Origin of the sequence: Deinococcus deserti VCD115 (assembly GCF_000020685.1) — a bacterium.
GTDB lineage: Bacteria > Deinococcota > Deinococci > Deinococcales > Deinococcaceae > Deinococcus > Deinococcus deserti.
In genome coordinates, this window is record NC_012527.1 from 135,344 (window position 1) to 250,686 (window position 115,343).

At 60.5% G+C, this 115,343-nt stretch carries 99 protein-coding genes, 3 pseudogenes and 2 riboswitches; of the genes and pseudogenes, 49 read left to right on the plus strand and 53 right to left on the minus strand.

Annotated features, from left to right (window positions below):
* Positions 1-2 precede the first annotated feature (2 nt).
* The 3 genes from DEIDE_RS13940 to DEIDE_RS18140 all read left to right on the plus strand — a co-directional run bounded on the left by DEIDE_RS13940 (position 3) and on the right by DEIDE_RS18140 (position 2,667).
* The gene (locus DEIDE_RS13940) at positions 3-1,049 is read left to right on the plus strand and encodes a CobW family GTP-binding protein (protein WP_012694609.1); all 1,047 of its coding nucleotides are present in this window, start codon (positions 3-5) and stop codon (positions 1,047-1,049) included.
* A 275-nt stretch (positions 1,050-1,324) separates the two neighbouring features.
* Positions 1,325-1,495: a zinc ABC transporter solute-binding protein gene (locus DEIDE_RS19400; RefSeq protein ID WP_012694610.1), complete on the plus strand. Its 171-nt coding sequence runs from the start codon at positions 1,325-1,327 to the stop codon at positions 1,493-1,495.
* A 284-nt stretch (positions 1,496-1,779) separates the two neighbouring features.
* Positions 1,780-2,667, plus strand: coding sequence for a hypothetical protein (locus DEIDE_RS18140; RefSeq protein ID WP_242403002.1), 888 nt, complete (start codon positions 1,780-1,782; stop codon positions 2,665-2,667).
* A 151-nt stretch (positions 2,668-2,818) separates the two neighbouring features.
* On the opposite strand, the gene DEIDE_RS13955 is transcribed toward DEIDE_RS18140, so the two are convergent.
* Positions 2,819-3,325: a hypothetical protein gene (locus tag DEIDE_RS13955; protein ID WP_041227698.1), complete on the minus strand. Its 507-nt coding sequence runs from the start codon at positions 3,323-3,325 to the stop codon at positions 2,819-2,821.
* A 662-nt stretch (positions 3,326-3,987) separates the two neighbouring features.
* On the opposite strand from DEIDE_RS13955, the gene DEIDE_RS19160 reads away from it, so the two are divergent.
* Positions 3,988-4,170 carry a hypothetical protein gene (locus DEIDE_RS19160; protein WP_162485647.1) on the plus strand — a complete coding sequence of 61 codons (183 nt, stop codon included), beginning with the start codon at positions 3,988-3,990 and terminating at the stop codon, positions 4,168-4,170.
* A gap of 331 nt (positions 4,171-4,501) precedes the next feature.
* Here DEIDE_RS19160 and DEIDE_RS13965 read toward each other — a convergent pair whose 3' ends face one another.
* Complete coding sequence (locus DEIDE_RS13965) at positions 4,502-5,353, minus strand: intradiol ring-cleavage dioxygenase (RefSeq protein WP_012694612.1); 852 nt, start codon at positions 5,351-5,353, stop codon at positions 4,502-4,504.
* Positions 5,354-5,765: 412 nt separating this feature from the next.
* Here DEIDE_RS13965 and DEIDE_RS13970 point away from each other — a divergent pair, with 412 nt between their 5' ends.
* The gene (locus tag DEIDE_RS13970) at positions 5,766-6,134 is read left to right on the plus strand and encodes a DUF3060 domain-containing protein (protein ID WP_162485648.1); all 369 of its coding nucleotides are present in this window, start codon (positions 5,766-5,768) and stop codon (positions 6,132-6,134) included.
* 259 nt (positions 6,135-6,393) lie between these two features.
* Here DEIDE_RS13970 and DEIDE_RS13975 read toward each other — a convergent pair whose 3' ends face one another.
* The 7 genes from DEIDE_RS13975 to DEIDE_RS14005 all read right to left on the minus strand — a co-directional run bounded on the left by DEIDE_RS13975 (position 6,394) and on the right by DEIDE_RS14005 (position 12,081).
* Positions 6,394-6,807 (minus strand): M24 family metallopeptidase, encoded by a 414-nt coding sequence (locus tag DEIDE_RS13975; RefSeq protein ID WP_242403003.1) that lies wholly within the window; start codon positions 6,805-6,807, stop codon positions 6,394-6,396.
* Positions 6,808-7,055: 248 nt separating this feature from the next.
* Positions 7,056-8,054, minus strand: coding sequence for a threonine ammonia-lyase (locus DEIDE_RS13980; protein WP_012694615.1), 999 nt, complete (start codon positions 8,052-8,054; stop codon positions 7,056-7,058).
* A complete protein-coding gene (locus DEIDE_RS13985) occupies positions 8,051-8,467 on the minus strand; it encodes a RidA family protein (RefSeq protein ID WP_041227702.1) in 417 nt (138 codons plus the stop codon). Before DEIDE_RS13985 ends, DEIDE_RS13980 begins: the two co-directional genes overlap by 4 nt.
* A 200-nt stretch (positions 8,468-8,667) precedes the next feature.
* On the minus strand, positions 8,668-10,038 hold the full coding sequence (locus tag DEIDE_RS13990) for a sensor histidine kinase (RefSeq protein WP_012694617.1): 1,371 nt from the start codon (positions 10,036-10,038) through the stop codon (positions 8,668-8,670).
* Positions 10,035-10,718, minus strand: a complete 684-nt coding sequence (locus tag DEIDE_RS13995) for a response regulator transcription factor (RefSeq protein WP_012694618.1) — start codon at positions 10,716-10,718, stop codon at positions 10,035-10,037. The genes DEIDE_RS13990 and DEIDE_RS13995 overlap by 4 nt, the downstream gene beginning before the upstream one ends.
* A gap of 178 nt (positions 10,719-10,896) precedes the next feature.
* A complete protein-coding gene (locus DEIDE_RS14000) occupies positions 10,897-11,502 on the minus strand; it encodes a hypothetical protein (protein WP_012694619.1) in 606 nt (201 codons plus the stop codon).
* Between the two features lie 162 nt (positions 11,503-11,664).
* Complete coding sequence (locus DEIDE_RS14005) at positions 11,665-12,081, minus strand: DUF4397 domain-containing protein (RefSeq protein ID WP_012694620.1); 417 nt, start codon at positions 12,079-12,081, stop codon at positions 11,665-11,667.
* A gap of 980 nt (positions 12,082-13,061) precedes the next feature.
* Here DEIDE_RS14005 and DEIDE_RS19165 point away from each other — a divergent pair.
* Entirely contained in the window at positions 13,062-13,568 is a 507-nt protein-coding gene (locus DEIDE_RS19165) for a hypothetical protein (protein WP_012694623.1), read from the plus strand.
* 1,867 nt (positions 13,569-15,435) lie between these two features.
* Positions 15,436-15,858: a response regulator gene (locus DEIDE_RS14010; RefSeq protein WP_012694625.1), complete on the plus strand. Its 423-nt coding sequence runs from the start codon at positions 15,436-15,438 to the stop codon at positions 15,856-15,858.
* 757 nt (positions 15,859-16,615) lie between these two features.
* Here the strand turns inward: DEIDE_RS14010 and DEIDE_RS18145 are convergent.
* Positions 16,616-18,718, minus strand: a complete 2,103-nt coding sequence (locus DEIDE_RS18145) for a winged helix-turn-helix domain-containing protein (protein ID WP_012694628.1) — start codon at positions 18,716-18,718, stop codon at positions 16,616-16,618.
* Positions 18,719-19,457: 739 nt separating this feature from the next.
* Here DEIDE_RS18145 and DEIDE_RS18150 point away from each other — a divergent pair.
* The 3 genes from DEIDE_RS18150 to DEIDE_RS18605 all read left to right on the plus strand — a co-directional run bounded on the left by DEIDE_RS18150 (position 19,458) and on the right by DEIDE_RS18605 (position 25,900).
* Positions 19,458-20,810 carry a S8 family serine peptidase gene (locus DEIDE_RS18150; RefSeq protein WP_012694629.1) on the plus strand — a complete coding sequence of 451 codons (1,353 nt, stop codon included), beginning with the start codon at positions 19,458-19,460 and terminating at the stop codon, positions 20,808-20,810.
* A gap of 12 nt (positions 20,811-20,822) precedes the next feature.
* Positions 20,823-22,019 (plus strand): S8 family serine peptidase, encoded by a 1,197-nt coding sequence (locus tag DEIDE_RS14025; RefSeq protein ID WP_012694630.1) that lies wholly within the window; start codon positions 20,823-20,825, stop codon positions 22,017-22,019.
* Positions 22,020-22,144: 125 nt separating this feature from the next.
* Positions 22,145-25,900, plus strand: coding sequence for a tetratricopeptide repeat protein (locus tag DEIDE_RS18605; RefSeq protein ID WP_012694631.1), 3,756 nt, complete (start codon positions 22,145-22,147; stop codon positions 25,898-25,900).
* Between the two features lie 345 nt (positions 25,901-26,245).
* Here DEIDE_RS18605 and DEIDE_RS14035 read toward each other — a convergent pair whose 3' ends face one another.
* The gene (locus DEIDE_RS14035; RefSeq protein WP_041227705.1) at positions 26,246-26,470 is read right to left on the minus strand and encodes a MarR family transcriptional regulator; all 225 of its coding nucleotides are present in this window, start codon (positions 26,468-26,470) and stop codon (positions 26,246-26,248) included.
* 597 nt (positions 26,471-27,067) lie between these two features.
* Here DEIDE_RS14035 and DEIDE_RS14040 point away from each other — a divergent pair.
* From DEIDE_RS14040 to DEIDE_RS14050, 3 genes are all read left to right on the plus strand, one after another.
* Positions 27,068-28,582: a protein adenylyltransferase SelO gene (locus DEIDE_RS14040; RefSeq protein ID WP_012694632.1), complete on the plus strand. Its 1,515-nt coding sequence runs from the start codon at positions 27,068-27,070 to the stop codon at positions 28,580-28,582.
* A 1,224-nt stretch (positions 28,583-29,806) separates the two neighbouring features.
* The gene (locus tag DEIDE_RS14045) at positions 29,807-30,907 is read left to right on the plus strand and encodes an IS4-like element ISDds3 family transposase (RefSeq protein WP_418935779.1); all 1,101 of its coding nucleotides are present in this window, start codon (positions 29,807-29,809) and stop codon (positions 30,905-30,907) included.
* A gap of 7 nt (positions 30,908-30,914) precedes the next feature.
* Positions 30,915-31,853 (plus strand): NPCBM/NEW2 domain-containing protein, encoded by a 939-nt coding sequence (locus DEIDE_RS14050; protein ID WP_242402988.1) that lies wholly within the window; start codon positions 30,915-30,917, stop codon positions 31,851-31,853.
* A 336-nt stretch (positions 31,854-32,189) separates the two neighbouring features.
* Here DEIDE_RS14050 and DEIDE_RS14055 read toward each other — a convergent pair whose 3' ends face one another.
* The gene (locus DEIDE_RS14055) at positions 32,190-32,558 is read right to left on the minus strand and encodes a hypothetical protein (protein WP_041227707.1); all 369 of its coding nucleotides are present in this window, start codon (positions 32,556-32,558) and stop codon (positions 32,190-32,192) included.
* Between the two features lie 700 nt (positions 32,559-33,258).
* Between DEIDE_RS14055 and DEIDE_RS14060 the strand changes: the two genes are divergently transcribed.
* From DEIDE_RS14060 to DEIDE_RS14070, 3 genes are all read left to right on the plus strand, one after another.
* Positions 33,259-33,591 carry a rhodanese-like domain-containing protein gene (locus DEIDE_RS14060; protein WP_041227709.1) on the plus strand — a complete coding sequence of 111 codons (333 nt, stop codon included), beginning with the start codon at positions 33,259-33,261 and terminating at the stop codon, positions 33,589-33,591.
* A gap of 1,414 nt (positions 33,592-35,005) precedes the next feature.
* Entirely contained in the window at positions 35,006-35,434 is a 429-nt protein-coding gene (locus DEIDE_RS14065) for a DM13 domain-containing protein (RefSeq protein ID WP_162485650.1), read from the plus strand.
* A gap of 952 nt (positions 35,435-36,386) precedes the next feature.
* Positions 36,387-36,800 carry a M23 family metallopeptidase gene (locus tag DEIDE_RS14070; protein ID WP_242402989.1) on the plus strand — a complete coding sequence of 138 codons (414 nt, stop codon included), beginning with the start codon at positions 36,387-36,389 and terminating at the stop codon, positions 36,798-36,800.
* A 333-nt stretch (positions 36,801-37,133) separates the two neighbouring features.
* Here DEIDE_RS14070 and DEIDE_RS19170 read toward each other — a convergent pair whose 3' ends face one another.
* On the minus strand, positions 37,134-37,571 hold the full coding sequence (locus DEIDE_RS19170) for a hypothetical protein (protein ID WP_162485651.1): 438 nt from the start codon (positions 37,569-37,571) through the stop codon (positions 37,134-37,136).
* 138 nt (positions 37,572-37,709) lie between these two features.
* On the opposite strand from DEIDE_RS19170, the gene DEIDE_RS19175 reads away from it, so the two are divergent.
* Positions 37,710-38,195, plus strand: a complete 486-nt coding sequence (locus DEIDE_RS19175) for a DUF3159 domain-containing protein (protein WP_041227712.1) — start codon at positions 37,710-37,712, stop codon at positions 38,193-38,195.
* A gap of 281 nt (positions 38,196-38,476) precedes the next feature.
* Positions 38,477-39,247: a GNAT family N-acetyltransferase gene (locus tag DEIDE_RS14085; protein ID WP_012694643.1), complete on the plus strand. Its 771-nt coding sequence runs from the start codon at positions 38,477-38,479 to the stop codon at positions 39,245-39,247.
* A 155-nt stretch (positions 39,248-39,402) separates the two neighbouring features.
* Here DEIDE_RS14085 and DEIDE_RS19180 read toward each other — a convergent pair whose 3' ends face one another.
* From DEIDE_RS19180 to DEIDE_RS14100, 3 genes and pseudogenes are all read right to left on the minus strand, one after another.
* Complete coding sequence (locus tag DEIDE_RS19180; RefSeq protein ID WP_162485652.1) at positions 39,403-39,555, minus strand: hypothetical protein; 153 nt, start codon at positions 39,553-39,555, stop codon at positions 39,403-39,405.
* A 942-nt stretch (positions 39,556-40,497) separates the two neighbouring features.
* On the minus strand, positions 40,498-41,151 hold the full coding sequence (locus DEIDE_RS14095; RefSeq protein WP_012694644.1) for a hypothetical protein: 654 nt from the start codon (positions 41,149-41,151) through the stop codon (positions 40,498-40,500).
* A gap of 364 nt (positions 41,152-41,515) precedes the next feature.
* Positions 41,516-41,980, minus strand: a pseudogene (locus DEIDE_RS14100) (transposase); the annotation flags it as partial.
* Here DEIDE_RS14100 and DEIDE_RS19185 point away from each other — a divergent pair.
* Positions 41,931-42,140, plus strand: a complete 210-nt coding sequence (locus DEIDE_RS19185) for a hypothetical protein (protein WP_041227717.1) — start codon at positions 41,931-41,933, stop codon at positions 42,138-42,140. The pseudogene DEIDE_RS14100 and the gene DEIDE_RS19185 overlap by 50 nt on opposite strands.
* 63 nt (positions 42,141-42,203) lie before the next feature.
* Here the strand turns inward: DEIDE_RS19185 and DEIDE_RS18640 are convergent, their stop codons facing one another.
* Positions 42,204-43,319: an NAD(P)/FAD-dependent oxidoreductase gene (locus tag DEIDE_RS18640; protein ID WP_012694646.1), complete on the minus strand. Its 1,116-nt coding sequence runs from the start codon at positions 43,317-43,319 to the stop codon at positions 42,204-42,206.
* Positions 43,320-43,813: 494 nt separating this feature from the next.
* Between DEIDE_RS18640 and DEIDE_RS14110 the strand changes: the two genes are divergently transcribed.
* Positions 43,814-44,068, plus strand: coding sequence for a hypothetical protein (locus DEIDE_RS14110; RefSeq protein WP_041227718.1), 255 nt, complete (start codon positions 43,814-43,816; stop codon positions 44,066-44,068).
* Here the strand turns inward: DEIDE_RS14110 and DEIDE_RS19630 are convergent.
* Entirely contained in the window at positions 44,033-44,512 is a 480-nt protein-coding gene (locus DEIDE_RS19630; RefSeq protein WP_012694647.1) for a tyrosine-type recombinase/integrase, read from the minus strand. The two genes, DEIDE_RS14110 and DEIDE_RS19630, sit on opposite strands and share 36 nt — an antisense overlap.
* 325 nt (positions 44,513-44,837) lie before the next feature.
* On the opposite strand from DEIDE_RS19630, the gene DEIDE_RS14115 reads away from it, so the two are divergent.
* On the plus strand, positions 44,838-45,539 hold the full coding sequence (locus DEIDE_RS14115; RefSeq protein WP_012694648.1) for a hypothetical protein: 702 nt from the start codon (positions 44,838-44,840) through the stop codon (positions 45,537-45,539).
* Between the two features lie 353 nt (positions 45,540-45,892).
* Here DEIDE_RS14115 and DEIDE_RS14120 read toward each other — a convergent pair whose 3' ends face one another.
* Both DEIDE_RS14120 and DEIDE_RS14130 read right to left on the minus strand, forming a co-directional pair.
* Complete coding sequence (locus tag DEIDE_RS14120; protein ID WP_012694649.1) at positions 45,893-46,324, minus strand: response regulator; 432 nt, start codon at positions 46,322-46,324, stop codon at positions 45,893-45,895.
* Between the two features lie 1,096 nt (positions 46,325-47,420).
* Positions 47,421-47,648 carry a hypothetical protein gene (locus DEIDE_RS14130; RefSeq protein WP_162485653.1) on the minus strand — a complete coding sequence of 76 codons (228 nt, stop codon included), beginning with the start codon at positions 47,646-47,648 and terminating at the stop codon, positions 47,421-47,423.
* 425 nt (positions 47,649-48,073) lie between these two features.
* Here DEIDE_RS14130 and DEIDE_RS14135 point away from each other — a divergent pair, with 425 nt between their 5' ends.
* Together DEIDE_RS14135 and DEIDE_RS18160 are read left to right on the plus strand one after the other, a co-directional pair.
* Positions 48,074-48,607, plus strand: a complete 534-nt coding sequence (locus DEIDE_RS14135; protein WP_162485654.1) for a hypothetical protein — start codon at positions 48,074-48,076, stop codon at positions 48,605-48,607.
* A gap of 99 nt (positions 48,608-48,706) precedes the next feature.
* Positions 48,707-49,162: a molybdopterin-dependent oxidoreductase gene (locus DEIDE_RS18160; protein WP_049760543.1), complete on the plus strand. Its 456-nt coding sequence runs from the start codon at positions 48,707-48,709 to the stop codon at positions 49,160-49,162.
* A gap of 521 nt (positions 49,163-49,683) precedes the next feature.
* On the opposite strand, the gene DEIDE_RS14150 is transcribed toward DEIDE_RS18160, so the two are convergent.
* Positions 49,684-50,961, minus strand: coding sequence for an MFS transporter (locus DEIDE_RS14150; protein ID WP_012694652.1), 1,278 nt, complete (start codon positions 50,959-50,961; stop codon positions 49,684-49,686).
* 1,406 nt (positions 50,962-52,367) lie between these two features.
* Here DEIDE_RS14150 and DEIDE_RS19190 point away from each other — a divergent pair.
* Positions 52,368-52,520: a hypothetical protein gene (locus tag DEIDE_RS19190; protein WP_162485655.1), complete on the plus strand. Its 153-nt coding sequence runs from the start codon at positions 52,368-52,370 to the stop codon at positions 52,518-52,520.
* A 156-nt stretch (positions 52,521-52,676) separates the two neighbouring features.
* Complete coding sequence (locus DEIDE_RS14155) at positions 52,677-53,024, plus strand: hypothetical protein (RefSeq protein ID WP_012694655.1); 348 nt, start codon at positions 52,677-52,679, stop codon at positions 53,022-53,024.
* Between the two features lie 158 nt (positions 53,025-53,182).
* Here DEIDE_RS14155 and DEIDE_RS18165 read toward each other — a convergent pair whose 3' ends face one another.
* Positions 53,183-53,464, minus strand: coding sequence for an HU family DNA-binding protein (locus DEIDE_RS18165; protein WP_083764285.1), 282 nt, complete (start codon positions 53,462-53,464; stop codon positions 53,183-53,185).
* Positions 53,465-53,847: 383 nt separating this feature from the next.
* Between DEIDE_RS18165 and DEIDE_RS14165 the strand changes: the two genes are divergently transcribed.
* Complete coding sequence (locus DEIDE_RS14165; protein ID WP_242402991.1) at positions 53,848-54,762, plus strand: right-handed parallel beta-helix repeat-containing protein; 915 nt, start codon at positions 53,848-53,850, stop codon at positions 54,760-54,762.
* 220 nt (positions 54,763-54,982) lie between these two features.
* Here the strand turns inward: DEIDE_RS14165 and DEIDE_RS19195 are convergent, their stop codons facing one another.
* Positions 54,983-55,411: a hypothetical protein gene (locus tag DEIDE_RS19195; protein ID WP_162485656.1), complete on the minus strand. Its 429-nt coding sequence runs from the start codon at positions 55,409-55,411 to the stop codon at positions 54,983-54,985.
* 661 nt (positions 55,412-56,072) lie between these two features.
* On the opposite strand from DEIDE_RS19195, the gene DEIDE_RS19200 reads away from it, so the two are divergent.
* Entirely contained in the window at positions 56,073-56,231 is a 159-nt protein-coding gene (locus DEIDE_RS19200) for a hypothetical protein (RefSeq protein WP_162485657.1), read from the plus strand.
* 301 nt (positions 56,232-56,532) lie between these two features.
* Here the strand turns inward: DEIDE_RS19200 and DEIDE_RS18170 are convergent, their stop codons facing one another.
* Entirely contained in the window at positions 56,533-58,419 is a 1,887-nt protein-coding gene (locus tag DEIDE_RS18170; protein ID WP_012694660.1) for a glycoside hydrolase family 10-like protein, read from the minus strand.
* Positions 58,420-59,228: 809 nt separating this feature from the next.
* On the opposite strand from DEIDE_RS18170, the gene DEIDE_RS19205 reads away from it, so the two are divergent.
* The gene (locus DEIDE_RS19205) at positions 59,229-59,888 is read left to right on the plus strand and encodes a hypothetical protein (RefSeq protein ID WP_041227726.1); all 660 of its coding nucleotides are present in this window, start codon (positions 59,229-59,231) and stop codon (positions 59,886-59,888) included.
* 191 nt (positions 59,889-60,079) lie between these two features.
* On the opposite strand, the gene DEIDE_RS14180 is transcribed toward DEIDE_RS19205, so the two are convergent.
* Both DEIDE_RS14180 and DEIDE_RS14185 read right to left on the minus strand, forming a co-directional pair.
* Positions 60,080-61,237, minus strand: a complete 1,158-nt coding sequence (locus DEIDE_RS14180; protein ID WP_049760544.1) for a threonine aldolase family protein — start codon at positions 61,235-61,237, stop codon at positions 60,080-60,082.
* 403 nt (positions 61,238-61,640) lie between these two features.
* Positions 61,641-63,644 (minus strand): hypothetical protein, encoded by a 2,004-nt coding sequence (locus tag DEIDE_RS14185; protein WP_162485658.1) that lies wholly within the window; start codon positions 63,642-63,644, stop codon positions 61,641-61,643.
* Positions 63,645-63,917: 273 nt separating this feature from the next.
* On the opposite strand from DEIDE_RS14185, the gene DEIDE_RS14190 reads away from it, so the two are divergent.
* The gene (locus tag DEIDE_RS14190; RefSeq protein ID WP_012694664.1) at positions 63,918-64,916 is read left to right on the plus strand and encodes a Gfo/Idh/MocA family protein; all 999 of its coding nucleotides are present in this window, start codon (positions 63,918-63,920) and stop codon (positions 64,914-64,916) included.
* A gap of 47 nt (positions 64,917-64,963) precedes the next feature.
* Here DEIDE_RS14190 and DEIDE_RS14195 read toward each other — a convergent pair whose 3' ends face one another.
* Positions 64,964-65,416, minus strand: coding sequence for a hypothetical protein (locus DEIDE_RS14195; protein ID WP_012694665.1), 453 nt, complete (start codon positions 65,414-65,416; stop codon positions 64,964-64,966).
* Between the two features lie 727 nt (positions 65,417-66,143).
* Here DEIDE_RS14195 and DEIDE_RS19210 point away from each other — a divergent pair.
* The gene (locus DEIDE_RS19210) at positions 66,144-66,320 is read left to right on the plus strand and encodes a hypothetical protein (protein WP_162485659.1); all 177 of its coding nucleotides are present in this window, start codon (positions 66,144-66,146) and stop codon (positions 66,318-66,320) included.
* A 98-nt stretch (positions 66,321-66,418) separates the two neighbouring features.
* Positions 66,419-66,565 (plus strand): hypothetical protein, encoded by a 147-nt coding sequence (locus DEIDE_RS19215; RefSeq protein ID WP_162485660.1) that lies wholly within the window; start codon positions 66,419-66,421, stop codon positions 66,563-66,565.
* 95 nt (positions 66,566-66,660) lie between these two features.
* Here DEIDE_RS19215 and DEIDE_RS14205 read toward each other — a convergent pair whose 3' ends face one another.
* Positions 66,661-67,521, minus strand: coding sequence for an amidohydrolase family protein (locus tag DEIDE_RS14205; RefSeq protein WP_012694668.1), 861 nt, complete (start codon positions 67,519-67,521; stop codon positions 66,661-66,663).
* A 295-nt stretch (positions 67,522-67,816) separates the two neighbouring features.
* On the opposite strand from DEIDE_RS14205, the gene DEIDE_RS14210 reads away from it, so the two are divergent.
* The 3 genes and pseudogenes from DEIDE_RS14210 (at position 67,817) to DEIDE_RS19220 (ending at position 69,883) form a co-directional block, all read left to right on the plus strand.
* Complete coding sequence (locus DEIDE_RS14210; RefSeq protein ID WP_012694669.1) at positions 67,817-68,491, plus strand: tyrosine-type recombinase/integrase; 675 nt, start codon at positions 67,817-67,819, stop codon at positions 68,489-68,491.
* A 68-nt stretch (positions 68,492-68,559) separates the two neighbouring features.
* Positions 68,560-68,883 (plus strand): annotated as a pseudogene (locus tag DEIDE_RS18675) (P-loop nucleotide/nucleoside kinase family protein); the annotation flags it as partial.
* Between the two features lie 205 nt (positions 68,884-69,088).
* Positions 69,089-69,883, plus strand: a complete 795-nt coding sequence (locus DEIDE_RS19220) for a TIGR02569 family protein (RefSeq protein WP_041227733.1) — start codon at positions 69,089-69,091, stop codon at positions 69,881-69,883.
* A gap of 170 nt (positions 69,884-70,053) precedes the next feature.
* On the opposite strand, the gene DEIDE_RS14225 is transcribed toward DEIDE_RS19220, so the two are convergent.
* Positions 70,054-71,115: a saccharopine dehydrogenase family protein gene (locus DEIDE_RS14225; RefSeq protein WP_041227735.1), complete on the minus strand. Its 1,062-nt coding sequence runs from the start codon at positions 71,113-71,115 to the stop codon at positions 70,054-70,056.
* 887 nt (positions 71,116-72,002) lie between these two features.
* The gene (locus tag DEIDE_RS14235) at positions 72,003-72,221 is read right to left on the minus strand and encodes a zinc-binding dehydrogenase (protein WP_012694673.1); all 219 of its coding nucleotides are present in this window, start codon (positions 72,219-72,221) and stop codon (positions 72,003-72,005) included.
* Positions 72,222-72,254: 33 nt separating this feature from the next.
* Here DEIDE_RS14235 and DEIDE_RS19635 point away from each other — a divergent pair, with 33 nt between their 5' ends.
* Positions 72,255-72,497: a hypothetical protein gene (locus tag DEIDE_RS19635; RefSeq protein ID WP_049760546.1), complete on the plus strand. Its 243-nt coding sequence runs from the start codon at positions 72,255-72,257 to the stop codon at positions 72,495-72,497.
* Between the two features lie 3 nt (positions 72,498-72,500).
* On the plus strand, positions 72,501-72,788 hold the full coding sequence (locus tag DEIDE_RS19640) for a cation:proton antiporter domain-containing protein (protein WP_049760547.1): 288 nt from the start codon (positions 72,501-72,503) through the stop codon (positions 72,786-72,788).
* Positions 72,789-72,954: 166 nt separating this feature from the next.
* Here the strand turns inward: DEIDE_RS19640 and DEIDE_RS14245 are convergent, their stop codons facing one another.
* Genes DEIDE_RS14245 through DEIDE_RS14265 form a run of 5 tightly spaced genes read right to left on the minus strand, consistent with a single transcriptional unit; the run spans position 72,955 to position 79,303 of the window.
* Positions 72,955-74,157: a dipeptidase gene (locus DEIDE_RS14245; protein ID WP_012694676.1), complete on the minus strand. Its 1,203-nt coding sequence runs from the start codon at positions 74,155-74,157 to the stop codon at positions 72,955-72,957.
* A 20-nt stretch (positions 74,158-74,177) separates the two neighbouring features.
* Positions 74,178-75,038, minus strand: coding sequence for an ABC transporter permease (locus tag DEIDE_RS14250; protein WP_012694677.1), 861 nt, complete (start codon positions 75,036-75,038; stop codon positions 74,178-74,180).
* Between the two features lies 1 nt (position 75,039).
* Positions 75,040-75,996, minus strand: a complete 957-nt coding sequence (locus DEIDE_RS14255) for an ABC transporter permease (protein ID WP_012694678.1) — start codon at positions 75,994-75,996, stop codon at positions 75,040-75,042.
* Positions 75,996-77,534: an ABC transporter substrate-binding protein gene (locus DEIDE_RS14260; protein ID WP_012694679.1), complete on the minus strand. Its 1,539-nt coding sequence runs from the start codon at positions 77,532-77,534 to the stop codon at positions 75,996-75,998. The genes DEIDE_RS14255 and DEIDE_RS14260 overlap by 1 nt, the downstream gene beginning before the upstream one ends.
* A complete protein-coding gene (locus tag DEIDE_RS14265; protein WP_012694680.1) occupies positions 77,531-79,303 on the minus strand; it encodes a M28 family peptidase in 1,773 nt (590 codons plus the stop codon). The genes DEIDE_RS14260 and DEIDE_RS14265 overlap by 4 nt, the downstream gene beginning before the upstream one ends.
* Positions 79,304-79,400: 97 nt before the next feature.
* Between DEIDE_RS14265 and DEIDE_RS14270 the strand changes: the two genes are divergently transcribed.
* Positions 79,401-80,225, plus strand: a complete 825-nt coding sequence (locus tag DEIDE_RS14270; RefSeq protein WP_242402992.1) for an IclR family transcriptional regulator — start codon at positions 79,401-79,403, stop codon at positions 80,223-80,225.
* Between the two features lie 321 nt (positions 80,226-80,546).
* Here DEIDE_RS14270 and DEIDE_RS19225 read toward each other — a convergent pair.
* Both DEIDE_RS19225 and DEIDE_RS14275 read right to left on the minus strand, forming a co-directional pair.
* A pseudogene (locus tag DEIDE_RS19225) lies at positions 80,547-80,636 on the minus strand (IS5/IS1182 family transposase); the annotation flags it as partial.
* A gap of 138 nt (positions 80,637-80,774) precedes the next feature.
* On the minus strand, positions 80,775-81,473 hold the full coding sequence (locus tag DEIDE_RS14275) for a glycoside hydrolase family 16 protein (protein WP_012694682.1): 699 nt from the start codon (positions 81,471-81,473) through the stop codon (positions 80,775-80,777).
* Positions 81,474-81,601: 128 nt separating this feature from the next.
* A riboswitch (cyclic di-GMP riboswitch) is annotated at positions 81,602-81,677 on the minus strand.
* Between the two features lie 386 nt (positions 81,678-82,063).
* On the opposite strand from DEIDE_RS14275, the gene DEIDE_RS14280 reads away from it, so the two are divergent.
* The 5 genes from DEIDE_RS14280 to DEIDE_RS14300 all read left to right on the plus strand — a co-directional run bounded on the left by DEIDE_RS14280 (position 82,064) and on the right by DEIDE_RS14300 (position 88,378).
* Positions 82,064-82,483, plus strand: coding sequence for a response regulator (locus DEIDE_RS14280; RefSeq protein ID WP_012694683.1), 420 nt, complete (start codon positions 82,064-82,066; stop codon positions 82,481-82,483).
* A gap of 1,081 nt (positions 82,484-83,564) precedes the next feature.
* Positions 83,565-84,047 (plus strand): hypothetical protein, encoded by a 483-nt coding sequence (locus DEIDE_RS14285; protein ID WP_012694685.1) that lies wholly within the window; start codon positions 83,565-83,567, stop codon positions 84,045-84,047.
* A gap of 240 nt (positions 84,048-84,287) precedes the next feature.
* Positions 84,288-84,986, plus strand: a complete 699-nt coding sequence (locus DEIDE_RS14290) for a glycine-rich domain-containing protein (RefSeq protein WP_012694686.1) — start codon at positions 84,288-84,290, stop codon at positions 84,984-84,986.
* A gap of 530 nt (positions 84,987-85,516) precedes the next feature.
* Positions 85,517-86,551 (plus strand): recombinase RecA, encoded by a 1,035-nt coding sequence (gene recA, locus DEIDE_RS14295; RefSeq protein ID WP_012694687.1) that lies wholly within the window; start codon positions 85,517-85,519, stop codon positions 86,549-86,551.
* A 1,416-nt stretch (positions 86,552-87,967) separates the two neighbouring features.
* The gene (locus tag DEIDE_RS14300; protein WP_162485661.1) at positions 87,968-88,378 is read left to right on the plus strand and encodes a hypothetical protein; all 411 of its coding nucleotides are present in this window, start codon (positions 87,968-87,970) and stop codon (positions 88,376-88,378) included.
* 163 nt (positions 88,379-88,541) lie between these two features.
* On the opposite strand, the gene DEIDE_RS19230 is transcribed toward DEIDE_RS14300, so the two are convergent.
* The 4 genes from DEIDE_RS19230 to DEIDE_RS14320 form a co-directional block, all read right to left on the minus strand.
* Positions 88,542-88,685, minus strand: coding sequence for a hypothetical protein (locus DEIDE_RS19230; protein ID WP_162485662.1), 144 nt, complete (start codon positions 88,683-88,685; stop codon positions 88,542-88,544).
* On the minus strand, positions 88,682-89,125 hold the full coding sequence (locus DEIDE_RS19920; RefSeq protein WP_012694689.1) for a GGDEF domain-containing protein: 444 nt from the start codon (positions 89,123-89,125) through the stop codon (positions 88,682-88,684). The genes DEIDE_RS19230 and DEIDE_RS19920 overlap by 4 nt, the downstream gene beginning before the upstream one ends.
* Before the next feature lie 82 nt (positions 89,126-89,207).
* Complete coding sequence (locus DEIDE_RS14315) at positions 89,208-90,854, minus strand: RecQ family ATP-dependent DNA helicase (RefSeq protein ID WP_012694690.1); 1,647 nt, start codon at positions 90,852-90,854, stop codon at positions 89,208-89,210.
* A 625-nt stretch (positions 90,855-91,479) separates the two neighbouring features.
* On the minus strand, positions 91,480-92,217 hold the full coding sequence (locus tag DEIDE_RS14320; RefSeq protein ID WP_012694692.1) for a glycerophosphodiester phosphodiesterase family protein: 738 nt from the start codon (positions 92,215-92,217) through the stop codon (positions 91,480-91,482).
* Between the two features lie 435 nt (positions 92,218-92,652).
* Here DEIDE_RS14320 and DEIDE_RS14330 point away from each other — a divergent pair, with 435 nt between their 5' ends.
* Together DEIDE_RS14330 and DEIDE_RS14335 are read left to right on the plus strand one after the other, a co-directional pair.
* Positions 92,653-92,979, plus strand: coding sequence for an Hsp20/alpha crystallin family protein (locus DEIDE_RS14330; protein ID WP_242402994.1), 327 nt, complete (start codon positions 92,653-92,655; stop codon positions 92,977-92,979).
* Between the two features lie 23 nt (positions 92,980-93,002).
* A complete protein-coding gene (locus tag DEIDE_RS14335; RefSeq protein ID WP_162485664.1) occupies positions 93,003-94,130 on the plus strand; it encodes a S1C family serine protease in 1,128 nt (375 codons plus the stop codon).
* 168 nt (positions 94,131-94,298) lie between these two features.
* Here DEIDE_RS14335 and DEIDE_RS18705 read toward each other — a convergent pair whose 3' ends face one another.
* From DEIDE_RS18705 to pcaDC, 6 genes are read right to left on the minus strand one after another with little or no spacing between them, the layout of a single operon-like run.
* The gene (locus DEIDE_RS18705; protein ID WP_012694695.1) at positions 94,299-95,660 is read right to left on the minus strand and encodes a 3-oxoacid CoA-transferase; all 1,362 of its coding nucleotides are present in this window, start codon (positions 95,658-95,660) and stop codon (positions 94,299-94,301) included.
* Positions 95,657-96,952: a thiolase family protein gene (locus DEIDE_RS14345; protein ID WP_012694696.1), complete on the minus strand. Its 1,296-nt coding sequence runs from the start codon at positions 96,950-96,952 to the stop codon at positions 95,657-95,659. Before DEIDE_RS14345 ends, DEIDE_RS18705 begins: the two co-directional genes overlap by 4 nt.
* Positions 96,949-98,298, minus strand: a complete 1,350-nt coding sequence (gene pcaB, locus DEIDE_RS14350) for a 3-carboxy-cis,cis-muconate cycloisomerase (RefSeq protein WP_012694697.1) — start codon at positions 98,296-98,298, stop codon at positions 96,949-96,951. Before pcaB ends, DEIDE_RS14345 begins: the two co-directional genes overlap by 4 nt.
* A gap of 30 nt (positions 98,299-98,328) precedes the next feature.
* Complete coding sequence (gene pcaG / locus DEIDE_RS14355; protein WP_012694698.1) at positions 98,329-98,952, minus strand: protocatechuate 3,4-dioxygenase subunit alpha; 624 nt, start codon at positions 98,950-98,952, stop codon at positions 98,329-98,331.
* The gene (pcaH, locus tag DEIDE_RS14360; RefSeq protein WP_012694699.1) at positions 98,942-99,655 is read right to left on the minus strand and encodes a protocatechuate 3,4-dioxygenase subunit beta; all 714 of its coding nucleotides are present in this window, start codon (positions 99,653-99,655) and stop codon (positions 98,942-98,944) included. Before pcaH ends, pcaG begins: the two co-directional genes overlap by 11 nt.
* The gene (pcaDC, locus tag DEIDE_RS14365) at positions 99,652-100,851 is read right to left on the minus strand and encodes a bifunctional 3-oxoadipate enol-lactonase/4-carboxymuconolactone decarboxylase PcaDC (RefSeq protein WP_012694700.1); all 1,200 of its coding nucleotides are present in this window, start codon (positions 100,849-100,851) and stop codon (positions 99,652-99,654) included. The genes pcaH and pcaDC overlap by 4 nt, the downstream gene beginning before the upstream one ends.
* A 222-nt stretch (positions 100,852-101,073) precedes the next feature.
* Between pcaDC and aroQ the strand changes: the two genes are divergently transcribed.
* Both aroQ and DEIDE_RS14375 read left to right on the plus strand, forming a co-directional pair.
* On the plus strand, positions 101,074-101,556 hold the full coding sequence (gene aroQ / locus DEIDE_RS14370) for a type II 3-dehydroquinate dehydratase (RefSeq protein ID WP_012694701.1): 483 nt from the start codon (positions 101,074-101,076) through the stop codon (positions 101,554-101,556).
* Positions 101,553-102,440 (plus strand): DMT family transporter, encoded by an 888-nt coding sequence (locus DEIDE_RS14375; protein ID WP_012694702.1) that lies wholly within the window; start codon positions 101,553-101,555, stop codon positions 102,438-102,440. The genes aroQ and DEIDE_RS14375 overlap by 4 nt, the downstream gene beginning before the upstream one ends.
* Before the next feature lie 430 nt (positions 102,441-102,870).
* Here DEIDE_RS14375 and DEIDE_RS14380 read toward each other — a convergent pair whose 3' ends face one another.
* The 5 genes from DEIDE_RS14380 to DEIDE_RS14400 all read right to left on the minus strand — a co-directional run bounded on the left by DEIDE_RS14380 (position 102,871) and on the right by DEIDE_RS14400 (position 110,423).
* Positions 102,871-104,772 (minus strand): right-handed parallel beta-helix repeat-containing protein, encoded by a 1,902-nt coding sequence (locus DEIDE_RS14380; RefSeq protein ID WP_012694703.1) that lies wholly within the window; start codon positions 104,770-104,772, stop codon positions 102,871-102,873.
* Between the two features lie 14 nt (positions 104,773-104,786).
* Positions 104,787-104,862, minus strand: a riboswitch (cyclic di-GMP riboswitch).
* 901 nt (positions 104,863-105,763) lie between these two features.
* Positions 105,764-106,615 (minus strand): IclR family transcriptional regulator, encoded by an 852-nt coding sequence (locus DEIDE_RS14385; RefSeq protein WP_012694704.1) that lies wholly within the window; start codon positions 106,613-106,615, stop codon positions 105,764-105,766.
* A 60-nt stretch (positions 106,616-106,675) separates the two neighbouring features.
* On the minus strand, positions 106,676-108,532 hold the full coding sequence (locus DEIDE_RS14390; RefSeq protein WP_012694705.1) for a bifunctional sugar phosphate isomerase/epimerase/4-hydroxyphenylpyruvate dioxygenase family protein: 1,857 nt from the start codon (positions 108,530-108,532) through the stop codon (positions 106,676-106,678).
* On the minus strand, positions 108,529-109,428 hold the full coding sequence (locus DEIDE_RS14395; RefSeq protein ID WP_012694706.1) for a shikimate dehydrogenase: 900 nt from the start codon (positions 109,426-109,428) through the stop codon (positions 108,529-108,531). The genes DEIDE_RS14390 and DEIDE_RS14395 overlap by 4 nt, the downstream gene beginning before the upstream one ends.
* Before the next feature lie 194 nt (positions 109,429-109,622).
* Positions 109,623-110,423: an IclR family transcriptional regulator domain-containing protein gene (locus tag DEIDE_RS14400; protein ID WP_012694707.1), complete on the minus strand. Its 801-nt coding sequence runs from the start codon at positions 110,421-110,423 to the stop codon at positions 109,623-109,625.
* A 192-nt stretch (positions 110,424-110,615) separates the two neighbouring features.
* On the opposite strand from DEIDE_RS14400, the gene DEIDE_RS14405 reads away from it, so the two are divergent.
* The 3 genes from DEIDE_RS14405 to DEIDE_RS14415 all read left to right on the plus strand — a co-directional run bounded on the left by DEIDE_RS14405 (position 110,616) and on the right by DEIDE_RS14415 (position 113,652).
* Entirely contained in the window at positions 110,616-111,563 is a 948-nt protein-coding gene (locus DEIDE_RS14405) for a tripartite tricarboxylate transporter substrate binding protein (protein ID WP_012694708.1), read from the plus strand.
* Between the two features lie 89 nt (positions 111,564-111,652).
* Complete coding sequence (locus tag DEIDE_RS18200; protein WP_012694709.1) at positions 111,653-112,108, plus strand: tripartite tricarboxylate transporter TctB family protein; 456 nt, start codon at positions 111,653-111,655, stop codon at positions 112,106-112,108.
* Positions 112,105-113,652: a tripartite tricarboxylate transporter permease gene (locus DEIDE_RS14415; protein ID WP_012694710.1), complete on the plus strand. Its 1,548-nt coding sequence runs from the start codon at positions 112,105-112,107 to the stop codon at positions 113,650-113,652. The genes DEIDE_RS18200 and DEIDE_RS14415 overlap by 4 nt, the downstream gene beginning before the upstream one ends.
* A gap of 261 nt (positions 113,653-113,913) precedes the next feature.
* On the opposite strand, the gene DEIDE_RS14420 is transcribed toward DEIDE_RS14415, so the two are convergent.
* Positions 113,914-115,224 (minus strand): AI-2E family transporter, encoded by a 1,311-nt coding sequence (locus DEIDE_RS14420; RefSeq protein WP_162485665.1) that lies wholly within the window; start codon positions 115,222-115,224, stop codon positions 113,914-113,916.
* Positions 115,225-115,343 lie beyond the last annotated feature (119 nt).

Sequence of the window (115,343 nt, forward strand, 5' to 3'; positions counted from 1 at the left end):
TAATGAACCTCTCCAAGCCTGTTCCCATCACGGTCCTCTGCGGCTTCCTCGGCGCCGGTAAAACCACCCTCCTCAACCACCTGCTCACACAGACGACAGGACGGAAAATTGCTGTCATCGTCAATGAATTCGGCGCCGTCAACATCGACGCCAGCCTGGTCGTCAAAACCGATGAGCAGACCATCGAGCTCAGCAACGGCTGCATCTGCTGCACATTGCGCGGCGACCTGCTCCACGCCGTGAACGACCTGCTGGACACCCGTGACCTCGACGCCATCTTGATCGAATCCACCGGCATCGGTGAGCCTTTGCCCATCGCTCAAAGCTTCTGCCTTACCCCGGAAGAGCTCGAACTCAGCAAAGAACCCGGACAGCCTCCCATCCCCAACCTGCTGGGCCGCGTTCACGTCGACGCCATGGTGACCGTTGTCGACACCGCTCAGTTCTTTCCCCTGTGGAACCGTCAGGACGCCATTCCCGGTGACGAGTTCGAACGCGGCTTCGGAGAACTGCTGGCCGAGCAGATCGAGTTCGCCGACATCGTGGTGCTGAACAAGCTCGACCTCGCCGCGCCAGACGACCTGGCGCAGCTGCGTGAACTGGTTCGTATCACCAACCCACGTGCCCGCCTGCTGGAAGCCACCCGTGGGACCGTTCCGGCAGACCACGTCCTGAACGTCGGCCTGTTCGACATGGACAGTGCCATGCAACTCGACGCCTGGATGGCGGAGCTGGAAAAGGAGCACACGCCCGAAAGCGAAACGTACGGCCTGGGCACCCACGTTTACCGCTCGCAGCGCCCGTTTGACCCGGAACGCCTGCATGCCGTGCTGGCCCAGGGGCTCCCCAGGAATGTTATCCGCAGCAAAGGCTGGGTGAACCTGGGTAATGACATGGCCACCCTCTGGAACCACACCGGACGCCAGCTGGCCCTCGAGCAGGCAGGCACGTGGCACCGCCCGGAAGAAGCCTTCAGCGAGATCGTGTTTATCGGACACGACCTGGACGCGCCCGCCCTGGACGCCCTGCTCCATCCAGCCCTGGCCTGAACAGCCCGGCAAGAACGGCAGAGAAAAAGCTCGTTTCGCCGGGAACAGGAGAACATCACGTGCCCCGTATCAGTGCACTGACCGGAAGGAAGAACCTGGTGGTCAACAGCGTGACCCGGCGTGGGCCGCAAAACGACCAGCGTCACCAAACGCGTTCAGAAAGCCAACCTATTGAAGAAGTCTGTCCTGATTCGCGGCCGGCGTGAATGCGTCTTGCTGAGCACTTCCATCCTCCGAATGCGTGAATACGGCCCCGTAAAAGGCATGGCCCTGGCATGAAACGCCTGTGTCTCACCCCGGCCCTCGTTCCAGGCTGCGCGCAGGCATCTTCCCGTCAGATCAGCGCTCTGACTTTCATCATGGCCGACTTCGTTATGGTTGTCGGCGGCAGCCGGGTCAGCGTGTATGTGATCGTGCCCGCCGGCGGGGACACGCACACGTTCTGAACGCTCCGGGCCAGCGGCTGGTGTCGCGCTTATGGTCAGGACGGGAAGAAAAAACTCTTCCTTCAGTAGGAGTAAGGCAAAAGTGTGCCCTTATCATTAAAGAATTTCTTGACAGGGACTGGTATTCGGCAATCAGGTATCTCCATACAATCGTGGACAGGAGGAAAAACTTTGCAGCTCCTGTGATTCTCCTGGCACACCTTGTCATGGGGTCTGCCTTTGCCCAGTCCACTCAGGCGCCCCCTCCAACGTCCAGGCCTCCTGCCGTCGCTCCTGTTGCTCCCGTGTCACCGGCCCCTTCAGGCAGCAATACAGGCAACACCACAACACGCACTGCAACGGACCCGTGTCAGCAGTTCAGCCTTTCCGCGTCAGGCAATACTCGCCTGACGCCGGAACAGGAAGCTCAGCGTGCCGCCAGTGAGCGCCGCTGCATAGAAGCGAATTCAGGTAATCCCGACGTGCTGCTGGATATTCCCAACCTCAGCGTTGAGGAAATCACCCTGGAAGTAGAAAACCTCCGGGCAAACGTGGCCCTTGACGCCCGCCTTGCCAACCTGCTGCTTCTGACCGCTGGTGCGGACGTGTCCATCGACAAGGTCAAGCTCACCATCAAGGGCGTGCGTGCACAGGCTCTGCTCAAGGTCAACCTCGACAACGTGGCACGGATTATTGACCGAACGCTGACCACTATTGACCGTAATCCCCAGATACTTGAGCGGCTGCTGACCAGTGTGGATAACGCAGTCGGGACAGTTGGGAACGTTGCCAACACTGCCGTTCAACCAGGGGGTGTCGTGGACCGTGCCGTTGGGACCGTCGGACAGACGCTGAACAACGTCACGCAGCCTGGTGGTGTGCTGACCCAGACCGTCAACAGCCTTGGGCAGACAGTGCAGCGCACCATTGACGCCACCGGCAACATCGTGGAACGTACCGTAACCTCCGCCGGTCAGGTGCTCGGGCAGACGCTGACGGTGGGCAATATCAGCAGCCTGAAAGTCCTGCGCGAAACGAACAATGCTGCAGGCCAGATCGTGCGTCAGCTACAGGACACCACGGGGGCCATCTTTGAAGTCACTCTGGACAAGGACAATCGGGTGATCGCCTACCGCCTGCTGCAGGCCGCGCCAGGGACCACTCCCGCGACGCCTGCTCCTGGCGGGAGATAAGGCAACAGGAAAGCAGGGGCCCTGGGAAGGGGCCCCTGCTTTCCTGTTGTGGCAGGAGGGCCTGCCACCAGTCTGCGCCCCGCAGGTGCCTTGCCCTTCTAAATAGGTGAGCTGATGTGGCAGGCAGGGCAAGGAGGTTCGTACACTGCCTTCAGAACAGCGGAAGAATCAGAGGCAGCGTCAGGGGCAGGCCGTTGACGCTCAGGGAAGTGCTCATCCCGACGCTCACGCTGCCTACCGAGGTAGACAGGCCCAGAAGGGCGTTGAGTTGCTGTGGCGTGACACTGGGCCGGCTGCTTTCTGCAGTTCCCGACGTTCCGTTGAGCAGCGCGCCCAACGTTACGGTGCTGTTTCCATACACCAGCACAACTTCACCCAATGTGGTGCCCGGAGTGACAGGCTGAGCGAGCTGAAAGAGTCGGCTGGCTCCGGGTCTTGACAGACGCAGGAAGGTGCCTGTCGACAGGGTTCCTGAGACCTGCAGCTTTCCTGTTGCATCGAAGGTGGCGACCGGTTGCCGACTGGCATCCAGGATCTCAAAGGTATAGGACACGGCAGCAGCGGGGCCTGTAGTGACTGGCGGCAGCGAGGCGGGAGGCTGTGCCGCCGCAATGACGCAGGTCGTCAGGATCGTAGTCAGAACTATGGCTCGTTTCATGCTTCACCAGAAGGCGGTAACAGGATGAGAGTACCCAACCTAAATAAAATGAGTCCTGCTGCACTGCGGCTATCCACATCAAAGAGTCTAGCCAGCTGTGCCGCGCTGCGGTCCAATCGAATCTGGAGATATGACTCATCAGGAGCCGTTCCGGATGTCATCCGAATTGTCTTGAAGATCGAGAGCAGTTGGTGGAGGGGACGGTGACACATGGTGACCCTCCTTAAGCTCGGTGGCATGGGCAGAAGGTCATACTTTCCGCAGCATACAAAGCAGAACCCCCAGAGCGTAAATTGATCATGGAGGAAGATCAGCCCATTCCTGTTTGCTTCATTGCTAGGGTTGCCGGGCAATGGACGACTTCTACAGGGGGTACCGGGTCAGGGTGATGCACCACACCCAGGACGAGTACGTAGCGACAGCCCAGTACTGTGACTCAAATGAGGCTGCGGAGGGTGGTTTCACTCATGCGTTCCTGTTTCCGGCGGAAGTGTATCCAGATAAGGCTACCGTCATGATGTATTTGCGAGCCTACGTGGACGGCATGGCCCCTAAATCAGTCCCTCAAAGAGAACTGAAGGATCCTCAACCCATGCGACAGCCGGGTTCCTGAACAGCAGGAAATCCGGTTTCGTTCGACATCCAGTCTGATCTATGAGCTGGTGCTCAGTCGTTCAATGCGGATCTGTGGGACCGCCCCACTGTTCAATACGCCAGGGCAGCTGGTGCTGACCACGCTGATGTTCCTGGGATGCATCGGACCCTCAACGTCCACCACTGCATTTATGCAGCGGCAGTATCACCGCAGCCGCTACCCGGTGGATAGGTCCATCTTCATCGGTTGAGCCATTGGAAGTTGTCCGTCCAGAGGTCCCTCACTATAGAGCACAAGGCCAATCAATGCAGACGTCCTTCTGAGCTGTCTGCCGCCATCTATAACTGTTACCCGGTATGTTAGAGCGGCCCGGCTCTGCGATGCACCGTGGGGTGCAGTCTCCAGCAAATTTGGATAATGGCCACACAGGAATGAGCAAGCTCAACGCCGGGGCATGAACACGTGTGCGCCGACGTGTCGTTGGCCCATGTCCCCTCAGGTGGCTCGGAATCAGGACTTCCCAGACCCTTTATTTGCCTCCCTTGCAGGCATGGAGAGTGCGGCCACTGCGGAGCTGTGAATTACCGGGCGAGACCAACAGTGAGGCTGGCTATGTAGCCCCTGGCAGGCGTGCCGGTCACAGAGGCCATCTGGGCGGCGTAGCCGTCACGAAACACCATGTCGCGGTCCAGTGACAGCCGACCCAGATTGCTTAAACTGGGACCATGCCCCGGGGTGGCGTATACCGCGCGCGACGCACTTTCCGGCAGGGCGAGCTGCGACGTCTGAATCTTGTTTCGCGCGGACGTCGCAGAGGCGAGTGTCGGGAACACCTCGAAATGTATATGTGGCCAGCGTCCGTCGTAGCAGCCGGGGTAGATGGTCTGGAATGTCAGCGTGCCGTCCTTGCTGGTGGCCTGTACGCCCCGCAGGTAATCCTCCCCGACCACGTTGCGGCTGTACATGCTGTATTCGCCGTTTGCGGTGCAGTGCCAGGCGTACACCGCATAGCCTGCCAGCGGCGCACAGCCGCTGTTCACGTTGACGAGGGTCATTTTCAGGGTGAGGGGCACCCCTTGAGCTTGGTTTTTCGTTCCGAGACTGGTACGCAGGTCCGAGCGGACGATGCCGCTGCGGGACAGCACATTCTGAGTCTGGCCGGAGGCCGCGCTGCCGTCGGCGGGATACGGCCCCGCCGTTTCGAAAGGAATGACCGGCACGCAGGTAGCAGTGGTGCGTGCCGCGGCACTGGTCAGACCCAGACTTCCACCAATCAAAGTGGCGATACCAGCGCCGCCGAGGGCCAGAATGCGGCGGCGGTCGACCACTGCCCGGGCCAGCATATCGAGGTCGGCAGTCAGGCCGAGATCATTGAAGTCGTCGTGGTGGTCGTGGTCGTCAGCTGGGTACGGCAGAACGCGGCGGTTTGTCATGGTGGAGCCTCCTTGAGCGCAGGAGGGAACGCCTCGTTCCTCCCCGTGTCTTCTTGAGACTCAACGTAAGGGACACGTGTTCAGGAGCTGGGTAGACCGTATGAAGATCTCTAGCAGCCTGCTCAACCCTTCCGCGCCTTGATCACCCCGGCAGATGCGCGTCCCGGCCGAGTTCACGGTGCTGCAAAGGAGCGTCGCAACCACAGTCAGCACAGTGGAATGTCATCAGGAGCAGGGCTTGTGCTCAGACGGGGGGCTCGGAACCCGGGTAATTCACGTCACAGTCCACCCCAGATATTTCGACCCAAAGAACCGCTGAGAGCAGGAGCTGGCACGTGGCACCGAAGCGTCTACCTGAAATGCTTTGGCCTATCCTCACGCCGCGTCAGACGACCGAACGCAGAGTAAAAGGATGAAGTCACTCCTTCTTATGGGCCTGATGGTCACTGGTCTCGCCGCCGCACAAACGCAGGGCAGTGCCACCATTCGTGAGAACGGACGCAGCTACACCATCAACTGCTCCGGCAACAACGATGTCATCTCCGTACGCGGAAACCACAACGCCATCTCGCTGACAGGAATCTGCGAGAACCTCGTGGTATACGGCAACGGGAACAGCATTTCGGGGGGCACGCTGCTGAAAGTCTGGCTGAGAGGCAACGACAACGCCGTCTCCGCCCCACAGCGAACCTCAACGCCCGTCATCAGCAATACTGGGAAAAACAACCGCTACTCGATTGGAGCCGTGACGTCTGTGTCCGTCAAAAAGGTCGAGAAGTAAGACAGAAACGATAAAAAACGACGATAGAACTAAGAAGCCCTCATGGCTCCATCTCCTGAAGCAACGGAGGGGTCTTGCCACGGGTGAAGACAAACTGGTCAAAGCGCCTTCTGACCAGCTTGTCTTCTCGTTCCCGATGATGTGCACTGGAGCGCTGAGGCCGTCAGAATCAGAGGTTTCTCCTTCGTGATCATGACCCTATGCTCAAAATGAGCGGCCAGGCGGCCGTCGGTGGTGCGCAGGGTCTATCCGTAAAGCCTCAGCGCTTCACCTCATTTTCGGCAGCCTGACCAATCACATGAACCGGGCGCCCAGTCTTCGCTGCAGCCATCCCGGGATGAAACGCAGTCTCAGTGCATTCAATCAACATCATCACGGCAGGAGATGCCGGGGGAACCGACACCGTCACCGCAGCGTCGGCGACGGAGCCATCGACAAAAGGCGTGACATCAATGCTCACCACGTCTCCCGCAGTCAGCGGGCGTTGCGTCGGAAGGCCGTGAACAATGTGGTCATTCACGCTGATGAAGACGTTGACCGGGGCGTGGCATGTCATGCGTGGGGCAGACTGGGCCCCATGCCGGCGAAACACCGATCCCGCGAGGGCATCAAGCTCAGCAGGGGTCTCGCCCGGACGAATGGCCGCCTTCAGGGTGCCGAGCGTCTCAGCCACACCTTGTCCTGCTCGCTGCATCCCCTCAGGTCAGGATTGGTGTTGATGGTCATGTCGTACTGTAGGCCAGCAGTACACTTCGTTTACCCCTTTCATCTCCACACCGTGCCGGTAAACGCCGGACTGGCTGGTGAACAACAGACGAACCGCGCAACGGGTGGGGAACCTTCGGTCACGAGAAACTCCTGGGATTTATTCTGGTCGTCCTTCACACCAACCGGCAGGATTGTGCGGGGCAGGGAAGACGGTCAGGATTCCAGGAGCAGCTGCCCGCGCGTTACAAAAGCATGGAACGACACGACGTCAACGTTCGCACCGCACGCCACGATCCCCACCCGTTTGCCGCTCAGGCGCGCTTTCAGCGGACCAAGCAGCGCCGCTGTTCCCGCCGCCGTCGCGGGTTCTGTCACCAGCTTCATGTCACGGAACAGGTAGAACATCGCCCGGCAAAGCTCATCGTCCGACACCCTCACCACCTCATCCACAAAGGCGCGGCACACGTCAAACGAATAACGCAGCGCAAACGGCGCCCCCAGGCTGTCCGCGATCGTTGTTACGCGCTCCAGGCGCACCGGTTCACCTGCGCTCAGACTCTGGGACAGCGAGTCCGCGCCTAGCGGTTCGACGCCGTACACCTGACACTGCGGCTGGAGCTGCTTTACCGCCGCTGCCACCCCAGAGATCAGCCCCCCGCCTCCCACAGGCACAATCACCGCGTCCAGGTGCGGCACCTGATCCATAAACTCGAGTCCAACGCCCGCGGTGCCCTGCGAGGTCAGCGGCCCGTCAAACGGGTGAATCATGGTGCGGCCTTCCTGCGTCTGGATGGACTGCACCCACTCGAACGCCTGATGCACGTCCGGGGCGAGGTGCACGTCGGCGCCCAGGGCTTCGCACGCCTGAACACGGGCAGGACTGGAATGCTGGAGCATCACCACTTTGGCACTCACCCCCGCTTCCCGGGCCGCGTACGCCACGGCAATAGCATGATTACCCGCACTGACCGCCGTGACCCCCCGCGCCCGGGCCGGCGCATCCAATGCCTGAATGGTGTTCAGCGCTCCACGCAGCTTGAAGGTGCCCGTTTTCTGAAACAGCTCCAGCTTCAACCAGACCTCCGTTTCGGGGGTCAACTGCTCGGGGATTGCGCCAGTCTGCCAGCGCCACACGGGCGTGCGCAGTACTCCCGGTTTCAGACGTGCGTGCACATCCCTCAAGGTTGACAGACTCAGTTCCTGAAAGTTCATGCAGTCTCCGCGCCACCCAGGGCAGCCGTGCCCTGAATCTCGACACTGGCCCCCAGGGGAAGCGCCTGCACAATGACGGTCGTGCGGGTCGGGAGAGGATCGGCAAACGCCGCGAGGTACAGCTCATTCAGTCTGGTGTAATCGTCAGGGGTCGTCAGGTAGACATTCACGCTGACCAGGTCCGCAAGGCTGAGCTGGTGCGCCTCGAGGATGCCTGTGAGATTTGTCATCATCTGCGCGAATTCTGAGGCGAAGCCGCCGGGCACAAGCTGCTGCGTCTGAGGGTCAAGGCCCACCTGCCCAGAAATAAACAGGAGCCCGGCGGCCTTCCGGGTCAGCGAGAAAGGTCGGCGGGCGGAGGCTGCAGGACCTGCCGGGGGTTGGGCGCCGGACGTCCGGGAATCTGAATTCATAGGTGACTGTATGCGATGCCCATGCGGAGGCACAATCCCCGCCTCGGGTGCGGCCTGACCTCTGGGGCTTCATGGCCACGATCGTCCTTGACCCCACCTATTGAAAATGAGGCTCAGCCTTGCAGCCCACGTCTCCTGCTCCGGTGAATGCTCCCGCGAAACCGCCTCGCTTCAGCGTGCCCTGCCCGCCCTTGGCTCCTTCAGGACAGGGCAGGCGGCAGCGGCAGGGTGAACGTCACGGTCGTGCCGCTGCCAACCGCACTGGTGATCCTGATATCACCCCCGTGTGCTTCGACGATCGTCTTACAGATACTGAGGCCCAGACCACTTCCGCCGCCGGAGCGGGCCTGATCTGCCCGGTACAGTCGGTTAAACACATGCGGCAGATGCTCTGGTTGGATGCCGTCGCCCGTGTCCTTCACACTCACGGTCAGGCTCTGGCCAGCCACCTCTGCGGTGACCACCACCCGCCCACCGGCTGACGTATGTGCCAGAGCATTACTCAGGAGGTTCTGAAGCACCTGCGTGATGCGGACGACATCAACGGAAGCCCTGACCCCCGCAACCTTCAGATGCGTTTCGAGTGTTACGTCCCCCTGCCGGGCCATCTCCTCAAAGGTCGCGACGGCACCCCGGATGAACGGCTCGACCTCCGCCAGCTTGTGGTTCATGTGGAGCTCCCCTGCGTCTGCCAGCGACAGAAACCGCAGGTCGTTGACCAGTTGCGAGACGTGCTGGGTTTCCTGGTGCAGGCGTTTGAGACGTTCAGAAGTGGGTTTGAAGGTGCCATCGAGAATAGCTTCCAATGTTCCGGAAATCACGGCCAGAGGCGTATTGAGGTCGTGGGCAATATCGGCTGTGAGCTGCCGCCGGGCCTGCTGGCTGCGGACCACGTCCTGGTGCATTTCTCCGAATGCATGCAGCACCTCGCCAAACTCGTCTGTGCGGGTGCTCTGATGTGCTATGGGCGCGTCGCCACGCTGCAAGGCGCGAATGCCCCGGCGCAGTTCACTCAGGGGCCTGAGCAGGGTTCTCGACACCAGCAGGCCCATCACGACGGCCAGCACGGTTGCCCCGAGCATAGACCAGCCGATGGCCTGGGCAGTCCGCGACAGAAAGTCCTCCCCGCGCCTATCCGGACGGGGCCGCATGCCCGAAGGAATCAGGTAGGCCACGACCCTGTTTCCAACCGTGACCGGGGTGCCTTGCGGCCGGGGTACCCGGGTGCCCCGAGGAACGTTTGGTGTCGAAAAGACGGCGCGTCGCTGCTCGTCCAGCACCAGCCAGGAACTGCGGGAAACACCGGGGGTGCGTGGGGGAGGGCCGGCTCGGTCGCCATTTCTTGGGTGCGGCTCGGATGGCCGGAAGCCGCTCACTGTTCCGTTGGCCTGCACGTAGGCCTGAACCTGCGCCGTCAGGCTTTCCTGCGCCTGTGCGCCCAGCAGGGCACTGAACTCCGAGCGCGTGTAGACCGAGGAAATGAAACCGACGGTGCCCAGCGCGGCCGCGCTGACCAGCACAAACGCCAGTGTCAGCCGCCAGGCCAGGGTTCGCCAGTAGGGACGCTTCATGGCGTCAGGTCTGGATTCAGGCGGTATCCCATGCCGAACACCGTTTCAATGAACCTCGGCTTGCCCGGTTCCGGCTCAATTTTCGCGCGCAGGTTCCGGACATGCACGTCGATGGTGCGTTCCGCACCCAGAGCTTCTTCCTGAAGCTGTTCCAGCAGTTCCAGCCGCGAGAAGACCCGTCCGGGAGCCCGGAGGAATGCTGCCATCAATTCAAACTCGGAACGGGTCAGATCGACCCGGCTGCCCTGTACCAGGAAGGTTCTGGACGCCGCGTCCATTTCCAGTTCGCCGGCCCGGACAAACGCTGAGGGCGGCGCTTCGTTGCCGCGGCGCAGGTGTGCGCGCACGCGGGCCAGGAGCTCAGCCATCGAGAACGGCTTCGTGACGTAATCGTCGGCACCGAGTTCCAGGCCCAGCACCTTGTCGAGTTCAGCGTCACGGGCCGTCAGAAAAACTACAGGAGCATGCTCAGCAGCGCGGAAACGCCGGAGGAATTCCAGGCCGTCCATGCCGGGCATCATCATGTCCAGCAGCACCAGGTCAGGCCGGTGATGGCGCACTTCAAGCAGGCCCTCGTGGCCGTTGGACGCCACCCGGACCCGGTACCCGTGCTCCTGGAGGTACTCGCGGACCATATCCCGGACCCCAGGGTTATCTTCCACGATCAGGATGGTCTTCATTCGGGCCTCCGTGTGGGGCAGGGGGACAAGGGCGAAACTGGCGTGTCCGGCATACACAGAATGTGCCACACACGAAGGGGCCACCCCGGCCGTCGATGGTTCAGATTGACAGCCAGGGTGACCAACGCGGATTTCGCTGGACGGCGACCTGCGCCGTCCAGCATCCCTGTTCAGGTCGTCAGCGGCGCCGAGGGGTGCGGGGAGCAGGCTGTCCCGGCTGGGTGGAAGTGGCCTTCAGGTCCACGACGACCCGCCCACCCGGCCGTTCAATCACCGCGAAGCTTGCCTGCTGAGCCGCACGGTTCAGGGCCGTGGCCTGGGACTCCGGAGAGCCGGTCAGCTGAATGGTCTGCGTCGGCTGGGCGCCCTTCAGCGGATCACCGTTGTAGAACGTGACGCGCGTTGCCCCGCGAAGGGCGCCGCCAAGCTGGTTCAGGGTTCCTCCCTGCTGAGCCTGGGGAGAGTTGGAGGTGCCTCGCTGATCTGATGGCCGGGCAGGCTGAATGTGCATGCCCCGCGGGTTGTGCGCCTGGGCTCCCCGCTGGTGTTGCCCGGTGACTCGGCCCTGCCGGGCATCCGGCCGGTGCATGCCGGTCTGTGCCGGACGCTCAGTCCCGCGGTTGTCACCCGCCCTGGTCTGGTTCTGGTGGGCTGCCTGATGCTCTGCCGGTCGCTGGTGTGCCTGAGCGGCAACCTGACGCTGGGCGGACGTTGAACTGGTGGCGGACGCGGTTCCGGCGAGGACGGTGAGGGCAAGCAGGGGGGTCAGGATCGTATGGCGCATGGAATTCTCCTTTGCAGGCTGTAGTGGGGGTGGGCCTCGCCTGACAGCGAGGCCGGAGGAACGGCAGTTGCTGCTCGGGGAGACAGACGCGAACCTTACGTCGGGCAGAGGACCGGGGGTCCTTCGCGGGCCGCCGGTGTGGCGGGACAATTGAACGAACGCTCAGTTGAGGCCGGTATCCAGGCTGAGCCAGGGCTCTCCGGTCCAGGGCGCCTGGGTGAGCTCACCGGTAAGCTCGTCCAGGTAAACAGCGGAGGTGTTCCCCAGCGTCAGGTGGTACGAGCTTGCGTGCTCGATTTCAATGGTGGTGCGCAGCACGTCCTGTACTCCAGGAGCCCGGTTGTACGGCGTAACGATCACTTCGTGCCGGCCGCTGGCCAGCTCTTGCGGGAACATCATGGCGTTGTCCGGAGCAATATCGTCGAACACCAGGGTGCCGTCTACATAAATGTCCACGATGCCACTGGCACCAGCATCATTGTGGAAGAACACTGGAGCCGCGGACGCATTGACGAACAGGGTGCTGGCGGTGAGCAGAGCGGAGACAGTGAAAGCTTTCAGTGTGGTGAGGTTACGCATGGTTGACGTCCTTTGGGTGGCGGGGCACCGGGTGAGAGGGCGGGTGGAATGCAGCGACGCGCGGAGAAGGCAGCTGCTGCCGGATCACGTTTTTCTGCGTGCGCCCGGCGTGCTGCTTCCGTTCACGAAGGGAGTATGGACGGGCGCTGTTCAGAGGCTGCGTACAAGATGTTCAGAACCTGTGTAGGTTCCGAAAGACACCAGATGGCGCACCTGCAGATTCCTCTGCACACTTCAGCCGCTCTCGGCTGCATTAGGGACTTCGCCTGAGACCGGGATACTCCTCATATGCCCGGGACTGTGACAGAGCGGTGGTGGAAGCCGGCGGGTCATGACGAGGCCCCGCACCAGGAAGGTCGCTTGCGGCTTATACGGTTGCTGAGGTTTCCATTGCGGGATGCCAGGTTTCAGGGATCGCCGGAGGTTGCTGTTATCGGGAACAGAGGCAGGGACACCCTGAAGACCCGGCACCCCCGGATTCCTCGTGGTGACTCGAAAAGAGTAAGTGCAATCGGGAAGTGGACTTTCCGGCTGTGCATGTCCAGCTCCCGGGCAATCCTGTTTAAGGTGAATAACAGATACCGTTTCCGGCCCTTGTATACTCTTGTTGTACCCCACAATACAGGCCGCCCGGGTGAAGGCGGCGGGCAGGCCCGACCTCAGCCGTGGAGCTCTTGACTGCGCTTCCCTGATCGTTGCCGGTAAATCCCGCGATCCTGAAGAGTCCTGACTGGGAGGAAAAGCGCTGTAACTAGCGGGGCAATAAACTTGTCCACCGGGGCCCGCCACTGATGAATGTGCGTACCGGGAGCACATGCTCAGGAAGGAAGATTCGGACTTGTGAGCTGTTTGCAACTGATCGGGTGTGGACCAGGCGTGGGAACGTATGGCGAGAAAAACCCAGGCGCGTCGGTTTATGCTTTCAGCCGTCGCAAGAGTCGCCGGGAACGGTGACTCCGAACATGCCGTACTGAGATTTAATGAACAGTTTGTATCTGTCTGCAACGATGGTTTTGGGAAGTCTGGTTTTGTCTGGATGTGAGGCTGCGGAGCGAAAACACTACGAACAGAGACAGCTGACTCTCGACCGCAATAACGCACAATTTTATCTTTCTCAATGTGTTCAGGCTATCGAACGCCGCCGCGCACAGCCTGGGGTGGCTCAGGGCCGGCTGCCCCGAAAACTTGACGGCACAAATTGCGAGAACCCGTTATTGGGCGACTATGCGCTGGATCCCGCGCAAGGCCGCATCATTGAAAAAAGTGTCATACGGCTTGATTCTTCCAGGCTCAGCAGCTACACGATTGAAGTGCACGGCCGGGACGGTGAAGTTTATACCTACGTAGATCGAGGTAGAGCTGCGGCTGAAGCGGAGCAGGCGGGTACATTCGCTGATTCATCGGCTGGTGGAACGGTTTCCCCCCCGCCAGACGTTACGGAAGGCGAACCCAACCGGCCAGAGGTTGAAGAAAATCAGAGCCAATAAGGAGGCCGGCAATTTTTTTGGACTAACACCTTTGAGCGTTCAGTCGTTCTGGAAAATAGCGCCCTGATCTCGCTGGGTTCAGTCAACCACGACCTGAAGATTGTATGGAGCAGCTCGTGAATCCTAGTAAAACTTCTTGTGCGCAACTCGGCGAGATGCTGCTCGGTCATGTAGTCAGCTCTGCCCTGTAGATCGAGGATCCCATACAGGGTGCCCGGGAACCCGTACTTATTCTTGAGTGGACGGGCGATGGTGTGCGCTCTGGCCCAGTTGTCGTCGAAGGTCAGCTACACGATACCCTGCTTGGACTTGGGTACGTTGCAGATCCCAGCGAACTTGTGCACCGGTGTCAAAATCTACTGCACGAACCTAAAGGGTAGTGTTGTTAGCCCAGTCAATCGTGCCGCTGAAATCTTCCTGTGATAACACAAACGTCATCCACTCATCGTTCTGGATCTGGCCGGGGTTAGGCACATACCCACTCCGTATGCTGTGATCAGGGCTGTTGCTACACGCGATGTTCCCCGACCTGGGGCAAACTAAGCACCTGTATCTCTGGCAATGGGAAAACCCGTCATCCCGATGGGAAGGCTTTGTGCGTGGAGCCCAGGAGGGACGCTGCGAAAATTAGCAAAGCGTTGATGGCGTACCATAGTGCTGCACGAAACAGCAGAATTGTGTGAAAAGACAAATTGAATGCGTTCTGGTCGGGGAAAATAAGACGTCCTCACAAAACCGGTTTTAATGGTGGTGCAGGTGACGGCCTGGGGTTAAAGGAGCGGAGCTTTACAGCTTCGTGTTTTGGCACTAATTAATCTTAGTTCAAAAAAATGAGCAGATCCTCACTGTGCTGAATGCAAAGTTACCCACGGTTTCGGAGTTTTGATTATTGACAAGTTCTGACCGCGTTCGTCCCTCTTCCCCTCGCTATGAATAAGTTTCACTAGGAAGCCTCACCTGTTAGTGCACCGGCTCCTCCGCACGAGCTCAATAGGTGATGCAGTGAAGTGACAGTCATGTTCTTGAGGAACCTCGTCCTTCTACTACGGCCAGTATTCCTGAATCACCCGACATACATTTAGCGTGCACCTTGATAAAACCAAATTTAGCCCTCTTCTTCCTGCAGCTTGTCTTTAACGCGGAGACTAGTGCGCCACGCGAGACGTGAGTCGGTCGCAAGGAGCCTTATCCAAGGTGAAAACCGCTTCACATTGCTTCTCTACGGTTGATGACGGTGACGTGAACGCTGGAGTTAACAAGTACACGCGTGTCGGGCCATATTCTTGTGGGTATGCTTCATCCATCCGCCGAAAAAGCGGTTTTGCTTCCAGAGGGCTTTGCCTGCGCCCTCTTCACAGTCGCGGCCTCAGGCGAAGCAAAGCGGCAGAACATGGGGTCGCTGCCAGTGATGATGAATGGTACAGACACTCCATCTCAGGGAATGAAGCACACACTGATAAACGTCTGGCCCTCCTACGCTTATGAAGCTGTGCCGAACACTTGGGCGCGAGTGTACCAGGAAATAAAGTCTTCCTCTAAAAACGGAAGCAGACTTTTTCTGCGGTGCTCTCTCACTGAATTCCTTATCGCCCAACGGCACCTCTATGCGATTGAGGCCGAAAGTTCCAGAGAGGCTGGTGCCCGGCGTCTTCTATATAAGAGTCGTGGCAACAAGGTCTCCTTGTGAGCAGGCAGTCGGCGGTTTCACACTTATGGCAGGTTAACCTCAAAGAAATGAGCTCGCGCGGTCGGCTCCGACTCTCTGAGGTTCCTATGTCCCCCTCCCCTGTACGAATGAACTCCGTGCTTGTGTCCATAACTGCGGCCATTACTACGCGATTGTTTCCCGTTGAAGCGGTGAAGTGCCATGTTTAATGTTCTGATGGTTGAAGACAACGCGGCTGACGTTCTGCTCATGCAGCTGGCGGTGGAAGATTTTATTCCGGACCTGTCGCTTCATGTGGTGCCGGACGGAGTCGAAGCGCTGGCCTTTCTGAATCGGCTTGGTGCCTACGAGGATGTGCCGCGACCACAGCTTATGCTTCTGGACGGCAATACACCCCGGAAAAGTGCTATCGAGGTACTGGCTGAGGTGCGCCACAATCCCATCTTTGCAGAGCTCCCGGTGCTGGTATTCAGTGGGTCCGCCGCAGAGTCAGACGCTCAGAAAAGCATTCAGGCTGGTGCAACGGCCTACATCATGAAGCCCACTGGACTGGATGAGTACACCCGGGTGGTACAGGATACCCTCAGCTTCTGGCATGCCCAACTTGGTGCCGCAGAATCTTAACGAACTGATACGCGTATGCCGAGCACAAATCCCAAAAATGCTGTTTGAGCCTGCAAGCCCTGGAAGGCCGACGAGAGAACCAGTAAAGCTCCATGCTGCACAAAGCTATTCACTATGATGTCCGACACGATGATAGCGACATTCAACAACAATCCCACACGAGGTCGCCTGAACAAAAGTGATACCGCATGTGGATCAAAGAAACCCAATAACGACCAATAAAGATTGATTCCAACAGGGACTCAATCATAGGGAAGGCATCCCTTATACCAGAGATCGGTCACATGGTTATAAGTCGTCCCAACCAAGCTGGCAGCGTAAATTATAATAGAGACACTCGTGAGCAAAGTCATACCCTTGTAGCGACGCAATCTCCCAGGAGCTGCCATGGCATGCTCACTTCTGGCTGGGAAAGCGCCATGGCTGCCGGTTGGATAAAGTGCGGATTTAGCCGGCAAAGTTTCACGCAGACTGGTTCCGTCCCCCGTAGTGTTCTGCAAAGGTTCTTGCTGGCCTCGTTCAGCACACCAGTAGAAACCGAACATCGTCTGGCGTAAACGTCATTGCTTCGTGGCCCGTTCCACCAGAAGCGCCAGCGGCGGGGAAATCCTCAGCCCCAGCACAGGCCACACCCTTGTGGCAGTCCCGCCGGACCTGTTTCACACTGCTGGATTTCAGAGCACCGTCTCCTGAAACTAATGGTCAGAGGCCAGGTGTTCACCTTGACCTCGAAAAACACTTCTGGGGGCGTATGTGCTCAGGCGGAACGGCAGATTCGGCTCGGGGACTCTAGCATTGGATGTGCGGGATTGAAGCCGATGTACAGAACCTGGGTCAGGTTTGCGGCATCCGTTGGAAACGTGACTGTCCGGCCGCTGACCTGAAACATGTCGGGCTGATCCTGTTGCAGGAGCGCAGCCAGGTTGGTGAGCTTTCTTCGCAGTACCGTGCGGGCGTTGTGCTCGGGGACAGCCAGCAGCGCGCCGTACATCCCGTTGTTCAGCACGTACACGCGGTCCTGCTTGCGGAACAGACTCTGGACATGGCGTGCGACCTCAGCCTGCTGATCCAGGCCCATCTGCTGCCCCTGCTGAGGCTGCACACTCAGAAAGACCACCTCAAAGGACGTGTTGTTCTCCTGAGCGAAGCTGAGTTCGCTGTCCAGGTCGTACAGGAAGGCGCGGCGGTTGCGCATGGACGTCATCTCGTCACAGAAGGAGCCACGGTAAGGCTGCGCGTTGGTAAGACACGAGGTGAGTGCCTCACCGAACAGCTCCACGGCTCGTGTAGCGTGGCTGCTCTCGGCCGCGCCGCTGGGGAGGGCAAACACCTGCAGGATATAGTTCGTCGCTTCGATGGTCGTCAGCAGGTGGGTACGCGCCGGGAGGGTCAAAGCGAATACCGCCTGCGCTCTGGCCTGAAGGATGTGCGGGAGGCAGGTGAGTTCAGTGGACGCCGCGAAGGATTCTCGTTCGAGTGCACTGTGGGCCGTCAACGGGCCAGCAGGACCCTGAGCAGAGACCAGATCGGCTTCCCCTGCGTCAATCCGCCACAGCACGCAGGCTGTCGCATTTAGGACGTTCGCGAGCCTCTGCACCCCAGTTTCAAGCAGTTGGTCCAGTGTTAATGGCTGCTCTGCCTCCACCACAATGTCGAGATCTGTGATGGCATCGTCGAGCTCGTCCTGCTCCACGGCGCCACGATCCGCGGGGAGGCTCATCTGCAGGTGCAGGATGAACGAAGGCTGCGACACGGCGGCAAGGGTTCGGAGCATCCGGCGGTCTTCCGGAGTCCAGGCGAGACTGTTCTGGTCCTGAAGCAGCACCAGATGGGCAATGTGGTCATCATGCCGCCGGGTTAACCGCACGGACACTGCTTCCTGAACGTTCGCCCGTTCCGCACACTCCAGGTCGGTGCCGGGATAAAAGCAGCCGGGTTTCTGACTGTTTTCTGCCGCCTGAACCACTTCCTGAACGGCAAGAATATCTGTTTCATTCAGAGGAGTAGCCGAATGCAGCACCCGGCTTTGTTGGTCGGTGATCACCATTACCCGGATGCCAAAAGCGTCCTTGAGGTGCTGATGCACCGCAGCGAGGGCATGGCTCGTGTCGGGGGCGTCCTGCAACGCCTGTGCAATAAGCGCGATGATATCCAGGCTGAGCTGCCGTTCCGGTGCAGGCGCCTGCGTGCCGGAGGTGGATTGACTGGTTACGTCGGTCGCGAAGCGGTACCCGAGGCCACGGACAGTTTCGATACAGTCAACGCTGAGCTTCTGGCGCAGTTTTTTGACGTATGTGTCGATAACGCGGCCGTCACCAACGTACTCAGATTCCCAGACGCGGTCGAGAATTTCAGCTCGGGTGTATAGCCGTCCAGGGTTTCGGGCGAGCAGGTCAACCAGCAGATATTCCCTGGCAGTGAGCTTCAGTGTGGCGCCGCCGAGCGTGACGGTGCGGGTGTCGTGATTGATGCAGAGGTCCCCAAAGCTGGTACAGCTCTTTTCCTCAGGAGCGTGATGATTTCTGGCGCGCTGAAGAATGGTGCTGAGTTCAGTGACCGGGCAATCGTCCACATAGTTCATGCCGGACGGAAGGGGCGCTGCGGTAGCACCTGCTCCGGGCGGGGTCACCACCAGGACCGGGGTGGAGTGCAGGGTAGTCGTGTGGTGATGCAGAAACGGGATGATCTCGGAAAGTGGCAGTGCCGGCGTTGGCTCTGCCAAGACAGCGTCATACGCGGAGGCGCGAAAGTGAGCAACAGCCTCTTCGAGAGTGCTGGCCTGATCAACAACGAAGCCGGCTCGCGCCAGGTGAATGGCATGGGTTCGTTCTATATCTGCGCTGATGATCAGTACTTTCATCCAGGCCTCGGTACGGTATTTCTGAGATCTAAGGAATGTGCAAAGTGAGATTCGACGGCAAATGCTTGAAGCACACGGAGCAGGCTTGCGGCAAAAGTCGCAACCGAGTCTGCGCGACACTTTGACCGTAGTCTCACGTCACTTACAAAAGCGTCACAAAGCTCATGCGGTAGGCCAAGTTATAAGCGAAATTAAATGTTCGCTAAAGGAATAGTTTTCAGAGAGGACCAATGTCTGTGGTGTAAGCAAGTTGGGCGGCAGGCTCACTACCGTATTTGCCGGCAGGTAGTTACAGCTTCGACGATGTCCATAGTGGAAAATGCCTATTCACATAAAGTGCTTTTAGGCAGGATCGTGAGACAGCGTCTAACTGGCAAGCTCAATTCGTATAGAGCGATTGAGGCGAGATTTCGGCGTGTCGAGCACGTGGACCACAACTTAGAAGGTGGCCCCCGCCTTTACTAGACAACCAGTCACAACCTGTAAACAGCTTTTCCGGGCTGTTTTAGGCACCTGATTTTCCTACGGTCACATGAAGACGTCTTGCGTTATTGTTCTCACAAGCTCCTTTGCAAACGTACCAGCGCCCTGGTGAAGTCTTCATTAGCCAGAGATGTGACCTTTAATCCATCTTAAGAGTTTCCGATGTTCACAGGGCGTACACATAAGGCTCTTACAGTCATGCCACCGGATCCCCGGATGTGCGCTTGTGGTACGCGCCCTGGAAAGGAGAGCAAAGATGGAAATTCTGAAACGCGGACCCAATAGGTCACCCCACACTCTCGCCCTGCTCGCGGCGCTTGTACTGGCAAGCTGCAACTCCGTCACCCCCGGCAGCCCCGACGCCACCCTGCAGCCGCAGACCATCAGCAGCGCCAACCCCAGCGCCTTCAAGTACCTGCACGACCTTGTGGGCGTCCCCGCCAGAACCTCCACTGCTGATCTGGAGAAACTGTACTCCGGCATCGTCATCACCCGCGACGTGACCGCCGGCACCGCGACCATCGCCAACAACGCGCTGAACAAGGGCCGCTACGACAGCGCTCCCGCCGTCGAGGTCAACGAGCGCAAATTCAGTGTCGATGTCGGCGCTCAGGGCTACAACGCCTGGAGCAGCGGGTATAACGCCTGGAGCAGTGGGTACAACGCCTGGTCCAGCGGCTACAACGCCTGGAGCAGCGGCACCACCAGCACCGCCACCACGTTCATCGAAAACATCCCCACCTGGGACTTTGCTGGCATCGGCGGTGCCCAGGCCCTCGTTCCCGAACTGGGCAAGGGCATCAAGGTGGCGGTCATCGACACCGGCATCGACATGAACCACCCCGCCTTCACCGGCAAAATCGATACCACCTACGCCAAGGACTACCTCGACGGCGACAAGGTCCCGCAGGACGTCAACCTCAACACCGACGGCACCTTCTCCGCCGCCTACGGGCACGGCACGGCGGTGGCGGGCATCATCACCCAGATCGCTCCGAACGCGACCATTCTGCCTATCCGCGTGCTGGACGCAACCGGCGGCGGCGACACGGCTACCATCGCGTCTGCAATTGATTACGCGGTTGCTTCGGGCGCCAAGGTCATCAACCTCAGCCTGGGCAGCACCAGCGACTCCGCCGCTGTGAACCAGTCCATCAAAAACGCGGTGAGCAAACTGGTGACCGTCTTTATCGCCTCCGGGAACTCGGGCACCACCAACGTGCTGTATCCCGCTGCACGCTCCCTGGACTCCGCAGCACTCGGCAACGGCAGCATCGGGATCGGCAGCGTCAACCTGCTGACCCACAAATCCAGCTTCAGCACCTACGGCGCCAACCTGGAATTCACCGCCCCTGGTGAAAACATCGTTACCGCTTTCCCCGGCAACGGGATCGTCGCGGCCACCGGCACCTCCTTCGCCACCCCGATCGTGTCCGCCACCGCAGCGCTGGTGCTCTCCGCTGGCGTCCCCATCAGAACCACGGACGACACGAAGGTATTCATGAACAACATGGCGGCCACCGCCACACCGTCCACGGACCCCACCTACGGCACGCAACTGGGCCGGGGTACGCTGAACGCATTCAAGTTTGCAGACATCTACCGCTAAGGAGGAGTGACCATGTTACGCATCACGAAACAGACATTCCTGCTGGCGGGAATAACGGCCCTGCTGGCCGCGTGCGGGACGACAGCTGAACCCAGCGCCTCCGCACCTCACCTCTCCGCACAAGGCAACACCACCAGCACCACCAACATCAAAATGACCACCGCTGAAACTGCCGGTTCCTTTGGTGCCTGGGCCACCGGTTCCTTCGGCGTCTGGGCCGCTGGATCGTTCGGTGCCTGGGCCAGCGGTTCCTTCGGCGCCTGGGCCAGTGGATCGTTCGGTGTCTGGGCCACCACCTTCGAGGACGGTACGCCCAACCCGCTGCATAACAACGTCGAGGAATGGAACCAGATCCGCCTCGCCGGTGCACACACCCTGGCGCCCAACCTCGGGAAGGACGTCACCGTCGCCGTGATCGACACCGGCATCGACCTCGCCCACCCGGCCCTCTCCGGCACCCTTAGCCCTGAAAGCACCTGGTGGGACTATGTGAGTGGCGACAGGAACCCCGGCGAAATGGGTACGGCCAGCGACAAAGCTTACGGTCACGGCACCGCGGTGGCGGGCATCATCCTGCAGGTGGCGCCCAACGCCAGGATCCTGCCGATCCGCGTCCTCCCACCCTCGGGTGAGGGAACCTCGACCACCATCGCCAAAGCCATCATCCACGCGGTGGATCAGGGCGCCAAAGTCGTCAACGTCAGTGTCGTTGCCGATAAGGACAGTGACATCAGCAAAGCCATCGAATATGCCGCGCTCAGAGGCGTGTACGTGGTCATGGCTGCCGGAAACCAGGGCCTGAACCCTGTACAGTTCCCCGCCGCCAAATCGGCTCAGACCAACACCCCTGGTCTCTACTCACTGTCGGTGGGCGGCATCGAGCTCAACAACAGAAAGTCCAGCTACTCGAACTACGGCGCCGGCCTGGAAGTCATGACACCCGCGTCAGACATCGTCACGACCTACCCCAAGGGCGAGATCAGGGCCGTGACGGGGACGTCGTTCGCCACACCCGTGGCATCGGGTGTCCTGGCCCTGGCCCTCGGAGAAGGGTACAGCGCCGACAATGCCGGTGAGCTGACCGAGAAGCTGAAGCTCTCAGAACAGAACGTCGACATCGAGAACCATGACCTCGTACTCCTGATGGAGAAGAAGGCTCTCGGCTTCGGCCTCCTTAACGCTGAAGCGTTCCTCAAGAGCATCAAGTAACCCCCTTTCAGGGGTGCGGACGAAAATGTCCGCACCCCAATTCCCCCCAACAAAAGACCTACAATGAGACCACTTACCTCTTTTTGCTCAGCCTGTCTCCCTCCTCCCGCGCCCCTGAGGACAGCATGACTTTTACCTCCAATGCCAGCACGAATTCCGGTCCCCTCGCGTCGCCTATGACGCCTCAGGTGGAACTGGACGCGCTCAACGCAGATGCACGCGCAGAAATTCCCCGCGACGTGCAACTTGCTTCTGTGCAGGCCAATGACGCGTACCACAAGGCCCGCGAACTCGGCTACGTGTTGGGGGAAGCGGAGGCACTGCACACCAAGGCCCTGTGCCACCAAGCCCTTGCCGAACTGGCAGACAGCGACAAGTTCGCGCAGCAGGCCGCCAAAAAATACCTCGCTGCCTCACGCGTTGACCTGTACTGTGAAGTGCAGCTGTTGCGCGCCCGGCTGGCTGTCGAACTCGATCAGATTCCGCTGACCCTCGAACTGTGCGAGGAAATCATCAGCCTGTCCAGCGACCTGGACCTCACGCCACTCCGGGCAGAGACCCTGCATCTCAAGTCGATGGTGCTGTTCCGGCAGGGCAAGTACCCTGAAGCTATCCAGGCCCTCCAGCACACCGCAGAGATCCGCCTTGAACAGGGACAGCTGGAAGGCCACGCCAAGTGTCTGAACAATCTTGGTCTGATCTACGAAGCGCTCGGGGACTACCCTCAGGCGCTCGACCATTTCCTCAGGTGCCTTGAGTTCCTGCGCGCTAACGAGCTTTCCCTGGACAGCCTGCTCAGCATGTGCCTCGTGAACATCGGCAAGGTCTACCGCGAACTCGGTGACCTGGAAAACGCCGTGCAATCGCTGACGGGCGGCATTGAGGCCGCAGAACGGGCCAGTACCACGGTCAGCATAGCCGCCGGCAACAATGAACTTGGCCTCGTGTACCGCGAGAAAGGTGAACATAAAGCGGCGCTCGACGCCTTTCACCGGGCCCTCAGCATTGCCCGCACGAACAATATGCGGCACGAGGAAGCCGAAATTCTCGACACCCTCGGCCAGACCTACACCCGCGCAGGTGAGCCGAGGCTTGCCCGCACCACCTTCTACGAAGCGTACGCCCTGGCCACCAGCCTGGACGACAAACCCTGTCAGGCGAACGTTCTGATTGGTCTCGGCTCGCTCGGTTATCAGGAAGGCAGCTACGTCGAAGCCATCGAGTACCTCCGTCAGGCCGTGAAACTGACGGAAACAACTCACATGAAGCGGCAGGCCCTTGAAGCGCATGAATGCCTCGCGAACTGCCTGCACGCCACCGGGCGCTCCGATGAGGCGGTCTCGCATTACCAGGCGGTCACGAAACTCCAGCGTGAGCTGTTCCGCGACGACAGCGAACGCAAGCTCCGCAAACTCACGGACCAGCTGGAGCTGGAAAAAGCGCGGTATCAGGCGGACATCTATCGCCAGCTCAACGATGTGGCCCTCCAGGCAAAGGAACAGGCTGAAGCCGAGGTTCGGGAACGCACGCTCGCGCTGGAACAAGCACAGCTGGAAATCCTCACGCGTCTCGGCATCGCCGCCGAGTACCGTGATGACAAGACCGGCATGCACACCTACCGCGTCGGCCACATAGCCGGGAAGCTGGCTGAAGCGCTTAATCTGCCCCGCCAGCAGACCGAAGTCATCCGGCTGGCCGCGCGCCTTCATGACGTCGGGAAGATCGGCGTACCGGACGCTGTTCTCCTCAAGCCTGGAAAGTTTACGGCTGAGGAGTTCGAAATCATGAAGCACCACACGACCATCGGCGCGCGTGTGCTTCAGGGTGGGCACTCCGAGCTAATGCGCGTCGCGGAAGAGATCGCGCTGTCTCACCACGAACGCTGGGACGGCGGAGGTTACCCGCAGGGCCTGGCCGGCGCGGACATCCCGCTGACCGGACGGATTGTCGCCGTGGCCGACGTCTGGGACGCGCTCACCACCGAACGCACATACAAGGGTGCATGGACGCATGATGACGCCCGCGCCGAGATCGAAGCACAGTCCGGCAAGCAGTTCGACCCTGAAGTTGTCACTGCGTTTCTCGAGCTTCTTAACACCAATGTCTCTGCACTTCTCCCCGAAACCAGTGACCTGACCATCAGTGCTCAGACACTTGACTTTGGGCTTCCAGGCTTCGAAGTCCCCGAATCGGGCGCCAGGGTCACGGAGAGTCACCAGATCGAGAGCACGGCCCATCCCCACGTTGTGAAGCACATTCACGAGCTGATCGATGAAGCGTGGCAGACCCGGTACCAGGATCTGCAGGCCTTTCAGACTCAAAGCCGCAAGGCTCTGGACATCGCTGAGCAGCACGACTACCTGAAAGGCTGCGGATACGGCCACCGGAATCTGGGGTGGGCGCACGTCACCCTCAACGAAATCCCGCAGGCGATGGAGCACCTGACCCGCGCTCAGCACATCGCCGGGCAGGTCCTCGACGTGCAGCTGGAACGCGACTGTGTCAACATTCTCAGCCACGTCTATGCGACCCTGCACAACAAAGAGCGTGCTGTTCATTACTGCCTGCAGGGTCTCGAACTGTCCAAAAGCCTCTCGGACCCCACCGGAGAAGCCAAAGCCCTCTCCAACCTCGGCATTCTCTACAAAAACATGGATTCCTGGGACAAGGCCATCTCCTGCTTCCTGGATTCCATCCGTATCGCCGAAGCGGTCGGCAATAAAGACGGTCTGGTGAATGCCTCGTACAACCTCGCAGACACCTACCTCGACATCTCCAACGACGAGCTGGCCCTTGTTCACGGCCAGCGCAGCATGCAGGTCGCGCGCGAAACCCAGAACGCCGTCATGGACGTGGTCACCTCATCGCTGGTGGCGCGCGCATATGACGGTCTGGGCGTATGGAAAGAAGCCCAGAAGCTCCACCAGTACGCCTGGAATATGCTCAAGGATGATGCCAGCTTTCCAGCCGAAGTGCGGGCCTGGACGGCGCTCTACTACGGCGAGGGCCTGAGTAAGAACGGCCAGCCCGAACAGGCGACCGAACTGCTTGAGGACGCACGCGCCACCGCCGAGGCGCACGGCATCAAACGCGTCGCCGCGCAGGCCCACCGCACGCTCGCAGATGTCGCCCAGCAGACCGGCGCGCTCGACAGGGTCGTCGGTCATCTCAGCATCGCCCACGACCTTGACCTGGAAATCTACCGTCAGGAAAACTCACAGCGTGCCATGGCCCTGATGGTGGAGTATCAGGTGGAACGCGCGCAGGCCGAAGCCGACATGTACAAGCTCCGCAGCGTGGAACTTGCCAGCGCAAACGTTGCCCTGGAAAAAGCCAGCCGTGAAAAATCTGCCCTTCTCGCCGCTCTGCAGGAACAGTCACGCGTCCTAGAACGCCAGCTGCGTGAGGACGCACTTACTGGCGTGTATAACCGCCGCTTTATCGAAGAAAACGTCACTATCGAATACGAACGCCACCGCAACTCGGGACAGCCCTTGGCCATCCTGATGGTCGATATCGACCACTTCAAGCAGATCAACGATCGTTTTTCGCACCCTGTTGGTGACGAAGTGCTCAGGCGCGTCGCGCGGATCTTCCGGGAAACCTGCCGTGCCAATGACCTGATCGGGCGCTACGGCGGTGAGGAATTCCTGTTCCTGCTGCCGAACTCGAACGTGCGCCAGGCTGCCGAGGTGGCCGAACGCATTCGTTCGAACATCGAAAAGTACGCGTGGCACGAAATCCACGAAGACCTGCGGGTCACGCTTTCGCTCGGGATCTGTGCAGATACCAACGTTGTCAACCACGAAAAGATGATCTCTATCGCGGACGCCAAACTGTACGAGGCCAAGACGGGCGGACGCAACCGCGTCGTGGCGTAAGAAGAGGCCACAGACCAGAGCTTTGGCATCCCGGGTCAAAGCTCGCCTGTGCGGGAAGCAGGCTGCGTCCGCCCTGGCTCGAACTCATCATGAGCAGGCTCGAATAAGCTCCGTGCGTAGACCATACTGGTTTTCTTGAGAAGCACCTGTTTCAGTAGAGCTGGATGATACCCAGCGAGGCGGCACCGCGACCTGGCATGGGTACATCACGCAGTGTCTCGGCTGTAATCAGGAGTCACGCCGCTTCAGTCTCCATGCGGTCTGGGCGAAACTGAGGACAGCTTCTGGAAGCTCCCAGGGGGTTTTAGCAGCCTGCTAGTGTGATTCTGCCCTCGGAGGCGGTATTCAGGAGTGCGTCACACTCCACACGGTGTCGTTGCCGCCGTATCCACTGACCGCTTCGGGTGCGACAAGCCCGGCTGCCTGAAGTTCCTCCAGCGCTCGGTTAACCTCTGCCCGGTCACGTTGCAGCAGCGCAGCCAATTCGTCTGCACTCCGGGGCTTCTGGTGTTCCTGCTGCAGAAACTCAAGGACATGCGTTGCAACTGCGGACAGTGACGATGAGGCCATATCACAGTGTGTCTGCCACCTTGCTCAGCAGTGCATGCTTATCCTTTACGTACTGTCCATTCTGATACCGAGAAGTGGCGCTTCCTTCACCAGAGGAGCCAAAGCTGGAGCCGGATGCCTCCCTGCTTCCTTCCGGGCCGGCTTCAAAGCCTGTAAGCCCCTGCGATCTCAGTCCGTGTTGGGAAACCACAGGGGCTGGCAGCGTCTGCCGTAGCGAGTTCGTGCTTCATGTGGGGGCCGAGTTTTTTTATCTCCAGAACGGTACCTAGAGAGCCTGAATAGCCTGCAACAGGCGCGTGGCCTGTCCTGGCGATCAGTGCCGTTTGGGACACGAAGTCGCTGTCTCCTCCTGGCGGCACAGCTGGATTCCCAAACGTCACCATCGAACCAATGGTCCAGACCGTTTTGAACGAGGCTGACCTACCGGGAATGGGTCCGTATCAACGACATGGCCGGTGGGGCTGCAGGGTATCCTGCCTGACGTGCCGGACTGCATTCTGCTGCCTTTGACACAGCAAAAGCTCCTGACGCTTCTCAGGATTCCGGGACTGTGAGCTGAGTTAGGCAAGACGTTGGGCAGGCATGAGAGTGTTTGATATGTCTGCTTCCACTTTTCAGTTCGACAACACCTATGCACGGGACCTGCAGGGCTTCTACGCGCCCTGGAAACCGGCTCCCGTTCCTTCGCCGAGCTTGCTGTTCTTCAACCGGGAACTGGCACTTGAGCTGGGACTGGATCCCAAGGTACTGGACGGGCCCGAAGGTGCCGCTATCTTCGCCGGTAACCAGGTTCCTGAAGGGGCCGAACCGCTCGCGCAGGCCTATGCCGGACACCAGTTCGGCGCATTCTCACCTCAACTGGGTGACGGGCGGGCCCTGCTGTTGGGCGAGGTTATCGATCGGCTCAACCGGCGCCGCGACATCATGCTCAAAGGCTCGGGCCGCACACCGTTTTCGAGGGGAGGCGACGGGAAGGCGGCCATTGGCCCCATGTTGCGTGAGGTGCTGATCGGCGAAGCCATGCATGCGCTCGGGATCCCGACCACACGCGCACTTGCCGTAGCGGGCACAGGTGAGCCTGTCTACCGCGAGCAGCCTCTGCCCGGTGCCGTTCTGACTCGCGTGGCGGCGAGCCATCTGCGCATAGGCACATTCGAGTACTTCAACGCCCGTGGCGAAACGCAACGGGTCCGGCAGCTTGCCGACTACGCCATTGCCCGGCATGATCCGGATCTCGAAGGTACCAGCGACCGGTATCTTGCCCTGCTGCGGCGTGTGGCCCAGCGGCAAGCAGAACTCATTGCCCAGTGGATGAATGTCGGATTCATTCACGGCGTGATGAACACCGACAACGTAACGATTTCCGGCGAGACGATCGACTACGGGCCGTGTGCCTTCATGGAAGCATACGACCCGGACGCGGTGTTCAGCTCCATTGACCATAGTGGGCGCTACGCCTACAGCAACCAGCCGCTCATTGCGCGCTGGAGTCTGGCACGCTTTGCCGAGACCCTGCTGCTGCTTATCGCTGAAGACGAGAGCAAAGCCGCCGTATCAAAGGCCATTGGTCAGGCGACTGAGGTGATCGATGCATTCCCCGAGTGGTACGCCGCCGCGCTGTTGAAAGGTCAGAGACAGAAGCTGGGCCTGCAACGTAGCGCGGGGAGCGACGATGAGGCGGACCGCACGCTCGCAGCCGACTGGCTGACGCTGCTGCACCAACACCGGGTGGACTTCACCCTTGGGTGGCGCAGGCTTGCAGATGCGGCGGGCGGCGACGACCAGCCGCTCCGGGCCCTCTTTCCTTATCCGCAGGCTCCCGACGCGTGGCTTGTCCGCTGGCGAGCGCGCCTCGAGCGCGAAGACGGACATGCCCTGGAACGGAGTGACCGGGCCGAGCGCATGCGCCGCGTCAACCCGGTGGTCATCCCGCGCAACCACCGGGTTGAGGAAGCGTTGTCGGCGGCTTCTGAATACGAGGATCTCGCCCCTTTCACGCGCCTGCTGACTGCGCTGAAGCGGCCCTACGACGAGTCGCAGGATCAGGCCGAATACACCGAACCGGCCCGCACTGAGGTAACAGCCTGTTACCGCACGTTTTGCGGCACCTGACAACGCGAGAAGAGGAAAGCGTGACTTTCGTCACGTCCTGCCAATGAAGATCCGTGAAATGTCAGCCGGGCGGGGAGCATGATGCCCCTGCCCGACTTTCTCGCATTGGCTGCCAGCCAATCAGCAGCCCTGCATGACGGTAGTCAGGGCTTCCAGCGAAGGCGAGGGGAGCAGGAACTCGCAGCTGTCTGTGGTTTGACCCTAGGGTCGTAGGGTATGGCTGAACGCGCGCGGCGTCCCTGGGCGGTACACACACGAGCGAGCAGCGCACCTGGTCGAGCAGTGACTCGGCATGGTCGCGCCGGAATCGCCACGTCTGGATTTGGGGGCGTCGGGTTCGGTTATGGTTTCTGGTGCCAGGTCGATTCACCCGCGGCTTCTATCTCTGCGTGGTAACAGGCACGCAGGGCAACAGTCAGCGAAGTCATTTGTGGTGGAGCGCGGATCAATTTGAAGAGAGCCTGACGGAGCACCTCTGCACGACAGGATTGCGCTGAGCAGTGACGGCCGAAGGACGATCATCTCCGAAGTCCTGACCTGAGCACGGAGGAGCATCATACGGTGAACTCTGGAACTGGACGTGAACGCGGCGCGGAGACAAGTGAGGTACAGCTGGAACCACACGCCCAACTCCACACTTCCCGTCACCCAAGGTTCTTGTCATGGCCATCACGGTAATGAGCCTGGACGAACTTCGCATCATCTCTGGACTCCACCCCTCTTCCTTCTGATGACTCTTTTCGAAGATAAGATCCCGCCACCGAATCTGGTTCCCGATGAGGAGAGCCCGGAACCACCCTTTTCTAGAGCAGTCCGCAGCGACCGGAACGAACGAGTGATTGAGCGTAGATGGGTAGACCCGGCATTTCCTACTTGTCACAGGAGAGCTGAAGTGCTGATCAATAGTCGCTCGTTGACCCAGCTAAAGATGATCTCACCACGTGGTACACCCCGTTCGGTCCTGCTGGAGTAATGATGGAATCGTCCACTTAGTCTGGCGTTTGTACACGTTTGGTTTGGGTTTTAGGAGATCGCCATGCTGCCTCTACCAGTCCAATGCAGCCTCTTATGGCCAGCCCTCGCTCTTGCACTCGCTGCCTGCGGGCCCGCTACCCCCCCGGCCAGTCATGACCCGTATGGTGGCGGTGTGCTCAGCAGCTGACACTTTGAGAGAAATGGCGTCCTGAACGCGATATGGCAGCACAAAGGGCGGTATCAAGCCCTGTGACGAACAGAGATACCGCCCTGCTGCATGCTGACACGCTGGCCGCTCATCTGAAAACCCGTCTGCCACACCGTCGTCTGGATGCCCTCCGGAGACTGGCCGAAGTGCTCCTGGCACTCCTCCAGGCGGAGTCCACGCTGCACCGCAAAATTGCGCTTCACCTGCCCCGTGACGCGTCCCTCGACTCCAAGACCCGCGTGGTGGCGCGCACCCTCCATGATGCGCAGTTGACCTCGCAGGACGTTCTCGACGTCCTGCTCCCGCTGATCCCCGAGGACAAGCTGACCCTGGTGATGGACCGCACCACCTGGCACTACGGACAGACCCCACTGAACATCATGGTGCTGGGCGCGATCCTGGGTGGCGCGGTGGTTCCGCTCGTCTGGACGGTGTTGCCTCACCAGGGCAACAGCAGCACCGCGGCACGCATCCTGCTGGTCTCCCGACTGCTGAAGGTGCTGCCCGCATCGCGCTGGGCGGTGCTGATCGCGGACCGGGAGTTCATCGGGCAGGAATGGTGCTCATTCCTGCGCTGGAAACGGATTCGACAGTGCCTGCGCATTCGGGAGAACACTCGCATTGACGACGAACTGGCCCGTGACCTGTTCGCTGGTCTGCACCCCGGTGAAGTGCGCACCCTGTTCGAACGCACCTGGGTGTACGGGGGGTGGATGCAGGTGGTCATCACCCTGTCCCCCGCGGGGGATAGGGTGATCGTCGCCTCGGATTTGCCCGTGCTGGACGTGCTACGAACGTACCGGAAGAGGTGGAGAATTGAAAGCACCTTCTCCGCTTTAAAGTCGCGCGGGTTGAATCTGGAATCCACACACATGACGGCAGCGGACCGGATTTCCAGGCTGTTCGGCTTGCTGTGCATTGCACTGGCCTGGATGGTGCGAGTGGGCCACGATGAGCAGGGAACCGACCTGCTGACGGTGGACAAACGGGGTCGCTTGGCTCAAAGCCGGGCGAGGAGCGGCTGGACGCAGCTCAGTCAGGCGGTGCGCTGGTCCCTGGACGCCTTCTGGGCGCACCTTGAGCTCCTGAAAACTCCCTTTTCAGTGGCAGGTACGCAAAAATCTCGAAGTGTCAGCTGCTGAGGGCGGTGTGAGTTACCCATGGCAGTTGACCCGTCCTGCCGGTCACCTCACACCGCAGCGTCTTACCGCCACCGAGAACAATCTGTACTTCGAGACGATCCTGGATGGGAAAAATGCTTGGGGACCCATTGAAGTCAACCGGAGCAATGGCGAGCAGGCGGCGGGGGACGGCAACCCGCTCACTCTCAACGGAAACACCTATCCAGTCGGTTTCGGGACGCATGCTGGCAGTGACATGCACTTCAGTCTTCAGGGGACCAACGGCGCTACCTGCACCCGCTTCACCAGCCTGATCGGAGTGGACGACGAAGTAGGCAACCGAGGCAGCGTCGTGTTCCAGGTATACCTCGACGGAATGCTGGCCTACGACAGTGGCACGATGACCGGCGCCAGCCCTAGCCGGCAGGTGGACCTTGACCTCACCGACAAGCGGGACCTGCGCCTGGTCGTCACAGACGCGGGTGACGGCATCAATTACGACCACGCCGACTGGGCCATGCCAAAGGTCCATTGCGTATTCTCCGGGCGGGCCATTGACTACCGCTTCCGGTTCGTCCCTGAAACCGTGCAGGCCCCTAACGGGGAAACGGTGACCGCAACCCTGGTCGTGGAAGACGCCGGTGTTGACAGCATGGGCGCTCCAAGCGGCCCAGTTGCGTTCCAGCTGGCTATCCGCATGTCCAGTCTGCCCCTTAGCATTCAGCTGGTCGAGCCAGAACGGATGTACAGTGCGGTGAATTTTCCCGCGCAGTTTCCCGTAAAAGTTCGGCTTAATGCCGCTCCCGGCACAGGCGGATTGCTGCGCATTGAATTTGTGCCGAACCTGGAAGATTTCTCCCCCTTCTTCGGGTTAAGCCACCGCTTCAACCTCTACTGGAATGTCGTGCCACCACAGAGAACACAACTCAGTTTCCCCCTGAAGAAGTCGGTGCTGACAAGCAGGTGAGTGCTGCCTCCCAAAACCGGTCCCGACCCAGTCAGTGCAGGGTTCAGCCGGGTGTCGGGGTCACGGGTGGGCAGAAAGGATCGCGACCATCATGGTGCACCTGATTACGCTGGAAGAGGTGAAGTGTACGCGCCGTAGGCACCAATTGGGCATCCCAACCGTAGAAGAAAGAGGCTCCACCATTGACCTACATGCCCAACGGCCGGGGTCATGTGGATTCACGGGCGTGTCGTGAAGGTCTGCTGATGTGGTCGGATGGCGTGCACCTCCAGGACTCGTCGGCTAAGCAGCAACTCGTGACGTGATTTCGTGGCTGTGCCTGCGCTCCGGTAGTGGTTACTTCCCACCGGGGGTCATAAAGACGGTCACTGTCAGTTGGCCGCTCACCATTTCATCCTCGTACGAAAGCGTGCAGGTCATCAGCGACCGCTGGAGTCCTATCCGGTTTCCTCCCTTTGATTCCATAAAGGAGTAGGAAACGCCGGTTGCCCGGTCAATGAACTGACCGCCGAATCCGAAGGGGATAAGGTTGCTGTTGGAACCGGTGATATGACCGGACGTGTAGGTGCCATTTCCTCTCACCTCGGCCTCATACGTTGCGCCGCCGCAGCTCAGGGGAATCACAGTGGATTTTTTGGGAGCTGCGCTGGCAAGGCCCCCCAGGAGAACACAAGAAAGTAGACCGGCACTATACAGATCTCGCATAACTTCCTCCTTTCCATCTTTTTAATTCGGCTCACAAAATATAATTTTTGGGATTTGAACAATGGCCAGTCATTCTTTCAGGGCTTCGCGGTCAAGGTTTGGAGCTTATTCTTGCGTCCGTACGCTGGAGGAAGTTTTAAAACCTGGATGACTGTTTGGTATCTGCACTTTTGCTTGGGAAAGATGGGGTCCACAGAGGATGACGTCACTCTGCTTTGCCAAGGGCACCCTGAAGGCGGAATCGCAGATACCATGGATGAGGTTCGTCAGGTCTGCTCACCCCTGGAACTTATGACTGCTGGTAGATCATCAGGAAGAGGTACTTCAAATGCCCTTCCTTCATGTAGCGCTTTTCCAACGTCACCGGTAACAGCAGAGAAGCTGAAGTCCAGAGCAGTGACTGTCCCGAGTCTCCTTCTGAACCCAAGCCGAGTAGGCTGCCCACCCACGGCCAGGCCCATGGCCAGATGGAACTTTCGAGAAGACGTGCGCTCAATCGCGGAACTTCGCGTTCAGGGCGCTGTATTCCAGCAGTGATACAACTCCCGTAGGCTCCATGCAGCCCTGGAGTATGCCTACCCTTGGGATAAACTGGTCGCGTCGGGGAAGTCTCTTTTCTTCGTTTGACGGGATTTCTGGAGCTCTACCGCCCGTGTCGTGGGCTCCAGGATGCCTGCCAGGGACCTATTGGAGGATCAACATGAAACGGCTGACACCCAAGGAGCTCAACACACTCAACAGCAGCCGGAAGGCGCCCGTCACTGTGGATGTGCGGAGCTCAGAAGAATTCGAGGCGGGTCATGTGGACGGTGCCTTGAACATCCCCATTACAGACCTTCCGCAGCGACTGGGAGAGCTTCCAAAAGACCGTCCGGTGGTCACGTATTGCAACATGTTCCACCCGGGAGCGTCGCGAGGCGAGAAAGCGGCGGCGCAGCTGCTGGAACTGGGGTTTGATGCTGGAGTGCTGGAGGGTGGATACCCCGCATGGAAGGATGCGGGTGCAGCTGACCCAGCGCCGGAAAACAAGTGAACGAAGCCGGAAAGGTCACAGTCGGTGAACGGCCGCCTGGGTGGGCGATACGATGCTTACCGTCATTGTCATCTTCCGGCGCCCCCATCTCCCCGAGATTGATTGAGCTGGTTGGACTTCAGGAAGGCATCGATCAGCAGTTGGCAATTGAAGGCGTCACACTGTCCGATACTCCTGATCCGGTTAGCTCGTTGGCGTCGAGCACACGCTCTTAGGGACACCCAGCCATGAAGTTTGAAGCTGAAAAAGTCACTCTGCGTGTCGAATCTTCACCTCGCATGCTCATCACCTGCTTTGGTAGGTTAACTGACATCTCGCAGTTTTTGAGAAGCTGTTTGGGACGGCCTTTTATTCCCAGGATGGGCTGTGAGGCTAAAAGAACAGCGTTCCAGACAGCTCTATTCTGATATGTTGCCATGCTTTTCAAGGAAGCGGCATCGTGCCTCTTTTAAAGTCTTCCTTGACTTGCTCTTGGATGGGCTTGGCGACCATTGCTGCAGCGGATGACCGTAAAATCCCCTTCAGCCATCAACCATTTTCTAAACAATACGAGTTGCAACACGCGGCACCTGTGATTGGTGAAGCGCCAGCATTCCTTAGCGACCTTCCGCGGATTCTGGCGGGTGTCGCCCCTCCAACGGCTGCGAGTGGATCTGCTTGTGGACCTGACCAGCCTGGAACAGAGCAGTAAGTTCAGTGTCCGGGACGCGCATCTGCTGGTGCTGTTCGTGTGTTATAGAGCGCTTTGCTTACCTTGGGCGTTTCAGGTCTGGCGCGGGAAAGGTACATCGTCACCCGCACAGCCGCCTCTGAAACTGCTGCGGATCACACCACACGATTTGCTTGATGGGAAACGTCGGCCTCGTCTGTATGCCGATGGAGGCTTTTAAATGACTTGCTTTATTCAGGGCATGTCGGACCAGAGCTTGAAATTCGTGATTGGTGTGCGGTTACCCGCCGCCTGGACTATGGGCGACAGGTGCGTGACCTGATGGTGCGAGGAGTCTGGTGCAACCCACGGGGCTGCACCAGACAAAAGAAACAGAACAGCGGTTCATGATGTCCAACCTCGACCTGAGCGGCATCTACCGGGCGCGTACCGGAAAACGGCGCTGGCGGATAGAAGCTTTTTTCAAAACGGTTAAAGGTTGGTTTGGCATCGCCAGTGTCCTCCTGATCCCGTGCTTGACGGTCTCCCCCATTCAGACCCTATGTAGCTTTCGATCTTGAATTACCTCCTGATTCCGCAAGCCATCGAGAAAAGTTTCAGAGGGTGAACCTCATGAGGGGAGGCCTAACCATCCGAACCCCACCATTCCGCATATACCCTGTCAGACCAGGATCATCACAAACGGCATGGCTGTCCTGCCAGCTGGAAAAAGCCAGTTTCATTACTGATCTGAGGGAGTTCGTCATGAAATCGAGGAAACAGATGGCCTTAGCGTTGTTCCTCTCCGTACCGCTCGTTGCTGCGGCACAAAGCGCGGTCCCCCTGAGCGGGATCATCGGCTGGACAGGCAGATTTACCAGTCTCACGCGTCCAACGAGCGGCACGGTGGTTGTGTTTCAGAATCGCGATGGGCGCACGCACCTGCTTCTGCACCGCTTCAAGACACAGAGCGATCAGAACCTGCAAGTCTGGCTGTATAAAAACGTTCCCAGGCGGGGGGATCAGAACCTTGCCCCCAGTGGCTCGGCCCTGAAACTCGGTGAATTGACCCAGTTTGGGGGTGACTTCGAGTTCGCTCTTCCCAGCGGCGTCGATATGCTCGCCGGATATAAAAGTGTTGTCATCTGGAACGACCAGGTGAAGAGGGTGTTTGGCGTGGCGCCGCTGGAGTGATGACCGCGGTACCAGGTTGGGTTGGGTGCTTGCTGGGCGCCAGAAGCTACCGCATGGGGTTGAGCAGGAGTGTTGTGCCGGCTCGGACGAAATCTTCCCGGTACCTGCACTTAGTGCAAATAGAGCACTTATCATCAGTCTGTCGCCTCAAGAGCGGCCACCAAGCAGTGTCCCCCTCCCCGTGAACACCTTCTGTGAACCGACATCAGCCCTGGCACCAATGCTGCGCGCCAAAAAGTGTTTCTCACTGTGCCTGTCGGTATGCCCACTCGAGTGGCCAGCGCGCCGGGGGCATACACCACTGCGGCATAAAGAGAATCCATTCAGCCACGACCAAACGCGGCAACGTGTCCACAGAAGGCTTGGAACGCTGCCGGGCAGGTCGCCGTGAGGCTAAGCGAAAGAGGAGGATCAAGGAGAGCATACCCGCCTCCCAAGAGAGCGGATGGGCCGAAGTTGTCGAGGAACACTTGAAGGCGTTGCAAAGCGTCAGTTCCGTGATATTCCGGGCGGACGAGGGGCGCGAGCGCGGCTTGTGTGCTGCCTCGTCGATCAGCTGTACTTTGACGTGTGAATGAGCGGAGGCAAAGGAAGGACATACTGGGGGGCTGCGGAACGTACCGGGGCGAGCCCTTGAAAGAGAATGAGTTCCACTTCCACCCGTGGCCGGGTTGCGCAGGAATCATTAACATCCCAATATGAGCCTGTGCCCTCATTGAACGACTTCAAGATGTCAGTAAAGGGGGTGCATGTACTCAGTCCCCTGGCGGTTCCCCTAGCCCTGTGTGTCATCCTCACCCTGACGCCAGCCACCGGGGCCAAAGACGCGTCAGTAATCTGCCCTCCTGAACCCAAAGAATCACCGGCCCGAGAGGCTGAGTGGAACCGCGCCCTGAAGAATCTGGCGGTCCTTGAGCGTTCGTTGCCTGCAGAGCCGGACGCAAGGCTGCTGATGCCTGTTGACGGTTTGCGGGTCCGTGATGTGGAAGACACCTGGGGAGCGCCCCGTGAAGGTGCGCGCGACCACGCCGGCCAGGATATCTTCGCACCACCTGGTACCTTTGTCCGGTCAGCGACACCGGGCGTGGTGTGGCGGATCGGCAACTCCACGAATGGCGGGAATTGGGTCTACGTGCTGGGTGCGGGCGGGCGGCGCTACTACTATGCCCATCTGGGAAGGGTGAACCGCGCTCTGCGTGAAGGGCAAAGCGTAAGTACCCGCACCATCCTGGGGACTGTAGGCAACAGTGGCAATGCTTCGGTCACGCCTGCCCATCTGCATTTTTCGGTGTTTACGGCCTACGAGCCAGACGCGAGCTGCCGGTTTCTGGCCATCAATCCGCTTCCACTGCTACGCGACCGTTAGAGCAATGGTGATACCGGCGACACCCTGTCAAGAAGCACGCACTGGGCACTTACTGTGGCAGATACGTGTGCGGGAAGAAGCGACTCGCTTACGCATGGCGCCGTGTACGACGCCGACCGCTCACGGCACGCTTGCGGAAGTGCATGTTCAATGGTCAGCCTCTCGACAAGGCAGCGGCATCAAAGGCGTCATGCAATACAGACTCAGCGATCGGATGGATCAGCGGAGTACCAGAAGTCGGTCAGGGTGCCTCCGAACCCGGTGGTGGGGGTGTGACCCAGATCAGTTCCCGGGCCAACGTCCACCCAGGACGTAGGGGCAAGGGTCAGCAGTTCAGCCCCCGACCGTTTCGGGGAATAGACTTTTCTTCGTCAGGCACAACGGCGGTGGACGTTGGAGCGTGACGCATACAGCACCTCCACCTTCTGTGTGCGCCTCGATTCCAAGTAAATTCAACTCAACGTTCTCTGACTCGCTTTGCTGGAAATACCAGCAGGCCAGCTTCAGGCATGAAATCCACGGCAGTTCCGCGATCGCAACTCGCGACACTTTGCCCTGATCACAGCAGTTTTGCTGCGCACCGACGCTCCGGTCATTTCTGCGCGGGAGTGCCGGGGTCTTCGTGCACAATGCACCGATGTACGTCACGCTGCGCAACACCCTGTCGAGCTTGGGCATCACGTTGGGCCTTCCCGTGATGGTATTGAGCCCCAACCTCTTCTGGACGCAGTTCAGCCTGGCCGACCACCTGGGTGAGGGTTCGGTGGGCATCACGCGAGCATATGTGCTGGCCATGCTGGTGCCCGTGGCGTACGGACTCTGGGATGCCCTGACGCGCCGTGACCGGTCGATTCTCGGGCTGTACGCCATGGGCAGGACCCTGATCGGCGGCGCGGCGGCTTCTGGTTTGTGGACGGCCTCTGGTACGCGTTCAAAACCGCAATGGATGTGTTCTTGCAGGCGCTGGTGTTCCTGGGGAGTGCGGTGTTTGGAAGGCCACTGCTTAAACCCCTCATCGTCGAAGGGCTCATCAAGCAGGTGCCGGCAGCGCAGCGTCACGCACTGCAAGAAGCCTTGGAGCACCGCGGTATGACACGCGCGTACTGGCTGAGCGGGGTGATCGCAGGCGTCTGGAAGCTGATGTTCGGCGGCCTCCGAATGCTTGTCGCGTACAGCGTTGTGACGGCCCCGTTCGGCACGGCGACGTTCAATGCGCAGGTGGCGGTCCTGATGACCGTGATGTACCTACCTGGTCTGCTTATGGGAGCGATTGTGCTCGCCCCGGCGATGCTGCTGGTAGACCGGACAGTGAAAAGAATCTACGGTCCGGACGTGACCTTGATGCGCTCGGAAGGGCTCCACAGTTTTGCGCGGAACCTGACCCCAGCCACCTGAACATATTCAGGTTCTGTGGTTCATTCACAAAAGTGCGCTGATTGAGGCCTGGCGTTGTCCCAGGGTGTTTAGATGGACCTCTCATAGAGTTGGAAGTCAATGAAAAGGCTTCCACAGCAGCACCTTTGGCACATAAGGCGTTTCATGTCAATCGATATTCAGCAGTAAGAGAAAGTGCTTATTCGGCTACACAGGGACTATTCTATCGTTCGTTTCGATGTAAGCCGTTTCGGCTTCAATACTTGATCTCGCTTCCCTTCGGTCTATAGGAGTATTCTACGATGCCGCAATACAACAAATCCGTGCTTGATTACTGGGGTAACATCTTTTGCAATTGTCACGCCATCTTCCGTGACGACACCTTCGCTATCTCTACCAACCAAAATCTGCAGCCTACTCGTCAACTTCAAATTCTTGAGCTGGCTGACGGTCAGGTGAGAGCTGCTGTTACGGCGGAGTTGGCAAATAGCCTTCAGCTTGGTCAAACACGAGACTGGTCGATCACCCGTTTTCGTCAACACCTCGTTGACCACGGCGTTTCGCTTCATGGCGCTGATTTCGTCTTTTATCAATCCTCTGTTTCTGAACAGGGAGACCCTGCTGTTACTTTCCCGTCTATTCGTCAGCTGCTTGACACCGACCGGGACGCCTTTACTCGCTTTGAAGCGGAAGCGTCACCACAGGATTTGGATGACGCCTACGTGGAGCTCGGTCACTGGGCGGTGTTCGGAGCATTCGACGATGACCGCCTGATCTGCGCGGCCAGCATGTATCCCTGGAATGACGCGCCACTTGCGGATCTCGGCGTCCTGACACTGCCGGAATTCCGGGGGAAGGGCTATGCCCAGGCTGTCGTGCGCGCCATCAGCGTCTACGCTCGGGCGCAGGGCTATGAACCTCAGTACCGATGCCAGACCGACCATGAGGCGTCGATCAAACTGGCCCGCGCGTCTGGATTTCATCTGTTCGGCACTTGGGAAGTGATCAGCTCTGAGGCTGCCGCTCCCTCTGAGCCGGAGCTCACGAAGGTGCAACAAGTGGCCCAAAGATGACGTCCTTCAGGGATGTCCATTTTGGTCGCCCCTGGACATACCCTGATCATTCCTAACCGACCCGTGCGAGACCTCATGGATGTCAGGGTGCTGGCGAACACGCGCAACTGGTTTTGCGACTTCGAACCATTTGTGGTGGCTGCCCAGTCCTTCAGTCAGGGGCGGGGACGCTCGAATCGTTTGAGGTCCTCCTCGATACCTTTCAGTCCAATCCTGGCGCGACGTTCGTTGATCCGCTGGGTATCCTCCAGCGGCTTCGGCGTCGCCTTGCCCTGCACGTCGTCAAACATCACCTGAGTTCCGTACACTTAAGCTTCCCCTGACCCGAGCGCACCCGGTCAGTGAGGTAGGCAAAGTTCTGTGCCTCGCGCAGCGTGCTCTGCTGCTGCCCGATCAAATCGAGGACGCACGCTTGCAGGGAAGGTGTATGGCCTGCATGCTGAGCCAGCAGCCAGACATTGAACGTCAACTGTGGCTCGCTGCGATTGGCGGTGGGTCACCTAAAGCGGCGCAGCACAGGTTCGAGCCACGCGGTGGACTCTGCATCCACGGTGAGCATGTCTCGTGGTCCTGGCTGCCCCAGTCGGCTGGCTTGCTCCACCAAACGGTTGGCCTGCTGAGCCAGGACGTCAATATGCGCGGCACGCAAAGGCGTATTGAGGGCGATCCGAGTAGTAAGCGCCTGACACACGGGGCGCAACATCACCGGTCGCTTTAAACCTGGAGGGCTACGACGTGAAGGCAGCTGGCCTGAAGCTGAGCAAGTTCCTCAGCCCAGACCCGCAGCAGCACGACGAGCATTGACGTTCCCCGCGTCCTCAATGGGGAGCGGCTGGACAGTTCGGCCGATTGTCTTCGTGGCCATGCCATAACGCTGCTTCCCACCCAGGCCAGGTAACCCAAAGTCAATCAAGTGGGCAGCCTGCTGACGTTCCGGTGTACTGATGGCCGCGTCTACTGCACCCTGTCTGGCGCACACGACGCAGATGGGCGGCGGCTTCAGACCTGATAAGGAGACTTTCGACACGCTCACCTTGCATCAGATAAGGGAAAGGAACCTGCGAAGTTGGCATGGTTGGGTACGTTTGATGGGCTGTGATGTGAACTGAGGGTTCTGCCTCGTGGCTGATGAAGCGGATGGACATGAGGTTCATTCGCTCATTTCATGCCCTTTGAATGGCTGCTTGCCCCGCCTCGGATCTCCTTGGATTCGGCGATACGGCGCAGAAGAACCGGCTGGTCCAGGGCACTTACATGTCTGCTGGTTGATCGGGATCGGCGGTGGTGCCTCTGGCGGCCTTGAACATCAGGCTCTGGGTATACGGTGAGGTCTGCCCCTGCATGAAGGCCATGGCGGTCCTGGCGTAAAAATCACGTGCGTCCTGCCAGGTCCGTCGTCCCATTGAAATGTCGTGTGCGAGGTTAAGCGCCAGCATGTTCATCTCTTCCTTGTCACAGCGCGCGGACATTTCGCCTTTGGTGCGCTCGACAATCACGCTGCCGTCGTAGTGGGCCAGATCGTCGTAGCGCTCCAGCGGCACCCGGTAGTCCACGAACTGCTCAAGCATGTCCTGGTGCGGCATGGGGAAGCGGTGCGGTACGGTATCCCGGTTGACGATGGTCCGTTTCCAGGGGCCGTGGTTGTGCCAGATGAGCATGCTTACGGTGAACTCGTGGGGTTGCCCGTACCTGGCGATCATTTTCATGGCCACTTCACGGGACGCCTGGGGCCAGGCGCGGATCACGCCGGCTGCATTGGACGCTAGAGGTCCGGCACCGCCCGCGAGCGCCGTTGCCTGAGCCGCACCGGCGGTGAGCAGCAGACCCCGAATGATGGTGCGGCGGCTGATGGAGGTTTCTTCCAGCTGGTCCTTCTGCTGATCAGACTCGTGAATTCCACACATGGGGATGCTCCTTGCAGGTGGAGGGGCCAATGAAAAGGGCAAAGGACAGCCAGATCACGGCAATCTCAGAGGGAAGGCAAAATGACCGGACGCTGGGCAATAATCCACCTCCTTCATTTGTGTGTTCTCGGTGTCGTGGTGTACCTGCCCAGGGGCGAAGACTGTCTTTGCTAGCAGGGCCACCTGAAGGAACGCTTGTGATGAGGCGAGACCGCATGTGAAGCGTTAATGCGAGCCACCTCGTCGTCACGACATACCGGCCTGCTTTGAAAACGCCTCATCTCACTGTTCACCTTTTGCCTTGGGAAGTGTGTTGCCCACACAACATGGCAACCACGCGTTTCTCGACACAAGCATGAGGACCTCAGCACCTGACACTTCGGGGAATTGACGTGTCAGTGTGCGGAAAGGGCGTTCTGAGCAGCTCAAGGCAATCCCAGAAGGCGTCGCCGCCCCACCGCACTGCCTGACTGAGGATCTGCCAACCGATCCGCATCAGACTCACCACGGCCCGACCCCGCCTGTCTTGCCCGCGTGGGTCTTCCTGCACGGTCTGCGCACAAACCCGGGCCATCCATGCCAGCGCGAGACACAGCAGTCCGAGCAGCCGAGAGATGCGCTCGGGAGCCGTCATGTGCGTCGATTCCAGATTTAGCCCGCGGGACTTCAACGCGGAGAATGCGCACTCAATGCCCCAGCGGAGACGGTACGTCCTCAAGACGTCCAGGACGGGCAAATCCGAAGCGACGATCACCCTGTCCCCCGCGGGGGACAGGGTGATGACCACCTGCATCCAGCAGCCATACACCCAGGTGCGCTCGAACAGGGTGATTGCGGTAGCGGACGTGTTTGACGCGCTGCGGAGTGAGCGGGCGTACCGCTTGGCACTGTCCCCGCAGGAGGCGTACCGTCTGGCGTACGCTCAGGCATTACCGCCCTGGATGTTGGACGCCCTGGTCCGTGAAGTTGGCCTACTCCACGTGGTGTGAGGTGTGCGCGGTGATACCGATCCTGAAGTTGATGCCGCGCTCCTATCGAACCGCGACCTTTGTTTAGGCGTGCCTGCCGCCAGTAATTGGCCGCAAATCGCGCGCCAAGCTTATCGTCTGCTGAAAAAGTGGTCGAACGTGAGAATTGCGCCGCTGATGGTAACGCCGACGCCAACTGTCCTCCGGAGCTCGCCCGTTCAGCCAAGACGTGAGTTCTTCCGCGAGCAGTTCGGCATGCGTCCCAGCGCAGTCCATTCCTACGCCTGACCATGGGTCCTGATGCACGCCTGCATCTCCCACCAGAGCCCATCCTGGTCCCGCCGGTACCCGCATCACGCTCGGCTCGGGGTACGACGCCAGCACGCGACTCACGTGATGTGCCTCGAGGAGCCGGTCCTTCACTCCCGGATGCCGCTCCAGCTGGTCCTTGAAGCGGTCCTCAATCCGCTCCCGAATCCAATGGAAATGCTCCGAGCCGACGGACAGCGCGTGACATGTGGTTCCCGCATCACTCGGGAAGACATAAGTAATTTCGTTTTCGAACAATGAGAATTCCGCAGCGTCAAGTGGACACCCATCCCATGATGGGTAGTTGTTGACATAGCGGTAGAACATACCGCGTACCGCCGGCGCACTTTCTTCAATTGGCGCCTGTACTGCGCGTGCAATGAACGAATGCCTTCCATCGGCACCAACCACGATGTTGGCCTGAACGTCGAAACTTTCGCCAGTTTCACTTACTAAGCGGGCACCCGTGACGCGTTCGTTTGTTTTGAGTAAGGCGCCAACACGGGTGCGTGGCAAAAACGTGACAGAGGGGAACGATTGTGCTCTGCGCACGAGAAGCGAATCCAGCGTGGCACGCCGAACACTTAAGCCATGACCGATATCCCCTGCGTCTTGTGGAGCTGAAGTGACAGGAGTCGGTGAACCCCCGAAGTAAAAGAGTTCACGCGTTAAAGGAGGAGCACCAGTGTTCAGCACGTCTGTGAGTACACCTAGCCGTTTGAGAATACGAACGAGGTGCGCACCTCGAAAAAAGTGCGTTGACGGCGTAGGGCTAGGGAATGACGCGCGATCCACAAGCAGGACCTTGTGGCCCGCTTCACCAAGAAATGTAGCGAGAGCTGCACCCGCTACACGCGCACCGACAATCAGAACCTCGTACGTATCATCCATGGCGGGCTCCCTCCAAAGGGCGCTGAGACCTCGTGTGTGTAGAAACGCTGGTTCCACCGTCCTCTCATGCCTGGGGCGAGATGCTTTGTTTCGCGAACATCTAGAAAATAATGTAAAACTTGACGTAGCCGTACGTGCCAGTATCAATTGTGCAGTGCAGGTGATTCCTGTGCACTTCATCGTCAAACAGGGCCCACAGGCGAGCGGCGGCCTCGTCGGTTCCGCCCCCCACGATGAGGCATTCTTTGACAAAGGCGCGCTAACCCGTAATGGTTCCGCCTTGCAGCTGCCCAGAGTGCGGCCTGGTCGGTGTTTGACCGTTCAGCTGTCATGCTGTCTCTTGTGAATGCTCGAGTGACAAGATGCTCAAACGCGGAGTTCGGTGAATGCTGTAGTTCCCATTCAGTATACTTAAAGCGTCAAATAATTAACGTAGCGGCCAACATTCGCTCAGACGCTGAGCACTCCCTGGAATCGAAGAACAGAACCGAGTCATGCGCAATACGCCTGACTTTAAGTCGTTGTACATGCCGTTCGACGCCCTCTTGTTTTTTGGTGATCTTGGGGACGGCGATTTGGTCGGGTCCATTGAGCAGCGTCACACCCGGATGAACATGCGCCTCGACCGGGGCTGGAACGCGCTGATCCGGATTCACCGCTGGACTGGGCGAGAAGGAAAGACCTCCTTGAGCGAAGTCACGTGGGTGGCCCTGTCACCCGCCGTGATGGAACGCTGGATTGTGCGCTGAACGTACGCCAATCACCAGCGCCCTGACCACCCTGGCCATGCATCGCACGGGCGGCGGAGAAGTAAGCGCCATCTGACCAATTGATGAGCTGGTCATCACACTCGCGTACTGGTATACATGTTTTGAGGACGTCGTGCGTTTCCCATCCGTGTGATCTGGTCCTCCCGGGCCGAACAGGCCCCGGTAAAGCCGGGTGGCTCGCGCGAGACTCGTACTCATCGCGAGAATTCGCGCTTTGCGTCCTTTGCCGGACCGGACGTGAATGCGCCGCGTACTTTCATCGAGATCATCCCACTCCAGGGCGTCACTTATGCGTAAGCCTGCATGCGCCGTGAGAAACAGGAGGAACTTCGCGTGCACGTCCGCTTTCTCCAGCACGTCTGCGAGGTCGTCCTCACTGTACGGCGGCCGTTTGATGATGCCAGGAGTGCGGTCTTTGGGCACGCGGGCGTCACGAAACGGGTCAGCTTAGGTGGCGCCGGCCCAGCGTAAGGCGCGGTAAAGACAACTGGCGGCAGCCACTTTGAGTTGTACGCCCGCGGGTTTGCGTCCTCCGGCGAGCATGGCGTTGATGTACCCCTGACCGTCATGCCGGTTGGGCCGGAGGAGGTTAATGGCCTGATCCGTGGCATACTCGATGAACGGCCATCAGCGGCGGCCGCGTTATTCATACACATGCCGCCAGTGCACAGGTTGAAACCGAAACCCAAGAAGGGTCCTCACCGGCGGCTTAACACAACCTTTACATAAAACCTCTAAGGTTCTCCACGTGACTTCAACCGCCCCCAGTTCCTTGACCGAATCCACCGGCTCTGCAAAACATTCCGTCCGCAGTCACCTGCTGCTTCCCTTCGTCGCGTACTTCCTGATGCTGGCGTCCACCAGCTTCATCGCGGGCGGCATCGTGCACCTGGGACTGGGAGAGAACACCACCTTCTACATGGCCCTCGCCGCTGTGGGCGTGGTGTGCTTCACCGCCGGGAATTACCTTCAGGAGTACGTCATCCGCAAAAACGAGCGCGGGACCGCCCTGGGCAAGTTCCTGCTGGTGTCGTTCGTGCTGTCCGTGGGCATAGGCATGATGACCGGAGGCGTTCAGCATTTCCTGGATAACCCCCCATACTCCACCATTCTGATCCCTAGCGGCCTGCTGCTGGCTGTGACGGCGTTCGCGATGCGTGAAGGCCTCACGTTGGGGCGCAAAGTCACGCAACTGATTTCAGGGACGCTGGCTGTGGCGGCGCTGCTGTTTGGCGGCCTCAGCGCGCTGTCCACATCGGTGAGCGCGCCCGCTGCCCATGGCCATGGCGCAGCAGCCGAGGAAGTCACCCCCAACGTGTCCGCCGCACAGCATTCCGCGGTAGACGCTCCGGAGACCGCAGCCACCCCTGTGGAAGCCGAGGAGGCAGCGCACCCGGTGACTGACGCAGCAGACGGACATGAGTCTGAAGACAGCCACGCCGGCCACTGACGCCGGCATTCGTTGAATGCACGACGCGGGGAGTTGAGCCTCCCCTTTCTTGGACGGTCTAGCATTATATTTCGACCATACCTGGGTTTATTTAAGAATGTACGTTTAAGGAGCAAGGATGCATCCCCGCATTCCTCCCCTCCCATCTGTCCTGATGTTCGAACTGAGCACTTCCCCTCTGCTCACCCCACTCCCTCTCTCCCGGCTCAGTTCGTCTGCAACCCTGCTTCTTCGTTCTAGCTCCTGCGCTTAGGTCTGAAGCTCTTGTTGAGCAATCCGCGGCCTTCCTGCACCTGACAGCAAGGAATCCGCCCGGACCGCATGAGCAACTGCAGATGCTTCAGCGACCTCAATCAGCTCAAGCAACCGCTCACGCTGTGCGCCACCCGGTTCGCCTGCCAGTACTGCAAAAACACTTCCACCTGCTCAAGAAAACCATCAAATTCCGAGGACTTCACCAGGTACGAACTCGCGTGCAAGCTGTACGCCCGTATGATGTCACTTTTTGCATTGGAGGTGGTGAGCATCACCACCGGAATCTTCTGCAGGCGTGGGTCACGCTTAAGTTCCGCGAGCAGCTGGAACCCGTTCATTTCAGGCATGTTGACGTCGAGGAGAATCACGTTCGGCTGGAAGGTTTCGTTCTGAAGGAGCTCGAGGGCTTCAGCGCCACTGGCAGAGGTCGTGAGGGAGCATTCTGGGCACACCTGCTCGAAGGCTTCTTCAGCGAGCAGCCGCTCGGTGGGGCTGTCGCCGATCAGAAGGTAGTTGCAGGGGGCGGGCATAGAGGCTGTGCATACGCTGTGCTGAAGCTTCTAGAAACCCTCAAGCTCGACCGTTCCTGGGGACAGCACACCAGCCGGTTACGCACGAACGCGCACGTCTGACGAGGGGCAAGCCGCGCGAGTCACATGGGGCAGTGCTGCCGTGATGGAACGACGATGGAACGACTACTGTGACGGGATGTCACGTGGTGTGAGCCGTGCCCTTCGACTCCTGGTGTTGGGAATCAATCTTCTGGTGCTGGCCTGGATAACGTGGTCGGGAGAGCTGACGCCACAGCTCGCGCTTCCGTTCCTGCTGATCTTCCTGGGTATTGCACTCTGGAGGATCCCCAGCGCCGGGAAGGCGTTCGTTGAAGGTAGGAAAGATTCTCTACCGCGACGGGAGGACTGACGGCATCCTGCTGACCTCCTGGGAGAGCACCAGGCAGCACGGCGTGGAATCCAATGCATACCCTAGGTGCCCGCGGTTATCCGGCCGGTGGACCCGGTGACGCTGGAGCCTGATCAGTCGTGCTGAGGCGTATGCAGGAGCACTCACGGGCGCTCCTCAAGGGTCCTGTGATGGCGCATCAGCATGCAGGTGTGCAGCAAGCACAGGTGCCAGCGTGTGCTTCGGAAATTTCGCTGACGACTGAGTGATGTCAGCTGGGGTTTCGTAAGCTTTGGCCCACGTTTGACCCCTATGAAAGGGTGAATCACTTACCCAGCACGGGTTGCCAGTGCTTGAGCCCTCTCAACAAGCGACAGCACCCGCGAAAGAAACACTTCCGCCAGTTCGGACCGCGTGAGGGACAGGGAGGGGTCGTACACATGCTCGTGATGGGGCCAGAGCGGGATGAGGAAGAAGGTGCGATAGGAAGAGAGGAAGAGGGAGGAAGAAGGAAAGAGACGTAAGGGGAGGAGGGTAGGAGTGAAAATAGGTACATTCTGACATCAACAAGCCATGCTGCACGCACAGTTTTACAAGCAAGCATTGACACCTGCAGGGCATCTACAAAAAAAGGGGTCTCAGCCGAAAAAAGGTGATTTCTGGGACCCCACCAAAGCGGAACCCTGACGAAACGAGGATCTGGAATTCCTATGTTGCTCACGCGCTTTATCCGCCCGCTCCCAGCGTCTCGCTGAGCACCGCCACCAATTCATCCATGCCGCACCTGGTCTGCTCCTCCAGATGTTCGCCACACAGCGCCGCTTTTGTGATGCGTTCATTCTCAGCAAAGGCCACTTCCGCGGCCCTTTCCAGGGTCGTCTCGTCTGCCGGCAGGTTCAACCGGTCCAGTGCGGCACGCAGGTCTTCCTGCGTGATTTCGAAAGCGGCGCTCATCGTTCGCTTCTCGGACTGATAGGGGGGGTGCGTGTCATACCGCCACTCTGACATGAGGAGCGCGGCCGCGTCCTCCACCACTCCTTCACCACGAGAACGTCCCCTCCCCCGCCAGGCCTGCCGACCGATGAAGTCACGACTGTCAATGAGCGTTTGCATGTCGGGCTTCCCGGCTGCGCTGTGATCACGCCAGAGAGGTTCAAGATGATGCAGCCAGCCATAGATGTGTTGTGCCAGTAAGCGCGCGACGCGGAGACAGTGGGCCGGGTGCAGGCAGCCAATACCATCGTCAGTGTGCCGGTAGGGGGCTCGGATTACGTTGAGTCATGCATCGACAATGGGTTCTGCCATGTTTTACCCTTTTCGTGATTTGCAGCGGCGCACTCGCGCAGCAGGGGCCTGCGGCGACGTCCAGCCTGCTGGGTGTGCCTTTGGCTCCCGGGGCCATTCGTATCACTGATGCGGCAGCCACCCGTGAGTTTGCGGGCCCGCTGAGAAACGTGGCCAGTTCGCAGTCAGCAGCGTGCACCACCAGTGAGTTTCTGGTCTGGGAAGGTGACGTAGGAGATCAGGTTTCGGGGAGCCTGGCCACTCAGCTCACCGCGCGTCAACTGACACTCAAAGTGCTGGAAGCGACGGATACGGAAGACAGCGCGTCGCTGTCATTTGTGCTGACAGGGCGGGAAGGACGTCATGCGGGCGTGATGTACGCAGGCAGCAACAGCGTGGTGCTGGGCTGGTGCCGTCTGGCCGCGCGGCCAACTGCGAGTGTTCCTTCAGGGCTCAAACCTGCCCAGGCGCCCAAACCCGCAGCTCTGGCCACCGCTAAGACCAGTGCGCCGCCGGTGGGGGACTACAGCTGCCTGAATGCTGACTCTTTGGTGTACGCATTCAAGCTCTCAATCCTGCCGGGAATGAAGTATCGGTGCAAAGCGGTAAGGTCGGGGCGTTTGCCATGACACAGGAAGGGCGCGGCATCACTTGGGCGAGCGGGACACGTCCCGCGGACAGCCATCATTCGTGACTTCCATCGCGTCACCACCTGAACTGCACCCCGTGTGCATTGGGAGGGCCGGCGGTTTGCGGACGTGTGGGCGGCATTTTTGACGGAACTCGCACAGCCGGACGTCACGCACGTGATGGTCCGCGCCCACGACGGCTACCAGGCGTGCGTCCCTCTGGAAGAATTGATGCACACCGACGTGCTTCTGGCCGACCACATGAACGGCAAACCGCTAACGCCGGCTCATGGGGCGCCCCTGCGGCTGATCGCGCCGCAATTGTACGGGTACAAGAGCATCAAGCACCTGCGGCGCCTGGAGTTGCTGCCTGCGCCGGTAGCCAGTCCTGTGGGGCGGATCGTCTCTCACCCGCGCGGCCGGGTGAACCCGGAAGAACGCAGCGCGGTCGGCGCTTCCCACTTCTGGCGGTGGGTGTACCGCATGCAGGTCGGCGGGCATCTTCGTGGGGCCCGCGCGCTTTCGGAACAGAATCGCCGTATCGTCCGGCCCTGAGCACGGTGCAGGCCGGCCCAGCGACATCAAACTCATCAAGCTGGTGCCTCATGGCCGGAAGGCCCTGAGCCTCGCTCCATCTCCGAACGGAGACGGAAGGCGGTGAGGGGGCCTCGGGTGTCGGGACCGGTGCGAGCTTTGCTACCCGGATCAACCGCCCCATTCAGGAGGTTCTCCACGACAGGAAAATAGCAGCGCATTCTTGTGATCCCTGTTCCTGCGCGGCTGGTGTGTGCCGTGCCTGCATGGACCATTGCACCCGCGGCATCATGGCTGCCAACAACGCTCTTTCCCCCTGGCTCAGCACGTAGCCTTTTGCTTCCCCGATCTCGACGATGTCCGCCTCGCAGAGTTCCTGCAGGCGATGGTTGAGTATGGTGGGTGACATACGGAAGGTCAGTGGGAACGCTCCGTTATGTCCGCTGTCACTTGTCCGGGTTTACTGGCGGCGCGGTCATGATGGTAGTGGTCTCACCCGCCGGCCTTCGAGGCCGCCAGGACCACCCTCAGTCGTGTGAACCTCAGGTGCTGTCGACGCCTGAGGTGTCGCTGTGATACGCCTGTTCGTGTCGCAGCTCCCAGGCCATCAGATCCCGCCAGCGCCACGCGGCCCCGCCCGCAATGGCCAGTGTGATCAGGCCGCCCAGCGCGGTGGCGCGCACGACCCCCAGGTAGTGCGCCGCCACACCGCTCTCAAGCGCGCCGATCTCGTTACTCGTGCCGATAAACACGAGGCTGACCGAGCCGACACGGCCACGCATATGGTCCGGGGTGCGCGTGCGCACGATCGCGCGGCGTATCAGCATGTTCACACCGTCGAACACGCCACTGAAAGCCAGGGCTGTCCACGACAGCCAGAACGTTCGGGACACTCCGAACACCAACATAGCGAGTCCAAACCCCGCGATGCTCAGCACCAGCCACACACCCGTGCGGTGCAGCGGGGGCTTCCGGGTCATCCAGAGCATCACAAGTAGCGCGCCGACGGAGGGTGCGGCCATCAGCATGCCCAGACCACTTGGGCTGACCTTCAGGATATCTGAGGCGAATACGGGCAGCAGGGCAACCGCGCCGCCGAACAGCACGGCGAGGAGGTCCAGGGCCATGGAGCCGAACAGCACCGGGTCCTTCCGAACAAAGCGCAACCCCCCCTGGATGCTCTCGCGCATGCCCTCCTCACTGACCGTCATGACCGGTGGGATGCGCGGCATCCGCCGAAGCGCGAACCAGGACGTGGCATACAGCGTGGCCATCAGCATGTACGTGCCGCTCGCCTCGAAACGCGTCAGGAATAGCCCCGCCAGTACGGGGCCAAGAATCCCAGCCACCTGACCTACGCTGCCCAACCACGCGGACGCGTTCACGTACACTCTGGCCGGCACGATCCGGGTTTCGAACGCACTGGAAGCCGGATCCCCGAAGCCCCGCGCGAATCCCATCAGCACGACCAGAAGAAACAGGCCAGTCACACTGGTTGCCGGCCCGGCCAGAGAGAGGCCCGCGAATGCCAGACCGCTGAGAACCAGCAGTGCACGCGTCACAAGCAGTATGCGGCGGCGATCCAGGCGGTCAGCGTAATGCCCGCCCAGCAGCGCAAGACTCAGGGTCGGTAGGGCCGTTGCGACGCCAAGTAGGCCGAGGATCAGCGGGCTTTTGGTAAGGGCGTACACCTGGTACCCGATGACGACGGAAAACGCCGTGCCAGCAAACGACGCGCTGGCGGAGGATACAAGCAGACGCCGGAAGTCCGCGAAACGGAGCGCAGCGAAGGCATCTGGAGAGGCGGCAGGGGTCGTCATATGCTCGGAAACCGTGCCAGTGTAGCGGAACGGGGGCGGCACTCAGACGGGTGTCCCTTCATGCCCACACACCCACACGGTCGCATCCCTCCTCCGGCGAGCCACTTGACAAGGCGGCTGATCACACCCTCAGCCGTCACTGGAGACTGTGGGAGTGCCTTCCATGCTGGACCTGGGATGGCCCTTCTGGACTCACCTACACGTGTTTAAAGTGAACGCGCCACTCATCACCAGCCTGGAGGTGTTGGACATGCCAGAGCCAAAGCTGAATTTAAAATAATTCAGTGGGAGAATCGCACGGCAACAGGCAGTTTCGTCTTGCAGTTCACGCCTGTTCTCCGGCTGCTGAGTCACAGCGCATGCGCGATCCCAGGCGGGTTCCGAGTCCACCCGGAAAGTAGCCTGTTGTTCTGAGCCTCAGGCCGGCGTTGCTGTCAGGGTTATCGGTATCATTTACGGCCAGAGCGGGAATCCACACGGGCCTGTATCAATATTTCCTCCTGTAAGGACCAGAACGTGATGTTCCGCTGCGAGATGCTTATGTTCCGACGCAAGCGCCCATTCCCCCATCCGGGCTAGCGTCCCCAGGAACTGAAGTCCTGCCCGCGGCTCAGCGCTCCCGCATCACCGGCCAGTTTGAAATCAACCTCCACGCGGCCTTTCAGACCCGTCCATACGACGTGCAGCCTTCCATGCTCCCGGAAGACTGCCTGGCCTGAACCTTCACCCAGCGAGGCTCAACACATGTCCTGGAACTGCAGTGTCATGCGGTCGAAGCGCTCAAGGGGCTACTGGGGCTGTCAGCCACCCACCAGCAAAGGCATCGTTGGCGCCTGGCCGTCAGCAGCCGTGCCGCCCAAAACTGCTGGTCGGCAAAAGGTCCACCGGTTGTGTACCGCCCGCGATGAGCCTTTTCAGACCGCATCTCACGGGTTGGACAGTGCCGCGTTCCTATCGGAGATGGAGGACTTACCACTATATCTGCGACCGTCGGCGTTGTTTACAGGATCCACGCCGACCGGCACGGCCGACCTCGCCTCTCAGGATCGTGGTCTGCGTGCGCGGCTTGAACGCGGCCGGTGCGGCGTGAAGGCTGGCAGCGGAAAGGGCAGCATCGGCATGAGCGCTTCATAATGGCCACTGGAGCGCGCGGACGGAGCCTCACCCCCAGGTCCTGAGAGCTCTGCACAGCAAGCGAGGCGGGATGCGTTACTGGGACTTGCCGCCATGGCCTGCAACCGCTTCCAGATCCAGGCTTCGTACACTGCGTCGAAACACAACCGGTCTGGACGCTCCGCATAACAGGTTACGGCAAAATAACCAGCGCGTTTCTGCCGGGCAACCGCCGGCAACCCCTGGGGAGTGTGGCACACGAGGGCTGGCGCCTGACGGCCTGCAGGCACGTTGTGGGGCTGCAGCGTGAACTGACCTGGGATGGCAAGCTCAGGCGTGATGTGCAGCACCAGAGTGCTTCCTGGATGCCCCAGGGCCACGCCAATCACTTCACCGTACGCGGTCACGGCGAGGTACGCCGCGTGCGGGTAGGGATCGTCAGCTGATGTGGGGGACTTCAGAAGCATGAACTGAGGGAATTCTCTCCCGCTCCACCCCATCTTGACGGTAATCAACCTTCCCGAATAGAAAAGAGTCCAGGTACAACACCCGTACGTGTGCCAGCCACTGAATTGCCAGGCCTCCGGGGGTCACAGTAAGGCATGAAACAGCGCCTGTTCCTGTTCGTCGCAACTGGGCTGCTCTTCGCTTCCTGCGCCCCAGTAACCGTGCGAATTATCACGTGGGACCATGTGCCGTCAGAATACCTGTACGACCAGTCGCTTATGTTCCTGAACACCAGAGGATATACGCTGAAAACCGCAAACAAGACCCTGTCCCTCCTGGAGGCCGAGATCACGAATACGGCGGGGCAGGCCACTGATCAAGCCACCATCTGGATTCGGCCAGCCGGCTGGTCACCCCGCATCGATGCGACCTTCACCTCAGGGGCCATCAATGAGTACCGCGGGTATATGGCCCAAGCAGTTGCCAGGTACCGCCACCGGTAAACAATTGAGGCACCTCATAACCCGTCTGCCTCCGCCGCATCAAGGGTGGCGCTCATCCTGGTCTGGGGGTATACCCAGTCGGGCCGCACGGCAACGGCACCCCATAAGCTGCCATTCACTCGTATACGGGGATGTCCTGACGGTGCACCTTGGGTCATCTAGCGACAAAGGTTCTGGGGGTAACCTAGTTCTTTGTTCGCACGCCCGTATTTTTCTACGAGGTGGCCGTCCTGAATTTTCCTGCTGGTGCTGGGTCGCACGTCGGTGCGAGCCGCGTTCTCCCGGACGCTGAGGGTCCCCAGGTCCGACAGACCGACACTCTTCACGCTGCGCACGGCTTGGACCATGCCCTCCAGCTGTACACTGACGGCTTTCTCACTGTGCTTTATGGTCAGTTTGGCCTGGCAGGCAATCGTCTCGACCAGCTGCGTCGTGCAAATCTTCTCAGCAGCCGGTCTCGGGGCAGTCTTTCAAGGTTGTATTCGTCATACACGCAGTGTGAAGGCGGGCAGTGTGGTAAGCGAAGGAAAATTGCGTCTGCCACGGTGCGCTCTCTCCACACAACAGAAATGCGGCAAGTTGAGCAACGGGAGTGATGTAGGGTGTTTTACCGGGAAGTGAGTGTTATCTGCCCGCTATCAACCGCTGATCTGGTGACGTCATGTGCTATGGAAAGGAGTTTCCAATGCGTTTCTATCCCCGTTTCGTTTCCCTGTTGGGCCTGACACTCGTCCTTACAGCATGCACTCAACCTACAACCCCTCCCCCACTCACGGGAGCCCCGCCAGTCGACACGCCTGTGATTACCCTGCCTACCGGTCGCGTGCTGACGGTCGGAATTGGCAAAGCATATTCGACCGTCCGTGCGGCGGTTGCTGCTTCCCAGGACGGCGACACGATTCGTGTAGATCCAGGCACATACACCAATGACTTTTTTGAGATCAATACCCGAATTACTATCGAGAGCACCAGCGGTCTGGCACGGCTCGTCGCCACTGTAGCGCCGCCTAACGGCAAGGCGATTATCACTACAAACACGGATGTGACGTTGCGTGGTCTGGAACTTACTGGCGCAAAGGTTGCGGACCGGAACGGTGCTGGGGTGCGTTATCAGGGTGGTCACCTGGTAATAGAAGACAGCTACCTGCACGGCAACGAAAATGGTTTGTTGGCCGCCAGCGCTCCAGCTGGCAGCATCCGTATCACCCGCACCGAGTTCGCGCGCAATGGCCTCGGGAGCCCGGGCCAAACGCACAACCTGTACGTCAATGAGGTAGGTCAGGTGATCTTCGACCGCAGTTATTCGCACAGCGCTGTCGTGGGCCACGAATTCAAGAGCCGTGCGCGCACCACAATCATCACGAACAGTCGCCTGTTCGATCTTGATGAGACCGCAAGCTATAGCATTGACGTGCCGAACGGTGGACACCTTACTGTGACGGGCAACGTCATCGAGCAAGGTGCCAGAAGCCAGAACGCCTTTATCGTTTCCTACGGCACAGAAGGATTACTGCGCGACGGTCTGAATGTAACGATCTCGGACAACACGGTGATCAATCGCAGATCAAGTGGGCTGGGCATCCTGAATCCAGGTAAAGTACCGATGACGGTATCCAACAACACATTGTTCGGCATCTCGGTGCCTCAGTTCCTGAATGGCACGACCGGAACGGTCACAGGCAATATGACGACCACGAACCAGCCGACGCTCGATACCTCACATCCCTTTACCCGTTGATCTGTTTCGGGCTTTATCAGATGCCTTACTGAAGTACCCCGTTTCGGGCTGCATGAGGTTGTGGGCAAGTACAGCCAGGACGACACGGGGTGAGTGTCAGTTCATGTAGCGAACTTTCCAGAGCAGAAAATGCCCACAAATCGGCTTTTCTGATCTCTCAGGAGTTCTGTCTGGTCGTCAGGAGACAGAGCCCCTGACTCACCTCCAACACCAGGATTCTTTATAAAGATTTAACTTCACGTTGCTCTTCCTCCTGATCATATAGATCATCTAGATCAACTCCAAAAGATTTCAGGTGTTCGCACCGCTCATCGTCAATCCCATCTGGTGAAGAATAGATTGCACTGGCATAGTGCTTCATAACTACAAATTGTTTTATATCTGCTTGCGCCTTCTGTAATTCTTTGACATATCTGTAATCAGATCCAACAAGAAAGAATAATGCGAGAAAAAGGACACTACTTATCTGAGGAGATAGGGAGAAAATGCCTGTCATCCAGGCAATGTTAAGAATGATCAGCAGTGCAGCCACGACAAGCCGAATTCGTTGATTTCTTCGAGCCCGTACTTTACCTTCCTGAATCTTTTTGGGCATTTCATGCTTGATTTCCAGAGCCCACGAATGTAACAGCTGTTCTACCTCGTTCACTCCTCACCTCGCCCAGGACATAGCCAGGGCGAACAACGCCACGATTCCAGCCGCACATACCACGGTCAGCACCGCAAATGCCCGCTCCAGCCAATCCGTCTTCACCCAGGCAGCTTCTCATGCGCGCCGCCCTCCCGATGCCTCATTCCTTCGTATCGGCCCTGATTGTCCCTGCTGAACATCCAAACACAGATGTTGACCTATAAGGCTATTGCGTACTTCACAGATCTCATTGCAGGCCAGCTGACCCTCATTACTGATCTGAGCGTAAGTTCATGGCGTCCCTGGTGCTCTGGAGATCCCTGCAAAGGGTGGTTCTAGGCTGCCATCATTACGAATCAACGGACACATCGGTAGAGTACGTCTGAAGTGTCAGGCCAAGCGGCGGCCCGGCCGTCATATAACAGCGTCGTGAATGAGATGGTCTGCGGTCTCGACCAACGATTTGTCCTCAGTGGCCACCCGCCTGGACTTGACAAGCCCGGCGAAGGTGCGCCCTACCCAATCGGCAGGTGAACGTGCACGCCAGACAATCTGGCGTGTTTACGAGAATGCACTCCTGAAACAAACTACTCACTTATACCCGCGAAATCGGCGGTTCGCGTGTCGCGCGCCTGCCAATTCATTCCCCGCTGCCAGCCGAGCTACGCACCGGCATGATGTGCAGCAACGCAGAAGTTCCTTTGACACGGTCTTTATCGAGACACTCCGGCTTTACGTCAGCACCTGGCTGGAGCGTCAGGAGACGGGGGTCGAAACCCTGATCCCGGTGCACCTTGACGGCTTTATCCGAATACGCGCAATCGGCCCACGGTCGTAAGCCAGGCTGACCGCGTGCTGCGGCAGCTCCTGCAGCGCACCTGGAACTACTCGACGAGTATTGGGCGCGCTCACAGTTTCTCCACGGAATTAGCGTTCGGATCCTCCCGTTCGTATAGGTCCCGACCAGCTGTTCCACCTCGGCAACGCAGGATGCTCCAAAATCCTGCAGTGACTGCTCCACGCAAAACGCCTCCGGCCCGCCCAGCGGAAGCCGCACTTCCTGCAGGAGTGGTTGCCCATCCACGACAACCGGACCAGCTTGATTGCGCAGCTTAGGCAAGCCCGCCATCTCACCCGGCTCAGTGCCGCGCCGCACTCTCCCCCACCAGCAGGCTGCGGAGCTCGCGGTACGCCTTGTCCCCGGCCTTGCGGCCCTCCTCCACACCCAGTTCCGGCGTGCGGTAGGAATACCCCACCCACCCGTCCAGCCCCTGCTCTACGGCGCGGCGCACCTGCACCAGGTTCTCCTGGGCTGTATTGAGGTACAGCGCCGTGCCAGCCGCTACCTGACCACCAGCCTTGACCGATTTCGCAAAGCGGTTCCAGCTGTCAAAGTCGCGGGCCTGACCGGCGTGCGCTTCGCGCTTGTAATTCATCAGCACCACCAGGTCGACGTTTCCGTCAGCAAGCCATAACGGCCAGTCCTGAAGCACTTCGGCGTACGTGCGGGTGCTCGCAAAAGCTTCACGGGTCCTGGGTCCAGCGCCATAGGTAATGGCAGCCACGCTGATCACAGTTCCAGGGCGTGCGCTGCGCACGGCGCCGGAGACTTCCGAGACCAGCGCGTTCACCTGCTCGCGGCGCCAGGCTGTCCAGCGCGCGTCGCCCGGAGCAGGCGTCTCGGTTGTTTCGCTCTCAGCCTGGTACGCCGCCACGGCACCCGGGTTGTAGCCCCAGTCCTGCACTGTGCCCGACGGATCGGGGTAGCGCACGCGGTCGAGTTGCACACCATCGATGTTGTAGGCCGCTGCCACGCTTTGAATGGCATCGACCATATAGCGGCGTGCATCGGGATGACCGATGTCCAGCTGCTGGTCATTCCCTGCCCACATAGAGCCCCCGGAGTTGCGCATCAACCAGTCCTGCTCGTCGCCTTCCCCGTGGGCGTTGACCACGTGTTCAGGATTCGTCACCGGGTAGCGGACCGCGCGGTTGGACACCGCTGTGGGAATCACCCAGGCATGAACCTTGATGCCGTGGGCGTGGGCTTTGGTCAGCACATCGGCCAGCGGGTCAAATTCCGCGGGCACCGCCGGATCTTCGGTGCGGGGCAGCAGGCTTCCATTGCAGTAGCAGTCACCACGCTTGACCGCTTGAACGAACAGCGTGTTGATGTTCATGGCCCGCGCGTCTGCGATCAGACGATCGACTTCACCCGGAGTCTTGAAACCAGGTCCGAAGGCGTCAACCCAGAGGCCGCGCATCGCGGGCCCGGTTTGGAGTGGTCCAGGCGCCCGCCTGGACTCGGCCACCTGGTGCGTTGCTGCTGGCTTTTGCACAGACTTGATCACCGCGGGCTTGACGGGGGCGGGCTCCACCGCCTTACTGGCCACTGGAGCAGACACGGTCTCCACGGGACTGGTGATCATGGGTGCGGGCCTGGCTGGAGCGGGAGTGGGGGGCGCTGACTTGGTGGGCACAGACTTGGCAGGCGCAGACTTGCTCTGAACTGGCTGGGCGGAAGCGGCCTTTAAGGGAGACGGCTTGACCACGGTGGGTTCTGTCACGGCGGGCTTGGCCTGTGAGGCCTGAGTCACCGGTACCGCAGGCCTGCGCGCCTCGGCCGTCACCTGAGGAGTGGGTCGCATGGGCGTGGATGCTGCTGTGGCCGGCCTGACTTCTACAGGCGCTGGTTTAACAACCTGCGCTTCAGCCTTCACTTTCTCCTGAGTGCTCCGAACCACGTCCGCTGACGCGCTGGCGGCCTCAGGCGCCGCTGCGGCGCTGCTTTCCGGAGCTGGTGGCCTCTGGGGGCTGCCTGCGACACTCTGTGAACCCTCTGCGGTCGCCTTGCCCACAACCTTGCCTGGCGCGGGTTCCACGGCTGGATCGACGCCTGTCACCGTGTCCCCGGTGATCGCTTGAGAACCGGAGGTCTGCCGTTCAGCAGCGGTCGTGGAACGCGGGCAGGCGACCAGAGACAAAGTCAGCGTGATCGCAAGCAGGGCAAAAGAAGGGCGGCGCATATGCCCTCGCATCCTGGCACAGGCGGCGCCACCTGTGCCTGCCTCGACCTTATCGCCCCGTCATGGCGCCGGCGACCGGAGCAGCCTGCGCAGGAAATATCAACGTGCGGAACCTTCGCGCGTCAGACTCACCAGGTGCACCTTAGTCCTCTGGCCCCGCCAGCCGACGAACAGCAGGTATCCATCAACTTTTCGCCCGCTGAGCACATCAACCCTGGCTCCCTCTAGTAGCTACTGGACAACGTTCCAACAGCGCTATCCCCGCATCAACAGGTCTGTACCGGATCATTGCCGCGAAATATGCCCTTGCGATGTTCGGGGACGCCGCCATCGCTCAGTCTTACCCTCTACCGGAGAATTTCACTGAAATCAGGAAGAAAGAGCGCCCAGCGCATCAACTCCCCGGCGGCGGAATCACCATCAGTGATCTCCGGGGTCGAGCGTTGAAGAGTCCGATGACCGCGTCATCATCTGGGATAAGAGTGGAGACGCCGACAGAACCCGCACGGCACCAATGTGCGGAGCGATGACCTCCAAGGCGACATTGCACATAGCGCTGGTGGGCTCAGGCTTGGTGGAGGAATCGAAGCGGCCGGAACCGAAGACCTGGTGGTTGGGTTCCAGATCCTTGGTCACGCGCCTTGCATAACCCTGGCCATCGCCAGCACGGAGTATTCACCCCAGGACGAAGGCCAGTCAGAAGCGTCAATGACAGGATGACCGGCTGTACCTGACGATCTTCTTCATTCATGTTCGTTAAAGGGAGCTTCTTCCTGATAGACGCCTGCACCTGTCCTTAGACTGGCGCGGTGAAACCCGGACCCCTGCTGGCTGTCATCCTGAGTGCGCTGCTGAGCGCCTGCGCGCCAGGAGGAATCAACCAGCTGAAGTTTCAGCCAGCGCCGGAAGGAGCAAGAATTTCCGCCCCACGGCTCCTGATCGAGCAGCGCGTTCCTGCCACACAGCTGGTGAGTGTTCGAGACGCAGTAGACCGCGCACCGGTCGGCAGTCTCATCGTGGTGTGCAGCGAACGCTGGTCTGCAGCGCGTCCGTGGGGCATATGCACTCACGTGACGCGCAAACTCGGACCGGACGAATTCACGGATGCGCCTGGCATTTTCGTCGGCGGCCTGTTCGGCGGTGGGCCGCAGATCACCCCTGCCCGCACCTTGTTTCAGCGTGACGTGGTGATTGTGCTGGACGTGGGGGTGCGCAACCATCACCTCAATGTCCTGCGGGCTACGGCACGGAAGCTTGCCGGAACTCCATACCGCGTGGCTGGGCTGTTGGACAGAGATGGCGGACTGGACTGTTCGACCTACCAGAATGAACTGCAGCGGGCGATGGGGTTGGCGGATGCGGTGCCGTTCAACGGTTTGTGGAACCTGTATCTCCCACAGGACGCACTGACGGCCCCAGGGGCCCAGGTCCTGTGGGTAGGCGTGCGAACTCTTCCATCCAAGCCCTGAGGGCACCAGGCCAAGATGCTGGGAACCGTTTATCGCGGTCGACTGCCGACCGGGCGAGCAGCGCCGTCTGGTCAAAAGCGTGAGCACGCAGGAGATACAGGGCGGGGGCAGAACGCCAAATGGAACATGGTTGAACAAGTCCATTTGTTGGACCTGCATGCGTCCCTCTACAGCACATACTGCGTTCCTTCTTATTCGCCGGGCACCCGATCCTCCTGCGAGGATTTCAGAAACGGCTCCTGGCTGCCAGAGGCTGCACGTGCCCCGCGCATGACCTCACGGAAGAACCCAGCAATTTCTTCATCGGTGAAGTCCTCTGCGGCGTCACCCACCTGGATCTCGATCATGCTGATGCCGGGAACTTCTGTGAAGCGGACTTCGCTGAACAGCCAGACGCTTTGTTCTCTGGCCAGATCGTCCGCCGCCTGCCTCAGACGGTCGGGATCACCCTCGAGAAGAACCTGGAACCCGCTTGTATGAGGCACGCCCGGCCGGATTCGCACGCCGTCCACTCCGGCCAGCTGGGCGGCCAGCGCCTGCGCCCGCGACACGTATGACGTCATGCGCGGCAGGTGACGGTCGAGCCCATCAAGGGCGGAGACCACCAGAGGAAACGAACGGTACATCAGGCTGCCGTGCCGCGCCAGCCAGGGGCGCACCTCGTCAATGAAGTCTTCCTGCCCGGCAAGAACGCAGCCGCCCAGACCGCCCACATCCTTGTACAGCGACACGTATACCGAGTCCGCAAGAGCCGCGATATCTGAGTAGGTGCGCCCGTAACTGGGGGCGCTGCTCCACAGGCGTGCGCCGTCGAGATGCAGCGGCACGCCGCGCTCGGCTGCCCAGGCGTGGAGGTCAACGAGCGCGGTCCATTCCGGCAGTTGGAACGCGGCGCGGCGAAGGGGCAGTTCAATGACCAATGCGCCGAGGCGCTCACGCACAGGTGCCAGGTCGGCACAGGTAAACGGCACGGTCATGGTCCCCACGCGCACGGGCGTCAGGTGATGCAGGCGTTCGACCGCGCCGTCCTCATCGAGTTCGATATGGCTCAGAGGATGGAGGGCCACAGTCCGCGCCGCGCGCCGGTCAGTATGAACACGCAGGGCGGCCATCTGCGCGACGGTCCCTTTCGGTACAAATACGGCAGCAGGCTTCCCGAGCAGTGCGGCGACCCGCCCTTCGAGCAACTGCACGGCCTCACCCTGTCCGTACTGATCGATGTTCATTGCCGCATACGGGGAGGCGGCGAGGCGTTGGAACCACGCGCGAGGATCCAGTGGCCGGTGAAGGCTGAGAACACGGGTACAGGCAGCGCGCAGCTCAGCGTTCACGGCGGGCGAGGCAGGCATAAGGCATTCTTTCATGATGCTCTGAGGCGCACCAAAGGCTCGCCGCCCTACAGAGGCTCTGAGGAGGCTTCGTCAGCGGTCTCCGCCATCCCCATCAACGTTGGTCCCAGCACACCCGGCCAGTTAAGGCACGAGACCTGTAGGCACCAGCGTGTAAAACGTCATGCACTTCTGAGATGAGGCGCAGCAATCCATCTTCCGGCCACGCTCGCAACATCGTGCGTCTGCCTCTGCGCCGGCTGACCGAAGAACCGTGTGGCTCTGAAACGGCGGCACCAGCGGCGTTAGCCCCAACAGCAGTATGGAACTGAACGCCCCTCTGATGGCCTCTTCTCCTGACGCGCCTGTACGCTGCACCGTGGGACTCACCGGGGACACCGCCGGACTGTGGAGACTGAGGGAATCAGAACGCGGGCCGGTCAGGAGCGAGTTGCCGGCTGGCCTGCTGCAGAATCTGCCAGGCGACACTGCTGGGCGACAGCCCCCCCGGGTGCATGACGTAGGGCACTCCCCTCTCACGCGCCACGTCTCTCAAAGTATTGTGGGCATGCGCCATCCAGCGGATGGCCAGGACCACCAGGGCCGTTCCGGGCCTGATATGTGACTGGGCGTGGGTCCCGTGGGCATACTGGTCGCTGCCGATCCAGTCAAGGTCCTCCAGCGCCAGTGCCTCGACCAGGGCAGCGTGGTGATGCGGACTGGGAACACCGCCGAGCAGCACCATACGGCGGCCGCGCAGCAGATCACGTGCCGCCTGGATATGCGGCAGGGCTGCAGGCAGGGGCTGGACTGCGGCGGGCTCCGGAGCCGCCGGAGTCGAAGTCCGCACAGGCTCCAGGGCCTCCACGACTGATTCAGGCAGTCCGTCTGACGGCTTAAGAAGCGTCTGTAGGGCACCGTGCGTCTCCAGGATCAGGGCTGTGCGCTCACGGTCAGCCGCCTCAAGTTCGTGGTGGGTGAGGGGCGTTGCCCTCAGCGGCCCGAAGGTCGCAAACCAGGTTTCGAGAAAGGTCTGGTCCGGCAGACGCAGACCTCGCCTGCGAACGGTGGCCAGCAGGTGCCCCGCGGCCAGGGTGACACTCCGCCGGATGCGGGGCGCCCAGGCAGGCCAGTCAGGGCTGCGCTGCAGCGCGGTCAGGAACAGGCTGTCTTCAAGGGCCGCCAGGAGCTCACGCAGCACCGGGGCGTCCGCATCCCCCGGCTGGGTGCGCTGCCAGGCCCACAACGGGTCGAGACCCGAGACCTGCGCGGCGAGCTGCACCATGACCGGCAGGTTCATGCCGGGCGCACGGTACGTGCTGGTCAGGCCCTGGAGGCCCAGCAGCAGCAGCCTGACCTTAAGCGCCTCGTCCTGGTCTGGCGTCATGCCCGCCTGCAACTCCTGCTCCAGCTGGTTGAGAGCCTCCCAGAGCCGGGCCTGCTGACCCTGCTCTGCCGCGGTGGCCGTGCGGTGGCGCTCGTAGCGCAGCGCGCGCAGGAGCCGCTGAGCGGTACGGTCATGAGTGTGCGGCTCAGCGGCCGAGCGCTTGTGGCGCCGGGTCATGGACAGGTCCGGGTGACCCAGTTCCGCCGCCAGACCGTCGTGGACCGTCATGAGTTGATCCAGCGCAGGGAATGCATTCCGCTCACGCCGGGCCAGACGCTGCAGGTCGTAAAGCAGCACGCTGGTCTGGTCCAGCACCTGCACCAGCGGGAGATTCTCGGCCCGGTCGCGCCCATTGATGTGAAGCAGTAGGAGCGCCGCATGCCGCTCGGCCGGATGGGGACTGCGGGCGATAGCCTTCAGTTCCTGGTCCCAGCCAAACCGGGTCGGATCCATGGTCGGGCGCGGCGTCAGCTCGGCCCGGCTGGGTGCCCAGGGGTTTTTAGGAAGCCCAGGCGCACGGTACCCGGCCCAGGTCAGGCGGAGCAGTGCAGTTTCCCCAACGTCCTGATCGTGGGCGTCCAGAACCACCCGGGTGGCCTGATTGAACTCAACCTCAAGCAGCGGCACTGGGGTCATCTCCCTCAGCACAGACGCTGCATTGATGGCTGGAAGCCTGGCCATCATGAAGTTGCCTAACACATGTCGCTGAGCCAGAGTCACGGTCAGGTCGTTGACCATTTCGAGCCGCTCTGCCGTCGGATCGGCTGCGTAGCCGCGAAGGGCAACAGCCAGGGTCTGGCCCAGCTGTACGCCTCCGATCAGTTCGCCTTGCTGCTGTGGCGACAGGGCCTCGTCATGCTCCGCCTGGTGCATCACCTCGCTCAGTACCTCGTCCATGGTGCGCAGCACGACCTCCAGGACGTCAGGATGGGCCGTGATTCCACCCGGTGGGTCGATGTAAGCTGCCTGCATCTCCCGAACAGCAAACGACGTCGTCGCAGGTTCAAGGGAGTGTCCGGCAGGTGTCCGGAGGCGGGCCATGCCTCCAGTGTGGCTCAACGCGGCATCCGGGCAAAGGCCCCGCCAATTCCCCCATCAGTCACCTGGGATCAAGAGTGCGGTGTGGCAACGTCCTCACCGGTCACGCTCTCAGCAGGAACTGCATGTACACCTCGTCACCCAGGACAGCCCTGGCTCTCCCCTTCCCCGATCCACAACGCGCCATAATCGTCCTGACCTCGCTGCGCGACACCGCGGTCGGGGGCAATACGGCATAGTGTGCGGGGTGCGATTCCAAAATAAAAGGAACACAAGATGACCAGTCCTGTTCGAGTCGGTGTGATTGGCCTCGGCGCCATTGGCCAGAGCCTGCTGAAAGCCTTTACAGCTGAGCCTGACGTACAAGTGACGGCCGTGTGCGATGTGAATGCTTCGCTCGCTGAATCGACAGCCCGCCCGCTGGCAGCGTCTGCCTGGACCGATCACCGCCGTATGCTTGACGCGGCCGGACTCGATCTCGTGTATGTCGCCGTACCACCGCGGCACCACCACGCCATTGCCCTGGATGTTATCGCGACAGGCCGGCACATTCTGTGCGAGAAACCGCTGGCACTCACGCTCAGCGAAGCCCAGGACATAGAGCGTGCAGCGCAGGCGGCGGGCGTTGTTCACGCGTTGAATCTGCCCCTGCACGCTGACCCTGGAATCGAGACGTTTCGCCATCTGGTTGAGGACGGCAGCCTCGGTATTATGCGCCGCGCAGAGTTGACGCTGGTTTTTCCGCAGTGGCCACGAGCATGGCAGCACAATCCCTGGATTGGCGGACGGGAACAGGGCGGACCGATCCGCGAGGTCGGCCCACACCTGCTGCACGTCATCCTGACCACTCTTGGACCGGTGAAACGGGTGTGGGCCCACGCCGAGTATCCGGCGGACGATCCTCTTGCCTGTGAAACTGCCGCGCTCGGCACGCTTGAGCTGGCAAATGGGACCCTGGTGGTCGTCTCGTGCCTGACCAACGTGCCGCGCCCCGAACAGGTCAGTCTCACGGTGTACGGTTCAGGCGGCACCGCGGGCTTGGTCAACTGGGCGGTGCCCGTGGCTGCGCTGGGTCAGGCTTCCCTCGATACGGTGCCGGTAGAGGGTGTGCGGGTTCCCGCAGGAACACGGCTGGTACGGGCGCTGGTGAGTCGTGTGCGCGGCGCACCAGGCGACCTGGTCGACTTCACCATGGGGGTCCGCATTCAGGCCGTCCTGGAGAGCTGGGAACGCTCGTCGGCTCTGGGGACGTGGGTCGACGTCGCGCAGGCTTGAGCGCGGCGCGCAGAAATCAGGCCAGAATCTGAGTGTGATCTGGGTCCTCAGCGAACCATGTCGCTGATCACATACACCGTGCCTCCATCGTCTGCGCCCTGAAACACCATCGTGCACCAAAAACTCCGCTGTAACCTGATACCAGACGAGGTTCGGGACGCCACAGAACCTCGCATGAAGTACACCCCACCATCAACGTTGTATACCGGCTGACTCAGCTGGGAGAACGTTGGCTTGCCTGGAATGTTCAGAACAGAACGCGTGTGATTCACGCACAGGTCCGTCAGGAGTTTGTTCCCAGGTGGTTGGGTCACTTTCTTCGCGCGAACGTGAGGGTACGCCTCGATCACATCAAAGTAGTTGAACGCCTGAGCAAACGTCCGGTCGTTCTCCCGCTTGACCTCCGCTGCAACAACCGTAGCCGGTTTCAGCGTAAAAGTTGCGGCCTGAGCCAAAGCCATGCCCGCCGTCAAGGCTGCCAGCAGCACCACTTTTTCCATATCTCATACCTTACCTCCATCTCTTCTGCCTGCTCTTAGCTCCCTTCTCACGTGCTACCTCGCTGTCTTCACGTCAGGAAAGCGCGTCGTAGTGGTGTGCATTGATCAGTAAGTTCGCAGGTGTGAAAGCTGACCATGTCCAGAGCTCAGGTTCAAGCTGCAGGCCACCAATATCCTCATCCCGCACCGCTTTGTGGCTGTGGTAGAGCAACACCCGGATGACAGTGCAGCAGGACCACCATCACCTCACCCTCGACAACCCATAGGGTGAGCAGCCCCATGCGCGAGACGTCGCCAATACTGCTGGCGCACGTCACGATATTCTTGCCGGTGTTCCGCATGCCGGCGAATTCCGCACTCAGCCCATCTACTGGACTCTGCGGCAGGCCATACAAGCAAGAGGACAGACGCTACCCGGGCATGATTTAACTGAGCATCCTTCCGAATCACACCAGCAGAGTTAACCGCCTGCTCAGCTCTGCCTCTTGCTCCCATCAATGACTGAACCCTGTCCGCACACACAATTGTGCACGCGCGGCCGAGGTTTGGGTACGCGCCTGCCTGCTCACCTGCTGTCCGGACTGGCAACTGCGTATACCAGACATGGCGAGCTGCTGGTGGTAGTTGCGATCATTGGCGTGCTTGCGAGTGTGCTGATTCCCTCGTACAACGGTGCGCAGAAGCGGTCGCGGGACACGGCGACTTGCAGTGCGGCAGGTCGATCATCGTGGCGCAGACGGAGAGCGGCGAGCGGACGGGAGCGTACTACACCGGGTCTCCGGCCGGCATGAATGTGGACGTGGAGGAAGTGGGCCAGGGCGTGGGCGTGCAGAGTTATGTCGCGGGGTTCGTGCCGGGACCGTCGACGACCCGGAATCAGACGGTAGATGGGACGAACGGGTAGTACACCTTCTGGGTGTGGCATCCCCGGGGGCAGTCTTCGTTTTACACGAGTACGGGGGACGGCTGGTGACTTCGGCCGTACAGTAGGTGGTGAGCGGCATGTACTTGCAGACCTTGAAGGCGGAGGCTGCCGCGGGAGCGGGGTACCAGTGGCATAAGAATCCCGCCCTGGTGTGGATCTACGAACTGATCACCGGGAAGAAAGTGACGGTCGTAGAAGAGCTGCAGTGCTGCGATTTGGCTTGATTTCCACGTGCTGGAACGAGTCACTTCAAGGTGCCTAAGCGGCGTGCTTACGCTCGGGACATTCACCCGAGCGCCATACAGCGGATCACTTCGGTCTAGGGTGTGCCGAATGATGCGCCTGAGGGTGCAGGCCACTGCAGGACGGAACGCAGACTGCGGCCGAGAATCCAGCCCTTCTCCTCATCCGAAAGCTCCGGAGTATCGCGAATGTAATACAGCGATTCTGCCCAGGAATGATGATCCTTGCTCTGGGTATGGTCACTGCCCCACATGACGCGCTGAGGACCGAACGCTGCCACGACACGAAGAAGCATAGCCAACACATCCGCGTAGGGGTAGTCGCCGGCTGAAAGACGCGGCGCATGACTCCATTTAAGGGCAACATTGGGGAACTGGGCGAGCGCGAGGACGTCATCGAAACCCGATACCCGGTCATCATGCAGGCGCCCTGGAGCGAGCGTCACGCCGCAGTGATCGACAATCACCGGCACATCAGGGAAAGCATGCAGGTAACGGTGGAGTAGCCGGGTGCGGCCAGGCAGCAGCACGAACACTGGAACTCCATGCCGCTGCGCAGCTGCAAAAATTGGTTCGTCAGCACCTTCGGCAAATTGATGGAAACCCTCGGGTGTCCACGGTACGATCCTCAAGGCTTTGCGCTGCGGCATGGTCCTGATGGTGGCGATAAGAGCGTCGAGTTCAGGATCGTGGCGATCGAAACGTACCAGGTATGCGAAACGCTCGGGGTACCGGAGTGCTGCTTCCTCGGCAAGAGGAAACACCTGACGGAACGCGCCCCCAGGAAGTTCGTACCCTGGCAGGATGCGATTTTGAGAATCGAATGACCAGTATTCGTCGTAGAGCAGCGCATTGACGCCAGCCGCATCCATGGCTGCCATCCCCGATTCCAGGGACCCCAGGAGATTGAAATGCACCTGCGCGTCGACGATGTCCATACCTGGAGGTCAGTGTAGGTGGTAGCCCGGCTTAAAGTCCCTGACCACCACGCCTGTACCGCCAGCAACTCCTGCCTCACCTGCACACCCACCGGCCCCAGCATGCCCTGCAAATGACGAGTTGCCGGACCATCACCCGTTCAAGGCCACCGTGGTGGCGAACCGCATAGAACACCCGGCGGCTCCGAGTAAAGCGCCCTGACCTTCAGTCCTTCACTTGCGCAACGCGGCACGCCGCTCGCTGCTTAAACCTGAGCTGCAACTCCTCCCTTGTCGCTTATGCCAGCGCCTGAAAGTGAATGCGGCCCGACTCAATGTTCTCCACCGTCACCAGTGGCCCGTCCTCCGAGGGCGCTGGAACCAGGCGGTAGAGGGCCGCGTTCTGGCACAGCGTGTTCCGAAAGACCGCACGCCAGGAATTATTAAACGACCCCCCTACAGTGAGGACAAACTCGCGGACGTCCTAGAAAAAGCAGATGTACTCGCGAAATTCCTGCTCTTCCTCACCGCTCATGCGGGCTTGCGCATTCGTGAAGCCCTCGCGCTGGAGTGGGACGACCTGGATGAAACCGCCAAGAGGATTCACGTGCGCTCCGGGAAAGGCCGCAAAGCCCGCATCGTAGCCATGAGCACGAGTCTGGCGCGGGCGACGCGGCATTACCGCGGTCTCTTCGGCCCTGGAGGCCCGGACCATCCGGATGGAAAACGTACGACGTCCTCAACACATGTCTTCCGGTACGCCAGCGTGATGACGGCCAGGAATCACATCGAGAAAGCCTTCAAGGTCGCGGGCGTAAAGTTCAGGGGGTTTCACCCAGGACGAAAATACGCCGGCACCCGCCTCCTACAGCAGGTCAAGGATTTCGGTCGGGTGGCTGCCCACCTCGGGCACCAATCGGTGGACACCACCCGTAAAGTGTACGCTCAACTGGCCGCCGATGACCTCAAAGATGACCTGGCAGGCTGGTGAGCATCTTCCCTGATCTTCGACGGCCGCCAATAAAGCAGTGAACAGAGCAGCCATTGAGGTGAATGCGTATGCCAACCCTCCATCTTATTGTTGGTCTCCCGTGTGCGGGCAAAACCACCTACTCAAAACAACTTGAACGTGATCAACCCGCGTTGCGGCTCACGCTGGACGACTGGCACATCCGGCTGTTCGGCCATGACTTCACGCTGGATTTCGTGCACCCGGAGCACGATGCGCGGCATCAGGTGATCGAAAAAATGATGTGGGATGTGGCGGCTCGAGCGTTGCAGCTCGGCAATGATGTCATCCTCGACTTTGGTTTCTGGGCAAAAAGCGAACGTGACGACTACCGGACGCGAGCTGCAGCCCTCGGCGCGGACAGCGTCGTGCATTACCTGCATGCGCCAGAAGCTGTGCTGCTGTCGAGGCTTGCGGACAGAAACGCACGGCAGCCACAAGGAACCTTCCAGATACCACCACAAAACTGCTGGAGTGGGTGCACGTGTTCCAAGCTCCGACGGAAGACGAATCCACGCACATCACTTCTTCTCAACTTCGCTGAAATGCTGACCTGCCGGCGTATGCTGAACTTCCACCGTGCGCCCCCCGCCAGCCCCAGTTCTCAACGCCTTCGGCCTTCAGGACTCATGCCCACGCCTGCTCGCTGGTGGACGGGGGACCACCTGGCATGCCGGGAACTGCATCCTCAAGCCGGTTGACCTCACCGAAGGCGAACTGTGCTGGCAGGCCGCAACACTCGCCGCACTCGCGCCTGCACGCTTGCGCCTCTGTACACCTCACCTCAGTCGGCACGGAACGTACCTCATTGAAGGATGGGCAGCCTGGACGTTCCTCCCCGGCTGCCACGAGCCGGGCCGGTGGGACGACATACTTCAGGTAGCCCGCGAACTTCACGACGCGCTGGCACCCTTGCCCCTTCCTGAATTTCTGGGTGCCCGCCGTGATGCGTGGGCACACGCTGACCGCGTGGCGTGGGGGGAGCAGTCCATTGAGGCTTACCTGAGCATTCCAGTGGTCCGGACGCTGGCCGCGCTCCGGCGTCCGGTTGTGGCTCCCGCCCAGCTGATTCACGGCGACCTGACGGGCAACGTGCTGTTCCTGGACGGGAACACTCCGGCTGTGATCGACTTGTCACTGTACTGGCGTCCGGTCGCGTACGCCGCGGGCATCGTGGTGGCTGACGCGCTGGTGTGGGAAGGGGCAGACGAACGCCTGCTGACCACGGCGGACGAGTGGCCTGACTTCGCGCAGTGCTTTGTGCGGGCGCTGTTGTTCCGGATTGTTACAGACACCCTGCGGAACCACGGCACCGTCAACGCCCAGCCGTACGAGAGAGCAGTGGAACTGGCCTGCGGGTTGGTAGCCCGTTGACGTCAGGTCACACCGTGCGAAGCGAACAGCCAGACCAGGACTGTTCGGGTCGTCCCACGCGTACCCCCCGCAGGTCTATACCCTCCTGGGTCAGAAGCCCCGGGGTCCTTCGACAGCGAGGAGTTCACTTGCTGACCGCGCCCTCAGTATGGCGTCCTGGTCGGCGCTCCCTACACTGCGGCTGAGTCACTCACCTTGAGGGTCACCCCAGGCAGCGTCGCCGCGAAGTCCACTCCAAACGCCAACGACGGCGTGAGCACCCCGGTGGGAACACCGCCCGCCAGCATCCGCCGAACCGCAGCCAGCGCGGCGACCACCGTGAACGCGTACGGCTCCGGGCCCACCAGCCTGGCGTGGACAGTCCGCCCCTGCGCGTCCGTCCCTTCTCCCCACACCACACAGCGCCCCTCCCGCATCAGCGTCTCGCTGGGACCGGTCGCCCGCCCTGCCACCCGTTTCAGGGCGTTCTGCACAGTGGGCAACCGCAGCAGAGGCAGGAACACGTTCACCGCGCGGAACAGAGGCACGCGGGTTTTTGGCACCGCCAGGTACGTCTCCACGGTGGGAATGCCAGTGGAGTAGTAGGCGGTTGCCACGTCCCCCCAAGGAAAACTCACGCCGCTGAACTCCCGGCCTTCGTGCGACACCGTCCACAGGCGGACCCCCAGCGGTTCCTCCACCAGCAGGCCTCCCTGACGGCTACGACTCCCCATCGCCAGCAATTCCACAGAGGTCTTCGCGGTGCCGGGACTAACCTCCGTCAAGCTGATCGCCAGACGCAGGCGCCTGGCAGTGGGGAGATGCTGCGCGATCACGGCTGCCACACCGTCCGTTGGCACGACATCGAACCCCACCCCAGAAACCCCAGTCAGCTCCGCCTCGCGCAGTTCATCCCAGCGTGCATGCAACGCCTCGAACACCGGGATCTCGCCAGTGATGTCCAGGTAATGCGTGCCCGCGGCGAGGCAGGCGTTCAGCATGGGGGCGTGCGTCGCCGAGAACGGCCCGGCGCAGTGCAGCAGCACGTGAATGTCGCGCAGGTGCGCGGCGGCCTGTCCCGAGGAGGTCAGGTCAAAGACACGGTACTCCAGGCGCAACTCCTGTGCTAAAGCCTCCAGGGCGTCCCGCGAACGCCCTCCAAGAATTGGCCGCAAGCCCTGACGCACCGCCTGGGCGGCGATGCGGCGACCGGTAAAGCCGGTCGCCCCGTAAATCATCCAGGATTCAACCATGGATGGAGCATAAGCGGCGGACAACGCCTTCCGCCTGAGGGTTCAGGACAAGGAGTCCTTCTAGGGTCTGTGCGGCTGAAATTCGAACCGGCAACCGTAGTTGAATTGAAATGCGCACTCTCACCTGTCACGACCATCAGGAAGCGGCACAGGCGCGGCGAGACATCCTGTTGCTCTATGTTGCCTGGGCTATGGAAGCCTAGTACTGACATCATCTTTAGCCCCTTTATTCACAGCGAGGAGCGAATCTTCACAGGACAAAACAATATTGAGAATCCGAAAGTGAAGGGGTGAACCTCCGCACTGCCAGCTGTTGACGCGCTGGTCACAGCCTGAAGGTCGCTCGCCCTCAACGTAAAACGCCACGCCCACATGATGTCTCCGCCTCTGGCCCTGGATCTGGAAGCGCTCGGCGGCACCATCCTCCTGGCCCTTCACGCCGCTGAGGAACATCCCAAACGGAGAGTGCATGCCAGGGATGAAATGGTTGAGGCCTTCCAGGCGTTCCTGCTGCCTGAAGGCCGTGTTCGGCTGTTGCTGGGCGATGACCTGTGGGAGCAGCTGGTGAGTGTCCTGGTCGGCGCCATTCTCACTTTGCAAGCCGGCACGCGCCGGGAGGCGGTGATTGCTGTCTGTCGGCTGCTCCGGAGCACTCTGTCTGAGTCGGGCGGGCGGGCGGTGGTGGACCCGTCCACGCTCCTGGCTGGGAGGAGCCACGCCCATATCGCTCCTGACGCCGGACTGGACACCCGACAGTCCAGAGTTCCAGCGGGTCATGGCGCTGGCCCAGGCCGATGCGGGGTTTGCTGCCACCTGATCAGCCCCGTGAAATGGGTCCGCATATGGCTCGCCACCCAGGCCGTTCCCCCTCCCAAGCTCCAGGGCGCTCAGACGTTGACGACGATCTTGCCGATCTGTTCGTTCGATTCCAGGTAACGGTGCGCCTCCTGGATGTCGTCCAGCTTGAAGACCTTGGACACGACCGGCTTCAGCTGGCCCAAGCGCAAGCCCTCGCTGATGAAGTCCTTGGCGCGCTGCAGGAAAACGTCGTCGGAGATGATCTCGGTGTACAGATAGCCCTTCAGCGTTAGCGATTTGCCGGGCACTGTGAACAGCGGGAGCGGACTATTGTGAGCGTCATGCTGACTGCCTTTGCCGTGCTGCTGGTTATGGCGGCCCTGCTGGCCTTTCTCAACGAGCGGTACCTGCGCTTTCCCACCACGGTCGGCGTCACCCTGGCCGGTGCGCTGGCCAGCATCCTGCTGTTCGCCGGTGCCCTCGGCCTGGATGCCCGCCAGTTACTCCGGCAACGCGCCAGCATCCTGACCCACGCGGTGATCAGCATCCTCCTCAGCCCAGTGCTGATCGGCCTTGCGGCCTAAGCCGTGTTTGACCTGGTGGGCCTGAACGTGCCCTTCCTCTGGGCCCTGTTGTTCGGCGCCCTGATTAGTCCCACCGACCCCGTCGCCGTGCTGGACCTGCTCAAACGTGCCCGGGTGCCCGCCAAAATCGAAACCCTGATAGCTGGGGAGAGCCTTTTCAATGACGGCGTGGTGATCTTCCTGGTGATCGCGGGCATTGCAGGCATCGGCGGACACGGGCAGGCCGATGTCACCGCCGCCGGCGTCCTGAGTCTGTTCGCGCAGGAAGCCCTGGTCAAAGAAGGTACGTAAGCCCGAGTACTGCACTGAGAGTGCCCTACTCATATGAGCAGGGCACTCTCAGTGTGAACAGCAAAAATGATTTAGAGAGTCCAGTAGTCTGCTGCACCGTGGAGGCTTTGGGCTGGCGGATACAGGCCTGAAATACATATATTTGGCAGGCTCGCGAAGCTAGGCTTCATCGGTACCAGACCTCCTTTAATACCCGCATGACGTTACCTCCAACGGCCTTAGCAATGTCATCGTCGCTGTACCCGTGAGTCACCAGCCAGCGCACAATATTCGGAAACGCCTCTGCGGGATTTTCCAGCCCGTCCACAAACGGCACTTTTTCATACTCCAAGTGACCACGCGAAGCACCAATGGACAAGGCATCACTCAGGGCCGTATGCAGGCCAACATGGTCTCCAAACAGGACGTCTGGCCCGAAGGCCACATGATCAATGCCGACCAGGTTCACGCAGTACTCGAAGTGCTCCATGAATGACTCAATGCTGTGGCGCGGATTCCGCACTGAGATGGTTGTGTGAGGAGCCGCCTCAATCCCGATCACGCCTCCCTTCTCGGCGCACGCACGGATCACGTCGTCAGGTTTCAGGCGGTTGGAATTCCACAGCTGCCGGGCACCGGCGTGAGTAATAAAGACAGGCTTGTCACTCACCTCAATGGTGTCCAACGAGGTCTGGTCGCCGGAGTGGCTGACATCGATCGCCATGCCCAAGCGGTTCATTCTCCTCACAGCCTGACGGCCGAAGGTGGTGAGGCCACCATCACGCGGTTCCTTAAGACCGCCACCAAGCTGGTTGCCCTCGCTGTAAGCGATGCCCAGGCAGCGCACACCCAGGCCATACAGGATGTCGATGCGGTCAAGTTCATTCTCGATCATCGCCGCACCCTCGAGCGAGACAATGAAGGCAATCTGGCCATTTTTCTTGGCGTTGACAATGTCCTCGGTCGTGCGGCAAAGCACCACCATGTCCTGATGGTCGATGTCTGACAGCCGGATTCCCAGGTCATGGATAATGTCCGTCCACTTCCATCCCCCACGCGAGGTAATCATCGCCGTGCCATTCATCAGGTTGTCGAAGACCGCATCCAGGCCGGATATACTCAGGCCCTCATACCCGGTGAAATCACGCCCCCAACGCCGGAATTCCATGAATTCACTCAAATCCTCTGGCGCGATGAAGCAGTGGTCATGGAGCGAAATGATCAGCTGCTCTTGAAAGATCCGCTTGACCCGCTCCTCCTGCTCCGAGGTCACCGCAACCGGACTGCTGTCAACCCGCTGAAGCTCAGGACTCAGCCGGAATTCTTTGTAGTCCTCGCCGGGCTTGAGATAGGAAAAGGACTTGTAGCCGCTGTAGCGTTTAGGTTGCATATGGCCTCCTGGCGATCTGTTCAGTCGGTTGGGTCGGTGGCGTCACGGAGAGCGTCGCCTAACAGGTTCGTGGCGAGTACCGTGATGAGGATCAGGAGACCGGGGTATACGGCCAGACGGGGCGCGGTATAGAAGTAGTTTTGTGCGCCGCTGAGCATGTTTCCCCAACTGGCGTTGGGAGGCTGGATGCCCAGGCCCAGGAAGGACAGGGCCGACTCAGCCAAGATGGCGGTGCTGATCCCCACACTGGCATTGACGATCAAGGTGGGCAGGATCTGGGGAAGGATGTGCCGGAAAAGTACCCGGCTATCGTGACTGCCGAGGGCCCGGGCCGCTTCGACGTACTGTTCCTCACGGTACTTCAGCACTTCCCCGCGCACCAGCCGGGCCAGACCCATCCAGGACGTCAGCCCGATCACGAGCACCAGGGGCACAAGACCAGGGCCAAAGAATGTAAGGGTCAGGACGCTCAGGAAAAAGGCTGGGAGAGCCAGGATGCCGTCTGTAACCCGCATCAGGAAACCAGAGAGCCAGCCCCCATAAAAGCCTGCCAACGCTCCCACCAGTGTCCCGACACTGACAGAGACAAGTACAGCGAACAGACCGACCATCAAGCTGATGCGCCCGCCCAGCATCAACCGGACCAGGACGTCCCGGCCGCTCTCGTCTGTGCCGAGAGGATGAGCCAGAGTGCTGGGCGCCAACTGGCGGCCGAGATCAAGAACGTCTGGGTCAACGGGCCGCACGACCGGTCCAAGAAAGGCAAACAGCACGACCAGCACCAGAGTAGCAGCGGATAAGGTAGCAACCGGATCGCGGCGAAGCCGCCGCCATGACCGCTGGGCTGGAGCCTGGGCCCGATGAGCACTCGTAATCGTCATCTCAGCCATCGGTGCGGATCCGGGGGTCAATGAGGGGATACACGAGGTCTACCAGCAGATTAAACAGCACGACCGCGGTGGCAACCACCAGCGTCACGCCCAGGATCAGGGGATAATCCCGTCCCAGCGCTGCCTCGACGCTCAGACGACCCATTCCGGGCCAGGCGAAGATCGTTTCTGTGACGGCCGCCCCCCCGACCAGCCGGGGGAGTTGAAGGCCGATGACCGTTACAACAGGAATCAGGGCGTTTTTGAGGACGTGGCGCAGGTGAACAGTTCGCTGGGGGAGCCCCTTGGCGCGGGCTGTCCGGACATGGTCCAACTTGGCGGCGCTGCGGACACTGGAGCGGGTGTACCGCAGCAGTTCTGCGATGGACGCGCTCGCCAGCACGACTGCTGGCAGCAGGAGATGCCGCAGAAGGTCAACCAGATTACCCTCCATACCCGTGGTGTACATGCCGCCCGCTGGCAGAACTGGACGCAAGACAGCCAGGGCGATGATCAGGATCAGGCCCAACCAGAAGACTGGGATGGCCAGCACCACCACACTGATGAAACTGACGATACGGTCAATCCAGGAATGGGGCCGAAGACCACTGAGCGTGCCGAGGGGAACGGCGACGAGCAGCGTAAGCGTCAGGGCCGCGCCTGCCAGGATCAGCGTGTTGCCGATTCGCGAGGCGATGACCTGGGTGGTGGGTGTCCCGAACAGGAAGCTCTCGCCAAGGTCGCCGCGCAGGGCGTTGCCCACGAATTTGAGGAACTGGACCGGCAGGGGGTCGTTCAGGCCCAGTCTCGCCTCTATGGCCGCCCGTTCGGCATCCCGCAGGGCTGGGTCGGCCAGAGCCGCCGGCCCGCCGGGGGCCAGCCGGACGATAAAAAACGTCACGACGGCCACCACAGCGAGAACCACCAGCGCGTGGACGACGCGGCGGGCAATATAGCCGGGGCTGAGCATCAGCGCAGCTGAAAACGCTCGGTGTACCGGAGGGCGTCGCGGATGCCCAGATCTGGAACACCGGTCAGGTCCTTATTGATGGCCTGTATTTCCTTGGGATAGTACAAGACGAGCACCGGCGGATCCTGCATGGTCAGGCGCTGATAGGCGTTGTAGATGTTCTTGCGGGCTTTCGGATCGACCGTCTCACGCCCGCGCTTGAGCAGGGAGTCGGCCCGCGCATTGCTCCAGGACGCCTCGTTGTTGTCCTGGCCGGTGGCGTAGAACGAGTATTGATCGGGATCGGGCGGCGTCGTCCACCAGATCAGGTTGGCGTCGTACTTGCCGGGAATCAGGTAATCGCGCACCAGGGTACCGAATTCCAGGGTTTGCAGGGTCACGTCCATTCCGATCTTCTTGAGATCCTGCTGCACAGCCAGCGCCGCCTGCTCACGGGTCGCGTTGCCCTTGTCCACAATCAGTGTGAACTTGAAGGGTTCGCCTTTAGAGTTCACCAGCGTGCCCCGCGCATTGGGTTTCCAGCCGGCTTGAGCGAGCAGCTTGAGGGCTTGCGCCGGATTGTAGGCGATGGGTTTGATGGATTTGTCGTAGTAGGTGCGCAGCGCGGTGGGAATGGTTCCGGTAGGGTAGTCCGCGTAGCCTTTCAGAATGCCGTCGATGATGGCCTTGCGGTTGACCGCATACTGCATGGCCTCACGCACCTTGGGAGCCGTGAACAGGGGATTTTTCAGGTTGAAGAACACCAGGAAGTGCTGGATGGCGTTAGCTTCTTTAATGGCAATGTTCGGCACATTCTGCACGCTGGCCAGGTTGCTCGGCTCCAGGGTCGCCCAGTCGAGCTGGCCCGATCGCAGCTGCGCCACCTGCGTGTTCAGATCCGGGACGATCTTGAAGGTGATTCCAGCGAGCTTAGGGTCGCCCCTGTAGTAGTCCTTGTTCGCCACGAGGGTCACGCTGGCGCCCGGAACAACGCGCGAAACCTTGAATGGCCCGGTGCCGATGGGCAGCTGACGATTGAAGGCCGTATTGGAGCTGAGATCTTTGCCTTCCAGCAGGTGTTTCGGCAAAATACCGGCATTGTGCCCGAGAAGGATCAGAAAAGGCGCGAAGGGCCGGGAGAGGACGAATCTGACCGTGTGATTGCCCCGCGCTTCCACGGATTTGATGGAATTAAAGTCCGACGCCAGCCGTGAGCCACTCTTGGGATCGATGGCCGTTTTAAAGGTGTAAACAACGTCTTGGGCTGTAAACGGCTTGCCGTCGTGCCAGCGGACGTCGTCGCGCAGGACAAAGGTATAGACCAGACCGCCATTCGTGATCGTCCAGCTCTTGGCCAGATCCGGCACCGGCTGGAGGTTCTCGTCTGGCCTCACCAGACCAGGGAAAATCACCTTGTTCACGAGGATGCTGCCCAGGTCCGGCGCGATCAGCGGGTTCATGATCGGATCGTTGATCAGTGGCAGCTGGAGAATGTTGGCTTGCGCGCCTGCCACACCACACACGAGGGCGAAGCCCAGAGCCATCAGCGTACGATTCATGATGTTCCTCCTTTGACGGGAAGCTCAAGGTGATTCAGGGCGTCTCTGACGGCAACCTGGGCATCCCCGAGGTGCGCGAGCAGGCGATTGAGTCCTCTGGTGGCGTGGGTCAGAATGAAGCCGCGCTGATAGTCGTCGGCGCTCTGCAGGGTCTGGAGTACGGCGAGATCAGGCAGAGGAGGCACATGCTCTGCCGGGTCGTGGAAGAAGGCAGGTGACCGCGTGTAGTTGGCCTGCACAAGGTGACGAGCAACGGTGATAAGAGCGAAATTCACACGCCGAACCTGGGGGGAAGTGAGGGACTCTCCATTCAGGCTGCGCGCTGCTCGCATCAATTCACGCACGTCGGTTCTCAGCGTCTCGACGGCGTCCCTCACTCGGCCGAGGTCGACGGCCGTCCCGATCCCCTCGCCATACTCTGCGATCGTCTGATCGAACTCGTTGAGGGTCTGGACATAGTCGAAAGGGATAATCGTCTGGTTTGCCGTTCGGTAGGCCGACAGCAGGTAAATCTTGATGTCTTTGAGCAGGATGTCCCGGTCGGCCACCTCTAGGGTGTCATCCTCGGTGTGCCAGGCGATGTTGCCGCCGCAGCCACCGACCGCGTAGTAATCCTTCTCAGCGCGCAAGTCATCAGGCATGGTGGACAACAGCATGAAAAAGCCGCTGAGACCAATGTTATTGAAGGAGTAGTCACCGGCCCGCACGGGCCGCTCGGCCTGCATGTCCTGTCCAGTCACGTCGCGGATGATGTCCCCCGCCCAGGCAGTGGCCTCGGCCATGACGCTGACATCCTTGTATTCAGTGGCCCAGCGACATCCCGGCGAGTCACAGTTGATCTGGGCGATGCAGTTGCGGTACAGCTCAAGGGCGAAGTGATCGGCAAACCACGTGCTGCCCGCGTAGCGGCCAGTAGAGTGTCCAGGCCACCACGCGATGCGCACGCTGCGGCGGAGTTGGGCGCGGTTGTTCCAGAGATTCCGGGCCACCTCCAGGAGCGTTGCGTCGCCGACAGCGTTGTCACCGACCCCGTAGTCCCATGAATCGTAATGGCCGTGCAGGAGGACGAAACTCTTCGGGTCTTCCGTGCCGGGAATGGTCACGACAGGCACGGGAGACACGAACCAGCCTTCCTCCAGGTTGGTCTTGAAGACCGCCTCGGCGCCCGCTCTGGCCAGATCGATCAGCCGGTCGCCATCGGGCCGGTTCACATTGGCGACGGCCACCCGGGGTTTACGTGGCAAATCGTGTAGGTCGGGCGTTCCCCAAATGCTGGTGCAGATGCCCCAGTGCGCGCGGGCTCCGGGGTTGATGGCGATGACCCCGAGCGCGCCACGATGTTCAAGCTCCCGGATCTTGCCCGGCATCCCGAAGCCCTCCGTGACCACGATCTTTCCGGCGACATCCACCTCGCCGTCGAGCAGTGAGCTGGAGAACATGTCGTCGGCGTTTGCTGCGTACTGGCTGGGCTGATACACCAGTGGAGCGGTCAATCCCTCCGGGAAGATTGCGCTCATGGCCATGGGTTTGGCCGAGAAGGTCGTGCCGCCGACCGATACACTGGCCTGTCCGGGCAAGCTCAGGAACAGCTCAGGCTGATGAATCTCAACCGGAATGCCAAGTTCTCGCAGGTGTCGCTCGATGTGCTCTGCGGCGCGCCGTACGTCGTTGGGGTGCTCCCGCTTGAGGGTAGAGAACGTCGTGATCAGTTCCCACGGTCGGTCGAGTGTGACGGCATCGAGAAGCTGACGTTCTTCGGCGCGCAGCATAACATCTCCCTGTGATTCACCAGATGAATTAACGGTTCACTCAATGGATTGTTGTTTGCGTGTAGTGTGAGGTCACCGTATGAGAAAGTCAAGTCCAATGCACGATTCACCGCCTGAATACATCATTTCCGCATTGGAGGACGGCCTCCGGGTGCTTGCATTAGTCGGGCAGACTCCTGCACTCAAAATTCCGCAGCTCGCTGCACAGGCGGGCATGACCAAAAGCAAGGTCTACCGCATCCTCCAGACGTTGGCCCATCTGGGTTACGTCAGGCTCGACGACGACCACGCCGCTCACCTGGGGTCTGCCGCGTTGATCCTGGGGCAGCAGGCTCAAGAGCAGCACTCACTGACCCAGACCGCGCGGCCAGTGCTTGATGATCTGGCTCGACATACGGGTGAGAATATTCATCTTGTGGTGCGCGAGGGGCAGCACTCCCTGGTGATCGACGTACGCACCTCCCCTCATCCCGTCCGGATGTTTGCCCGGGTCGGCCGGATCGGGCCCCTGCACGCTGGGGGCTCGTCCAAGGTGCTCCTGGCTTATGCACCGGACAAGGTTCTCGCCGACCTGCTCCGCACGCCACTCGAACGGTTCACATCCAGCACCATTACGGATCCAGCAGTCCTGGAGCGGGAGCTGCATAAAATTCGGGTCGACGGTGTTCACGTCGCCATCTCCGATCTCGAGGAGGAGACGTTCTCGATTGCTGCCCCAATCTTCGATTTTCAAGGCCAGGTGGTGGCCTCGTTAAGTGTTGCCGGTCCCTTGATGCGGCTCAACGAGGAAAAGCAGAGGCAGTATCTGGAAGGCGTGAGAGCGGCAAGTAAGCAGCTCTCGATGAAGCTGGGGATGACTCCAGACAAGTATGACCGTAAGCCAGATGGCCACGTCGCAAGTCGCTCCCTTCATCACCGATAAAAAGGCCCAGAACAACACGACCGCCATATCAGAAACGATGGCGTCGGTAAGCACCAGCAAGTAGCACCCGTCATTGAGTGATCGGCTGCCTCGTCGTCCTGCAGGGTACGGCCGATCCTACTGACGTAATCCACCAGCACTTCACAGTCCGCATTCGTGCTCCGGTGGTTCGTGATCGCACACCGGAGCACGAAGCGCCCTTCCAACCGAGTGCTCGACAGCATCGCTATGCCTGACTCCTGAAGTTGTGTCAGCAGCCTGACTACACTTCAAAGCGTGTGACGTGCAGCAGAAAGTCGACTCCTGTAGCAACCGAACGATGGGGGCATCTTCCGGGCTCAGTGTCAGGTAAGGCAGCAGAAACCCGTACGTTTCCTCGTCCACATCACTCGGGTAGGCACGCCGGCTCAGCCCTCATTCTGCTTCGCGCAGAGCCATCCCCCTAAAATTCGACCACCTTCTCTCCAGCCTGTAAGGTTATCTACCTGCAGCAACTCACTCGGCCACTCAGTCCAGATCCAACGCACACAACCGGCCATGACTGAGTCATCAGTGGCTTGGGGTGAAGCTGACGTAATCGACGAGCATGTACTGGGTGCCTGCTGTGCTTTTGCCCCCCCACAGTGTGGAGTTTGTCGGCCACAGGTTGAACATCAGGTGCGCTTCGGTCGCCGGCACCACGCTGGTGATCGTGCGTTTGAGCACGCCGTCGATATAGAAGTCCACCTTGGTGGGCGCCCAGTCCCAGCGGTACGTGTGGAAGTCCTGCGACAGGTCGGTGCCGGTACCGCCAGTGCCGTAGTCATGACGGTTGGTGGTCTGCCAGGTGCCGATCCAGTCGGTGGTGCGGTTTTGCCCTTCGATTTCGTGGTCGATTTCGGTCTGCGAATCATTGACGAAGTTGAAAAAGGCGGTGATGTTGCCGCTCACACCATGGCCACGCACGGCAGGGTTGGCGCTGCTGCTGGCGGCGCGCAGACGGGCTTCATACCGTCCATAGCCGTATTTGGCGTGGGTGGCGAGTTCGGCAGCGCTGGCGACCAGACCAGGGGTGACATCGAGCTTCATGACAAGGTAGCCGCCGCTGACGGTGACGTTCGCGGGGTTCCAGGTGCCGTTCAGGCCGTCTTTGGCCCAGAAGGGTTTCCAGCCGCTGTTCGACAGGGCCCAGCGGGTGGTGTCAAGAGCGTTGAAGTCGTCTCGCCAGCTGCCGACGATGGAACTCCGGATAGGGCTTTTGGTAGCCACATTAACGTTGGATGCCTGAGCCTCAGGAGCCTCAGGAGCGCTCGAGCAGGAAGCGAGCAGCAGGCTCAAAACAGCAGCAACGACCAAAGGGTTGAATGCATAGAGCATGGGTACGGTACTCCCTTGTTTTCGGTAACTCGGCCGACCTCGTGGGTCCCGGTAGCTTTGCGTCTCCGTCTCGCGGCGGATTTGCCTTTTTCGGTTTCAGGGAGGAACCCACACCTGGGTTCATCACCGCCTGCAACTCAAGTCTCCTTAACTTGCAGATGCTCTACAATAACGAGTATCTCAGAAATGTCAATTGATTTCTTATAAAGAATCCATAAATGAAGGCGACACATGATTGGACAAAATTGCCCTGAATACAGGCAATTTCTCCTTCTCTGTCTATGAGCAGGATGGCGCAAGATTCTCCTGAACTATTATCTTCATAAAGCCAGCGCTTGCGCCGCAATTCTGCCTGGCTTCGGGCCTCATACAAGGGCTACTCACACCTCAAGCCAGAAAATTGTGCCGTACACTTCACCTCAATTTACTTCGCCACAAATCGACCACACTGACGCAACTCGGCATCTTATGCTGAAGCTCCCATGCCTGTCGCGCCTTCGCATTTCCTTCTCGTGGACGACAATCCCATAGACCTCCTCCTTGCTCAGGAAGCTTTCCATGAGGTCTGCCCCTCCTGCGCTTTGACCGCCGCTCACAGCGGCCACGAAGCCCTCAAACTTCTAAAATCCACGCCCCTTCCGGACGTGATCCTGCTTGATATCAATATGCCCGGGATCACCGGCTTCGAGATGCTCGAATATCTCAAACAGGACCGCAGACTCCGCCACATTCCGGTGGTGATGCTTTCCTCCTCAAGCGCGCAGCGGGACATTCACGAGGCGTACAGCCTGCATGCCAGCTCTTACCTCGTAAAATCCTCAGAGTTCGCGACGTTCCTCCACCAGATCGACGCATTTCTAACTTATTGGCAAGCCAGCCGAGTACCTTTCTTTAGAGAATGAGACATATTTGGTCGTACAACAGCAAGCGCTGAACGGCACACAAGGCAAATCTCGCCCTTTCAGGAAGACCAACCAATAGAATGAATATGTCCTGGAATAAGCAAGGTCGTATAAGCGATGGGTAATGCCTTAGTCGCGCCTAAATACAGGTGAGCAATGCCTTCCTCAGCTGTATTGGACCTTCCAGGCGATACAGGCCTAAATATCTTCTCCCGTGCTTGAACCCACCACTGGTCAGGCAGACAAGTACTATGCAGGAGCACCTTGGGCGCTTACTAATAGAGTGAGCTCACGGGCGGTTGAGGACTTGCCCGTGCGAATGGCCATAGCCAAACCACTTCCAGTTCGGAAAAGGCTGACCTGATTACTGAAAGATCTGTTCCCGCAACAAACAGGAACATTTGAGAAGCAGTAAAGACTATTGGGAGACAAATCAATGCAGCTTTCTATGCCTGTAATACTTCCTTTTTGAGAATACACTGTTTCATTCCTTGCTCTTATCCCCTTTTGGTTCCTCTTTTTGTAAGTGGAAGGGCCCCTGACGCGCAATGATGTTGCGTATATCTTACAGGTGAAAAGGCCGTTGTGAAGTGGCGCCAATAACACCAGTCGGTCCTAAATGAAGTTGGCAGGAGCTGGCGTCCAGTTTCCCTGCGATATGACTATGATATCCACACCCAGAAAAAAGGGCCCAAACAACCTGAATACGAGTGGTCGGGGCAACAAAATTTCCTGTTGAGTCCTTCATCTAAGGCAGTCAACTCCTTAAAAAAGAAAATGCTGGATCAACCTGAAAACCAATCAGGAGATAGATGGCACTCCCAACCATACCTGGGCGGCAATGAGATAGATCTTTGGGATGACACATTCCCGGTTCGAAGCAGATGATCTTTTTGAAGCAGCACAGCCCACTTGAGGATGTAAGGCATTTGTAATGCTGACAGCTGGACTATACCAGGCAACTCTTCTTGATGTCAGACGAAGAACCCTGTGACCCTATGCATTTCGGCTGATCACCTAGGGATACACGGGGAAGTTAATAGGTGTAGCAATTATCTGATTTTCGTGTACTCTGGGATCAATGCCTTACATGACATTGAGCGAACAAGTCCAGAAGTTGACCAACCCCCAGCGTAGTGATGCTTTCGTAAAAGCGTTCCGTACCGCAGTGCGTGAGGGGATTATTGAAGCCGCCGAACTCCCACAGCGTTTCACCCTGCCAAAAGAATTCAGCCGTCGTGGGCAAGAAGGCACCTACAACCGCGACGTCAAAGATATGGCATTTGAAGTGACACCGGAGTTTGAGGAGTGGTTCGAGCGCACGAATATGGAACTGGCAACCAACCGGCGTGGGGCGAAGGTCAAGCCGACACTCGAGAACATCGAGGCTGGCCTGATTGATTTCAAAGCCCTGGCCGCCGCGACCCGTGAGAAGATGGAAGCAAGCTTCTCGAAAGGTCAGAAGCTGGGTAACAGCCGCAAGAAAACAGCTGTAGTCAAGAAGTCCGGCTCAGGCAGAAAGTCTGCAGCAGGCAAATCCGCTGGCGCACGCAACACAAAGTAAACCAGACTCTCTTCACTGATTCCGTCCGATTCCGCACGTGAAGTAGGACGACAGAGACAGGGTTACAATCTTCGGTAGAACACTCTCAAATGAATGCCGCCCTATATGGGTGGCATTCATTTGTGCAGATGCTTGCGCATCACCGGCCCCTACGGGAACCCGTAGGGGCTCATATGCATATTCAAAAACAGCACCACCTCACCGGCCACCATCTGTTCTGTCCTCTCTCAGGAGCTCCTCGTGACCCCTACCCTCCGCACCAACCCTGTCACCGCCGCCCTGCTTGACCACCCTTTCCCGGATGGCTTCTGCCAGGCCCTGGCGGCTACCCACCATTGGTCGGGTCTACACGCCTCTCTCGTGCTCACCGAGTACCGACGCTTCCTTGCCCTCGCAACCAGCGGCCCGGCTGCTCCGAGCCGTCACGTGATGCTTGCCCATAACCTGCACCGAAGCGTCGCACCGGACGACTGGCAGGCTCTGTTGGAACTTGGCGGCGAGTCGCTACTCACTACCTGGGATTCATCAGGCAGACAGGTCTACACCAGCACCCTTGACCGCTACCGGGCGACGTTCGGCCACCCCGCACCCGCCAACGTCTGGCACGATCCCCGACTCACACCTGGCAGGACCCTGAACAACTGGCTGATGCGCCACGCCCGCACGCTGATCAGCGTCACGTTGGCGGGGGTCCTTGCACTGCTCGCGGTGAACCATGTCCTTCCGGCGGGCGTCGCCACATTGTTGGGCTTCATTCTGCTCGCCGCGGTATGGGAAGTGCCGGGCCGCCAGGGATCAGCCACGGCACGACGGGCAGTGCAGTCGTATTCTCCCTACGTAACGGTATTAGGCGCGGCCGCGGCGATGTATGGCGGCGGCCCTGGGAACGGGGGCAGTGACAGCGGTTGTGGTGACGGTGGAAGCGGCGGCTCCTGCTGAGAACGTCTTCATGGACAGCATGTCCTCAAAAAGGGGCACGCTTTCCTTGAGATCTGCAGACACTGCCAACCACCTGTGTTCACGCGACGCGCGGCCTGAATTCTGTATGTGTCGCTGTAGCACAAGCGGCAATGTGATGCGGTCTTTACGGGTACTGCCTGAAGATAAGATCGCGTGTCCTCCGAAACTGCCTGACGATAGATCTGGAAGACGACCTCTGAGCTCTTTCAGCACCTGGTGAATACCGGTGCGGCCAGCAGCGATCCCATTCGCATCTCCCTGACGTCCAGATGACCAGCGATCTCAACCTCGTTCTGAGCGTTCGCCCGGATAAATGCCGGATTTCGGTTGATCAGGCTGCTACTGAATGTTCGCACCTGTCTTTCCAGCCAGACTCCGGCAACCAGGCAACAACTGGAACAGGCCCATGCGGGAAATCCGCATTGAATCAAATAATGTGCTACAATTATGCTGCAATCATAACGCCCTGTTCTGGGGCTGCCCCTAGAGCGCCCCCACCCGGAGACCCCATGGATACCGACCAGCACAAAGCCCTGCAAACCGCCATGAGCCAGATTGAAAAACAATTCGGCAAAGGCAGCATCATGAAACTCGGCGCCGACAGCAAACTCGACGTCCAGGCCATCAGCACCGGCAGCCTCAGCCTCGACGTCGCCCTCGGCGTCGGCGGCATCCCCAAAGGCCGCGTCACCGAAATCTACGGCCCCGAATCCGGCGGCAAAACCACCCTCGCCCTGAGCATCATCGCCCAGTCCCAGAAAGCCGGCGGCACCTGCGCCTTTATCGACGCCGAACACGCCCTCGACCCCGTCTACGCCCGCGCCCTGGGTGTGAACACCGATGACCTCCTGGTCTCCCAGCCCGACAACGGCGAGCAGGCCCTGGAAATCATGGAACTGCTGATCCGCTCCGGCGCCATCGACGTCGTCGTCGTGGACTCGGTGGCTGCGCTGACCCCCCGCGCGGAAATTGAAGGCGAGATGGGCGACAGCCTCCCGGGGTTGCAGGCCCGGCTGATGAGCCAGGCGCTGCGCAAACTCACCAGCATCGTCTCCAAAACCGGCACCGCCGCGATCTTCATCAACCAGGTGCGCGAGAAGATCGGCGTGATGTACGGCAACCCCGAAACCACCACCGGCGGTAAGGCCCTGAAGTTCTACGCCTCGGTCCGGTTGGACGTACGCAAGATGGGCGGCAAGTCCACCATGGTCGACAATGTGGCAGTGTCGCACAGCGTCAAGGTCAAGACCGTCAAGAACAAGGTCGCGCCGCCGTTCAAGGAAGTGGAGCTGACGCTGCGCTATGGGCACGGCTTCGATGCGATGGATGACCTGGTCACGCTCGCCACCACTTTCGAGGTGATCAAGAAGGCTGGGAGCTTCTACAGCTACGGGGACGAACGCATCGGGCAGGGCAAGGAAAAAGCCATTGCCTTCCTGAGTGAGCGTCCGGATCTGCTTGCCGATATCCGCGAGCGTGTGCTGGCCCAGATGCGCGGCACCCCTGTCGCCCCACTCCCTGAACCCGCCCTCTCTGCCGACTGAAGATCGCCTTAATATCAATCCCGCTGCCCCTGCATTTAACGCCCGGGGCGGCGGGTTTTTGCTTGCCAGCCGGTTGACCAGATGCGTGGAGAAAAGAGTCCTGGCTTTCCGGGATGGTCGGAAGTGTCACTCTGCCTCCTGCTTCTCTTTTCGCCTCAGCGACATGACAATTCTCCTGATATTCCAGCCAGGCGGCCACGATTCTCGTACTGTTCAGCGCCACAGGATGAACCGGTCAGGCCCTCTTAACCCCTTGATGCAGGCCACCACATCACCGCCCTCGCTCGCATTCCCGGCGGCATTTCCCTCCAGCACCTGTGCATGACGGTCCTGCAACAGTACCCAAAGGACGCCGAGGCAGGCTCGCCTACACACTGACAGGTCAGGGAGCTGTGGTGCCGGTCCTGGCGGCCCTCAGATCTCCTTGGCAGACGTGGCAAACCGGGTGGACAGAATCCTAGAGCATGGTCACTTCGTTCAGCAGGGAGTGACCGTAACTTACTTGACAGCGCCGTGTGGTCCTGACCGCGGTTGTTTACATCCAGGTCGCCCTGGACTCTCTCACCCAGCGCCTTTCCGTGGTCCCGGAGATCGGAGCACCTGAGCGTCTAGGTCAAAGGGCCTGAAGCAGCGGTCGGTGACCGCCTTGAACAGTCAGGAACACCGGTTGTTGACCCAACGGACTTGACTCCGCGCAATGTCGGCTATGAAGAAGCACCTCCTGAAGGAGCAACCGCAGAAGCAGCTGATGCCCCCGGTCTCAGCGACCAGTTACACGCCTGCCCCCAGTGGTTCTCAGGGGTAGTCCTCATTGCCCCAGCCATCTGTGCAACTCGGTCCATCCGCCCGAACCGTACCCGTCCGGCGCGTTCCCGTGCAGCGCACGCCATTGCCACGTACCCCCTTGTCGCGTCATGGTCGCCATTCCTCCAGAGGCCCGCGGCTGGTGGTACAACGTGCGCTCCTGCGTGGTCTGAGAGTCGGCAGGAAGAGGGCGGCCAGGCTGAAACATCACCTGCCCAGCCTACCCGACCACTTCGGGCGGGAGCGCAGTCTCCTTCGCAGGACGTACCAGCGGGTCCCGGGGCGTACAGCAAATGAACGCTACGCTCTAGCCGTTCAGCTTAGAGCAAAGACGAAAAACACGGCGACCCATATGGCACGGGCCGCCAGACCTACCACATGCATCCGTTCCACCAGTCCATCTTCTGAACTTCGCCATTCCACGACCCCTGTTGCCCGCAATCCGCATTTCTCCATAGCCTCCCTCAAAGGCACGACGAAGTACTCATGTGCGACGATCCGAAGCGCACCCCGCTCCTGAGCGATGGCTTACTGGTGCCTTCCTGCTTCATGAACCGGTGGACCACGAATTTCACCTTGACGTGCCCGCATTCTCCCCCGCACGCTAAAGGCATGACCGCCGCCGCCAGCGCTCCGCTGGATTCCACGCACAACCAACAGACCTTCGACACCTGCATCGCCCTTACCCTCCAGATGATCGCGGCCATCGAATTCTCCCCTACTCTCCCCGGCACCCAGCCCACCCGCGAAATGATTCTCGAATTCGCCGGCCAGGTTGAGCGCAATGCTCAGGACATCGCCCTTATGTCCTCTCGCGCCAGCGAGGACGTACACCAGCAGGGCACTGAGATTTACACCCAGCTGTGTGCAGCCAGAAATGAACCCCTGCAAGTCGCGTATCACGCATTACACAGCGCCGCATTTCTCGGGCTGGGCGGTGGACTGACGACCGCCACCATGCTCGCGACGGTCAGCGTCGCCCTCCGCATTCTTGCGAACCAGCACGGCCGGCTCACCCATTGACAGGCGTCCTCTGAATTTGCACACCCTTGCCGGGCTGCCTGCCCACCATCGCTCCAAGCGTGGTGGGATTCCTGTTCTATGCCTGAAATGCCCTTCAGAGGAGCGCATGATGACTGCCTGCCTTCTTGGAAAAACGGCACGCCCATCAACACACACCACGAGCTCAGCCCAACCGGTCGCGTCCAGCGGCCATAGCCTGGTACATGCGCTGGTCAGCCAGGGTGACGAGTTCCTCCACTTCTTTCGCTTCGCTGAGTAAGGCCAATCCACTCCTGATGGTCGTGAAATCCGCGAATCTGGAGATCACGAACAGCGCGCAGGATGCGGAGATGCCTCTGGCCTGTGTGGCCTTCCTTGCCAGGATCGCGGCAAGGATTCCTGTCCACCACAACGCACCAACACGTCATCTGGACCGGTCAACTCATTCAGGACGTGCGCAACCGCCTCGAGCACCTGATCTCCACGTTCATGCCCCATCGAATCGTTGATGGTTTTGAAATGACCCAGGTCGAGAACCGAGACAGAAAAACCTTTCCACTGATGCATGCAGTGCGCGGCAAGCGTCTCCAGCTTTTCTTCACCCGAACGCCTGTTGCACGACCCTTTCAAACGATCGGTCGCTGCCAAGTGAGCCCTCTGCCGGGTTCGCAAGTGCCCCCTCTGGACCGTATCACCGTACAGGGTCAGGTACCCCGTCAGGATCAGAAGAAAATCCAGCAGGAGAAGGCCAGGAAAGTCTGGAGACATTGAGCAGCTACCGCGTCTACCCGTGGGGCGTGTCCTGGAGCCGGCGATAACGGGTGCGGATGCCGCCCCTTCGCACAGGCAGTCAGGCTGTGGCTGCGGGAGTCAACAGGTTATTTTCCAGGACGATTCCCAAAGCTAAGGTCTGATAGCCCTGCTGGTCGAACAGCACAGTAATCTTGTCGCCTTCGTAGTGCATCACCAGCCCTTCGCCAAAGGTTGGATGATCCACCCTCATCCCCAGAGGCAGCGGACGCTTTGAGTCTGCTGTCCTCCCCTCTTCAGGCTTTGCCTTGCAGGTATCACAGGAGCCGCATGGCGTTGCGAGAGCCTCGCCGAAGTAATTCAATAAAAACTCGCGCCGGCATCCTGTACATTCAGCGTAGCTGCGCATCATGTCCAGGCGCGAGCGCTCGAACGCACGCCGATGTTCCTGCGCCTCAGTCACCTGCGTGGCGGTTGATGCGCAGACCGGTGCGGCGAGAACGGTGATATCACCGCAAGGATCGCACTCCAGAACGCCAGCCTCTTCCAGGCGGGCAATGCAGTTCAACACCTTTGGCCGGGAGAGCCCGGTGGCGTCTTGCAATAGTTCCGCGTTCAACGGCCCCGCCTGCTCCTCAAATACACGCAGAATCTGCTCGACCTCGTCGACCTGTACCGGGGAACTGCTGGAGAAAAAGCGCTGCAGCTGCAGGTCACTCGGGGTGTAGAACAGCACAGCTTCAGCCGAACCACCGTCGCGACCAGCCCGGCCGATTTCCTGGTAATACGAGTCCACTGAACCGGAAATATTGAGATGATGCACGAAGCGCACGTTGGGCTTGTCAATGCCCATGCCAAAGGCTGAGGTCGCGACGATAACCTCCAGTTCATCGTTCATGAAGCCCGTCTGGACAGCCTCACGAGCGGAGGCGGCCATGCCAGCGTGGTACGCCGAAGCCAGAATGCCTCGGGCCTGAAGGTCGCTGGCAAGCTCGTCGGCCGCTTTGCGGGTCGCCACATACACAATGCCTGGCGTCTGCGACTGCTCCACGTCATCAAGCAAAGCCGAGCGTTTAAGGCCGGCGTCCTCGAACTGCCGCACGGCCAGGTGAATGTTGGGGCGGTCGAATCCATGGACCAGTACCCGGGGATCACGCATTCCCAGGCGCTGCACGATCTCAGCGCGAACAGGAGCAGCCGCAGTTGCGGTCAGGGCAAGGACAGTCGGATGACCAAGTGACTCCACAACGGCACCCAACCGGAGGTACTCAGGACGGAAATCATGTCCCCATTCACTCACACAGTGAGCTTCATCAACGACAAACAGTGAGGGCCGGGCAGCACGCAACCGTTCCAGGGTCTCCTCGTTGCTCAGCTGCTCAGGGGCGAGGAACAGGAACTCCAGGTCACCCATGCTCAGCGCTTCCAGGGTAGCTTCCCGGTCGCACGGTCGCACGGTTGAGTTCAGCAAGGCGGCTTGACCCGGCGAATACGTTTCCAGTGCAAGAACCTGATCGCGCTGAAGGGCGATCAATGGAGACACGACGATGGTAGGTCCACTCAGGGACAACGCCGCAATCTGGTAAATGGCAGATTTCCCGCTGCCGGTCGGCATCACGGTCAGGGTGTCATGCCCACCCAGAACTGAAGCAATAGCTTCCTGTTGAGCAGGATGAAGGTTCTCATAGCCAAATACTTCCCGCGCTATCTGCTGAGCTTGTTGGATGTTTTTTGTTGGTCGTGGCATGGAAGTCCTTTCAGGCAGGAAATGGAATGTCACGTCGAGCTCAGCAATCCTGTTCCTATGAACAAACGCGGCGCTCCTCGGAACATCCCCCGAATTCTCGGGGAGACCGGCCCTGACAAGGCTGAAGGAAGATCAAGCTGCCTTGGCCCAGTTGGAAGGCTCTCCGAGAGTGAATTAAAGAGATCCTTACTCTTGCCGGTGAATCAATGTCCTCAGACCTGCAGAGGCTGCCGCAGGTGCGGGAGGTCCGGTGTTGAGCTCCTGTAGAAATCAAGGGCCAGCAAAGAGCAGTGGTGTTGGGTGACTGTGCTGAAGCACGCCACACTTTTTCTGGCGAAAGACCACCAGCACCACCAGAGGGCAGCCTGGTCGACAGTTCCCGCCACCTCCCCAGCTCGCGCCCCTTCCCGGACATGCAGCAACTGCCCGGTGCGGCGTTCTGAACGCCATGACGCATCTTCAGGGTCAAGATTGCTGGCTCCGGCAGGCCAGGCCAGCGCCAGCTCCTCCGGACCACACCGCCTCAGCCCCTGGGAAGGGGACCAACCAAAGCATGGAGCTCCGCAATTGTCAGCCCAGGAGTGCTGGCTCATGCTGTGAACTTCGTACCATTATGAGCCTGCCTTCAGGTGCGAGCCCTGCTCTGCAGCGCAAGATCAACCCGATCTGTCGTGATCTGGCGGAGGTGTTGCCGGAACCAGTACCTCAGATCAGCGTCATGATTGACGACCCAGACTCCCAACCGGTCAGCACCAAACCTGGCAGAGAACTGCTGCAGGGTCTCCTTTAATAGGGACTGCTCAACTGCGACGAGCAGGTCAGGAAGGGCCTCCAGCTGAATCATGGCTTGTTTGAACCCTCCTGCCTGCGCCAGGGTGCTGTGGTCCACCGACCTGAGGACACGAGCAGAACTGTCAAGATGGCGTACTTTCTGGAGGACCTCGTGGTTGAACGAGGTCAGGACTGACCGCTGTTGAAGGCCGAATTGGGCGATAGTGCCGATGACCTGGGCTTCCAGCCCCGGATAGGGCTGCCCGGTACTGTCTGTTTTCAGTTCAATGTGGAGTTCCAAGGCGCTGTTCTGAAACACCTCCAGAACCTGTTCGAGGCTTGGAAGGCCTTCAACGCTGTCTCGCAGTCGAAGGGACTGAAGCTCAGAAAGCGTCCGGGTTCTGACCGGGCCGGAACTGTGTGTCGTTCGTTCAAGAGTCGCGTCATGAATGACGATCACTTGGTCATCTGCTGTGAGGTGGACATCGAACTCGACACCCTCGACGCCCGAATTGACGAGTTGGCCGAAGCCTTCAAGGGTATTTTCAGGCCAGAGATGACGGGAGCCGCGGTGCCCGATGATCATACTCATGGTCAAACTCTTACATGCAGCCAGTCTTGTGTTGGCGCAGCCTGGCGTGGAGAGCATGATGTTGCCGGATGAGCCTGGGAGAGCGTGGTTCCAGCCCGGCAGGCTGGGTACGGAGCATCTGCTCCATGGGGGTACAGAGAGCTCGTGTCGGCACCTGATGTCACGCACTACAGTCGGCTGGATCAGGCGCGAGTATCTTGACAAATCCAGACGCATGTTTTATATGGGTGAGTTGTGGGACATCAGGTAAATATTGTGTCCCACAGGCAGAAAACCTGGAGGTGAATCATGACAACTGCATCAACTCGAAGCAACAGCCTGACACCCTGGAGCCCAGACGTCATGCCTGTCACCGGCTCCCTCTGGCCCACCATGGACCTCTTTAATAAAGGTCCAGGTCAATCGTCGACCGGTTCAAACCGCCTGCTCCTGGACATGTACGAAACCCCGACGCATGTGGTGGTTGATCTTGCGTTGCCCGGAGTGAAACCCGAGGACCTTGATGTTCAGGTCGAAGGCCTGACTGTCACTATCCGGGGACACTACACCGAACACCAGGATCAGGGCACGCGGTACTGGTATAAGGCTCTCCCAGACGGCGAATTCCTGTACCGCCTGACGCTTCCCGTGAAGGTTGCCAGCGACGAAGTCGACGCCACCCTGGAAAGCGGCCTCCTGCACCTGTACCTGCCCAAGGCTCCGGAGGCCCGCACACGGAGGATTGAAATCAAGCGCGCCGGTGACTCCATCGCCCACGACTGAGGGCCAGTTTTAGGGTGATTGTGATGACTCGCCTGATTCTCCCTCTTCTGCTGTCCTCACTCGTGCTGGGGCCGGTCAGTGCGCAGCCCAGCCCTGTCGTTGCCCAGGCTCCAGCCACGACTGCTGCGCCCGCCGTCAATAGTCTCAACCGGATACTGAACTCTGTGGTCAGTATTTCCACCGTGCAGCCTCCCGGCCCTGCTGGGCCAAGTTCACGGGGATGGAGTCCTTTTCCCGGAACCCTGCTGCCCTGGCTTGGCTCTGGGACCGGAGTCCTGATCAGTGAACAGGAAATTCTGACCAGCGCCCGACTGGTGCAGGGCAATGCCACGGTGACCGTGACTGCCCGAGGTGGCGGTTCCGTACCGGCCAGAGTCGTTGGCATCAATCCAGAGCGCGATCTGGCGCTTCTGCGTCTGGAACGCCGTCCGGCGGCTCCACTCCGTGCAGCTCCTCTTGGCAACAGTGACCGGCTCACTCAGGGGCAACGGCTGATTGCCGTTGGCCTGAGTCCATCCGGTGGATTTACCGCACAGGAAGTTACGGTTCGCAGCGCCGCAGCTCGGGACGAACTGACCCTGGATACGGCCCTGAATGCTATGGCCCGTGGTGGCCCTTTGATCAACTCTGCCGGTGAAGTGGTGGGACTGGTCAGTGGGCGTTTCGGTCCGCGGCTGGATCTCCCGTTCAACGCTGGCGTACAAGGGGCAGCCGTTCCCATCAATTCGGCCACGTCCGTCCTGGCGGACCTCCGCGCCGGCAGACCGTCAACATCGGGCCCGGTCCAGCCTGCCGAACCACCGGCCCGGCTTGGCGTACGGGTCGTGGATCTCGCGCAACTCCCGGCTGATCAGAAGCACGCCATGAAGTGGCCTGCCAGCGGGCTACTGGTTCAGGACGTGACGCCTGGAAGCCCAGCTGACCGCGCAGGCGTGCGAGCAGGCCACCATCAGCAACGCGTTGGGAACGAAACGGTTCGGGTAGGTGGTGACGTGATTGTGTCTATGGATGGTCAACCGGTTCGACGCTTCGACGAGTTCCGCCAGACACTCGCGACAAAGGCAGCTGGGTCCACAGTGACGCTTGAAGTGCTGCGCAACAACCAGTCACAGCGCTTGACCGTCACACTTGACCCCCCACCAGCACGGTAAGTCACTCGCTGAGCCCCGGCATTCCGGGCGCCGGGGCTCATACATTTGGGGAGCCGATTGACCTGTCGAACTGCCTTTACCATTCATCACGGAGGCCAGGCCTGATGAAGCGGGCGACATGACCCTGCCCCCTCCCCGGGCGACGTTCGTCATGTACTGAAGGGCGTGTCAGCTGTTCTGACGTGGGGTGAGCTGTTCGGCAAACTGCGCGCCGGTGCTTGCACGGATTTCATCCAGTGTGGCCCCTGGCATCAATTCCGTCAGCGTGAGCCGGCCATCCGGAAATTCGAAGACAGCTTTGTCCGTGATCACCATGCTGACATTCCCTCTAGAGGTCAATGGCAAGCTGCAGGTGCTCACGATTTTTGGTGTCCCGTCCGGATCGGTGTGCGTCATGGTGACAATGAGCTTGCGAGCTCCGCTGGCCAGATCCATGGCCCCGCCTACGCCCAGCAGGGGCTTGCCCGGTACCGCCCAGTTGGCCAGGTTTCCTGCCTCGTCCACCTGCAGGCCCCCCATGACCGCCACATCCACATGGCCCCCGCGGATCATGCCAAAAGACTCGGCAGAGTCGAAGTAACTTGCTCCAGGCAGCGCCGTCACTGGGATTTTTCCGGCATTGACGGGGTAATGCATGGCGCCGCCGTCCTCGGGAGCAGGACCCACGCCCAGCATGCCGTTCTCTGTATGGAGATTAACCCCGTGTTCGGGCGTGATCAGGTCGGCTACCAGCGTCGGAATGCCGATGCCCAGATTCACCACATCTCCGGGATGCAGTTCCCGCAATGCGCGGCGGGCCATGTGCATCCGCGTCTCATCGGTCCTTTTTGCGCCGCCCTTGACGTCGGCACTGCTGCCCAGGTCCTCCAGGGTCAGGTGAGCCTGGACAAGGTAATCTACGTACAACCCGGGGGTGTGCACGTGCTCCGGGTCAAGCTCGCCGACCTCAACGATCTCCTCGACCTCGGCAATCACCAGGTCGGCGGCGGTGGCCATAGCGCGGTTAAAGTTCTGCTCGGTCAGGCGGTACTGCAGATTCCCGGCCCGGTCGGCCCGCCACGCACGGATAAACGCCACGTCACCCCGGATGGCCGGAACAAAGACCATCTCCCGGCCGTTCAGAACGCGGGTGTCTGCATCAGAAGCGATGACAGTGCCTGCGGCTGTCGGCGTGTAAAAGCCACCAATGCCCGCGCCGCCTGCCCGGAGTGCTTCAGCCAGGGTACCCTGCGGGATCAGCTGGACCTCCAGAGTGCCGCTCTGCGCAGCCGCGACGGCTTCCCGGTTGCTGGTAAAGAACGAGCCGATGGCCTTTCTGAGCTGCCCATTGCGCAGCAGGCGTCCACCGCTGAGCCCTGCTTCTCCCACGTTGTTGCCGACGAAAGTCAGGTCCCGTGTCTCTGTTTCGGCTAGGGCGTGAACCAGGTGCACAGGGTTGCCGGTCATCCCGAACCCGCCGACCAGCAGGGTATCTCCAGACTTCACCAGCCGCGCGGCCTCGTCCAGCGAGATGATCGGAAGGCGCTTCATGCTTCCACCCGCTCAATCAGGGCCGCTTCGCCCTGACCCACGCCGACGCACAGGGCAACCACGCCGTACCGGGCAGAGCGCCGGTGGAGCTCGTGTGTCAGTGTGGTCACGAGCCGGGCGCCGCTCATGCCCAGCGGGTGTCCCAGGGCGATCGCACCCCCGTGAACATTCAGCCGGTCGTGCGGGACGCTCAGTTCGCGCATGCAGGCAATCGCCTGGGCGGCAAAGGCCTCGTTGATCTCGACCAGATCCACTTCCGCCAGGGTCATGCCCAGCCGGTCCATCAGCTTGCGCGTGGCGGGCACAGGTCCAAGGCCCATGACCCGCGGGTCGACCCCGGCGGAGGCTGCCCCCACCCAGCGGGCCAGGGGCTTCAGGCCGAGCTTGCGCGCGTGCCCCGCGCTCATCAGCACCACGGCCGCCGCTCCGTCATTCAGACCGCTGGCGTTGCCTGCTGTCACGGTGCCGTTCTTCCGGAACGCGGGCCGGAGGCCAGCCAGGGTGTCCATGCTGGTGGCCAGTGCGAAGCTGTTTCCTTCCCGCGTATAGCGGGGGTGCTCGTCCGTGTCGAACAGCGTGGTCCCCCGCCGGCCCTTGACCTCAATGGCCATAATTTCTTCTCTGTAAACACCTGCGTTCAGGGCTGTGACGGCCCGCCGCTGGCTTTCCAGCGCGTAGGCGTCCTGGTGCTCCCGGGTAATCTCTCCTCCCACGATCTCACCTGCCCGGCTGCGGTCCACGATGTTCTCAGCGGTCTCGCCCATCGCCTCCAGGGGAAACAGGGCTTCCATGGCTGGATTGGGGTAACGCCACCCGAGGGTGGTGTCATACGCGGTGACATTGCCATTGGCGAAGGGCTGGGCGCCTTTGGGCATAGAAAGAGGCGCGCGGGTCATGCTTTCCACTCCACCGGCAACGTACACGTCCCCGTCACCATTGCGGATGGCCCGCGCGGCGGTGTTGATGGCACTGAGTCCGGAGGCGCACAGGCGGTTGACCGTCAGGCCGGCAACCTCGTGCGGAAATCCTGCCAGTAGGGCGGCCATGCGGGCGACGTTGCGGTTGTCCTCGCCCGCCTGGTTCGCGCAGCCCAGGATGACCTCCTCGATCTGGTCAGGCGCGGCGCCCGCCCGGGAGACAGCCTCACGAATGACCATAGCCGCCAGGTCGTCCGGGCGGACGGTACCCAGGGCACCCCGCAGGGCGCCGATGGGTGAGCGGACGGCAGACACAATCACCACGTCGCGGTCGTGCAACTGCTGAACTGAGGTGGAGGAATGCGGCGGGTTCATCTGTGACTCCTTGCAGGCTGGTCGACCTGATGCAGCACCCGGTCAATCAGGGCGTCATTGGCGCCGAGATACTGGTCTTCACGCAAGGCGTTCCAGTCGATGGGCGCGTCGGTGAGTGTCTGGAGACTATCGCCCAGGGCTCCGCCCCCCGCCAGGGTGACGGCAACCGCGTCACGCACGAGGTCTTTGGCGGCTTTCCGGCCCAGCAGAGGAGTCAGGGCAAACACGTACGCTTCGGCCATCATCAGTCCCTGTGAGGTCGCGACGTTCTCGCGCATGCGCGCAGCGTCAATCTCGAGTTCCTGAGCCAGCACGACGGCCCGGTCCAGCGCTCCGGCTGTGAGACCCAGCATTTGTGGCAGGGTCAACCACTCCAGTTGCCAGCCGTGGGTAGCGCGCTCGTGTTCCTGAACGAGGGCCTGGTGCAGTCCGGTCAGCAGCGTGGCGTTTGCCCGGGCGGCCGCGACGATCAGCTCGCTTTGAATAGGGTTACTTTTCTGCGGCATGGTGCTGGAACCGCCCCGGGCCGGGTCGCTGGATTCGCGCACTTCCGCCACTTCACTCTGAGCCATCAGGATGATGTCCTGCGCCATTTTTCCGAGACTGCCGGTGACGAGCGACAGCCAGGAGCCCAGTTCCGCCAGCGTGTCACGCTGGGTGTGCCAGGGCATCAGAGGTTCTTCAAGCCGCAGGATCCGCGCCAGTTCAGCGGCCACGGCCGGGCCCTGCTGGTCCAGGGCGGCGAGGGTTCCTGCGGCGCCGCCGAACTGAACGACAAGCAGGCGAGGTCGCAGTTCGCCAAGCCGCGCCTGGTGCCGGAGCAGCGGCGCGAGCCAGCCGGTCACTTTCAGGCCGAAGCTGATCGGGAGGGCCTGCTGCGAGTGGGTTCGTCCGGCCATCAGGGTGCGCCGGTGCTGGTCGGCGAGGTGCGCCAGCAACTGCACCAGCAGGTGCAGGGACGCATCCATCAGGTTGAGGGCCTCCCGCAGCTGCAGCACAAGTGCGGTGTCCAGGATGTCCTGGGTGGTGGCTCCGAAGTGCAGCGCACCGGCCGCGTCCTCCGGCAGATGTTCCCGCAGCTGAGCCAGCAGCGCGATAATGGGGAACCCGTCGTTGGCGAGGCCTTCTTGTAGTCGTGGAAGGTCCGGCTGGAAGGTCCGGCCAGCAGCCTCAATGTCCTGGGCCGCCCCGGGTGGAATAAGGCCCAGCGTGGCCTGCGCCTGTGCCAGCGCGACTTCCACGTCCACCAGACGCTGCAGGTGCTGCTGATCACTGAACACCTGGCGCATGGCAGGCGACGTGAACAGTGACCCGTACAGTGAGGAGTCCAGAGGAGTAAAGCTCATGCGTACCGCCCATGAATCAAGAACCCCAGATCAGTACGCATCGAAAAACACCGTCTCCTGCGGTCCCTGCAACTGGAAGTCGAGGCGGTAGACCGGACCGGCTGGCGTGACTTCCCGCTGGGCGATTAGGGTCGGGCGCCGGTCTGGCGGAACCAGGGCAAGCACCGGATCTGTGGTGTTGTCCTCGTCACTGAAATAAATACGGGTCGAGAGGTGGGTCAGGAGCCCGCGCATGCCCAGCCAGATCTGAAGGTGAGGGGCGAGGGTGCCGTGCGGGGTAGATACCAGACCTGGTTTGACAGTACGGAACAGCCAGTAGCCGCCGTCACGCCGGGTGTCACTGCGGCCAAAGCCGGAAAATGCGTGATGACCTCCGGTTTGTCCCTGCGGACCGGCCTGCCAGATTTCTACCAGGGCGTCTGGAACCGGCAGCCCGTCAGCGTCCAGAACCCGGCCGGTCACCGTGATGTGTTCGCCCGGCAGGTCGTCATGTGGAGCCACCAGAATGTTCTCCTGCGCTTCAGGCAGATCCTGCCCGTAAAGAAGGCCCTGGTGAAAGTAAGGCCCGACCGTCTGGCTCGGTGATGGGCCGAAGAGGCGGGCCGGGATGTTGGAACCTTCAGGAGTCAGCGGTAAGTGACGCTCAGTGCTCATGATCAGGCTCCTCGAATGGCGTCTGGGCCTCGCCGCCCAGCACGATGTCGAAGCGGTACCCGAGCGCCCACTCAGGCCGCGTGATGTTCAGATCAAAGCGGCTGATCAGCCGTTGCCGGCCCTTTTCATCCGGAATGCCCTGGTAGATCGGGTCGTACGCGAGGAGGGGATCGCCGGGGAAGTACATCTGGGAGACCAGACGCTGGGTGAAATTGGTCCCGAATACGCTGAAGTGAATGTGCGCGGGCCGCCAGGCGTTGTGGTGATTGCGCCATGGGTACGCGCCGGGCCGGATGGAAATCAGTTCGTACTCGCCGTGCTCATCGGTGAGCATCCGGCCGGTGCCCGTAAAGTTCGGGTCCAGTGGTGCCGCATGCTGATCTTGCTTGTGTATGTAGCGTCCGGCGGCGTTTGCCTGCCAGGTCTCGATCAGGGCGCCGCGAACGGGACGTCCTGCGCTGTCCAGCAACCGCCCCCGGACGATGATGCGCTCCCCAAGCGGTTCACCGTTCATGCGGGCGTTGCGGGTGGTGTCGTGATCGTCGGGACGGATCCGGTCTGTGCCGAACACCGGGCCCCGGTGATCGCGCAGCGCGGCGGGAAGCGGAATCAGGAGCTCGTGCGGCGCGCGTTTGATGCTGCTGGTGTACGGCGGATACAGATGTGGCGGATGGGCGCTGGGCCGGTGCTGTGGGTCGGTCATGAACGGTTCCTTTCGTCGAGGACGCGTTTGGCGATCTGGAAGGCACGGTTGGCAACAGGCACGCCGGCGTACACGGCAACGTGCATGAACACCTCGCGCAGATCGTCCTCCGTCACAGCAGTATTCCGGGTGGCCTGGATGTGCATTTCCAGTTCGTGCTCGCGGGGAAGGGCCGTGAGCACGGCCAGGGTCAGCAGGTGACGGGTGCGGGTGTCGAGATGCCCGCGCGACCAGGGGCCGCCCCAGGCGTACTCGGTGATGAAGGTCTGGAAGTCGCGGTCAAGGTTTGTGATGGCCGTGCTGGCGCGGTCGACATGCGCGTCACCCAGAACCTGACGGCGAACGGTCATGCCCTGGTCGTAGCGGCTCTGGGGGGCCGGCAGCCCGGAGAGAAAGGTACGGATGTGCTCACAGACGGCAGAGGGCTGTTCGGTGCCGGGAAGGTGAGCGGCATGCGCGATCAGGTGCAGCTCCGCGCCTAGCAGTTCAGCCAGTTCCCGGTTCAGTTCCGGCGGGGTCGACTGGTCATGTTCCCCGCACAACGTCAGGGCAGGAACGCTGAGTCTGGCGGTCTGGTCCCGCAGGTCGGCGTCCCGCAGGGCAGCGCAGGTGCCGGCGTAGCCTTCGGGAGAAGTGCGCAGCAGCATATTGAAATACCCCCGGGCTTCGGCGGGCCGCTCGGTAAGAAATTCAGGAGTGAACCACCGGGAGAACGCGCCTGGGGCGATCCTGGACAACTCGTTCTGCTCAGCCGCCTGGATGCGCTCGTTCCAGAGGGCCTGCGTTCCGATCCGTGCTCCGGTGTCGCACAGCACCAGCCCATCCACCCGGTCCGGGTAGGCGGCCGCGAAATCCTGGGCGATCATGCCGCCGACAGAGACGCCAATGAGCACCGCCGTCTGAATATCGAGTGCGTCCAGCAGGCCTGCCAAATCTTCGGTATGGTCGCGCAGCGTATAGGGCGCAGGAGGCGCGTCGGAGAGACCGTGTCCGCGTTTGTCGTACTGCACCGTACGCGTGGTAGTGGAAAAACTGTCGGCCACCGCGTCCCAGATGCGCAGGTCACTGCCGAGTGAATTGAGGAACACCAGGGTGCGGCCGGCGTTGAGCGGGCCGCGAACCCGGTGGTGGAGGGTGACCCCGTTCACAATGACGAAGGGGGAAGGACTGGACAGCGGTGGGCGAGCGTCAGACATGTTTGTTGTCCTCTGGCCCGGAGCGGGCAGTGGCATGCGCACCTTCAATGCGGTGCTGGGCGGAAAACCTTGATGGGGTCCACAGTAGTGATCCAGAGGGCAGGCCACCAGCCACCTGTTCGCGAGAAGCGAACAGCGAACTAGCTCAGCTTCACTGAGGCTGGTAGGTTGGCTGCACATGCCGCGCCTTATCCTGCGGCCAGGCTCGCCCGGAGGACGTTCATGACCCAGTCACCCTCAAATTCTGCCGATTCGATGCCAACTGTCCTGATTCTGAACGGTCCGAACCTGAACCTGCTTGGAGTGCGCGAGCCCCACCTGTACGGCCATGAAACACTCGGTGACGTTCAGCGGACCTGCACCGAACTGGGCAGGACACTCGGCGTTCACGTGGACCTGCGCCAGACAAACGCCGAGTATCAGCTGATTGACTGGATTCACGAGCACCGCACGACCACCGCGGGGCTGATCATCAATCCCGGCGGACTGACGCATACGTCCGTCGCCTTGATGGACGCGCTGGGTGCCTACCCTCCTCCGATCATGGAAGTGCATATCTCGAACATTCACCGGCGTGAAGCGTTCCGGCACCATTCATATGTCTCGCTCGTGGCCGACGGCGTCATCGCCGGGTGTGGCACGCAGGGCTACGCTCTGGCCCTCCAGCGGCTGTGCACGCTGATCGCCAAGTCGCCCACGACTTGAACCCACCTGCCGACAGTCCGCAGCCGGTGCGCGGCGTGCTGTATTACATCGGGGCCCTCCTGATGTTTGCCTGGTTGGACGCCACGACCAAGGTTCTTACGGCCCACTACCCGGTCCCCCTGGTGGCTGCCGTACGTTACGGTACCCAGCTGACGCTGATGATGGCGCTGCTGCCCCGGCCGCGCCGGACTCACCTGACCAGCACCCGGCCTGGTCTGGTGGCGGCACGCTCGGTGTGTCTGGTCATCGTGACCTTGTTTATGGGCCTCGCGCTCTCCCGGCTGCCACTGGCAGAAGCCACATCGATCGTCTTTATTGCGCCGTTGCTGGTGGCCCTGCTCTCAGGCCCCCTGCTGGGCGAACGTCTGTCTACAGGACGCTGGCTGGCCGTTATCGGCGGCTTTCTCGGGGTGCTGCTGATCATTCGGCCGGGTGGTCAACTGGACGTCCTGGGAGTACTGTTCGCGTTGCTGGCCGCGCTGTGCAACGCGGCCTATCAGCTGCTCTCGCGTGTCCTCAACACGGAAAAAACCGTGAATCTGCTGTATCACTCTGCCCTGGCGGGGGCCGTCGTGTTCACCATGATCGTGCCGTTTACCTTTGGCGGCCCACCTCCGAGTTTATTCACGGCGCTGCTGCTGCTGAGCCTGGGCGTCAGCGGTGGGCTTGGACACTACCTGTTCACGCTGGCCTTCCGTGACGCGCCGGCCTCACAGCTTGCTCCCCTGACATACATGCAACTCCTCTGGGCCGGTGTCATTGGCCTCATGGTGTTCGGGCAGCTGCCAGACGCCGTCAGTCTGATCGGCATGCTGATCATCGCCGTGTCGGGCATCAGCGTTGCCATTCGCAGGCCGGGTCCGGTCCTGGCAGACAATTCCTAATCCGCTGTCCAGTGCTTTCTGTCGAATAGGTCAGCACGTGAAGTCCATGGTTCTGTTCTGATTCATGTGGAATTGGTTCGTTTAGCCAGAGTGTGTTCACGCAGGGTGAGGAAGGCGATTCGTCAATCTGAACTGGACAGTGGACTAGTCCGCTGTCCAGCTCTCTTTGAACAATAATCTGCTTTACCCTTGTGGGACGTAGCGTGACCGGAGCAGGCGTTTCCTGATGTCACGCAGGACTACCTGTGACAGGCCCGAATTACCAGTACGGCGCACTGAGCACTCAGAGCTACGTCCCAAAGTCCTCCTGAGGCCTTGGAAAGGGAGTCGCTGGTCGGGCGGGGCTGAAGCGGCGCAGGACGGGCACGGTCCCGAGCAAAGCAACCGTCGTTCCCCACCTGGGGAACGACGGTTGCTGATCAGCCAGCGCTTACTGGCAGGAGATGGAGACGCCGGTACCGGTGTTGCCGTCGCAGATGTTGTTGCTTCCGGCAAGGATCACAGCGGAGCTCACCGACGAAAAGGTATTGCTGGTGAAGGTGTTGTTGTTATTGCCACTGTTGGCCGCGTAGATCCCCGTGTTCATGCCGCTGAAGGTATTGCCGCTGAAGGTCGTTCCCGACACGTACAGGTCGAACATCACCCCCGCCGAACCCGAGCCACTGAAGGTGTTGCCGGTGAACCGGTTGCCGGTGGCGTTGCGGTTGAAGATCACGCTGTGCCGCGCGCTGCCCTGGAAGGTGTTGTTCGACACCGTATTGTTGGTGCCCATCAGGCGCAGCGACACGTACGAGTTGGTGATCCTGTTGCCGCTGATGGCAATATTCTGCGGCACCGGACCGCCCCCGTGGGCCTGAAGACGGATGGCGTCCTCATACCCGTGAGGCGGCTGCTGCCCGCCGGAACTCGCTCCGAAGGTGCCGTAGGTGGTGTTGTTCGTCACCCGTCCGCCGATCACGCTGCTGAGCTGCAACGCGGTCGAACCGTGTGAATCCACCCCGGAGAAGCCACGCACAGTGTTGTTCTCGATGATGCCGTTGCTGACCTGATTCACGCCTTTTTCGGGCAGCGGCATGATCTTGATGCCGTCGCGGGCAAAGCCGTCGACCGTGTTGCCGCGGAAGGTTACGTTGGAGGTGCCTTCGGTTTTCATGCCGGTGTTGCCGAACCCGGTGGACACGTTGCCTTCGATCAGGTAGTCGCTGCCCAGCTGGCCCAGCAGCCCGATCCCCGCCGTCAGCGTGGTCGCGCCGTGGCCGGTCACGCGGTTGCCCAGCCATTTCTGGTGGGTCGAAGACATGCCCACCACGCCGTGGTACTTCACCTGCGAGACCGTGTTGTTGCTGACGGTCGTGCGGGTGGCGTTCTCCACTCCCACACCACAGCCGCCCAGCGCGCTGATGGTGTTGCCGTCCACGACGGCGTCTGCTCCACCACTGACGCGGATGCCGTCAATCCAGCCGGTCCCTTCGCCGGCACCGATGACGGTGAAGCCACGGACGGTGGTGGCCGACGTATTGACCAGGTGCACCAGGGCCGTACCGGAGAAGCCGCTTCTGGCCTTGAGGGTGGCGCCCTGACCGGTGACGGTGATGTTGCTGGTGCCGTTGAACGTCACGGCCTTGCTGATCAGGTAGGTGCCGGCCGGAAACACCAGGGACTTGCCGCTGGCCGCTGCTTTCTGAAGGGCGGCGGTGTCGTCGGTGGCGCCGTCGCCTTTGGCCCCGAAGGTCCTCACATCGACGCCGCTCGCGGTGCTGGGAGCAGGAGCTGGCGTTGGCTCTGGGGTGGGCGTTGGAGCTGGGGCGACGGTGGTGGTGACAGGGGCCAGGGTGAGGTAGTCGATGTAGGCGTTGCGGTCGCCGGTTGCGCCACCCAGGTCGTTGATGAACACGGCGCTCAGCACGTCACCGGCTTTTATGTTCAGGTTGCCCAGGGCGACGGCAGCGTAGGACAGCGGCGTGACCTCGACCCGTTTGATTTCGGCGCCGTTGACTCGGAGGCTCAGCATCACGTTGCCCTGGAAGGCGGTCTGCCGGGCCTGCAGGGTGGCCGTGAAGGTGCCCGAGGCTGGAACCGCGAAGGTGGCGGCGTGGTTGTTGCCGAGCAGGACGACCGTCTGCTGTCCGTCTGCCTGTGCGTCGTACTGGGTCCGTCCACCAGCCGCGACGCCCGGCTGCACTCTGGTGGTCAGGGCTTCCGCGGACACTGTGATGTCGGACGCGGGGCTTTGATTCATTGCGGGGGTTGGTGTCGTAGATCCACAGGCTGCGAGGAGCAGGGTGGCGTTCAGGATGGTCAGATGAAGCGGTTTTTTGATTGAAATATGCATAGTGTCTCCCTGCTTTCGGTAGCTCGGCCGACCTCAGGGGTCCCGGGAGCTTTGCGTCCCCGCCTCGCGACGGGTTTGCCTTTTTCGGTGTAGGAAGGACCCTGATCGGGTTCATCGCCTCATGCACATTAAGTTCTGGTAAATGACACTGATCTTACAGAGCTCTGGTTTTATTTAGGTTCTCACGAATTCTAATTTATTTAAAACGTTATTCTCATTGAAATTCAGGCACTCAAATGCGGTGTATAACATCACGCCTCTTTTGTTAGGCAGAGGGATAGCTACCGCTGACAGCAATCGCCAAGGCAAGCAGCCGCCTCCATTGGAACAGGCAAACTTCCTGTCTGGACGTGCGTCTATATCGACCAGACGGGCTTGAGCCAGGTGAAAGAGGTGTCGCCCGTCCCGGTAAGCGTGTCCGTTGCCTTCATCTGGGCCTGCATAACAGGCCGGGTGGTAGCTCCCAGCAGCTTGTGAAGCGTATAAACACGGATACCACACGGTTTCCGTGTCCCGACTTTGACTGGATCATCCGCAAGATCTGCTGCTCTACTCGCCGCCCTTGTCTTGGCAGGCATCACATGCCTTCAGGCCGAGTTTTGACAGAAAGTCAGTTATTTAACGCGAAGCTTCATGAGTTTAAGAGGCATGTGCAGAAAGGCTGCACTACCCTTCTTCGCGGCCAGCTGGCTTCCACAAGAGATCAGGCTCAGCCTCAACATCCCCTGCACGAGTGGCTTTCAGCTGCTTGCACGTCTCAAAGCCAACCCCCAGACTCTGCCAGATTCTGGTGATCCTCTCCACTCCGAATGCCCGGTTGAACATGCACGCCGCCTTCAGCCTGCATACCCACTCTTCCCTCGTTACGTTGACTATTAATCTGCTTCGCCATTGTGGGACATAGCGTGACCGGCTCAAATGATTCCACGTCAGTCCGCACAGAGACATTGTCATTAAGTGGACTCTCCGACAGAAAGCACTGCACGGCGGATCAGGGCTTTTCTTCCCTGCGTAGCCGGGTGCGCCGTAATGTGGCCTTGCCATTGATGGAGTGCCAGTACAGGCCGTCTTCGTTGTCCAGCGTAGAGTCATACCCGATGCGCCGCGAAGTAGATGCTGTAGCCGCCTGCAGGTGCGTGATCACACTGGCTTTGCGCTGCTGGAAATGCCGTGTGGAGAGAGAGACGCTCATGGCGGCGATCACCTCTCCATTGGGATCACGAATAGGAGCAGCAATACTACACAGACCCATGGCCCGCTCCTCAATGGATATCGCGTAGCCCCGCTCGCGGGTGTGCTTCAGGTCGGACAGCAACTCGTCGTGACTGGTAATGGTGTTCGGGGTGTATTGCCACTGATGCCCGCTGTCATACAGCTGCTGAATTTCACTGATGGGTTGGTGGGCCAGGATAATTTTCCCGAGGGCGGTCGCGTGTGGGGGCAGGATGCCGCCGATGGGGGTGTTCACCAGTGGGGCGTTTCCTTCAACCTTGTCAATGCAGATCGCCTGCCCACCGTCAAATGCTGCGAGATGCACCGACTCACCGAGTGCCTCGGCAAGGTGCGTCATCTCTTCGCGCGCAATACGCCGCCAGGGGGTGTGCGACATCAACACAGTATTCAGGGCCATGACCTGGAAGCCCAGGCGGTAACGGCCTGTGACGAACCGGTGTAGCAGGCCAATACGTGTCATGGCCGTAAGCAGCGCATGCACGCTGCTCTTCGACATGCCCAGACGTTGGGCGGCCTGCGTAACCCCGATCTCGGGATTGTCCACCGTGAACAGTTCCAGCAGCCGGCCTATGTTTTCGACGGACTGAACGCTGCGCGATTCGTGCTTCATAGGGGTTCCCCCTCTATACAGCAAAAGGTGCGCTGCGGTGTACCGTCCGCCGCGATGCGATCAGTTCGTCCTGGCCGCCTGCCGCGCGGCAAGCGCGTTCATCCGCACCGAAGCGTTGGCGGCTCCGAAGCCCGTATACCCGTCACGCTGCACCACTTCAAAGAAAAACCGGTCTTCGAAGGTGTTGGTGTAGACCTGCCGGAAGGTTCCGCTGGAGTCCTGGTCATACAGCAGGTTCAGGCGCCGCAGGGTAACAAGTTCCTCGCCGGGCAGCAGGAAGCGGGCGTCAAGGTCATCGTAGTAGTTCTCGGGGATGTCGAGCAGTTCGCCGGCCTTCTCGTCCACGGCCACCACCGCCTGCTGAAGGTCGGCGGTGGTAAAAGCGATGTGATGAACACCGGCACCTGACAGGGCATTGACGAACCGGCCAGTACCGGTGCGGCGGCTTTCCGAGACGTTGACCGGAAACGCCACCCGGCGGCTGGGGCTGACAAGTGCCAGACTGCTGACCAGGCCGTACGGATCGGGGATTTCGTGGATGGTTTCGGGCTCGAGCCCAAAGACCGTACGGTAAAAAAGCATGAAGCTGCCGAGTCGGTCGGGCGGCACGGCCTGCGCGACATGGTCGACTTCAAGGAGCCCAATTCCCGGACCGGGAGGACGCGAGAGGTGGAAGTCGGTACGGTAGAGCCGGTCGGCCAGCTCATCATCGACGAAAAAGAACAGCATGCCGTCCGGCGCGCGCAGGGCAGGCAGGCGGCACTCTCCCTCACCGATACGCTCCTCCCACGCGGTACACAGCAGAGCCATGGCGCGCTGCATGGCGCGGGCTGCGTCGTCGACCCGCAGACAGATGGCGCACACTGAGGGCCCATGCACCTGGAAGAAGTCCGCAGCGTGACTGTCGGGCTCGCTGTTCAGGATCAGATGAATGTTCCCCTGCTGATAGAGGGTGACTGCTTTGGACCGGTGCTCGCCCCGGCGTTCAAAGCCAAGGGCACTCACCCGGCGTTCCAGCGCAGGCGCACTGTTCGGATCCACTGCAAATTCCAGAAATTCGTAGCCGAGGAATTCTGGAGGGGCAGGCAGCTGAGTCGCTCCTGCTTCGGCCTCGACCCATACCAGCGACCGCAATCCGTCGTGAGCAATCAGGTGAGCGGACGCTGCCCGGAACTCATCATTGAAGATCTCCAGCGACAGGGGCCCCTGGTATCCCGCCTGCACCACTTCACGCATGAATTCCGGTACCGGTAGCGCCCCCTGCCCTGGGAAGTTCCGGTAGTGACGGCTCCAGGACAGCACGTCCATACTCTTGCGTGGGCTGTCGGCCAGCTGCACGAAGAAGATCTTGTCCGAAGGCACCGTTTCATGCAGGCCGTCGAGGGTGTCCCCAACCGCCAGGGTGTGGAAGGAATCGAGAATGAGGCCAAGCGCCGGATGATCGGCCTGCTGCACGATGTCCCACGCCTGCCGCCAGCGGTTCACGTAGCGGCCCCATGCGAGCGCTTCGTAGCCGACCAGAAGTTGACGCGCCTGCGCCCGCTCAGCCATCGCGTGCAGGTCGGCGGCGGCGCGGGCGGGGTCATTCAGCGCAATGTCCTGAACGTTGCTGCAGACCAGGATCTGTGGGGCCCCCAGCTCGCACATCACGTCGAACTTGCGCTCAGCACGGTCCAGGTTGCGCTGCCTGTAGGCCTCTGGCATAGCTTCGAAATCACGGAAAGGCTGGAACAGGGTAATGGTCAGATTCAGGTCGGCAGCGATCTGCCGCACTTCTGCTGGCGTGCCGGGGTGATTCAGCAGGTCGTGTTCAAAAATTTCGATTCCGTCGAATCCGACAGCCGCAGCTGCCTGCATCTTTTCGAGCAGCGTGCCGCTCAGCGAGACGGTCGCGATGGACTTCCGGAAGCGGCTCATGCGTGGGTGGACTCGGTCTGAGGCGCAGCAATCAACTGCTCGAAGTGAGCGAGCATCCGGCCCAGGTCGGGCGCGCAGCCACTGAACAGCTCAAAGGCGCGGGCGGCCTGGTAGACGGCCATGAATCCCCCGTGGACGGTGGCGCAGCCCTGCGCTCGGGCGGCACGCAGCAGTTCGGTTTCCAGTGGGACGTACACGACTTCTGCGACCCAATGGTCCGGCCGTAACCATTCGGCGGGGAGAGGCAGGCCCGGGTGCGCGGCCATGCCAGTCGGGGTGGCGTGAATCAGGCCGCTGGCACTCTGCATGGTTGTTTCAAGGTGATGACCGGCGTCGATCTGCTGATCCGGAAACTGGCCTTGCAGGCGCTGTGCCAGGGCCTGCGCCCGGTCATGGTCCTGGTCGAACAGGCTCAGGCGCTGCATCCCCAGATTCAGTGCGGCGTGTGCGACTGCAGCTCCCGCGCCGCCGGCGCCAAGTTGAACGGCGTGAGTGAGGTCGGCAGTGGGCAGGCCGTGCCGGAAACCCTGCGCAAATCCCCAGCCGTCTGTATTGTGCCCGGTGCGTTTTCCAGACTCGAACACCACTGTATTCACCGCGCCCAGCGCCTGGGCTTCTGGAGACAGGGCATCCAGGTACTCGATGACGCGTTGTTTGCAGGGATGGGTAATGTTCACCCCATTAAAGCCCGCGAGCTGAGCGGCTTCCAGCAGAGTTGGAAGATCTTCGGGTGTCATGGCGAGTTCGTGGAGGTCCATCAGGCGGTACTGACAGCGCAGGCCGTGGGCGTCACCTTCTCCTTCATGGAGAGCAGGAGACAGGGATTTTTGAATTCCGCTGCCGATCAATCCGGTCAGGAGACGGCGCTTGGGGGTGGGCAGGAAGGCAGTCGGCATAGCAGTTCCTCACTCGATTTTGGGATGGAGACTTTCAGGACGGTGCGAACTCGCCCCTGACCTGAAGTGGTCTGCGGTGGGGCACAGGCGTGGAGTGAGGGCAACGTAACAGAGTCCTTGTGGCTGGCCCAGTCCTACGTTCGGTCCTCGCGAACACAAATCCAGCGTGAATGACCCCACGAGCACGGTTCGCGTCAGGCCGTAAGCATCTGCTGAAGCAATGTGGCCTGGCTGCGCAACACCGGCAGCAGACGGTCCTGCATCTCCTGTTCGCTGGCGACGCTCACCGGCACAGTGGCGCTCATGGCGGCCACCACATGGCCGAGCGTGTTGCGCAGGGGAACTGAAATCGAGCGCAGGCCGGTTTCCAGGCCTTCAGCATTGATCGCAAAACCCTGCGTACCTGCGAGGCGGACCGCCGCACGGACATCTTCAGCCTGGGTCAGCGTGGCGGCGGTATGGGACACCAGCGGAGTCTGGTCCAGGTAGGCCTCGAACTGCTCGTCACTCAGTTCGGCCAGCAGCACATGGCCCAGGGAAGTGCAGTACAGGGGCAGGCGGCTGCCGACGCCCAGATCTGTGGAGTTGAAGCGTTGAGGGCTCGCCCGCGCCACGATAACGGCCTCGGTGCTGTCGAGAATGCACGCCGAGCATGAGGCGCCCGTCTGTTGACTGAGGTGAACCAGGGCTGGTTGCACGATGGTGGGCAGCGAAGTCGAGGAGAGGTAGGCGTAGCCCAGGGTCAGGATTTTTGGCGTGAGTCCGAAATACTTCCCGTCCCAGGAGACGTACCCGAGCTGGTGGAGGGTCAACAGACACCGCCGCGCCGTGGCACGCGTCAACCCGGTTTCTCCGGCCACTTCAGTCAGGGTCATCCGCTGGTGCCTTGCATCGAAGGCGCGAATCACCTGAAGACCGCGAACCAGGGCCTGAATAGTGTCACCTGAACCGTCGTCAAGACGATTCCCGTCAGCGCTTTGAGGTGATGCGATCATGGGTCCGGATACTCTAGCACTTTGTGCGGAGAGCGAACAGAATAATGCTGTTTGAACAAATCCATTGACATTCTCAAGAACGCGCTTTTATAGTGCGGTAACCGAGACAAAGTTCGCATAGCGAACAAACGACGCCTGTGTCGTCCCGCGCGCTGTCCAGCCGTGCCCCGCTGCACATTTTCAGGAGGCCCTATGAAACGCACTGCTTTTACCCTCGCCCTGTCCCTCTGCTGCCTTGCCAGCGCGCAGGGTTATCCAACCAAGGGCATCAACTTCATTGTGCCCTGGTCACCCGGCGGCAGCGCTGACCTGACTTCCCGGACCCTGGCCTCGGCCATGAGCAAGCACATTGGTCAAGACGTCACCGTGGTCAGCCGTACCGGCGGCGGCGGCGCCATCGGGCACCTTGCCATCTCGCAGGCCCGACCCACCGGGTACGACATCGGCATGGGCACCCTGGAACTGGTGATTCCCTCCTGGGGCAAGCAGTCCGGCCTGACCATCTCCAACTTCACTCCCATCAGCCTCGTCAGCATCAACCCGGCTGCCATCACCGTCGCCAAGAACTCCCCTTTCAAGACCATCGGCGACCTCGTGACCTACATCAAGGCCAACCCAGGCAAGCTCAAAGCCTCCGGGACAGCAAAGGGCGGCAGTTGGGATATGGCCCGCGCCGGCTTCCTCAAGACCATCGGCGTGAAGAACAGCGCCCTGCCATGGGTGCCGTCGCAGGGCAGCGCCGCCGCCATCCAGGAGCTTCTTGCAGGCGGAGTGGACGTCATCACGGTCAGCGTCGCCGAGGTAGGCAACCTGGTGAAGAGCGGTGAGGTGCGCACGCTGGCTGTCATGGGCGACAAGCGGCACGCTGACTTCAAGAATGTGCCGACCCTCAAGGAAAGCGGGATCAACTGGTCGTTCGGTTCCTTCCTGTCGGTTGTGGGCCCCCGCCGCCTCTCGGCCGATGTGGTCACCAAGCTTGACGAAGCGGTCAAAGCCGGAATGCAGTCTCCCGAATTCAAGAAGTTTATGGACAACGCAGGCTTTGGTGTGAACTATAAGAACCCCGCTCAGTTCCGGGTGTTCCTCAACCAGCAGGCCGCAAAAATGAAGGACGTCGAAGAGTTCATCAACAGCAACTGATCCCTTCCCGTACCGCCGGAGGAGTGTCCGCGACCTGCTGACGCTCCCGGCTTTTTACTGCGCATGTTGACTATCTCAAGGGAGACTGTATGGAACAGCAGGAGCACCCTGCCTGGGAACTGGGCCTCAGCCTGTTTCTGATTGTGTGTGGCATTGCCACCTGGATTTTGAGCGCTTCATTTCCCCAGCTTGAGGACGGCGCGCCCGGCCCAGCACTTTTTCCCCGTCTTATTGGGGCTGGCATGATTCTTGGGGGCGCTGTTCTGTCGATTTCAGCCCTTAAAGATCTGCGCTCGGCGCATGGAAGCCTTCCCTTTCTGGATTCGCGCCTGGGGCTGCTGAAAGTCTTTGCAGCTGTAGGGATTGCAGCTATGGTGCCCCTGCTGATGCCGTACATCACGCTTGTGGGCGGTATTGCGCTGGCGGCGGCGCTCTTTGCACTGCTGATCGGCACAGATCTGCCCAGGTCAATAGGCGTCGGGCTGTTCACGGCTCTGGTGGTGTACGGCGTGTTCGGCAAACTGCTGGGAGTACCCCTGTCATGAACAATCTGCTGAGTTGGGAATCCTTCCTCGCCCTGATTCTGGGCAGCCTGTTTGGCGCCGTGTTCGGCTCCATTCCTGGCCTGACCGCCACGCTCGCCCTGAGCCTGTTTGTTCCGCTGGCCCTGTTCCTTGATCCGAGTCTGGTCTTGCCTGCCGTTATCGGCATTTCCACCGCTGCTATTTTCGCGGGCGACATCGGGTCAATTACAGTCAAGATTCCCGGTACGGCCGCCAGCGCTGCGTACAGCGACGAGATCAACCGCATGGGCAAGGGCAGCATCGCCTACGCCATGGGGGTCGCTACCCTGCCGTCAGCTGTCGGCGCCATGGTCGGCGTGGTCATCCTGATGATCGGTGCAGGCCTGCTCGCCCAATTTGCCAAACAGTTCTCTTCATTCGAATACTTCTGGCTGGCTGTGCTGGGTCTGGTGGCCGGTATCTTTGCCACCCAAGGCAAGCTGATCAAGGGCGCGCTCTCGCTGGGGATCGGCGTGCTGATCTCTACCGTCGGGCTGGACCCGACCCTCGGCTACGCCCGCTTTTCCTTCGGCTCGCCAAACATGCTTGCTGGCATCAACTACGTGGTCGCGCTGATCGGCCTGTTCGGTATCAGTGAACTGCTTGAGCAGGCCTACAAAGGTGTGCTGAAAACAGAAGCAGTCGTGAGTACGGACGATATGCGTGCCCAGCGCCGTAAAGTTCAACACGACTACTGGGTGCGTCCCAGCCTTCTGATGCTGCGGGAAAGAGGGGCCATGATGCGCGCTTCCCTCGTAGGAACCGGCGTGGGCTTCCTGCCTGGCGCCGGCTCCGACCTGGCAGCCTGGCTGTCAAGCAGCCTGGAACGGATGCGCACCCGCAAGGCACAGATGACCAGCGCAGAAGTCACGCGGCAGGAAGAAACCGTGGTGCTCGCCGGAACCGCCTCCAACAATGCCGCTGTGGCAGGCGCCTGGATTCCCGCCATGGCACTCGGAATTCCTGGAGACACCCTGACCGCCATCGTGCTCGGAGTGTTTCTGATTGCAGGGATCACTCCCGGTCCTCAGTTGTTCACGGAGAACCGCGGCCTCGTCAATCAGATCTACCTGGCGTTCGCCGTGGCCAGTGTCGTCATCATGCCCATCATGGGCCTCCTGGCGGCCTATGGCGCTGGGTACATCACCCGTATCCCCTTCCGGTTGCTGATGGGATTTATTCTCGGTCTCACGGTTATTGGTGCCTACGCCATCAACAACAACCCCTTTGACATCTGGGTGATGCTGGCACTGGGCGCGTTCGGATTCGTGCTCAAGCGCGGCGGCTTTCCGCTCGCACAGGTGGTCCTCGGCATGGTGCTGGGCCCACTGCTGGAGCAGAACTTCATGGTCAGTGTCATCAAGGTGCACTGGAACTTTGCCAGCTTCTTCGAGCGGCCAGTCGCTTTGATTCTGATGCTTGCCACCCTGCTGATCATCGTGTTCGGCAGCCGCATGAACCACCTGTATCAGAAGTCGATTCAAGCCCCTGCTGCGGGGACCGACGTTCCGACCGGCTCGGTCTGACAGCCTGAAGCCAACTGCAGCATCGGGGGGCCAGACATATCTGGCCCCCCGATGCTGTAGATGGTTGTGCATTCAGGCTTGCACCGTCTGTGGGCAGCTGCACCCGGAACGAATGGGAACGTGGGTCGTGATACGGAGCTCAGGTCTTCTCGAGGGCCTGTGCCCACTGATCAGCTTTGGCTCAGCGGGCGCTTTCAGCCGCAAAGCAGCGGGCGCTGGTCTGCCTCAGATCCCAGAGTTCCAGGTAAGGCGCTGATCGCCTCACACGGACTCTGGTCCTTGCCCGGCCCGCTGACGGCCTTCGGTACTGGCGTTCCCCTCCGGCGCGTCCAGGGCCTCAGCGAGGTCCAGATCTCCCTCTTCGGCCTGACGCACCAGTTCTGCGTCGCGGGCCTCCTGCGCAGCCTTGACCGTCGCCTCACGCTCCTCTTCCTCGCGCTCGAGCTGCTCTTCGACCTTGCCGCTGATCAGCGCCATCGCTACTGCATCTGGAATATCCGGAGCGTCCTGCAGGTAGAACTCCTGATACATCGCTTTCAGGATGATCAGAAACGGCACCGTCAGAAAAGCGCCCACCAGCCCGAACACACTCCCGAACAGCAGCACGCCGACAGTCACCGACAGGGGATGCAGCTTTCCCGCACCGCCCAGCAGGAACGGCGCCAGAATGAACCCTTCAACCTGCTGAAACACCAGCGAGAACACCGCCACATACACCGCTTTCTGCGGATCGTCAGCCAGAGTGAACAGGATCGGCGGCAGCGACGCCACGATCGGCCCGAGGTTGGGTATCAGTTCCCCCAGCGCCGCCAGAAGGCCGAAAACGAGCCAGTTTTCTACACCGAGCAACATCAGCCCGAGGGCCATGAACCCGCCCGTGACCAGCATGATCAGCACGGTGGCGCGGCCCCAGGCGCCCAGTTGCTTGAGAATCTGGGCCAGGGCGCGGGCGGCTTTCAGGCGGTGCCGGGGCGGAACAGCACCCAGGGCCCCGTTGACCAGCGGCACTGGGTTACTCAGCACAAACACCACCATTACCAGCGTGACCAGGGCGAGAAACAGGCCGCCCAGCGCGGTCCCCACCAGGTTTGGTAGCGCGCGGGCTGCTTTGGTCGTAAAAGTGGTCGCCTGCTGAACAAGTCCGTGAATAGTGTCTTCGGACAGCGCCCCACTAATGGAGGGATATCCTGCGATGGCAGCATTGATACGTTTTTCCAGCTCTGGAACAGAGCTGGGCAAACTGCCTGAAATCTGTCCCACCTGGGTTACGACAGGTGGAACCGCAAGAAACCCCAGCAGGGCCAGGGCGGCCAGCACCAGCAGCACGGTGGCCAGCCCTGCAGCGGCACGTGGCATCCAGCGTTCAAGGAACCGGGCGACCGGATTCAGGGCGGTGGCCAGAATCAGCGCCAGAATGATCGCGAGCAGGGCCGGGCCTACCCTGCCGAAAAAACTGAGGGCAAGAAGCACGGCAATGACGCCCATCGCAACGGGAAGCAGGTTGATGACCTGGATGCCGGTTCGTGACGAACCTGATTGCCGCGCGGGGGGCATACGACGGGAAGTGGTCATAGGTAACTCTCATGATGCCGACTCGCGTCTGATGGGGTCTTAAGCAAAATCCCCGAAAGTGGGGGCAGGGAGGGTGGGCGCCTGAAGCTGGTCGAACGCTGACCGTGAATACCGGGCGG

Excerpts from the sequence above, each read along its gene's own strand:
- DEIDE_RS14060 (WP_041227709.1), top strand. The coding sequence starts at position 33,259 with ATGAAACGGCTGACACCCAAGGAGCTCAACACACTCAACAGCAGCCGG.
- DEIDE_RS14150 (WP_012694652.1), bottom strand. The coding sequence starts at position 50,961 with ATGACGACCCCTGCCGCCTCTCCAGATGCCTTCGCTGCGCTCCGTTTC.
- pcaG (WP_012694698.1), bottom strand. The coding sequence starts at position 98,952 with ATGAGCACTGAGCGTCACTTACCGCTGACTCCTGAAGGTTCCAACATC.
- DEIDE_RS14095 (WP_012694644.1), bottom strand. The coding sequence starts at position 41,151 with ATGTGTGGAATTCACGAGTCTGATCAGCAGAAGGACCAGCTGGAAGAA.
- DEIDE_RS14130 (WP_162485653.1), bottom strand. The coding sequence starts at position 47,648 with ATGAGCGCCGCTTTCGAAATCACGCAGGAAGACCTGCGTGCCGCACTG.
- DEIDE_RS18145 (WP_012694628.1), bottom strand. The coding sequence starts at position 18,718 with ATGAAAGTACTGATCATCAGCGCAGATATAGAACGAACCCATGCCATT.
- DEIDE_RS14245 (WP_012694676.1), bottom strand. The coding sequence starts at position 74,157 with ATGCAACCTAAACGCTACAGCGGCTACAAGTCCTTTTCCTATCTCAAG.
- DEIDE_RS14320 (WP_012694692.1), bottom strand. The coding sequence starts at position 92,217 with ATGAGTATGATCATCGGGCACCGCGGCTCCCGTCATCTCTGGCCTGAA.
- DEIDE_RS14260 (WP_012694679.1), bottom strand. The coding sequence starts at position 77,534 with ATGAATCGTACGCTGATGGCTCTGGGCTTCGCCCTCGTGTGTGGTGTG.
- DEIDE_RS13970 (WP_162485648.1), top strand. The coding sequence starts at position 5,766 with ATGAAGTCACTCCTTCTTATGGGCCTGATGGTCACTGGTCTCGCCGCC.
- DEIDE_RS18150 (WP_012694629.1), top strand. The coding sequence starts at position 19,458 with ATGGAAATTCTGAAACGCGGACCCAATAGGTCACCCCACACTCTCGCC.
- DEIDE_RS19635 (WP_049760546.1), top strand. The coding sequence starts at position 72,255 with ATGCTGACTGCCTTTGCCGTGCTGCTGGTTATGGCGGCCCTGCTGGCC.
- DEIDE_RS13990 (WP_012694617.1), bottom strand. The coding sequence starts at position 10,038 with ATGAAGCGTCCCTACTGGCGAACCCTGGCCTGGCGGCTGACACTGGCG.
- DEIDE_RS14390 (WP_012694705.1), bottom strand. The coding sequence starts at position 108,532 with ATGAGCCGCTTCCGGAAGTCCATCGCGACCGTCTCGCTGAGCGGCACG.
- DEIDE_RS19185 (WP_041227717.1), top strand. The coding sequence starts at position 41,931 with ATGACCACCTGCATCCAGCAGCCATACACCCAGGTGCGCTCGAACAGG.
- DEIDE_RS13980 (WP_012694615.1), bottom strand. The coding sequence starts at position 8,054 with ATGAACTTTCAGGAACTGAGTCTGTCAACCTTGAGGGATGTGCACGCA.
- DEIDE_RS14380 (WP_012694703.1), bottom strand. The coding sequence starts at position 104,772 with ATGCATATTTCAATCAAAAAACCGCTTCATCTGACCATCCTGAACGCC.
- DEIDE_RS19170 (WP_162485651.1), bottom strand. The coding sequence starts at position 37,571 with ATGCCCACCGAACCCTCACCCAGGTGGTCGGCCAGGCTGAACTGCGTC.
- DEIDE_RS14185 (WP_162485658.1), bottom strand. The coding sequence starts at position 63,644 with ATGGCCCGCCTCCGGACACCTGCCGGACACTCCCTTGAACCTGCGACG.
- DEIDE_RS19400 (WP_012694610.1), top strand. The coding sequence starts at position 1,325 with ATGAAACGCCTGTGTCTCACCCCGGCCCTCGTTCCAGGCTGCGCGCAG.
- DEIDE_RS13955 (WP_041227698.1), bottom strand. The coding sequence starts at position 3,325 with ATGAAACGAGCCATAGTTCTGACTACGATCCTGACGACCTGCGTCATT.
- DEIDE_RS14120 (WP_012694649.1), bottom strand. The coding sequence starts at position 46,324 with ATGCCCGCCCCCTGCAACTACCTTCTGATCGGCGACAGCCCCACCGAG.
- DEIDE_RS19215 (WP_162485660.1), top strand. The coding sequence starts at position 66,419 with ATGTACTTGCAGACCTTGAAGGCGGAGGCTGCCGCGGGAGCGGGGTAC.
- DEIDE_RS14345 (WP_012694696.1), bottom strand. The coding sequence starts at position 96,952 with ATGAACCCGCCGCATTCCTCCACCTCAGTTCAGCAGTTGCACGACCGC.
- DEIDE_RS14385 (WP_012694704.1), bottom strand. The coding sequence starts at position 106,615 with ATGAAGCACGAATCGCGCAGCGTTCAGTCCGTCGAAAACATAGGCCGG.
- DEIDE_RS14315 (WP_012694690.1), bottom strand. The coding sequence starts at position 90,854 with ATGCCACGACCAACAAAAAACATCCAACAAGCTCAGCAGATAGCGCGG.
- recA (WP_012694687.1), top strand. The coding sequence starts at position 85,517 with ATGGATACCGACCAGCACAAAGCCCTGCAAACCGCCATGAGCCAGATT.
- DEIDE_RS14010 (WP_012694625.1), top strand. The coding sequence starts at position 15,436 with ATGTTTAATGTTCTGATGGTTGAAGACAACGCGGCTGACGTTCTGCTC.
- DEIDE_RS18640 (WP_012694646.1), bottom strand. The coding sequence starts at position 43,319 with ATGGATGATACGTACGAGGTTCTGATTGTCGGTGCGCGTGTAGCGGGT.
- DEIDE_RS13965 (WP_012694612.1), bottom strand. The coding sequence starts at position 5,353 with ATGACAAACCGCCGCGTTCTGCCGTACCCAGCTGACGACCACGACCAC.
- DEIDE_RS14270 (WP_242402992.1), top strand. The coding sequence starts at position 79,401 with ATGCACGATTCACCGCCTGAATACATCATTTCCGCATTGGAGGACGGC.
- DEIDE_RS14285 (WP_012694685.1), top strand. The coding sequence starts at position 83,565 with ATGCCTTACATGACATTGAGCGAACAAGTCCAGAAGTTGACCAACCCC.
- DEIDE_RS14265 (WP_012694680.1), bottom strand. The coding sequence starts at position 79,303 with ATGCTGCGCGCCGAAGAACGTCAGCTTCTCGATGCCGTCACACTCGAC.
- DEIDE_RS14005 (WP_012694620.1), bottom strand. The coding sequence starts at position 12,081 with ATGCGTAACCTCACCACACTGAAAGCTTTCACTGTCTCCGCTCTGCTC.
- DEIDE_RS14400 (WP_012694707.1), bottom strand. The coding sequence starts at position 110,423 with ATGATCGCATCACCTCAAAGCGCTGACGGGAATCGTCTTGACGACGGT.
- DEIDE_RS14250 (WP_012694677.1), bottom strand. The coding sequence starts at position 75,038 with ATGACGATTACGAGTGCTCATCGGGCCCAGGCTCCAGCCCAGCGGTCA.
- DEIDE_RS14225 (WP_041227735.1), bottom strand. The coding sequence starts at position 71,115 with ATGGTTGAATCCTGGATGATTTACGGGGCGACCGGCTTTACCGGTCGC.
- DEIDE_RS18705 (WP_012694695.1), bottom strand. The coding sequence starts at position 95,660 with ATGAAGCGCCTTCCGATCATCTCGCTGGACGAGGCCGCGCGGCTGGTG.
- DEIDE_RS13985 (WP_041227702.1), bottom strand. The coding sequence starts at position 8,467 with ATGAATTCAGATTCCCGGACGTCCGGCGCCCAACCCCCGGCAGGTCCT.
- DEIDE_RS14395 (WP_012694706.1), bottom strand. The coding sequence starts at position 109,428 with ATGCCGACTGCCTTCCTGCCCACCCCCAAGCGCCGTCTCCTGACCGGA.
- DEIDE_RS14255 (WP_012694678.1), bottom strand. The coding sequence starts at position 75,996 with ATGCTCAGCCCCGGCTATATTGCCCGCCGCGTCGTCCACGCGCTGGTG.
- DEIDE_RS14300 (WP_162485661.1), top strand. The coding sequence starts at position 87,968 with ATGACCGCCGCCGCCAGCGCTCCGCTGGATTCCACGCACAACCAACAG.
- DEIDE_RS14190 (WP_012694664.1), top strand. The coding sequence starts at position 63,918 with ATGACCAGTCCTGTTCGAGTCGGTGTGATTGGCCTCGGCGCCATTGGC.
- DEIDE_RS14330 (WP_242402994.1), top strand. The coding sequence starts at position 92,653 with ATGTACGAAACCCCGACGCATGTGGTGGTTGATCTTGCGTTGCCCGGA.
- pcaB (WP_012694697.1), bottom strand. The coding sequence starts at position 98,298 with ATGAGCTTTACTCCTCTGGACTCCTCACTGTACGGGTCACTGTTCACG.
- DEIDE_RS14000 (WP_012694619.1), bottom strand. The coding sequence starts at position 11,502 with ATGCGCCATACGATCCTGACCCCCCTGCTTGCCCTCACCGTCCTCGCC.
- DEIDE_RS18170 (WP_012694660.1), bottom strand. The coding sequence starts at position 58,419 with ATGCGCCGCCCTTCTTTTGCCCTGCTTGCGATCACGCTGACTTTGTCT.
- DEIDE_RS14195 (WP_012694665.1), bottom strand. The coding sequence starts at position 65,416 with ATGGAAAAAGTGGTGCTGCTGGCAGCCTTGACGGCGGGCATGGCTTTG.
- pcaH (WP_012694699.1), bottom strand. The coding sequence starts at position 99,655 with ATGACCGACCCACAGCACCGGCCCAGCGCCCATCCGCCACATCTGTAT.
- DEIDE_RS14085 (WP_012694643.1), top strand. The coding sequence starts at position 38,477 with ATGCCGCAATACAACAAATCCGTGCTTGATTACTGGGGTAACATCTTT.
- aroQ (WP_012694701.1), top strand. The coding sequence starts at position 101,074 with ATGACCCAGTCACCCTCAAATTCTGCCGATTCGATGCCAACTGTCCTG.
- DEIDE_RS14205 (WP_012694668.1), bottom strand. The coding sequence starts at position 67,521 with ATGGACATCGTCGACGCGCAGGTGCATTTCAATCTCCTGGGGTCCCTG.
- DEIDE_RS13995 (WP_012694618.1), bottom strand. The coding sequence starts at position 10,718 with ATGAAGACCATCCTGATCGTGGAAGATAACCCTGGGGTCCGGGATATG.
- pcaDC (WP_012694700.1), bottom strand. The coding sequence starts at position 100,851 with ATGTCTGACGCTCGCCCACCGCTGTCCAGTCCTTCCCCCTTCGTCATT.
- DEIDE_RS14065 (WP_162485650.1), top strand. The coding sequence starts at position 35,006 with ATGAAATCGAGGAAACAGATGGCCTTAGCGTTGTTCCTCTCCGTACCG.
- DEIDE_RS19920 (WP_012694689.1), bottom strand. The coding sequence starts at position 89,125 with ATGTCTCCAGACTTTCCTGGCCTTCTCCTGCTGGATTTTCTTCTGATC.
- DEIDE_RS18605 (WP_012694631.1), top strand. The coding sequence starts at position 22,145 with ATGACTTTTACCTCCAATGCCAGCACGAATTCCGGTCCCCTCGCGTCG.
- DEIDE_RS14055 (WP_041227707.1), bottom strand. The coding sequence starts at position 32,558 with ATGCGAGATCTGTATAGTGCCGGTCTACTTTCTTGTGTTCTCCTGGGG.
- DEIDE_RS14420 (WP_162485665.1), bottom strand. The coding sequence starts at position 115,224 with ATGACCACTTCCCGTCGTATGCCCCCCGCGCGGCAATCAGGTTCGTCA.
- DEIDE_RS19165 (WP_012694623.1), top strand. The coding sequence starts at position 13,062 with ATGAACAGTTTGTATCTGTCTGCAACGATGGTTTTGGGAAGTCTGGTT.
- DEIDE_RS14110 (WP_041227718.1), top strand. The coding sequence starts at position 43,814 with ATGCGCAATACGCCTGACTTTAAGTCGTTGTACATGCCGTTCGACGCC.
- DEIDE_RS14180 (WP_049760544.1), bottom strand. The coding sequence starts at position 61,237 with ATGCCTGCCTCGCCCGCCGTGAACGCTGAGCTGCGCGCTGCCTGTACC.
- DEIDE_RS14035 (WP_041227705.1), bottom strand. The coding sequence starts at position 26,470 with ATGGCCTCATCGTCACTGTCCGCAGTTGCAACGCATGTCCTTGAGTTT.
- DEIDE_RS14405 (WP_012694708.1), top strand. The coding sequence starts at position 110,616 with ATGAAACGCACTGCTTTTACCCTCGCCCTGTCCCTCTGCTGCCTTGCC.
- DEIDE_RS13940 (WP_012694609.1), top strand. The coding sequence starts at position 3 with ATGAACCTCTCCAAGCCTGTTCCCATCACGGTCCTCTGCGGCTTCCTC.
- DEIDE_RS14155 (WP_012694655.1), top strand. The coding sequence starts at position 52,677 with ATGAAACAGCGCCTGTTCCTGTTCGTCGCAACTGGGCTGCTCTTCGCT.
- DEIDE_RS14280 (WP_012694683.1), top strand. The coding sequence starts at position 82,064 with ATGCCTGTCGCGCCTTCGCATTTCCTTCTCGTGGACGACAATCCCATA.
- DEIDE_RS14335 (WP_162485664.1), top strand. The coding sequence starts at position 93,003 with ATGACTCGCCTGATTCTCCCTCTTCTGCTGTCCTCACTCGTGCTGGGG.
- DEIDE_RS18200 (WP_012694709.1), top strand. The coding sequence starts at position 111,653 with ATGGAACAGCAGGAGCACCCTGCCTGGGAACTGGGCCTCAGCCTGTTT.
- DEIDE_RS14025 (WP_012694630.1), top strand. The coding sequence starts at position 20,823 with ATGTTACGCATCACGAAACAGACATTCCTGCTGGCGGGAATAACGGCC.
- DEIDE_RS14415 (WP_012694710.1), top strand. The coding sequence starts at position 112,105 with ATGAACAATCTGCTGAGTTGGGAATCCTTCCTCGCCCTGATTCTGGGC.
- DEIDE_RS14070 (WP_242402989.1), top strand. The coding sequence starts at position 36,387 with ATGCCTGTTGACGGTTTGCGGGTCCGTGATGTGGAAGACACCTGGGGA.
- DEIDE_RS14040 (WP_012694632.1), top strand. The coding sequence starts at position 27,068 with ATGTCTGCTTCCACTTTTCAGTTCGACAACACCTATGCACGGGACCTG.